This window comes from Pseudomonas sp. GW822-FHT07A10 (assembly GCF_058798795.1).
Map to the genome: position 1 here is coordinate 55718 of NZ_JBXAKV010000016.1, position 104948 is coordinate 160665.

97 protein-coding genes (1 of these 97 cut by a window edge) are annotated in these 104948 nt (G+C 59.1%); 38 read left to right on the forward strand and 59 right to left on the reverse strand.

The annotated features are described in order from the left end of the window. The 13 genes from lpxA to rpsB form a co-directional block, all read right to left on the reverse strand. A protein-coding gene (gene lpxA, locus AC1RL4_RS23565; protein WP_018927011.1) for an acyl-ACP--UDP-N-acetylglucosamine O-acyltransferase crosses the window boundary here: on the reverse strand, nucleotides 1-535 show its 5' portion. The gene continues 242 nt to the left of window position 1, outside the view; the window shows 535 of its 777 coding nt (coding positions 1-535); its start codon is at nucleotides 533-535; its stop codon lies beyond the left edge, outside the window. Further along, complete coding sequence (gene fabZ / locus AC1RL4_RS23570; protein WP_007940511.1) at nucleotides 532-972, reverse strand: 3-hydroxyacyl-ACP dehydratase FabZ; 441 nt, start codon at nucleotides 970-972, stop codon at nucleotides 532-534. The genes lpxA and fabZ overlap by 4 nt, the downstream gene beginning before the upstream one ends. Before the next feature lie 109 nt (nucleotides 973-1081). Then, on the reverse strand, nucleotides 1082-2137 hold the full coding sequence (lpxD, locus tag AC1RL4_RS23575) for a UDP-3-O-(3-hydroxymyristoyl)glucosamine N-acyltransferase (protein WP_028939208.1): 1056 nt from the start codon (nucleotides 2135-2137) through the stop codon (nucleotides 1082-1084). 3 nt (nucleotides 2138-2140) lie between these two features. After that, on the reverse strand, nucleotides 2141-2644 hold the full coding sequence (locus AC1RL4_RS23580; protein WP_007940508.1) for an OmpH/Skp family outer membrane protein: 504 nt from the start codon (nucleotides 2642-2644) through the stop codon (nucleotides 2141-2143). A 45-nt stretch (nucleotides 2645-2689) separates the two neighbouring features. After that, on the reverse strand, nucleotides 2690-5068 hold the full coding sequence (gene bamA / locus AC1RL4_RS23585; RefSeq protein WP_019581021.1) for an outer membrane protein assembly factor BamA: 2379 nt from the start codon (nucleotides 5066-5068) through the stop codon (nucleotides 2690-2692). Between the two features lie 72 nt (nucleotides 5069-5140). Beyond that, on the reverse strand, nucleotides 5141-6493 hold the full coding sequence (gene rseP / locus AC1RL4_RS23590) for a sigma E protease regulator RseP (protein ID WP_019581022.1): 1353 nt from the start codon (nucleotides 6491-6493) through the stop codon (nucleotides 5141-5143). A 52-nt stretch (nucleotides 6494-6545) separates the two neighbouring features. Continuing rightward, nucleotides 6546-7736 (reverse strand): 1-deoxy-D-xylulose-5-phosphate reductoisomerase, encoded by a 1191-nt coding sequence (gene ispC / locus AC1RL4_RS23595; protein WP_493120285.1) that lies wholly within the window; start codon nucleotides 7734-7736, stop codon nucleotides 6546-6548. Next, nucleotides 7733-8539, reverse strand: coding sequence for a phosphatidate cytidylyltransferase (locus tag AC1RL4_RS23600; RefSeq protein ID WP_028939206.1), 807 nt, complete (start codon nucleotides 8537-8539; stop codon nucleotides 7733-7735). Before AC1RL4_RS23600 ends, ispC begins: the two co-directional genes overlap by 4 nt. After that, the gene (uppS, locus tag AC1RL4_RS23605) at nucleotides 8539-9294 is read right to left on the reverse strand and encodes a polyprenyl diphosphate synthase (RefSeq protein WP_007940503.1); all 756 of its coding nucleotides are present in this window, start codon (nucleotides 9292-9294) and stop codon (nucleotides 8539-8541) included. The genes AC1RL4_RS23600 and uppS overlap by 1 nt, the downstream gene beginning before the upstream one ends. Before the next feature lie 14 nt (nucleotides 9295-9308). After that, nucleotides 9309-9866 carry a ribosome recycling factor gene (gene frr / locus AC1RL4_RS23610; RefSeq protein WP_007940501.1) on the reverse strand — a complete coding sequence of 186 codons (558 nt, stop codon included), beginning with the start codon at nucleotides 9864-9866 and terminating at the stop codon, nucleotides 9309-9311. After that, a complete protein-coding gene (gene pyrH, locus AC1RL4_RS23615) occupies nucleotides 9863-10606 on the reverse strand; it encodes a UMP kinase (protein WP_003198235.1) in 744 nt (247 codons plus the stop codon). Before pyrH ends, frr begins: the two co-directional genes overlap by 4 nt. 210 nt (nucleotides 10607-10816) lie before the next feature. Next, the gene (gene tsf / locus AC1RL4_RS23620; RefSeq protein ID WP_018927018.1) at nucleotides 10817-11680 is read right to left on the reverse strand and encodes a translation elongation factor Ts; all 864 of its coding nucleotides are present in this window, start codon (nucleotides 11678-11680) and stop codon (nucleotides 10817-10819) included. A 190-nt stretch (nucleotides 11681-11870) separates the two neighbouring features. Further along, the gene (rpsB, locus tag AC1RL4_RS23625; protein WP_018927019.1) at nucleotides 11871-12608 is read right to left on the reverse strand and encodes a 30S ribosomal protein S2; all 738 of its coding nucleotides are present in this window, start codon (nucleotides 12606-12608) and stop codon (nucleotides 11871-11873) included. Between the two features lie 372 nt (nucleotides 12609-12980). Here rpsB and map point away from each other — a divergent pair, with 372 nt between their 5' ends. The 7 genes from map to AC1RL4_RS23660 all read left to right on the forward strand — a co-directional run bounded on the left by map (nucleotide 12981) and on the right by AC1RL4_RS23660 (nucleotide 21360). Next, nucleotides 12981-13763, forward strand: coding sequence for a type I methionyl aminopeptidase (gene map / locus AC1RL4_RS23630; protein WP_018927020.1), 783 nt, complete (start codon nucleotides 12981-12983; stop codon nucleotides 13761-13763). Between the two features lie 45 nt (nucleotides 13764-13808). After that, a complete protein-coding gene (locus AC1RL4_RS23635; RefSeq protein WP_493120289.1) occupies nucleotides 13809-16511 on the forward strand; it encodes a [protein-PII] uridylyltransferase in 2703 nt (900 codons plus the stop codon). A gap of 226 nt (nucleotides 16512-16737) precedes the next feature. Beyond that, nucleotides 16738-17937, forward strand: a complete 1200-nt coding sequence (gene dapC, locus AC1RL4_RS23640) for a succinyldiaminopimelate transaminase (protein ID WP_018927022.1) — start codon at nucleotides 16738-16740, stop codon at nucleotides 17935-17937. A 291-nt stretch (nucleotides 17938-18228) separates the two neighbouring features. Continuing rightward, the gene (locus tag AC1RL4_RS23645; protein ID WP_018927023.1) at nucleotides 18229-18591 is read left to right on the forward strand and encodes an ArsC family reductase; all 363 of its coding nucleotides are present in this window, start codon (nucleotides 18229-18231) and stop codon (nucleotides 18589-18591) included. 33 nt (nucleotides 18592-18624) lie between these two features. Beyond that, on the forward strand, nucleotides 18625-19659 hold the full coding sequence (dapD, locus tag AC1RL4_RS23650) for a 2,3,4,5-tetrahydropyridine-2,6-dicarboxylate N-succinyltransferase (RefSeq protein WP_204125311.1): 1035 nt from the start codon (nucleotides 18625-18627) through the stop codon (nucleotides 19657-19659). Nucleotides 19660-19753: 94 nt separating this feature from the next. After that, the gene (locus AC1RL4_RS23655) at nucleotides 19754-20959 is read left to right on the forward strand and encodes an aminotransferase class V-fold PLP-dependent enzyme (protein WP_230174323.1); all 1206 of its coding nucleotides are present in this window, start codon (nucleotides 19754-19756) and stop codon (nucleotides 20957-20959) included. After that, on the forward strand, nucleotides 20956-21360 hold the full coding sequence (locus AC1RL4_RS23660) for a SufE family protein (protein WP_019581029.1): 405 nt from the start codon (nucleotides 20956-20958) through the stop codon (nucleotides 21358-21360). Before AC1RL4_RS23655 ends, AC1RL4_RS23660 begins: the two co-directional genes overlap by 4 nt. Before the next feature lie 121 nt (nucleotides 21361-21481). Here the strand turns inward: AC1RL4_RS23660 and tcdA are convergent, their stop codons facing one another. Beyond that, nucleotides 21482-22294, reverse strand: a complete 813-nt coding sequence (tcdA, locus tag AC1RL4_RS23665; RefSeq protein WP_371929203.1) for a tRNA cyclic N6-threonylcarbamoyladenosine(37) synthase TcdA — start codon at nucleotides 22292-22294, stop codon at nucleotides 21482-21484. A 288-nt stretch (nucleotides 22295-22582) separates the two neighbouring features. On the opposite strand from tcdA, the gene AC1RL4_RS23670 reads away from it, so the two are divergent. The 4 genes from AC1RL4_RS23670 (at nucleotide 22583) to AC1RL4_RS23685 (ending at nucleotide 27747) form a co-directional block, all read left to right on the forward strand. After that, on the forward strand, nucleotides 22583-25171 hold the full coding sequence (locus tag AC1RL4_RS23670) for a glycosyltransferase (protein ID WP_230174321.1): 2589 nt from the start codon (nucleotides 22583-22585) through the stop codon (nucleotides 25169-25171). A gap of 142 nt (nucleotides 25172-25313) precedes the next feature. Continuing rightward, a complete protein-coding gene (gene dapE / locus AC1RL4_RS23675; RefSeq protein WP_028939204.1) occupies nucleotides 25314-26465 on the forward strand; it encodes a succinyl-diaminopimelate desuccinylase in 1152 nt (383 codons plus the stop codon). Then, on the forward strand, nucleotides 26465-27274 hold the full coding sequence (locus AC1RL4_RS23680; protein WP_018927030.1) for a putative RNA methyltransferase: 810 nt from the start codon (nucleotides 26465-26467) through the stop codon (nucleotides 27272-27274). Before dapE ends, AC1RL4_RS23680 begins: the two co-directional genes overlap by 1 nt. Nucleotides 27275-27369: 95 nt before the next feature. Continuing rightward, nucleotides 27370-27747 carry a hypothetical protein gene (locus AC1RL4_RS23685; RefSeq protein WP_018927031.1) on the forward strand — a complete coding sequence of 126 codons (378 nt, stop codon included), beginning with the start codon at nucleotides 27370-27372 and terminating at the stop codon, nucleotides 27745-27747. A gap of 94 nt (nucleotides 27748-27841) precedes the next feature. On the opposite strand, the gene AC1RL4_RS23690 is transcribed toward AC1RL4_RS23685, so the two are convergent. After that, nucleotides 27842-28051 carry a cold shock domain-containing protein gene (locus AC1RL4_RS23690; RefSeq protein WP_007940478.1) on the reverse strand — a complete coding sequence of 70 codons (210 nt, stop codon included), beginning with the start codon at nucleotides 28049-28051 and terminating at the stop codon, nucleotides 27842-27844. 235 nt (nucleotides 28052-28286) lie between these two features. Between AC1RL4_RS23690 and plsB the strand changes: the two genes are divergently transcribed. The 9 genes from plsB to cmoB all read left to right on the forward strand — a co-directional run bounded on the left by plsB (nucleotide 28287) and on the right by cmoB (nucleotide 36420). Then, nucleotides 28287-30782 (forward strand): glycerol-3-phosphate 1-O-acyltransferase PlsB, encoded by a 2496-nt coding sequence (gene plsB, locus AC1RL4_RS23695; protein ID WP_230174319.1) that lies wholly within the window; start codon nucleotides 28287-28289, stop codon nucleotides 30780-30782. 175 nt (nucleotides 30783-30957) lie between these two features. Continuing rightward, on the forward strand, nucleotides 30958-31350 hold the full coding sequence (locus tag AC1RL4_RS23700) for a hypothetical protein (protein ID WP_230174317.1): 393 nt from the start codon (nucleotides 30958-30960) through the stop codon (nucleotides 31348-31350). Between the two features lie 102 nt (nucleotides 31351-31452). Next, nucleotides 31453-31851 carry a YbaY family lipoprotein gene (locus tag AC1RL4_RS23705; RefSeq protein ID WP_018927034.1) on the forward strand — a complete coding sequence of 133 codons (399 nt, stop codon included), beginning with the start codon at nucleotides 31453-31455 and terminating at the stop codon, nucleotides 31849-31851. A 55-nt stretch (nucleotides 31852-31906) separates the two neighbouring features. Then, nucleotides 31907-32596, forward strand: coding sequence for a DUF4197 domain-containing protein (locus AC1RL4_RS23710; protein ID WP_007940472.1), 690 nt, complete (start codon nucleotides 31907-31909; stop codon nucleotides 32594-32596). A gap of 273 nt (nucleotides 32597-32869) precedes the next feature. After that, the gene (locus AC1RL4_RS23715) at nucleotides 32870-33280 is read left to right on the forward strand and encodes a hypothetical protein (protein WP_018927035.1); all 411 of its coding nucleotides are present in this window, start codon (nucleotides 32870-32872) and stop codon (nucleotides 33278-33280) included. 165 nt (nucleotides 33281-33445) lie between these two features. Further along, nucleotides 33446-33838 carry a protease inhibitor I42 family protein gene (locus AC1RL4_RS23720; RefSeq protein ID WP_018927036.1) on the forward strand — a complete coding sequence of 131 codons (393 nt, stop codon included), beginning with the start codon at nucleotides 33446-33448 and terminating at the stop codon, nucleotides 33836-33838. A 2-nt stretch (nucleotides 33839-33840) separates the two neighbouring features. Next, nucleotides 33841-34476: a lysoplasmalogenase gene (locus tag AC1RL4_RS23725; RefSeq protein ID WP_019581035.1), complete on the forward strand. Its 636-nt coding sequence runs from the start codon at nucleotides 33841-33843 to the stop codon at nucleotides 34474-34476. Nucleotides 34477-34687: 211 nt separating this feature from the next. Further along, complete coding sequence (gene cmoA, locus AC1RL4_RS23730) at nucleotides 34688-35467, forward strand: carboxy-S-adenosyl-L-methionine synthase CmoA (RefSeq protein ID WP_018927038.1); 780 nt, start codon at nucleotides 34688-34690, stop codon at nucleotides 35465-35467. Further along, on the forward strand, nucleotides 35464-36420 hold the full coding sequence (gene cmoB, locus AC1RL4_RS23735; RefSeq protein WP_096479592.1) for a tRNA 5-methoxyuridine(34)/uridine 5-oxyacetic acid(34) synthase CmoB: 957 nt from the start codon (nucleotides 35464-35466) through the stop codon (nucleotides 36418-36420). The genes cmoA and cmoB overlap by 4 nt, the downstream gene beginning before the upstream one ends. 66 nt (nucleotides 36421-36486) lie before the next feature. Here cmoB and tadA read toward each other — a convergent pair whose 3' ends face one another. From tadA to treP, 7 genes are all read right to left on the reverse strand, one after another. Next, a complete protein-coding gene (gene tadA, locus AC1RL4_RS23740) occupies nucleotides 36487-36984 on the reverse strand; it encodes a tRNA adenosine(34) deaminase TadA (RefSeq protein WP_019581038.1) in 498 nt (165 codons plus the stop codon). After that, nucleotides 36984-38360 (reverse strand): multicopper oxidase family protein, encoded by a 1377-nt coding sequence (locus AC1RL4_RS23745; protein ID WP_096479591.1) that lies wholly within the window; start codon nucleotides 38358-38360, stop codon nucleotides 36984-36986. Before AC1RL4_RS23745 ends, tadA begins: the two co-directional genes overlap by 1 nt. 273 nt (nucleotides 38361-38633) lie before the next feature. After that, nucleotides 38634-38924, reverse strand: coding sequence for a PTS sugar transporter subunit IIB (locus AC1RL4_RS23750; RefSeq protein WP_096479590.1), 291 nt, complete (start codon nucleotides 38922-38924; stop codon nucleotides 38634-38636). A gap of 2 nt (nucleotides 38925-38926) precedes the next feature. Beyond that, nucleotides 38927-41455 (reverse strand): phosphoenolpyruvate--protein phosphotransferase, encoded by a 2529-nt coding sequence (ptsP, locus tag AC1RL4_RS23755; RefSeq protein WP_096479589.1) that lies wholly within the window; start codon nucleotides 41453-41455, stop codon nucleotides 38927-38929. A 62-nt stretch (nucleotides 41456-41517) separates the two neighbouring features. Continuing rightward, the gene (locus AC1RL4_RS23760) at nucleotides 41518-42741 is read right to left on the reverse strand and encodes a maltoporin (protein ID WP_230174314.1); all 1224 of its coding nucleotides are present in this window, start codon (nucleotides 42739-42741) and stop codon (nucleotides 41518-41520) included. A 93-nt stretch (nucleotides 42742-42834) separates the two neighbouring features. Further along, nucleotides 42835-44484, reverse strand: a complete 1650-nt coding sequence (treC, locus tag AC1RL4_RS23765) for an alpha,alpha-phosphotrehalase (RefSeq protein ID WP_230174312.1) — start codon at nucleotides 44482-44484, stop codon at nucleotides 42835-42837. Between the two features lie 41 nt (nucleotides 44485-44525). Then, the gene (gene treP / locus AC1RL4_RS23770) at nucleotides 44526-45968 is read right to left on the reverse strand and encodes a PTS system trehalose-specific EIIBC component (RefSeq protein ID WP_028939197.1); all 1443 of its coding nucleotides are present in this window, start codon (nucleotides 45966-45968) and stop codon (nucleotides 44526-44528) included. Between the two features lie 237 nt (nucleotides 45969-46205). On the opposite strand from treP, the gene treR reads away from it, so the two are divergent. Further along, nucleotides 46206-46910: a trehalose operon repressor gene (gene treR / locus AC1RL4_RS23775; protein ID WP_019581045.1), complete on the forward strand. Its 705-nt coding sequence runs from the start codon at nucleotides 46206-46208 to the stop codon at nucleotides 46908-46910. Between the two features lie 117 nt (nucleotides 46911-47027). Here the strand turns inward: treR and AC1RL4_RS23780 are convergent, their stop codons facing one another. Then, entirely contained in the window at nucleotides 47028-49748 is a 2721-nt protein-coding gene (locus tag AC1RL4_RS23780; protein WP_028939196.1) for an AAA domain-containing protein, read from the reverse strand. A gap of 691 nt (nucleotides 49749-50439) precedes the next feature. Here AC1RL4_RS23780 and AC1RL4_RS23785 point away from each other — a divergent pair. Together AC1RL4_RS23785 and AC1RL4_RS23790 are read left to right on the forward strand one after the other, a co-directional pair. Further along, nucleotides 50440-52278: an ATP-binding protein gene (locus AC1RL4_RS23785; RefSeq protein WP_026331844.1), complete on the forward strand. Its 1839-nt coding sequence runs from the start codon at nucleotides 50440-50442 to the stop codon at nucleotides 52276-52278. Between the two features lie 37 nt (nucleotides 52279-52315). Further along, complete coding sequence (locus AC1RL4_RS23790; protein WP_019581048.1) at nucleotides 52316-53410, forward strand: hypothetical protein; 1095 nt, start codon at nucleotides 52316-52318, stop codon at nucleotides 53408-53410. 265 nt (nucleotides 53411-53675) lie between these two features. On the opposite strand, the gene guaA is transcribed toward AC1RL4_RS23790, so the two are convergent. The 4 genes from guaA to AC1RL4_RS23810 all read right to left on the reverse strand — a co-directional run bounded on the left by guaA (nucleotide 53676) and on the right by AC1RL4_RS23810 (nucleotide 58366). Next, nucleotides 53676-55253, reverse strand: a complete 1578-nt coding sequence (guaA, locus tag AC1RL4_RS23795) for a glutamine-hydrolyzing GMP synthase (protein ID WP_018927049.1) — start codon at nucleotides 55251-55253, stop codon at nucleotides 53676-53678. A gap of 99 nt (nucleotides 55254-55352) precedes the next feature. Next, on the reverse strand, nucleotides 55353-56822 hold the full coding sequence (guaB, locus tag AC1RL4_RS23800; protein ID WP_018927050.1) for an IMP dehydrogenase: 1470 nt from the start codon (nucleotides 56820-56822) through the stop codon (nucleotides 55353-55355). Nucleotides 56823-56963: 141 nt separating this feature from the next. Then, complete coding sequence (locus tag AC1RL4_RS23805; RefSeq protein WP_018927051.1) at nucleotides 56964-57512, reverse strand: hypothetical protein; 549 nt, start codon at nucleotides 57510-57512, stop codon at nucleotides 56964-56966. Between the two features lie 86 nt (nucleotides 57513-57598). Further along, nucleotides 57599-58366: a sulfite exporter TauE/SafE family protein gene (locus AC1RL4_RS23810; RefSeq protein ID WP_028939195.1), complete on the reverse strand. Its 768-nt coding sequence runs from the start codon at nucleotides 58364-58366 to the stop codon at nucleotides 57599-57601. Between the two features lie 100 nt (nucleotides 58367-58466). Between AC1RL4_RS23810 and AC1RL4_RS23815 the strand changes: the two genes are divergently transcribed. The 4 genes from AC1RL4_RS23815 (at nucleotide 58467) to leuA (ending at nucleotide 63782) form a co-directional block, all read left to right on the forward strand. Beyond that, nucleotides 58467-59363: a LysR family transcriptional regulator gene (locus tag AC1RL4_RS23815; RefSeq protein WP_230174303.1), complete on the forward strand. Its 897-nt coding sequence runs from the start codon at nucleotides 58467-58469 to the stop codon at nucleotides 59361-59363. 73 nt (nucleotides 59364-59436) lie between these two features. Next, nucleotides 59437-60816, forward strand: coding sequence for an exodeoxyribonuclease VII large subunit (gene xseA / locus AC1RL4_RS23820; RefSeq protein WP_204125300.1), 1380 nt, complete (start codon nucleotides 59437-59439; stop codon nucleotides 60814-60816). A 3-nt stretch (nucleotides 60817-60819) separates the two neighbouring features. Next, on the forward strand, nucleotides 60820-61641 hold the full coding sequence (locus AC1RL4_RS23825) for a peptidoglycan DD-metalloendopeptidase family protein (protein ID WP_028939192.1): 822 nt from the start codon (nucleotides 60820-60822) through the stop codon (nucleotides 61639-61641). Nucleotides 61642-62102: 461 nt separating this feature from the next. Continuing rightward, the gene (leuA, locus tag AC1RL4_RS23830; RefSeq protein ID WP_018927056.1) at nucleotides 62103-63782 is read left to right on the forward strand and encodes a 2-isopropylmalate synthase; all 1680 of its coding nucleotides are present in this window, start codon (nucleotides 62103-62105) and stop codon (nucleotides 63780-63782) included. 67 nt (nucleotides 63783-63849) lie between these two features. On the opposite strand, the gene AC1RL4_RS23835 is transcribed toward leuA, so the two are convergent. From AC1RL4_RS23835 to trmJ, 21 genes are all read right to left on the reverse strand, one after another. After that, on the reverse strand, nucleotides 63850-64641 hold the full coding sequence (locus tag AC1RL4_RS23835) for an amidohydrolase (protein ID WP_028939365.1): 792 nt from the start codon (nucleotides 64639-64641) through the stop codon (nucleotides 63850-63852). After that, nucleotides 64629-65777: a pyridoxal phosphate-dependent aminotransferase gene (locus AC1RL4_RS23840; protein ID WP_019581055.1), complete on the reverse strand. Its 1149-nt coding sequence runs from the start codon at nucleotides 65775-65777 to the stop codon at nucleotides 64629-64631. Before AC1RL4_RS23840 ends, AC1RL4_RS23835 begins: the two co-directional genes overlap by 13 nt. A 186-nt stretch (nucleotides 65778-65963) precedes the next feature. Beyond that, nucleotides 65964-67436: a ribosome biogenesis GTPase Der gene (der, locus tag AC1RL4_RS23845; RefSeq protein ID WP_018927059.1), complete on the reverse strand. Its 1473-nt coding sequence runs from the start codon at nucleotides 67434-67436 to the stop codon at nucleotides 65964-65966. A 135-nt stretch (nucleotides 67437-67571) separates the two neighbouring features. After that, nucleotides 67572-68723, reverse strand: coding sequence for an outer membrane protein assembly factor BamB (gene bamB, locus AC1RL4_RS23850; protein ID WP_019581056.1), 1152 nt, complete (start codon nucleotides 68721-68723; stop codon nucleotides 67572-67574). Beyond that, a complete protein-coding gene (locus tag AC1RL4_RS23855; RefSeq protein WP_028939190.1) occupies nucleotides 68716-69357 on the reverse strand; it encodes a tetratricopeptide repeat protein in 642 nt (213 codons plus the stop codon). The genes bamB and AC1RL4_RS23855 overlap by 8 nt, the downstream gene beginning before the upstream one ends. 40 nt (nucleotides 69358-69397) lie before the next feature. Further along, a complete protein-coding gene (gene hisS / locus AC1RL4_RS23860) occupies nucleotides 69398-70687 on the reverse strand; it encodes a histidine--tRNA ligase (protein ID WP_018927062.1) in 1290 nt (429 codons plus the stop codon). Between the two features lie 37 nt (nucleotides 70688-70724). Further along, complete coding sequence (gene ispG, locus AC1RL4_RS23865; protein ID WP_230174301.1) at nucleotides 70725-71834, reverse strand: flavodoxin-dependent (E)-4-hydroxy-3-methylbut-2-enyl-diphosphate synthase; 1110 nt, start codon at nucleotides 71832-71834, stop codon at nucleotides 70725-70727. A 3-nt stretch (nucleotides 71835-71837) separates the two neighbouring features. Next, on the reverse strand, nucleotides 71838-72830 hold the full coding sequence (locus AC1RL4_RS23870; protein WP_028939189.1) for a RodZ domain-containing protein: 993 nt from the start codon (nucleotides 72828-72830) through the stop codon (nucleotides 71838-71840). After that, nucleotides 72830-73588, reverse strand: a complete 759-nt coding sequence (gene pilW / locus AC1RL4_RS23875; RefSeq protein WP_018927064.1) for a type IV pilus biogenesis/stability protein PilW — start codon at nucleotides 73586-73588, stop codon at nucleotides 72830-72832. The genes AC1RL4_RS23870 and pilW overlap by 1 nt, the downstream gene beginning before the upstream one ends. 12 nt (nucleotides 73589-73600) lie before the next feature. After that, on the reverse strand, nucleotides 73601-74749 hold the full coding sequence (gene rlmN, locus AC1RL4_RS23880; RefSeq protein WP_028939188.1) for a dual-specificity RNA methyltransferase RlmN: 1149 nt from the start codon (nucleotides 74747-74749) through the stop codon (nucleotides 73601-73603). Nucleotides 74750-74777: 28 nt separating this feature from the next. Then, nucleotides 74778-75203, reverse strand: a complete 426-nt coding sequence (ndk, locus tag AC1RL4_RS23885) for a nucleoside-diphosphate kinase (RefSeq protein ID WP_018927065.1) — start codon at nucleotides 75201-75203, stop codon at nucleotides 74778-74780. A gap of 92 nt (nucleotides 75204-75295) precedes the next feature. Continuing rightward, the gene (gene iscX, locus AC1RL4_RS23890) at nucleotides 75296-75496 is read right to left on the reverse strand and encodes a Fe-S cluster assembly protein IscX (protein WP_007941386.1); all 201 of its coding nucleotides are present in this window, start codon (nucleotides 75494-75496) and stop codon (nucleotides 75296-75298) included. A 14-nt stretch (nucleotides 75497-75510) separates the two neighbouring features. Next, nucleotides 75511-75852: an ISC system 2Fe-2S type ferredoxin gene (fdx, locus tag AC1RL4_RS23895; RefSeq protein WP_018927066.1), complete on the reverse strand. Its 342-nt coding sequence runs from the start codon at nucleotides 75850-75852 to the stop codon at nucleotides 75511-75513. 3 nt (nucleotides 75853-75855) lie between these two features. Then, nucleotides 75856-77718, reverse strand: a complete 1863-nt coding sequence (gene hscA, locus AC1RL4_RS23900; protein WP_019647769.1) for a Fe-S protein assembly chaperone HscA — start codon at nucleotides 77716-77718, stop codon at nucleotides 75856-75858. A gap of 51 nt (nucleotides 77719-77769) precedes the next feature. Beyond that, nucleotides 77770-78291 carry a co-chaperone HscB gene (gene hscB / locus AC1RL4_RS23905; protein ID WP_018927068.1) on the reverse strand — a complete coding sequence of 174 codons (522 nt, stop codon included), beginning with the start codon at nucleotides 78289-78291 and terminating at the stop codon, nucleotides 77770-77772. A gap of 8 nt (nucleotides 78292-78299) precedes the next feature. After that, entirely contained in the window at nucleotides 78300-78623 is a 324-nt protein-coding gene (gene iscA / locus AC1RL4_RS23910) for an iron-sulfur cluster assembly protein IscA (RefSeq protein WP_007941391.1), read from the reverse strand. 34 nt (nucleotides 78624-78657) lie between these two features. After that, nucleotides 78658-79044 carry a Fe-S cluster assembly scaffold IscU gene (iscU, locus tag AC1RL4_RS23915; RefSeq protein ID WP_003443374.1) on the reverse strand — a complete coding sequence of 129 codons (387 nt, stop codon included), beginning with the start codon at nucleotides 79042-79044 and terminating at the stop codon, nucleotides 78658-78660. Between the two features lie 85 nt (nucleotides 79045-79129). After that, the gene (locus tag AC1RL4_RS23920; RefSeq protein WP_007941393.1) at nucleotides 79130-80344 is read right to left on the reverse strand and encodes an IscS subfamily cysteine desulfurase; all 1215 of its coding nucleotides are present in this window, start codon (nucleotides 80342-80344) and stop codon (nucleotides 79130-79132) included. 50 nt (nucleotides 80345-80394) lie between these two features. Beyond that, on the reverse strand, nucleotides 80395-80886 hold the full coding sequence (gene iscR, locus AC1RL4_RS23925; protein ID WP_003227911.1) for a Fe-S cluster assembly transcriptional regulator IscR: 492 nt from the start codon (nucleotides 80884-80886) through the stop codon (nucleotides 80395-80397). Between the two features lie 184 nt (nucleotides 80887-81070). Beyond that, complete coding sequence (gene cysE, locus AC1RL4_RS23930) at nucleotides 81071-81847, reverse strand: serine O-acetyltransferase (protein WP_028939187.1); 777 nt, start codon at nucleotides 81845-81847, stop codon at nucleotides 81071-81073. 2 nt (nucleotides 81848-81849) lie between these two features. Beyond that, nucleotides 81850-82620 (reverse strand): tRNA (cytosine(32)/uridine(32)-2'-O)-methyltransferase TrmJ, encoded by a 771-nt coding sequence (gene trmJ, locus AC1RL4_RS23935; RefSeq protein ID WP_018927071.1) that lies wholly within the window; start codon nucleotides 82618-82620, stop codon nucleotides 81850-81852. A gap of 146 nt (nucleotides 82621-82766) precedes the next feature. On the opposite strand from trmJ, the gene suhB reads away from it, so the two are divergent. Next, a complete protein-coding gene (gene suhB / locus AC1RL4_RS23940) occupies nucleotides 82767-83585 on the forward strand; it encodes a type III secretion system regulator SuhB (protein ID WP_007941397.1) in 819 nt (272 codons plus the stop codon). Nucleotides 83586-83998: 413 nt separating this feature from the next. On the opposite strand, the gene rplS is transcribed toward suhB, so the two are convergent. From rplS to ffh, 5 genes are all read right to left on the reverse strand, one after another. Next, complete coding sequence (rplS, locus tag AC1RL4_RS23945) at nucleotides 83999-84349, reverse strand: 50S ribosomal protein L19 (protein WP_003175895.1); 351 nt, start codon at nucleotides 84347-84349, stop codon at nucleotides 83999-84001. Between the two features lie 45 nt (nucleotides 84350-84394). Continuing rightward, nucleotides 84395-85168, reverse strand: coding sequence for a tRNA (guanosine(37)-N1)-methyltransferase TrmD (gene trmD, locus AC1RL4_RS23950; RefSeq protein ID WP_172901170.1), 774 nt, complete (start codon nucleotides 85166-85168; stop codon nucleotides 84395-84397). Beyond that, a complete protein-coding gene (gene rimM, locus AC1RL4_RS23955) occupies nucleotides 85150-85686 on the reverse strand; it encodes a ribosome maturation factor RimM (protein ID WP_019581061.1) in 537 nt (178 codons plus the stop codon). Before rimM ends, trmD begins: the two co-directional genes overlap by 19 nt. A 5-nt stretch (nucleotides 85687-85691) precedes the next feature. Continuing rightward, nucleotides 85692-85943 (reverse strand): 30S ribosomal protein S16, encoded by a 252-nt coding sequence (gene rpsP, locus AC1RL4_RS23960; protein ID WP_003198088.1) that lies wholly within the window; start codon nucleotides 85941-85943, stop codon nucleotides 85692-85694. 250 nt (nucleotides 85944-86193) lie between these two features. Continuing rightward, nucleotides 86194-87570 carry a signal recognition particle protein gene (ffh, locus tag AC1RL4_RS23965; RefSeq protein ID WP_007941401.1) on the reverse strand — a complete coding sequence of 459 codons (1377 nt, stop codon included), beginning with the start codon at nucleotides 87568-87570 and terminating at the stop codon, nucleotides 86194-86196. 210 nt (nucleotides 87571-87780) lie between these two features. Between ffh and AC1RL4_RS23970 the strand changes: the two genes are divergently transcribed. The 3 genes from AC1RL4_RS23970 (at nucleotide 87781) to AC1RL4_RS23980 (ending at nucleotide 91407) form a co-directional block, all read left to right on the forward strand. Then, the gene (locus tag AC1RL4_RS23970) at nucleotides 87781-88593 is read left to right on the forward strand and encodes a cytochrome C assembly family protein (protein WP_018927074.1); all 813 of its coding nucleotides are present in this window, start codon (nucleotides 87781-87783) and stop codon (nucleotides 88591-88593) included. 12 nt (nucleotides 88594-88605) lie between these two features. Further along, nucleotides 88606-89838, forward strand: a complete 1233-nt coding sequence (locus AC1RL4_RS23975; RefSeq protein ID WP_204125297.1) for a transporter associated domain-containing protein — start codon at nucleotides 88606-88608, stop codon at nucleotides 89836-89838. A 252-nt stretch (nucleotides 89839-90090) separates the two neighbouring features. Beyond that, entirely contained in the window at nucleotides 90091-91407 is a 1317-nt protein-coding gene (locus AC1RL4_RS23980; RefSeq protein ID WP_019581065.1) for an MFS transporter, read from the forward strand. 112 nt (nucleotides 91408-91519) lie between these two features. Here the strand turns inward: AC1RL4_RS23980 and purT are convergent, their stop codons facing one another. The 5 genes from purT to AC1RL4_RS24005 all read right to left on the reverse strand — a co-directional run bounded on the left by purT (nucleotide 91520) and on the right by AC1RL4_RS24005 (nucleotide 94885). Then, nucleotides 91520-92701 carry a formate-dependent phosphoribosylglycinamide formyltransferase gene (gene purT / locus AC1RL4_RS23985; protein ID WP_019581066.1) on the reverse strand — a complete coding sequence of 394 codons (1182 nt, stop codon included), beginning with the start codon at nucleotides 92699-92701 and terminating at the stop codon, nucleotides 91520-91522. Between the two features lie 90 nt (nucleotides 92702-92791). Continuing rightward, on the reverse strand, nucleotides 92792-93259 hold the full coding sequence (locus tag AC1RL4_RS23990) for a VUT family protein (protein WP_020700643.1): 468 nt from the start codon (nucleotides 93257-93259) through the stop codon (nucleotides 92792-92794). A 215-nt stretch (nucleotides 93260-93474) separates the two neighbouring features. Next, complete coding sequence (locus AC1RL4_RS23995; protein WP_105340210.1) at nucleotides 93475-93696, reverse strand: DUF1289 domain-containing protein; 222 nt, start codon at nucleotides 93694-93696, stop codon at nucleotides 93475-93477. Beyond that, nucleotides 93693-94217: a gamma carbonic anhydrase family protein gene (locus AC1RL4_RS24000; protein ID WP_007936184.1), complete on the reverse strand. Its 525-nt coding sequence runs from the start codon at nucleotides 94215-94217 to the stop codon at nucleotides 93693-93695. The genes AC1RL4_RS23995 and AC1RL4_RS24000 overlap by 4 nt, the downstream gene beginning before the upstream one ends. A gap of 68 nt (nucleotides 94218-94285) precedes the next feature. Beyond that, on the reverse strand, nucleotides 94286-94885 hold the full coding sequence (locus tag AC1RL4_RS24005; protein WP_018927081.1) for a CoA pyrophosphatase: 600 nt from the start codon (nucleotides 94883-94885) through the stop codon (nucleotides 94286-94288). Between the two features lie 146 nt (nucleotides 94886-95031). On the opposite strand from AC1RL4_RS24005, the gene AC1RL4_RS24010 reads away from it, so the two are divergent. From AC1RL4_RS24010 to nagE, 7 genes are all read left to right on the forward strand, one after another. After that, nucleotides 95032-95583 carry an NUDIX hydrolase gene (locus AC1RL4_RS24010; protein ID WP_019581068.1) on the forward strand — a complete coding sequence of 184 codons (552 nt, stop codon included), beginning with the start codon at nucleotides 95032-95034 and terminating at the stop codon, nucleotides 95581-95583. Between the two features lie 66 nt (nucleotides 95584-95649). Beyond that, nucleotides 95650-96153: a L,D-transpeptidase family protein gene (locus AC1RL4_RS24015; RefSeq protein ID WP_205889985.1), complete on the forward strand. Its 504-nt coding sequence runs from the start codon at nucleotides 95650-95652 to the stop codon at nucleotides 96151-96153. Nucleotides 96154-96639: 486 nt separating this feature from the next. Beyond that, nucleotides 96640-97371, forward strand: coding sequence for a GntR family transcriptional regulator (locus AC1RL4_RS24020; RefSeq protein ID WP_230174289.1), 732 nt, complete (start codon nucleotides 96640-96642; stop codon nucleotides 97369-97371). A gap of 15 nt (nucleotides 97372-97386) precedes the next feature. Further along, nucleotides 97387-98493 (forward strand): N-acetylglucosamine-6-phosphate deacetylase, encoded by a 1107-nt coding sequence (nagA, locus tag AC1RL4_RS24025; RefSeq protein ID WP_019581071.1) that lies wholly within the window; start codon nucleotides 97387-97389, stop codon nucleotides 98491-98493. Next, nucleotides 98474-99496, forward strand: coding sequence for an SIS domain-containing protein (locus AC1RL4_RS24030; RefSeq protein ID WP_026331846.1), 1023 nt, complete (start codon nucleotides 98474-98476; stop codon nucleotides 99494-99496). The genes nagA and AC1RL4_RS24030 overlap by 20 nt, the downstream gene beginning before the upstream one ends. A 34-nt stretch (nucleotides 99497-99530) precedes the next feature. Then, nucleotides 99531-102047 carry a phosphoenolpyruvate--protein phosphotransferase gene (ptsP, locus tag AC1RL4_RS24035; RefSeq protein ID WP_230174287.1) on the forward strand — a complete coding sequence of 839 codons (2517 nt, stop codon included), beginning with the start codon at nucleotides 99531-99533 and terminating at the stop codon, nucleotides 102045-102047. A gap of 32 nt (nucleotides 102048-102079) precedes the next feature. Beyond that, nucleotides 102080-103795 (forward strand): N-acetylglucosamine-specific PTS transporter subunit IIBC, encoded by a 1716-nt coding sequence (gene nagE / locus AC1RL4_RS24040; RefSeq protein WP_028940328.1) that lies wholly within the window; start codon nucleotides 102080-102082, stop codon nucleotides 103793-103795. A gap of 187 nt (nucleotides 103796-103982) precedes the next feature. Here the strand turns inward: nagE and AC1RL4_RS24045 are convergent, their stop codons facing one another. Next, nucleotides 103983-104432 carry a DUF6124 family protein gene (locus AC1RL4_RS24045; protein ID WP_230174285.1) on the reverse strand — a complete coding sequence of 150 codons (450 nt, stop codon included), beginning with the start codon at nucleotides 104430-104432 and terminating at the stop codon, nucleotides 103983-103985. Between the last annotated feature and the right edge of the window lie 516 nt (nucleotides 104433-104948).

Consider the following 104948-nt stretch of genomic DNA (forward strand, 5'->3'; position numbering starts at 1 on the left):
CTGGAACGTCTTTGCCAATGGCAGTGCCCATGCCGGAAAAGCTGTGGGCGCCAATGTGGCAATACTGGTGAACCAGGGTGAAGCCGGACAGGATCGCCCAGTCTTCAACGTGCACATGCCCCGCCAACGCGGTGTTGTTGACCAGGATGCAATGATTGCCGATAACGCTGTCGTGACCGATGTGGGCATAGGCCATGATCAGGTTGTGATCACCCAGGGTCGTTTCCGAACGGTCCTGAATGGTCCCGCGGTGAATCGTCACGCCTTCACGGATGACGTTGTGGTCACCGATGACCAGACGGGTTTCCTCGCCCTTGTATTTCAGATCGGGCGTGTCCTCACCTACCGAAGAAAACTGGTAGATGCGGTTGTGCTTACCGATTCGGGTCGGGCCCTTGAGAATCACATGCGGCCCGATCACTGTTCCCTCGCCGATTTCCACACCTGCGCCGACGATCGACCAAGGGCCGACTTCGACGTCGTCGGCCAGGATGGCCGTCGGATCGATGATTGCGCGAGGGTCAATCAAACTCATAGTTTGCGTTCCGCACAGATGATTTCAGCGGAGCAGACTGGCTTGCCATCGACCGAAGCCTGGCATTCGAACTTCCAGATCTGACGCTTGCAGCTGATGAACTTGGCTTCAAGGATCAATTGATCGCCCGGCAGCACCGGCTGACGGAAGCGCAGTTTGTCGGAGCCGACGAAGTAGTAAAGCGTGCCATCGGCCGGTTTCACGTCGAGCATTTTGAAACCAAGGATCCCGGCAGCCTGAGCCATTGCTTCGATGATCAGTACGCCCGGCATGATTGGATGCGCAGGGAAGTGACCATTGAAGAACGGTTCGTTGATGCTGACATTCTTGTAGGCGCGAATGCGCTTGCCTTCCACATCCAGATCCACGACCCGGTCCACCAGCAGGAACGGGTAACGGTGAGGCAGGTATTCGCGAATCTCGTTGATGTCCATCATTTCGGGGGGAAGCCTATGTAAAGATTGGGAGCGCGCGACTGACGCGCACTCCTCTAGCAAATCAAGGGAGGCAGTCTAGCGGCTGTGCACACTTGATATGGAAATGGTATCAGCCATCTGATGAAGCATTACCGTCAGGGGTCACGTCCCCTACACGCTTTTCCAGCTGTCGCAGACGTCGCGCGATGTCATCGAGCTGACGGATACGTGCCGCGCTTTTGCGCCATTCGGCTGCCGGTTGCATCGCCGTACCGGAAGAATAGGAACCCGGCTCGGTAATCGAGTGGGTCACCATGGTCATCCCGGTCAGGAAAACGTTGTCGCAAATGTCGATATGCCCCACCAGCCCTACGCCACCGGCGAGCATGCAATGCTTGCCGATTTTGGTGCTGCCGGAAATTCCCACGCACGCGGCCATGGCAGTGTGGTCACCAACCTGGACGTTGTGGGCAATCTGAATCTGGTTGTCGAGCTTCACACCATTACCAATGACGGTATCGGCCAGCGCGCCACGATCGATAGCGGTATTTACGCCTATTTCCACGTCGTCTCCGATCGAGACGCCGCCGATCTGGGCAATTTTCTGCCAGATACCTTTCTCGTTGGCAAAACCGAAGCCTTCACCACCGAGCACGGCACCGGATTGAATCACCACCCGTTTGCCGATGCGCACGTCGTGATACAGCGTGACGCGCGGGGCCAACCAGCCACCCTCGCCAATTTCGCAGCGTGCACCGATGAAGCAATGCGCACCAACGGTCACACCGGCGCCAATACGCGCTGCACTTTCGATGACCGCAAAGGCACCGATGCTCGCCGCCGGATCGACCACCGCATCCGCCGCCACTACCGCTGTCGGATGAATACCGGCCGGCGCCTTGGGCTTGGGATCGAACAGATGGGAAATGCGCGCATAGGCCACATATGGATCTGCCACCACCAGCGCATCACCGGCAAAACCTTCAGCATCAGCGGCCTTCAGCAGCACGGCTGCGGCCTGACTGTCAGCCAGGTATTTACGGTATTGAGGATTTGCCAGAAAGCTCAACTGAGCTGGGCCAGCCTCTTGCAAAGTGGCCAGCCCAGTAATTTCTTTCTCCGGGTCGCCACGTAAGGTGGCGCCGAGGAACTCGGCCAGCTGGCCGAGCTTTATAGTCGCTGTCATGGGTTACTTCAGCTGATTCATGCGCTCGATAACCTGGCGAGTGATGTCGTACTGAGGCTTGACATCAATCACTGCGCCACGCTCGAAGACCAGGTCATAAGCACCTTTCTTGATGACTTCTTCCACAGCGCTGTCCAGTTTCGGCTTGAGCTGCTTCAGCATTTCACGGTCGGCAACGGCTTTGGCTTCGTTCAGCTCCTTGGACTGGAACTGGAAATCACGGGCCTTTTGCTTGAACTCGAGCTCCAGACGTTCACGCTCGCCTTGCTGCATCTTGTCGCCACCGGCCATCAGACGGTCCTGGATACCCTTGGCGCTGCTTTCCAGGCTCTTGAGCTTGGTCAGTTGCGGGCCGAATTTTTTCTCGGCATCCACGGCGTATTTCTTCGCCGCATCGGATTCCAGCAGTGCCATCTGATAGTTCAGAACGGCGATTTTCATGTCGGCAAAAGCCGGACCTGCAACCAGCACGGTCGCCAGGAGAACCAATTGAGTCAACTTACGCACGATGCACTCCTACAAAATCCATTGTCATTATCTTGGGTCAGACGCTTAGAACGTCTGGCCGAGGGAGAATTGGAACACTTGAGTCTCGGCATTGCTGTCCGGTTTTTTGACTGGCATCGCCAAGGCGAAGCTCAACGGACCAAGGGCGGTAACCCATGTCACACCGACACCCACCGAACTGGCCATATTGCTCAGGCTGACGTCGTTACACTGAGTGTTGGACTTGGAACCATCGGCGTTGGTGCTCTGCTTGCAAGTCGAATCGAACACATTACCCACGTCCCAGAATACCGAAGTGCGCAAGGAACGCTGATCTTTCACGAACGGCAGAGGGAACAGAACTTCTACACCACCCTGAATCAGGACGTTACCACCAAACGGTAGTGGATCCTGGTCCGGATCGGTTGCGGTGCCCGGGTTCACGCCCCGGCTCGGCGTACTACGAGGCCCGAGGGTGCTGTCCTTGAAGCCACGAACCGAGTTGAAACCACCTGCATAATAGTTTTCATAGAACGGCAAGCCGTCGGTCGAACCATAGCCATCGCCATAGCCCAGCTCGGTGTGGAGGCGCATGGTGTAGTTTTCAGACAACGGCTGGAACAATTGACCGCGATAATCGAGCTTGAAGAACGACAAGTCGCTGCCCGGTGTCGTGGCTTCCGCGGTCAAGCTCTGGGAGTGACCACGGGTCGCCAGTACCCCTTTGTTCAAGGTGGATTCAGACCAACCGGCCGACGCCTTGAAGTTGAGGTACTGATCACCTTCCTTGTTAACGAAGTCGAAGATTTCGTCGACGGTGTAAAGACCCGTCTTGATCTTGTCTTGTTGTGCAGACAAACCAAACGTCAGACGCGAAGTCTCGCTGATCGGGTAACCAACGCTGACACCTGCACCCAGGCTGTCTACGGCGTAGCTGGCTACGTTGACATCGAGGTCTTTGTAGTCGGTCGTACGATAGAAAGCGTTGTAACCCAGGCTCACACCGTCAGCTGTCCAGTAGGGGTCGACATAACCGAAGTTATAACGGCTTTGGTACTGACTGCGAGTCAAGCCGATGCTGACCTTGTTACCGGTACCCAGGAAGTTGTTCTGAGTGATCGAACCACCAAGGATCAGACCGGCGCTCTGGGCGAAACCGACGCTGGCGGTAATCGAACCGGAAGCCTGTTCTTCAACGCTGTAGTTCACGTCAACCTGATCATCGACACCCGGCACGGCCGGCGTTTCGACGTTGACTTCCTTGAAGAAGCCCAGGCGTTCCAGGCGGGTCTTGGATTGGTCGATCAGGTAGGTCGAAGCCCAGCCGCCTTCCATCTGACGCATTTCACGGCGCAGCACTTCGTCTTCGGACTTGGTGTTGCCACGGAAGTTGATGCGGTTCACGTAAGCACGCTTGCCCGGATCGACAGCGAACGTGATATCGACCGTGTGGTCTTCGTCGTGAGGCTGAGGCACGCCGTTGACGTTAGCGAAGGTGTAACCCTCGTTACCCAGGCGGCGGGTGATCAGTTCGGAGGTGGTGGTCATCAACTTGCGCGAGAACACCTGGCCTTTCTGAACCAGCAGCAGGGACTTGACCTGGTCTTCAGGCACTTTCAGGTCGCCGCTGAGTTTCACGTCACGAACGGTGTATTTCTCGCCTTCGTTGACGTTGACGGTGATATAGACGTGTTTCTTGTCCGGGGTGATGGACACCTGGGTCGAAGCGATATCCATATTGATATAGCCACGGTCCAGGTAATAGGAGCGCAGACGCTCCAGGTCACCGGAGAGTTTTTCACGGGCGTACTTGTCATCGTTCTTGAAGAACGACAGCCAGTTGCTGGTCTTGAGTTCGAACAGGTCGATCAGGTCTTCTTCAGGGAAGACAGTGTTGCCCACCACGTTGATGTGCTGGATCGCCGCTACGGTGCCTTCGTTGATGTTGACCTTCAGGGCAACGCGGTTACGCGGCTGCGGCACCACTTCGGTGTCGACGGTAGCCGAGTAGCGGCCCTGAGCGACGTATTGACGCTGCAGTTCGTTACGCACACCTTCGAGGGTCGCGCGCTGGAAGATCTCGCCTTCGGCCAGACCGGACTGTTTGAGGCCTTTCATCAGGTCTTCAGTGGAGATCGCCTTGTTACCTTCGATCTCGATACTGGCGACCGACGGACGCTCGACTACAGTGATGACCAGGACGTTGCCTTCACGGCCCAGCTGGATATCTTGAAAGAACCCGGTTTTGAACAGCGCACGAGTGGATTCCACCAGGCGACGATCATCCGCCTGCTCGCCGACGTTCAACGGCAAGGCACCAAAGACACTACCCGCGGAGACCCGCTGGAGGCCATTGACGCGAATATCAGAGATAGTGAAGGACTCGGCGTGAACTTCGGCGATCATCAATACGGTGAGAACCGCAGTTAGCAGCAGACGTTTCATGAAGTCCTTTCTTATTCCAACTGGCAATAAAAACTGCCGCAAAATGCGGCAGATTCGCAATTCAGCGAAGCGTTACAGTCGACCCAGATCATTGACCAGAGCAAGCAACATCACCCCGACCACCAAACTGATACCGATCTGTATCCCCCAACCTTGCACCCGATCCGACAAGGGACGACCACGCGCCCACTCGATCAGATAAAACAACAAATGCCCCCCATCCAGTACAGGAATGGGCAGCAAATTCAGAACACCCAGGCTAATACTCAGATAAGCAAGGAAATTCAGGAAATCAGCGATGCCCGACTGGGCAGAAGCGCCCGCCACTTTAGCAATGGTTATCGGTCCACTCAAGTTTTTTACCGAGAGCTCGCCGAACAACATTTTCTTGAGCGAGTCGAGGGTCAGCACGCTCATGGTCCAGGTGCGTCGGGCACCCTCCCCAATCGCGGCCACCGGACCGTAACTGACTTCGCGAATCATCTCTGGTGGCCAATCGACCGCTTTCACCCCAGCGCCCAGATAACCACTGGGTGCCTTGCTCTCGCCGCGCGTGGCCAGCGTCACCGGGACGTCGATTTGAGCACCGTCGCGCTCAACGCGCAGCATGATTTTGGTATCCGGATGCAAACGGACGATGTCGACTACTTGCTGCCAGTCATCCAGTGCCTTGCCATCAAGGGCCAACAGACGGTCACCGGCCTTCAGACCCGCAGCCTTCGCTGGCCCTTTCGGATCAATTTCGGCCAGCACCGGCGGCAATGCCGGACGCCAGGGGCGAATACCCAGCGAGTGAATAGGATCCGGCTCGTTAGCACCCTTGAGCCACTTGTCCAGCATCAGCTCACGAGGCGAATCCACGGTGGAGCCCTGTTCGCGGACCAGCACTTGAAGGGAACCGCTCTCGCCCAGGCGGCGGACCAGTTGCAGGTTCACCGCAGCCCAGCCGGAAGTTGGCTCGCCATCGATGGCAATAATTTCCTGCCCCGGGCTCAAACCTGCCCTGGAGGCGATACTGCCGGATTCGACCGCGCCGATAACCGGGCGCACCTGCTCGCTGCCCAGCATTGCCAGAGCCCAGAAAAACACCATCGCCAATAGAAAGTTGGCAACCGGACCGGCTGCCACGATAGCAATGCGCTGACGGACGGACTTGCGATTGAAGGCGTGATCGAGCTGATCGGCCGGCACCTCACCTTCGCGCTCGTCGAGCATTTTCACGTAGCCACCCAGCGGGATGGCGGCAACCACGAATTCAGTGCCTTTGCTGTCGTGCCAGCGCAGCAGCGGCATGCCGAAGCCCACGGAGAAACGCAGCACTTTGACCCCACAGCGACGTGCGACCCAGAAATGGCCGAATTCGTGGAAGGTGACCAGCACGCCCAGCGCTACCAGGGTGCCGACAATCATATAGAGCGCGCTCATCTACTTTCTCCGCAATCCTATCGGTGCTGCATGGGCCAACGTATTGCAGCACTTATCGGCCGTGACGACTCAACCATTGCCCGGCCAGTACCCGTGCTTTCGCATCGGCCGTAAACACTGCCTCGAGATCATCAACCGCAACCACAGGCTCGAGGTTCAATACTTCCTCGATAATACTCGCGATTTCCAGATAGCGAACCCGTCCGTCGAGAAAGGCCGCAACAGCCACTTCATTCGCGGCGTTGAGCATGGCCGGCGCGCTATTACCAGCCTCGGCGGCTTGACGCGCAAGGCGCAGGCAAGGGAAACGCTCTTCATCGGGTGCCTGGAAATCCAGGCGAGCGATGGCGAACAGATCCAACGGCGCAACACCCGAGTCGATCCGCTCTGGCCAGGCCAGGGCATTGGCAATTGGCGTGCGCATATCAGGATTACCCAACTGCGCCAGCACCGAACCATCGATATAGTCGACCAGCGAATGAATCACGCTTTGCGGGTGAATCACCACTTCGACCTGAGAGGGCGTAGCGTCGAACAGCCAGCAGGCCTCGATCAGCTCGAGCCCTTTGTTCATCATGCTGGCCGAATCCACCGAAATCTTGCGCCCCATGGACCAATTCGGGTGAGCACACGCTTGCTCGGGGGTAACATGTGCCAGTTCGGCAAGGGGCGTCTGCCGAAACGGACCACCAGAGGCTGTCAGTAAAATCCGCCGTACACCGACCGCGCTCAAACCACGGGAGAAATCCTGCGGCATGCACTGGAAAATCGCGTTGTGCTCGCTGTCGATCGGCAGCAGTACCGAACCGCTTTTACGCACGGCCTGCATGAACAGCGCACCGGACATTACCAGCGCTTCTTTATTGGCCAAAAGAATCTTTTTGCCGGCCTCGACCGCCGCCAGGGTCGGACGCAAACCCGCCGCCCCGACGATCGCCGCCATTACCGCATCGACTTCTGGATCCGAGGCGATCTGACACAAGCCCTCCTCTCCCACCAGAACACGGGTCGACAGGCCAGCCGCATGCAATTCGTCCTGCAAGCCCCGGGCAGCGCCTGATTCCGGCACGACCGCGAAACGTGGCGCATGACGCACGCAAAGCGCCAGCAGCTCACTCAAACGAGTGAAACCGCTCAAGGCGAATACCTGATAGCGTTCGGGGTGACGGGCGATGACGTCCAAAGTGCTCAGACCAATCGAGCCGGTCGCCCCCAGCACGGTAATCTGTTGTGGGCGACTCACGATGCCGCCATCCACAGCAACACAGCGAACACCGGAATCGCCGCTGTCAGACTGTCGATGCGGTCCAGCACACCGCCGTGCCCCGGCAGCAGATTACTGCTGTCCTTGATCCCCGACTGGCGCTTGAACATACTTTCGGTGAGGTCGCCCACCACCGAAATGAACACGATGATCGCGGCACCGAACAGGCCCATCAGCATCTGAGCGAAACTCCAGCCCCGCGCAAAACCGACGATTGCCGTGATCACCAGGCTCAGCAGCAAGCCGCCGTACACGCCCTCCCAGCTCTTGCCAGGGCTGACCTGTGGTGCCAGCTTGCGCTTGCCGAAGGCTCGGCCGGAAAAGTACGCACCGATATCGGCGCCCCAGACCAGCACCATCACGGCCATGATCAGCCAGTTGCCCAAGGGCTCCTGCTTGATCAGGATCAGACCTTGCCAGGCCGGCAACAGAATCAACAAGCCGATCGCCAGTTTGCAGGCAGCACTGGCCCAGTGTTCGCTGGACCGTGGATAAGTCAGCACCAGATAGGTGGCCACGCCCCACCAGAGCACCGAGGCGCCCAGCACCCAAGGCGCGAGCCCCGGCAGGATGTGCATGACAAACAGCATCAGCGCGACCACAGCTGCAAAAGCAACACGGATCGCCTGGCCAGCAAAACCTGCCAGGCGTGCCCACTCCCATGCCCCCAGCGTCACCACCAGCCCGATAAACAGCGCAAAACCGGACCCTTCAAGCAGGAAAAACCCGCACAGGGCAATCGGCAGCAGAATCAGTGCCGTGATGATTCGTTGTTTAAGCATTAAACCCGGGCTCCAGACTCGACCTGCTCGCTCGTTTTACCGAAGCGACGCTGGCGAGAAGCGAAATCGGCCAGCGCATTGCGCATGGCGTCGTGTTTGAAGTCCGGCCAGAACAGGTCGGAGAAGTACAACTCGGCGTAAGCCAGCTGCCACAGCAGGAAGTTGCTGATGCGATGCTCGCCACCGGTACGGATGCACAAGTCCGGCAACGGCAGATCGCCGGTCGCCAGACAGGTTTGCAACAGCTCGGGAGTGATGTCTTCCGGGCGCAGATGCCCGGCCTGAACTTCGCGCGCCAGACGTTGCGCGGCTTGCGCGATGTCCCACTGACCACCGTAGTTGGCGGCGATCTGCAGGATAAAACGATTGGCGCCGGCAGTCATCGCCTCGGCTTCACGCATGGCAGCTTGAAGCTCCGGATGAAAACGCGAACGGTCGCCGATGATGCGCAAACTGATGTTGTTGTCGTTCAGGCGCTTGGCCTCGCGACGCAGCGCCCTGAAGAACAGATCCATCAAGGCACTGACCTCATCGGCCGGGCGCTGCCAGTTCTCACTGGAGAATGCAAACAGGGTCAATACCTCAACCCCGGACTCCGCACACACCTCGATGACCGCACGAACAGCATCCACACCCGCTTTATGCCCGGCGACACCCGGCATAAAGCGTTTTTTCGCCCAACGATTATTACCATCCATGATGATCGCGACATGGCGCGGCACCGCGGACGGCGCAGTCTGCTTGGTCTTGTCCATTTGAAACTCGACCCTTATACGGCCATCAGGTCTTTTTCTTTTTCCGCCAGCTTAGCGTCGATTTCAGCCACGAACTTCTTGGTCAGATCGTCGATCTCGCCAGTGGCGCGACGCTCTTCGTCTTCACTGATTTCCTTTTCCTTGACCAGGTCCTTCAGCGAGCTGTTTGCATCGCGACGGATGTTGCGCACGGCAACACGGGCATCCTCAGCGACATCACGAGCCTGCTTGGTGAAGCCCCGGCGGGTTTCTTCAGTCAGGGCTGGCATGGAGATCAGCAGCAACTCACCCAGGTTGGTCGGGTTGAGATTCAGGCCAGCGCTACCGATAGCCTTGTCGACCGCGCCCAGCATGTTGCGCTCGAAGGCAACGACTTGCAGGGTACGGGCGTCTTTAACGGTGATGTTCGCCACTTGCTTGATCGGAGTGTCAGCGCCGTAGTACGGAACCATCACGCCTTCCAGAATGCTTGGGTGCGCCTGGCCGGTACGGATACGCCCGAAGTTGTGCGCCAGCGATTCTACGGATTTCTGCATGCGCTCTTTAGCGTCTTTCTTGATTTCGTTGATCATTGTTGAACTTCCTCGATCAGGGTTCCTTCAGCGCCGCCATGTACGATATTCAACAGGGCACCGGGTTTGTTCATATTAAACACGCGCAGCGGCATCTTGTGGTCGCGGCACAAGCAAATGGCCGTCAGATCCATCACACCCAGCTTGCGATCCAGCACTTCATCGTAGGTCAGATGATCGAACTTCTCGGCATGCGGGTCTTTGAACGGGTCAGCGGTGTAGACGCCATCAACCTTCGTTGCCTTGAGCACCACATCGGCATCGATTTCGATTGCGCGCAGGCAGGCAGCCGAATCCGTAGTGAAGAACGGGTTGCCAGTACCGGCCGCGAAAATCACGACTTCCTTGGAGTTCAGGTGGCGCATGGCTTTGCGGCGATCATAGTGATCGGTCACGCCAACCATGGAAATGGCCGACATCACGATGGCCGAGATATTGGCACGTTCCAGCGCATCGCGCATCGCCAGGGCGTTCATCACAGTGGCCAGCATGCCCATGTGGTCGCCAGTGACCCGATCCATACCGGCTGCACTGAGCGCTGCGCCGCGGAACAGGTTACCCCCGCCGATCACCAGACCGACCTGAACACCGATGCCAACCAGCTGGCCAACTTCCAGTGCCATGCGATCCAGAACTTTCGGATCGATCCCGAACTCTTCCGAGCCCATCAGGGCCTCGCCGCTAAGCTTGAGTAGAATGCGTTTATAGCGAGCCTGATAACCACTGCCCTGCTGAGCCATTGCGAATCTCTCCTGCGGCGTATTTTAAAAATTCTTTGCGAGCTGTTTACAGCTGGCGTTCACTCTAGCTTGGCGCTGCTTCAGCGCCATCGGAACATGGCTTTGTAAGCCAGTTCCAAAAGGAAACCAAATAAAATTGGCAACCCCATCTGAAAAGAGGCTGCGCGCGTAAGCGGGCAGCCTCTTCAGGGCGACAGTTAAAAAACCGTCTTATTGCTTGCTGGCAGCCAGCTGGGCAGCAACTTCTTCTGCGAAGTTGTCTACTGGCTTCTCGATGCCTTCGCCCACTTTGAAGTAGGTGAAAGAAACGATTTCAGCACCGGCTTTCTTAGCCAGGTCGCCGACCTTGATTTCAGGGTTCTTGACGAACGCCTGCTCAACCAGGCTCGCTTCAGCCAGGAACTTGCTGATACGGCCTTTGACCATGTTTTCAACGATGTTTTCTGGCTTGCCGGCAATCTTGTCAGCGTTGAGGGTCAGGAACACGCCTTTCTCGCGCTCGATCGCTTCAGCGGAAACTTCCGACGGCAGCAGGAATTCAGGGTTGGTAGCCGCTACGTGCATAGCGATGTCTTTGGCCAGCTCAACGTCGCCGCCCTTGAGAACAACCGCAACACCAATCTTGTTGCCGTGCAGGTAGCCACCAACAACATCGCCTTCAACGCGAGCCAGGCGACGAATGTTGACGTTTTCGCCAACTTTGCCAACCAGAACCAGACGATCAGCTTCACGCGCTTCGATCAGCGGAGCAGCATCGGTCAGTTTGTCAGCGAACGCTTTTTCAATGCTGGCAGCAACAAATGCCTTGAAGTCGTCCTGCAGAGCCAGGAAGTCGGTCTGCGAGTTCACTTCCAGCAGGACGGCGGATTTACCGTCTTCCTTGAGAGCGATTGCGCCTTCAGCGGCAACGTTGCCGGCTTTCTTGGCAGCCTTGATGGCGCCCGAAGCGCGCATGTCATCAATGGCTTTTTCGATGTCGCCGCCAGCCTTGGTCAAGGCCTTTTTGCAGTCCATCATGCCTTCGCCGGTACGCTCGCGCAGTTCTTTGACCAACGCTGCAGTAATCTCTGCCATTTTCAAATTCCTCTTGGATAGGTTTTCAACCATTCCACCCGATCGAACGGGCGATCAATTCTTCCCGAACCACCCTTGTTAGCTGCCGCACGTTACAGATAAAGCAGTGGGCGCCGACAAATGGTTTTCGAGGTGGCAAAAAGGGGGCCAAGCCCCCTTTTTGCTTACTGAGTCAACGCCAGGGCGTCAATTACTCAGCTGCAGCCTGAGTTTCTTCAGCTACGAATTCTACAGTGCCGCCAGCAACATTGTTGCGACCACGGATAACAGCGTCAGCCATCGAACCCATGTACAGCTGGATAGCGCGGATTGCGTCATCGTTGCCTGGGATGATGTAGTCAACGCCTTCCGGGCTGCTGTTGGTATCGACTACGCCGATAACCGGGATGCCCAGCTTGTTGGCTTCGGTGATCGCGATGCGCTCGTGATCAACGTCGATAACGAACAGAGCGTCTGGCAGACCGCCCATGTCCTTGATACCACCCAGGGAACGATCCAGCTTCTCAAGATCGCGAGTGCGCATCAGCGCTTCTTTCTTGGTCAGCTTGGCGAAAGTACCGTCTTCAGCTTGCACTTCAAGGTCACGCAGACGCTTGATGGAAGCACGGATGGTTTTGAAGTTGGTCAGCATGCCGCCCAACCAGCGGTGATCGACGTACGGCGAACCGCAACGTGCTGCTTCTTCAGCAACGATCTTGCCAGCGGAACGCTTGGTGCCGACGAACAGAATCTTGTTTTTGCCCTGGGCCAGACGCTCTACGAAAGTCAGAGCTTCGTTGAACATTGGCAGGGTTTTTTCAAGGTTGATGATGTGAATCTTGTTACGCGCGCCGAAAATGTACTTACCCATTTTCGGATTCCAGTAACGGGTTTGGTGACCGAAGTGCACACCGGCCTTCAGCATATCGCGCATGTTGACTTGGGACATGATAGTTCCTTAATAAGTCGGGTTTGGCCTCCACGTATCCCAATGACCAACCAGCAGCATCAGCTGAAGGCACCCAGGTCATCGTGTCGACACGTGTGTGGATTTAAGCTTTTCAGGGTACCCCGGAAAGCGGCGCATTTTATATCACAAGGCCGGAAAAAACGGAACCCGCATTCTGAAAACCTGGCGAATGCTTTTGATCCCGCCCTTGGAATCCCCCAAGAATGCGCCATCCTATAGAGAGAAGCGATGCACAGAAGCTCAGATTTGCCCTGATCGTCTGATAGAATTGCGTTTTTCAGGGCCGCGACGATCGTTCGCGCAATGCCCATTTCGTTTTAGAAGGCGCCATTGAGCGCAGAGAGAGCCTGTATGACCGTCACCCTCAAAACCCCAGAGGACATCGCAAAAATGCGGATCGCCGGCAAATTGGCCGCCGATGTGCTGGAAATGATTGCCGATTATGTCAAGCCGGGCGTTACCACCGAAGAGCTGGACCGCATCTGCCACGACTACATCGTCAACGAGCAGAAAGCCATTCCTGCCCCGCTCAACTACAAGGGCTTTCCGAAGTCGATCTGCACCTCGATCAACCACGTGGTCTGCCATGGCATTCCGAACGAGAAGCCGTTGAAGGATGGCGACACGCTGAACATCGACGTCACAGTGATCAAGGACGGCTACCATGGCGATACCAGCCGCATGTTCCACGTCGGCACCGTGCCAGTCTGGGCCGAGCGTCTGTCCCAGGTGACGCAGGAATGCATGTACAAGGCCATCGAACTGGTCAAACCCGGCTGCCGTCTGGGCGATATCGGTGAAGTGATCCAGAAGCACGCGGAAAAGAACGGTTTCTCGGTGGTTCGCGAGTTCTGCGGCCACGGCATCGGCAAGGTGTTCCACGAAGAACCGCAGATCCTGCACTACGGCCGCGCCGGCACCGGCATGGAACTGAAAGCCGGCATGACCTTCACCATCGAGCCGATGATCAACCAGGGCAAAGCCGACACCAAGGTGCTGGGCGATGGCTGGACCGCGATCACCAAGGACCGCAAGTTGTCGGCGCAATGGGAACACACTCTGCTGGTGACCGACACCGGCTACGAGATCTTCACCCTGCGCAGCGACGATACCATCCCGCGCGTTTCGGCCTGATCCCGCCCGCGCCGTTCCCAGCCTTATAGAAAGGAAAGCCAATCGATGCCGCAGGTGGATCCCGAACTCTTCGACCGCGGCCAGTTCCAGGCTGAACTGGCCCTGAAGGCAAGCCCTATCGCTGCTTTCAAGAAGGCGATCCGTCAGGCGCGCGAAGTGCTCGACGAGCGGTTTCGCAGCGGCCGGGAGATTCGCCGGTTGATCGAGGATCGTGCCTGGTTCGTCGATAACATCCTGCAAAAGGCCTGGGAGCAATTCAACTGGAACTTCGAAGCCGACATCGCGCTGGTCGCGGTCGGCGGCTACGGTCGTGGCGAGTTGCACCCCTACTCCGACATCGACCTGCTGATCCTGCTGGACGGCGCCGACCACGAAATTTTCCGCGATTCAATCGAGCGTTTTCTGACGTTGCTGTGGGACATCGGCCTGGAAGTCGGCCAGAGCGTTCGCTCGGTTGACGAATGCGCCGAGGAAGCCCGCGCCGACCTGACGGTGATCACCAACCTGATGGAAAGCCGCACCATTGCCGGTCCCGAGCGCCTGCGCCAGCGCATGCTGGACGTGACCAGCACCGCGCACATGTGGCCCAGCAAGGAGTTCTTCCTGGCCAAGCGCGCCGAGCAGAAAGCCCGTCACCACAAATACAACGACACCGAGTACAACCTGGAACCCAACGTCAAGGGCTCGCCCGGTGGCCTGCGGGATATCCAGACGATTCTGTGGGTCGCCCGTCGTGAGTACGGCACCCTGAACCTGCGGGCCCTGGCCGGCGAAGGTTTCCTGGTGGAGAGCGAGAACGCCTTGCTGGCTTCGTCCCAGGAATTCCTGTGGAAAGTGCGTTACGCGCTGCACATGCTCGCCGGCCGCGCCGAAGACCGCCTGCTGTTCGACCACCAGCGCACGATTGCCGGGCTGCTGGGTTTCGTCGGCAATGACGCCAAGCACGCCATCGAAAACTTCATGCAGCAGTACTACCGGGTGGTCATGAGCATTGCCCAGCTCAGCGACTTGATCATCCAGCACTTCGAAGAAGTGATCCTGGCCCCCGAAGACGAAGCACCGCCGCAGCCAATCAACTCGCGATTCCAACTGCACGACGGCTACATCGAGGCGCGCAACAACAATGTGTTCCGCCGCACGCTGTTCGCCATGCTCGAAATCTTCGTGCTGATGGCCCAGCAGCCGGAGATCAAAGGCGTACGCGCCGACACCATCCGCCTGCTGCGCGAGAACCGTCATTTGATCGACGACGACTTCCGCAACGATATTCGCAATACCAGCCTGTTCATCGAATTGTTCAAGTGCAAGATCGGTATCCACCGCAACCTGCGGCGGATGAACCGTTACGGGATCCTTGGGCGTTATCTGCCAGAGTTCGGCTTTATTGTCGGGCAGATGCAGCACGACCTGTTCCACATCTATACGGTCGACGCGCACACCCTGAACCTGATCAAGCACCTGCGTAAGTTGCAGTACACCCAGGTGTCGGAAAAATTCCCGCTGGCCAGCAAGCTCATGGCCAAACTGCCCAAGCCGGAGTTGATTTACCTGGCCGGCCTGTACCACGACATCGGCAAGGGCCGGCATGGCGACCACTCGGAAATCGGCGCAGTGGACGCCGAAGCCTTTTGTCAGCGCCATCAGTTGCCGATCTGGGACAGCCGCCTGATCGTCTGGCTGGTGCAAAACCATCTCGTAATGTCGACCACTGCCCAGCGCAAGGACTTGTCCGACCCGCATGTGATCCACGATTTCGCGCAGATTGTCGGCGATGAAACCCGCCTCGATTATCTGTATGTGCTGACCGTTGCCGACATCAACGCGACCAACCCGACGCTATGGAACTCCTGGCGCGCGAGCCTGTTGCGCCAGCTCTACACCGAGACCAAGCGCGCCTTGCGTCGCGGCCTGGAAAACCCGGTGGATCGCGAAGAACAGATCCGCCAGACCCAAAGCGCAGCGCTGGACATTCTGGTACGCGGCGGCACCGACCCGGACGACGTCGAGCAGTTGTGGGCACAACTGGGCGATGACTACTTCCTGCGTCACACCGCCGGCGACGTGGCCTGGCACACTGATGCAATCTTGCAGCAGCCGGCCGACGGCGGCCCGCTGGTGCTGATCAAGGAAACCACCCAGCGCGAGTTCGAGGGCGGTACGCAGATCTTCATTTATGCGCCGGACCAGCACGACTTCTTCGCCGTGACCGTGGCGGCGATGGACCAGCTCAACCTGAACATTCACGACGCCCGGGTCATCACCTCCAGCAGCCAGTTCACCCTCGACACCTATATCGTGCTCGACACCGATGGCGACTCGATCGGCGACAACCCGGCGCGGGTCAAGCAGATTCGCGAAGGCTTGACCGAAGCCCTGCGCAATCCGGACAACTACCCAACGATTATCCAGCGTCGGGTGCCGCGTCAGCTCAAACATTTTGCCTTTGCGCCACAAGTGACGATCCACAACGATGCCCAGCGTCCGGTGACCGTGCTGGAACTCAGTGCACCCGACCGTCCTGGGTTGCTGGCACGAATCGGCACGATCTTCCTTGAGTTCGACTTGTCGTTGCAGAACGCCAAGATCGCCACCTTGGGCGAGCGCGTGGAAGACGTGTTCTTCATCACCGACGCCAACAATCAGCCGCTATCCGACCCGTTGCTGTGCAGTCGTTTGCAGGATGCAATCGTCAAACAGCTGAGCGTCAACCAGGAACCCGATATCAAACATTCGCGCATCAGCATCTGAATTAACCCAATCCCCCTGTGGGAGCGCCTGTGGCGAGGGGGCTTGTTGTGGCGAGGGAGCTTGCCCCCGCTGGGCTGCGAAGCGGCCCCAAAACCTACACCGCGATGTATCAGATACACCGCATGCAAAGGTTTTACGACTGCTCCGCAGCCGAACGGGGGCAAGCCCCCTCGCCACAACAAGCCCCCTACACCACATTAGTCCTCCCACATTGAACGAGGCCTCCATGAACAACGCTCTGAACCAGTTGCAGCCCTACCCGTTCGAAAAGCTCCGCGCCCTGCTCGGCAGCGTCACGCCAAACCCGGACAAACGCGCCATCGCGCTGTCCATCGGCGAACCGAAGCATCGCTCGCCAAGCTTTGTCGCCGAAGCCCTGGCAAGCAATCTGGATCAGATGGCCGTGTACCCGACCACCCTCGGCATCCCGGCCCTGCGTGAAGCGATCGCCGCATGGTGCGAACGCCGTTTCAGTGTTCCAAATGGCTGGCTCGACCCCGCGCGCAACGTGCTGCCGGTCAACGGCACCCGCGAAGCGTTGTTCGCCTTCACCCAGACCGTGGTCAACCGTGGTGAAGACGCGCTGGTGGTCAGCCCGAACCCGTTCTATCAGATCTACGAAGGCGCGGCGTTCCTGGCCGGAGCCAAGCCGCATTACCTGCCATGCCTTGACGAAAACGGCTTCAACCCGGATTTCGACGCTGTTTCGCCAGACATCTGGAAGCGTTGCCAGATCCTGTTCCTGTGCTCGCCGGGCAACCCGACCGGCGCGTTGATCCCGGTTGAAACCCTGAAAAAACTGATCGCCCTGGCCGACGAATACGATTTCGTGATCGCCGCTGACGAGTGCTACAGCGAACTGTACTTCGATGAACAGACCCCGCCACCCGGCCTGCTCAGCGCCTGTGTGGAACTAGGCCGCAAAGACTTCAAGCGTTGCGTGGTGTTTCATAGCCTGTCCAAGCGCTCCAACCTGCCAGGCCTGCGTTCGGGCTTTGTGGCCGGCGATGCAGACATCCTCAAGGGTTTCCTGCTGTATCGCACTTACCACGGCTGTGCGATGCCGGTTCAAACGCAACTGGCCAGCGTTGCAGCGTGGAACGACGAAGTGCATGTGCGGGCCAACCGTGCGCTGTACCGTGAGAAGTACGATGCGGTATTGGAAATCCTCAGCCCGGTGATGGATGTGCAGCGCCCGGATGGCGGTTTCTATCTGTGGCCAAACGTTGAAGGCGACGACGCGGCGTTCTGCCGGGATCTGTTTGCCGAGGAACACGTGACCGTAGTACCAGGCTCCTACCTGTCCCGTGAAGTAGATGGCGTCAACCCGGGAGCCGGGCGTGTGCGGATGGCGCTGGTCGCGCCACTGGCGGAGTGCGTTGAGGCGGCTGAACGGATTCGCGCCTTCATTACCCGCCACAAGTAACCCCTGAATGCCCGTGCCAGGCAATCTGGCGCGGGCACTTCGCATATCAAGTTGCCTGCAATCTTTTCAGCCCCCCCTCACCAAAAAACATCGCCAAAAACCATCACCGAGCAGATGCCAACTCAGGCTGTAGAGCTCCAACAACCCCATCCGAAACGCCACCGCCTGCGCTTCTCGCCGAATCGTTGAACACTTCAAACAGACAAACCCGACCACAGCCGACGCGAAACCGTCCGGTCATGGCATAATCCGTCACCTTTTATTTTCAGCACCTGTAAAGGGGGCAATTCCTTGACCGTTTCAAGCAAAACGTTGCACCTTTTCGGCATCAAAGCCTGCGACACCATGAAAAAGGCGCGCACCTGGCTCGATGAACACGCTGTGAGCTATGACTTTCATGATTACAAAGCGGTCGGAATCGACCGTGAACACCTGACCCAATGGTGCGAGGAGCACGGCTGGCAAGTGGTGTTGAACCGTGCAGGCACGACCTTTCGCAAGCTCGACGACGAACGCAAAGCCGATCTCGACCAGCCGAAAGCCATCGAATTGATGCTCGCACAACCCTCGATGATCAAGCGCCCGGTGCTCGATCTCGGAGACAGAACCCTGATTGGCTTCAAGCCAGATATCTACGCGGCCGCACTCAAGTAAGGCAGCCCGTTCCATTTTGTTAGAGGTATCAACATGTCCACTACCCTGTTCAGCCTGGCCTTTGGTGTCGGCACTCAAAACCGTCAAGGCGCATGGCTGGAAGTGTTTTACGCGCAGCCACTGCTCAACCCTTCGGCCGAACTGGTCGCTGCCATTGCACCGGTTCTGGGCTACACCGAAGGCAATCAGGCCATCGCCTTCAGCACTGCTCAAGCCTCGCAATTGGCCGAAGCGCTCAAAGGCGTCGACGCAGCCCAGGCTGCCTTGCTGACCCGTCTGGCCGAGAGCCACAAGCCGCTGGTTGCCACACTGCTGGCCGAAGACGCGCAACTGAGCTCCACGCCTGAGGCTTACCTCAAGTTGCACCTGCTGTCCCACCGTCTGGTCAAGCCGCACGGCCTGAACCTGGCCGGGATCTTCCCGCTGCTGCCGAACGTGGCCTGGACCAGCCAGGGTGCGATCGACCTGTCCGAACTGGCCGAGCATCAACTGGAAGCCCGCTTGCGCGGCGAGCTGCTGGAAGTGTTCTCGGTGGACAAGTTCCCGAAAATGACCGACTACGTGGTACCGGCCGGCGTGCGTATCGCTGACGCGGCACGTATTCGTCTGGGCGCCTACGTGGGCGAAGGCACCACCGTGATGCACGAAGGTTTCGTTAACTTTAACGCTGGCACCGAAGGCCCGGGCATGATCGAAGGCCGCGTGTCGGCTGGCGTGTTCGTCGGCAAGGGTTCGGACCTGGGCGGCGGCTGCTCGACCATGGGCACCCTGTCGGGTGGCGGCAACATCGTGATCAAGGTGGGCGAAGGCTGCCTGATCGGCGCCAACGCCGGTATCGGTATCCCGTTGGGCGATCGCAACACCGTTGAGTCGGGCCTGTACGTGACGGCCGGCACCAAGGTGGCGCTGCTCGACGAAAAGAATCAGCTGGTCAAAGTGGTTAAAGCCCGTGAACTGGCCGGTCAACCTGACCTGTTGTTCCGCCGCAATTCGGAAACCGGTGCCGTGGAGTGCAAAACCCACAAGTCGGCCATCGAACTGAACGAAGCGCTGCACGCTCACAACTAAGCAGAGCGTCAAACGATCACCTTGTAGGAGCGCCGCATCGCTCGCTCCTACAAGGTCAGGCGTACACCCGCCCATGTCACCAGGGCCGAACAACATGATGATTCCTTCTCCCTGGCGCGCCGATTTCCCGGCCATCGCCGCACTGCAACGGCAAGACCAGACCTATCTGGACAACGCCGCCACCACGCAAAAACCTCAAGCCCTGCTGGATGCCCTGGCGCATTACTACGCCAACGGCGCGGCCAACGTGCATCGGGCGCAACACTTGCCTGGCGCCCATGCCACCCAGGCGTTCGAGGACAGCCGCCGCAAAGTTGCGCAATGGCTCAATGCCGGCGATTGCGGGCAGATTATCTTTACCCACGGTGCGACTTCCGCGCTGAACCTCCTGGCCTATGGCCTGGAACACCTTTTCAATCCGGGCGATGAAATTGTCATCAGCGCTCTGGAGCACCACGCCAACCTGTTGCCGTGGCAGCAACTGGCCCACCGTCGCGACCTGAAGCTGGTGATCCTGCCGCTGAATGTCGATGGTTTGATCGACCTGGATGTCGCCGCGCAGTTGATCGGTCCGCGCACCCGTTTGCTGGCGGTCAGCCAGCTGTCCAACGTGCTGGGCGCCTGGCAACCGTTGCCCGCGCTGTTGGCGATGGCCAAGGCACACAACGCGCTGACCGTGATCGACGGCGCCCAAGGCGTGGTTCATGGCCGACACGATGTGCAGACACTGGGCTGCGACTTCTACGTGTTTTCCAGCCACAAACTCTACGGCCCCGATGGCCTGGGCGTGCTGTTCGGACGTAACGAAGCGCTGCAACAACTGCGCCCCTGGCAGTTCGGCGGCGAAATGGTGCTGGATGCCAACTACCACGATGCTCGCTTTCGGTCCGCACCGCTGGGGTTCGAGGCCGGTACACCGCCGATCGCCAGTGTGATCGGTCTGGGCGCAACGCTGGACTACCTCGCGGGGCTGGATCAGGACGCCGTGTCCGCCCACGAAGCGGCGCTGCATGACTATCTGCTCAAGGGCCTGGAAGCGCGCAACGGCATTCGCCTGCTGGGCAAACCGCAACTGGCGCTGGCCAGTTTTGTCGTCGAAGGTGTGCATAACTCTGATCTGGCGCATTTGCTGACTGAACAGGGCATCGCCGTGCGCGCCGGTCATCATTGCGCCATGCCGTTGCTCAAAAGCTTTGAACTGGTGGGGGCGATTCGGGTGTCGTTGGCGCTGTATAACAATTCCGAAGACCTTGAGCGTTTTTTCGAAGCACTGGATCAGGCCCTGGAGTTGTTGCGATGACACTGCCCGCGGATGCCGTCACGGCACTGGACACGTTTCAGCAGGCGGCGAGCTGGGAACAGCGGGCGCGGTTGCTGATGCAATGGGGCGACCGTCTGCCCGCGTTGAGCGATGTGGATAAAGTCGACGCCAACCGCGTGCACGGTTGTGAAAGCCAGGTCTGGCTGGTCGGCACGTTGCAGGATGGGCACTGGCAATTCAGCGCCAGCAGCGATGCGCGATTGATTCGCGGGTTGGTGGCGTTGCTGCTGGCGCGGGTCAATGGGTTGTCAGCGGTTGAGTTGCGGCAGGTGGATTTGGCGGATTGGTTCAGTCAGCTGGGGCTGGGTCGCCAGTTGTCCCAGTCCCGTAGCAATGGCTTGAATGCGGTGTTGCAGCGGATGCGTGAGCTAGCGCACTGATCGTTCCCACGCTCTGTGTGGGAATGCCTCCACGGACGCTCCGTGTTCGGCTCTGGAAGGGACGCGGAGCGTCCCGGGCTGGATTCCCACGCAGAGCGTGGGAACGATCGAACCACAACCATCAAACCTGAGGTTTGACCCGATCCGCCGGACGCCGCACGCCCGCCACAATCTTATCCACAGCCTTGGTCGCCGCGACCATGCCAAACGTCGCCGTCACCATCATCACCGCGCCAAAGCCCCCGGCGCAGTCGAGCTTCACGCCGTCCCCGACAAAACTCTTCTGCAGGCAAATGCTGCCATCGGGTTTCGGGTAGCGCAGTTGCTCGGTGGAAAACACGCACGGCACGCTGTAGTGACGGGTCACGGTACGGGAGAAGCCGTAGTCGCGGCGCAATGTAGAGCGCACTTTCGACGCCAGCGGATCGTTGAACGTGCGATTCAGGTCGCAGACCTGGATCAGCGTCGGGTCGATCTGCCCGCCCGCGCCGCCGGTGGTGATGATCTGGATCTTGCGCCGCTTGCACCAGGCGATCAGCGCCGCCTTGGCGTTGACACTGTCGATGCAGTCGATCACGCAATCGATGTTCGGCGTGATGTACTCGGCCATGGTTTCGCGGGTGACGAAGTCCGCCACCGCATGCACCGTGCAGTCCGGGTTGATCCCGCGCAGGCGCTCGGCCATCACCTCGACCTTGGGCTTGCCAACGGTGCTGTCCAGCGCATGCAGCTGACGGTTGACGTTGCTGACGCAGACGTCGTCCAGGTCGAACAGCGATATCTCGCCCACGCCACACCGGGCAACCGCTTCCGCTGCCCAGGAGCCGACACCACCGACGCCGACGATCGCCACATGGGCCGCGCGCAAGCGCTCCATGCCTTCAATGCCATACAAGCGGGCAATACCAGCAAACCGCGGATCTTCTGTACTCATGACCATTACCCCAAAAACCGGCGCGCATTATAGGGCTGTCGGCGGTCAAGAGCACCTTTGGTGCTATGGACGACAGACTTGACGGCTTCAATTGACTACAAATTTATTGGAATTGGGCTACATCATCCCGGTCGAAGAACTTAAGTCGACCTGGATTGCCCAATGTCGGGCGTTTCCCTGTTCGCTGTACGGTCAGAGAACCTCCAGTGTAGGATGCGCGCCCCTGCCACCTGGCAGCCGGCCGCCAACCGTTCCTTCGTTCCACAGCCTTTGGAACCCGAAAAAGCTATGTCATCGCGTAAATTTGGACTCAACCTGGTAGTGGTTCTAGCAATCGCCGCCTTGTTCACCGGTTTCTGGGCGTTGGTCAATCGCCCGGTCACCGCCCCCAACTGGCCTGAACAGATCTCCGGCTTCTCGTACTCGCCGTTTCAACAAGGCCAGTACCCGCAGAAAGACCAGTATCCGACCGACGATGAAATGCGTCGCGACCTGGAGATCATGAGCAAGCTGACGGACAACATCCGGACCTACTCGGTCGACGGCACGCTGGAGGACATTCCCAAACTGGCGGAAGAGTTCGGCCTGCGGGTGACCCTGGGGATCTGGATCAGCCCGGACCAGGAACGCAACGAGCGCGAGATTCAGCGCGCCATCCAACTGGCCAACACCTCCCGCAGCGTGGTTCGCGTTGTGGTCGGTAACGAGGCGATCTTCCGCAAGGAAATCACCGCTGCCGAGTTGAGCGTGATCCTGGATCGTGTGCGCGCAGCCGTTAAGGTTCCGGTCACCACCTCCGAACAGTGGCACGTCTGGGAAGAACACCCGGAACTGGCCAAGCACGTCGACCTGATCGCAGCTCACGTCCTGCCCTACTGGGAGTTCATCCCTGTGGACAAGGCCGGCCAGTTCGTTCTCGACCGCGCCCGTGACCTGAAAAAGATGTTCCCGAAAAAACCGTTGCTGCTCTCCGAAGTCGGCTGGCCGAGCAACGGCCGCATGCGCGGTGGCGCCGATGCGTCGCCGGCAGACCAGGCGATTTACTTGCGCACACTGGTCAACAAGCTCAACCGTCAGGGTTTCAACTACTTCGTGATCGAAGCGTTTGACCAACCGTGGAAGGCCAGTGACGAAGGCTCGGTGGGCGCATACTGGGGCGTGTTCAACGCCGCGCGTCAGCAGAAATTCAACTTCGAAGGCCCGGTTGTCGCGATCCCGCAATGGCGCGTACTGGCTATCGGCTCGGTAGTGCTGGCGCTGCTGTCCCTGACCCTGCTGATGATCGACGGTTCGGCCCTGCGTCAACGCGGCCGTACCTTCCTGACCTTTATCGCGTTCCTCTGCGGTTCGGTGCTGGTGTGGATCGGTTACGACTACAGCCAGCAATACAGCACCTGGTTCAGTCTGACGGTGGGTTTCCTGCTTGCCCTCGGTGCGCTCGGAGTGTTCATCGTTCTGCTGACTGAAGCCCATGAGCTGGCCGAAGCAGTCTGGACCCACAAACGCCGGCGTGAATTCCTGCCAGTGGTGGGCGATTCGGACTACCGACCGAAAGTGTCGATTCACGTACCGTGCTACAACGAGCCGCCGGAGATGGTCAAACAGACCCTCAACGCCCTGGCCAACCTCGACTATCCGGACTTCGAAGTCCTGATCATCGACAACAACACCAAGGACCCGGCCGTCTGGGAACCGGTGCGTGATTATTGCGAAACCCTCGGCCCGCGCTTCAAGTTCTTCCACGTCGCGCCATTGGCCGGTTTCAAGGGCGGCGCACTGAATTACCTGATTCCGCACACCGCCAAGGACGCCGAAGTGATTGCGGTGATCGACTCGGACTACTGCGTGCACCCGAATTGGCTCAAGCACATGGTGCCGCACTTCGCCGACCCGAAAATCGCCGTGGTGCAATCGCCACAGGATTACCGCGACCAGAACGAAAGCACCTTCAAGAAGCTCTGCTACGCCGAATACAAAGGCTTCTTCCATATCGGCATGGTCACCCGCAACGACCGCGACGCGATCATCCAGCACGGCACCATGACCATGACCCGTCGCTCGGTGCTCGAGGAACTGGGCTGGGCCGACTGGTGTATCTGTGAAGACGCCGAGCTGGGTCTGCGTGTATTCGAAAAAGGTCTGTCGGCAGCGTATTACCACGACAGCTACGGCAAAGGCCTGATGCCCGATACCTTTATCGACTTCAAGAAACAGCGTTTCCGCTGGGCCTATGGCGCGATCCAGATCATCAAGCGTCACACCGCCAGCCTGCTGCGCGGCAAGGACACCGAGCTGACCCGTGGCCAGCGTTACCACTTCCTCGCGGGCTGGTTGCCGTGGGTGGCGGACGGCATGAACATCTTCTTCACCATCGGCGCACTGTTGTGGTCGGCGGCGATGATCATCGTGCCGCAACGGGTCGATCCACCGCTGCTGATTTTCGCGATCCCGCCATTGGCGCTGTTCGTGTTCAAGGTGGGCAAGATCATCTTCCTGTACCGCCGTGCGGTCGGGGTCAACCTGAAAGACGCCTTCTGCGCCGCGTTGGCCGGGCTGGCGTTGTCGCACACCATCGCCAAAGCGGTGCTGTACGGTTTCTTCACCAGCAGCATTCCGTTCTTCCGCACACCGAAAAATGCCGATAACCACGGCTTCTGGATGGCGATTTCGGAGGCTCGCGAAGAGCTGTTCATCATGCTGCTGCTGTGGGGCGCGGCGCTGGGGATCTTCCTGGTGCAGGGTATACCAAGCAACGACATGCGCTTCTGGGTGACCATGTTGCTGGTGCAGTCGCTGCCGTACCTGGCGGCGCTGATCATGGCGTTCCTGTCGTCGCTGCCTAAACCTTCGGTAGAAGCTGCGCCGGTACCGGCGTAATCCGTTATTAGATAACGTCAAACGGCGGCCTTCGGGCCGCCGTTTTGCTTTAGAATGATCGCCTTTTTCAATGCCAACAAACTCGGTAGGAGCTGCTTCGGCAGCCCCTACATGTTTACCGTGCGCACCTCGGAGTTCTTACATGACGGCCCACGCCGACCTTTCGCCGACCCTTCAACTCGCCATCGACCTGATCCGTCGTCCATCCGTGACGCCGGTCGACGCCGATTGCCAGAAGCAGATGATGCAGCGCCTGGGCGATGCTGGTTTTATGCTGGAGCCGATGCGCATCGAAGATGTGGATAACTTCTGGGCGACCCACGGCAAACATGACGGTCCGGTGCTGTGCTTCGCCGGTCACACCGACGTGGTGCCGACCGGTCCGGTGGCGGCCTGGCAGATCGATCCGTTCAACGCGGTGATCGACGAGCACGGCATGCTCTGCGGTCGTGGTGCGGCAGACATGAAAGGCAGCCTTGCGTCCATGACCGTGGCAGCCGAGCGTTTCGTCGCCGACTATCCGGATCACAAGGGCAAGGTCGCGTTCCTGATCACCAGTGACGAAGAAGGCCCGGCGCACCATGGCACCAAGGCTGTGGTCGAGCGCCTTGCCGCCCGCAAGGAGCGTCTGGACTGGTGCATCGTCGGCGAGCCGTCGAGCACGACCCTGGTGGGTGACGTGGTCAAGAATGGCCGTCGTGGTTCCCTCGGCGCCAAATTGACCGTGCGCGGTGTGCAGGGCCACGTGGCGTATCCGCACCTGGCAAAGAACCCGATCCACCTCGCCGCCCCGGCGCTGGCCGAACTTGCCGCCGAGCACTGGGACCATGGCAACGATTTCTTCCCGCCGACCAGTTTCCAGATCTCCAACGTCAATTCCGGCACCGGTGCGACCAACGTGATTCCGGGTGATCTGGTGGCGGTGTTCAACTTCCGCTTCTCCACCGAGTCCACTGTCGAAGGCCTGCAAAAGCGCGTCGCCGACATTCTCGACAAGCATGGCCTGGACTGGCACATCGACTGGGCGCTGTCCGGCCTGCCGTTCCTCACCGAGCCGGGCGCGCTGCTCGACGCGGTGTCGGCGAGCATCAAGGACATCACCGGTCGTGACACCAAAGCCTCCACCAGCGGCGGCACTTCAGATGGGCGCTTCATCGCGACCATGGGCACCCAAGTGGTTGAACTGGGCCCGGTCAACGCGACGATCCACCAGGTCAACGAGCGTGTACTGGCGGCCGACCTCGACGTGCTGACCGAAATCTACTACCAGACCCTGATCAAGTTGCTCGCCTGATGCTCGCCTGTCCGATCTGCAGCGAACCGCTGAACGCGGTGGACAACGGCGTGGCCTGTCCCGCCGGGCATCGTTTCGACCGCGCACGGCAGGGTTACCTGAACCTGCTGCCGGTACAGCACAAGAACAGCCGTGACCCCGGGGATAACCAGGCGATGGTCGAAGCCCGTCGCGACTTTCTGAACGCCGGCCATTACGCGCCGGTGGCCAAGCGTCTGGCGGAACTGGCGGCCGGTTATGCACCCCAGCGCTGGCTGGACATAGGCTGTGGCGAGGGTTATTACACCGCGCAAATCGCCGAAGCCTTGCCCAACGCCGATGGCTACGCCCTGGACATTTCCCGGGAAGCGGTCAAACGCGCCTGCAAACGCAACCCCGCGCTGACCTGGTTGATCGCCAGTATGGCCCGGGTGCCATTGGCCTCGGGCAGTTGCCAGTTTCTGGCCAGCGTGTTCAGCCCGCTGGACTGGGAAGAAGCCAAGCGTCTGCTCAGCCCCGGTGGCGGCTTGATGAAAGTCGGGCCGACCAGCGGCCATCTGATGGAATTGCGCGAGCGGCTGTACGACGAAGTGCGCGAGTACACCGACGACAAGCACCTGGCGTTGGTGCCGGAAGGCATGGCGTTGCAACACAGCGAAACCCTGGAGTTCAAACTGACGCTGGTCAATGGTCAGGATCGCGCGAACCTCTTGGCGATGACACCTCACGGCTGGCGCGCCAGTGCCGAACGCCGGACAGCAGTCATTGAACAAGTGGAACCGTTCGAGGTCACCGTTTCGATGCGCTACGATTATTTCGTTCTGCAGTAGTAGTTAGAGAACAACTTTAATTTTTGGTCTTGAGTAAAGGCTCAAGGCCGGCTAAATCCGCGAATGGATTTTTCAGACCCGCAGTGAGGACATCCATGCGCCAACCGGACATCGAGATTTACCTGAAAGACGCCGACGTCGATCACAAAGCCATCGCGGCCTGGCTCGGCGCGGCTCTAGGCCCGTGCACTGACTGGGTTCAGAAAGGCCAGACCTACAAGTGCAAGGCTGGTAGCGTGCCAGTGACCTGGCTGCCCAAAGCCGTCGGAAAATGGAACAGCCTGTACCTGGAAAGCGACCAGACCCCATGGGAAGACGACATCGCTTGCGCCCGCGCCGCATTTGCCGCACTGAACGTCGAAGTGCGTTGCGCGCCGGGTAGCTGGGTCGAGGAAGAAGGTGAGGAAACGGCAGATCGCTGGATTCGCATCAGCGTCGATGGCGAAGAAGAGATCACCTGGAAAACCGCGTAAAACGAAAAAGATCGCAGCCTTCGGCAGCTCTCCTACAGAGTTTTGTGTACCCCTGTAGGAGCTGCCGAAGGCTGCGATCTTTTGATCTTAAGGTTTACAGACCTACAACATCCTCAGCCTGCAACCCCTTCTGCCCTTCCACCACCGCATATTCAACCTGCTGACCTTCAGTCAGCGAGCGATGCCCCTCACCACGGATCGCGCGGTAGTGCACGAACACGTCCACCCCGTCCTGGCGCTGAATGAAGCCATAACCCTTGGCGTCATTGAACCACTTCACGTTGCCGGTTTCGCGTGTTGCCATCTGTTCATACTCCTTTTTTATTATTGATCGGGCTTTTCGCGGGAAAGCCTCGGGAACATCGCTTGCACTGATAGCTGCCATTGTCTGGCCAGTGCGGGCTCGCCGAGTATATGACAGACGCAAAAACTCTCAATAGGAGTTTACTTCGCCGCTTTTTTGCCGATTTTCCGCGAATCCGGCACACTATCGACCGCCCGAGCAAACGCTCGGTTTTATTCACTCACGCAGAAGCCGTATGACCCGTTCCCCGTTCCGCCGTCTTGTGTTTGGCACCCTGCGCCGACTGCTGTACCTCTGGGTTCGCTCAGAGACGATCAACCAGTCGTCGTTCACCCTTAACCTCGACCGCAGCCGGCCGGTGTTCTACGTCCTGCAAAATCCTTCGTTGACCGACCTTGCCGTGGTCGATACCGAATGCAGCAAGGCCGGCCTGCCCCGTCCGGTATTGCCGGTATCAGTGGGTGCGCTGGTGGAGCCCGCCGCGTTCTTTTACCTGACACCGGATCCCGACTGGCTCGGCCGTCAGGACAAACGCGGTGCGCCGCCAACCCTGACCCGTCTGGTCAGCGCCCTGAGCCAGAACGCCGCCGAAGACGCGCAGATCATCCCGGTCAGCGTGTTCTGGGGCCAGTCGCCAGACAGCGAGTCGAGCCCATGGAAGCTGCTGTTCGCCGACAGCTGGGCGGTCACCGGACGGTTGCGCCGGTTGCTGAGCATCATCGTACTGGGGCGCAAGACCCGGGTGCAGTTCTCGGCACCGATCCATCTGCGCGAACTGATCGAACACAACAAGGGCCACGAGCGCACGGTGCGCATGGCCCAGCGGATTCTGCGGGTGCACTTCCGCAATCTGAAAGCCGCGGTGATCGGCCCGGACATTTCCCACCGGCGCAACCTGGTCAAAGGCCTGCTCAACCAGCCGCTGGTCAAGCAAGCGATCCTCGACGAAGCCGAGCGCGAAAACATCTCCCCGGAAAAAGCCAAGGCCCAGGCCTTGCGCTACGGAAACGAAATCGCCTCCGACTACACCTACACCGCGATCCGCTTCATGGAAGTGGTGCTGAGCTGGTTCTGGAACAAGATCTACGACGGGATCAAGGTCAACAACATCGAAGGCGTGCAAAAGGTCGCCCCGGGTTACGAAGTGATCTACGTCCCCTGCCACCGTAGCCACATCGACTACCTGCTGCTGTCCTATCTGCTGTTCCGCAACGGCCTGACCCCGCCGCACATCGCCGCCGGGATCAACCTCAACATGCCGGGGATCGGCGGTCTGTTGCGTCGCGGCGGTGCGTTCTTCATGCGCCGCACGTTCAAGGGCAATCCGCTCTATACCTCGGTGTTCAACGAATACCTGCACACTCTGTTCACTAAAGGCTTCCCAGTCGAATACTTCGTCGAAGGCGGCCGTTCGCGCACCGGGCGCATGCTGCAACCGAAAACCGGGATGCTCGCGATCACGCTGCGCAGCTTCCTGCGTTCGTCGCGCATGCCGATCGTGTTCGTGCCGGTGTACATCGGTTACGAGCGCGTGCTGGAAGGCCGTACCTACCTCGGCGAATTGCGTGGCGCGAGCAAGAAGAAAGAATCGATCTTCGACATCTTCAAAGTCATCGGCGCGCTCAAACAGCGTTTCGGTCAGGTCGCGGTGAACTTCGGTGAGCCGATCAAACTGGCGGAGTTCCTCGACAGCGAACAGCCAGACTGGCGCCAACAGGCACACGGCCCGCAATTCAAACCGGCCTGGCTCAACGAGACCACCAACCGCCTCGGCGAGAAAGTCGCACAGCATCTGAACGAAGCGGCGGCGATCAACCCGGTGAATCTGGTAGCCCTGGCGTTGCTGTCCACCAGCCGCCTGGCCCTGGACGATCGCGCCATGGCGCGGGTGCTCGATTTGTATCTGGCGCTGTTGCGCAAGGTTCCCTACTCGCCGCACACCACCCTGCCGGACGGTGACGGCCGCGCGCTGATCGAGCATGTGAAAGACATGGACCTGCTGTCTGAGCAGAACGATGCGCTGGGCAAAATTCTGTACCTGGACGAACAGAACGCCGTCCTGATGACCTACTATCGCAACAACGTGCTGCATATCTTCGCGTTGCCGTCGCTGCTGGCGAGTTTCTTCCAGAGCGCGTCGCGCATGAGCCGCGAGCAGATCCTGCGCTACACCCGTGCGCTGTACCCGTACTTGCAATCGGAGCTGTTCATTCGCTGGACACTGGACGAACTCGATGGCGTGATCGATCAGTGGCTCGAAGCCTTCGTCGAGCAAGGCCTGCTGCGTTTCGAGAAGGACGTGTACCTGCGTCCGGCGCCAAGTTCGCGACATTTCGTGTTGTTGACGCTGCTGTCGAAAAGCATTGCCCAGACCTTGCAACGCTTCTACATGACCGTTTCCCTGCTGCTCAACAGCGGCCAGAACAGCATCAGCGCCGAAGAACTGGAAGACCTGTGCACCGTTATGGCCCAGCGCCTGTCGATCCTCCACGGCCTGAATGCCCCGGAGTTTTTCGACAAGAGCCTGTTCCGGCACTTCATCCAGACGATGCTGAATCTCGACGTGCTGCGCCGCGACGAAGCCGGCAAACTGAGCTATCACGAACTGCTAGGTGAACTGGCCGAAGGCGCCGCCAAACGGGTGCTGCCAGCGGAGATTCGCTTGTCGATCCGTCAGGTGGCACTGCATCGCAGTGAAGATGCGGCAGAAACCGATGTGATCACCCCTTAAAGGTAATAAACGGAAAGAACAAGGATGCTCTTTCCGCTTTACACACATCAAGACCGCCATACGCCCCAGAAAACTTTCGCCAAACAAATACCCATATACAACTCCGTACCGTCAAACACTAAACAACGGCGTTAGCCTTAATGACACGCAGCAACACCTCAACAAGGAAGTTAAAATGACCAAGAAAATAGAAATCCAATACGATCTAAAATATGTACCCTATAAAATCGAAAAGCATTTCGCTCTGGAGGAATATCTCTACGAAGTTGCCAGCGACTCGGAAGAAAACCTTATCAGCACATCCTTTGAAGAGAGCCTCGAAGAGGGTGTATCCGGCAGCGGCCTTGAACTAAATCAAGACCCCAAAGATGCGCAAAAAACTTATCGCGTCGTTATGAACATTTGGCAACCTGGCCACAACCAACCAGACGATGGAAGGTATCTGAATCGCACAGATGATCCTGACGCAACCCTAATGGTAAAAGCCGATCATTACTTTACCGTCGACCTGCAAAATAGTGACACGCATCGTGAAGTTGTCTTTCCAGTAGCGTTTTTCATCGTGTAATCACTGGACAGCGAGCAAACACAACCGAGAATCCAGCGTAAAATTCCGTTAAATTGGTTTTGGCACCAGCATCTTCTGGTGCCTTCGCTACGGAGTTCGACAATGAAGAGACTGTCCATTCTCGCCGTCGCAGCGCTGCTGGGCGCCTGCCAGTCACCGCAGCCGACCGCCAACGCCAGCCTCGACGGAGAAGTGTTCTATCTGCAACGCCTCGCTCTGCCACCGAGCGCGACCTTGGGCGTCAGCTTGCAAGATGTGTCTCTGGCCGACGCACCGGCGGTAGTGCTCGACGAACAGAAAGGCCCGGTCAAAAGCCAGGTGCCGCTGCCGTTTCATCTGAGTTTCGATCCGGCCCAGATCAAACCCGGCCATCGCTATTCCGTCAGCGCGCGCATAGAAATAAATGGCAAACTGATGTTCATCACCACTGAACATCACGCCGTGCAACTTGATGGCAGCGATCCGCAGCCCCTGAAAATCCGTGTGGACGCGGTCCGTTAATTCACTTTTCTGAACCTTCTTTTCTGAACCTTTTTTTCTGAACAAGGAAGCCACCATGCTCCGCCCTACCCTTCGCTTCGCCGGCCTGTGCGCAGGCTTGATGATTTGCGCCAACGCCCTGGCACTGTCACTCAGTGACCTGTCGCAACAAGACGCCACCGGCGGGCTCAAGGACGCCCTGACCCAAGGCGCGCAGCTGGCCGTTAAACAACTGGGCACACCCGGCGGCTTCAGCAACAACCCGGACGTGAAAATCGAACTGCCGGGGAAACTGGGCAAGGTCGCCAAGAAAATGAAACAGTTCGGCATGGGCGATCAGGTCGATCAACTGGAAACCAGCATGAACAAGGCAGCTGAAGCGGCGGTAACGCAGGCTCAGCCGATTCTGGTGGATGCGGTGAAGAAGATGACCGTGGAAGATGCCAAGGGGATTCTCAGCGGCGGCCAGGATTCGGCCACTCAGTACCTTAGCAAAACCAGCCGCGAACAGATCCGCACCAAGTTCTTGCCGATCGTCAAGCAAGCCACCGACCAAGTGGGCTTGGCTCAGCAATACAACGCGTTCGCCGGGCAAGCCGCGACGCTGGGTGTACTGGATGCGAAAAACGCCAACATCGAAAGCTACGTCACCGAGCAGGCGTTGAACGGGTTGTTCGAGATGATTGGCAAACAGGAAGAAACCATTCGCAAGAACCCTGCGGCAGCGGCGACCAGTTTGGCAAAGAAAGTCTTCGGCACGCTGTAATTTTTCAAACGCAACTCATTACACAAAGCCCGCTGATCTGCACAGGTTCAGCGGGCTTTTTAGTTTGCTATGCTGCGGCACCAGAAGATCCAGCCCCCTCAAAACTCTCGACTTGCGGCGACTATTTTATATCCAAAAAAACAGTAACCACAGAAAAAACAGTCTAAAAAACTGTCAACTCTGACAGTTCATTTCTCTCCGCCTACTGGGCATGCTGATTGCGAGTGACATTCATCCCGACACTATCCCTCTCTACAACTAAAAGGTTTGGAAATGACTCCGTCCACCATTACCAGCGCAACAACTGGCACTTTTACCGCAACTATCGATGGCAGCGACTTCATTGCGGCCCGCGTCAATATCTATTCAGATGCAGATGACATTCATCATTTCAGTGGCTCGATGGGTAGCGAGTTACCTAATGATGATTTCCAGTCCATTTACATAACCACTAAAAAGGATGTGGAAAACGGATCACATACTTATCCCAAGGGGATTGATACCCTGGTCTGTATCACCAAAAAAGGCCAAATTACCGACAAGGCGAAAATCTCTGAGGGCACCTGCACCGTGGATTTCGATAAGGCCACTCAGCACTTCAAAATGTCTTTTGATGTAAAGGCCGACTACCCTCCTAACCTTCGATTGCACATTGAAGGGAGTTTTGACCTCACTTCGAGTTAGCGATCAGACGTGTGCAACAGGTAAATCGTTGGCATAGCATCCGGGTTTCATAGAAGAATCCTTTGCCGAGCCAACGATTTCACCTGAGACTCAGCCCCTCGTCACAATTTGTCTCATCTTCAGTTATGCTCGCCGTTCGTCGTGAACGCCGGAGCCGCTGATCTTATGTCCCCCACTCGCCTGTTTGTCCCCCTCGCCCTTGCTCTGCTGAGTGCTTGCGCCTCGCAACCGAAACAGAACCTGACCGTGGAAAAACAAAGCGAATGCCCGGCGAAACTGCACAACGGGCAAACCCTGATCCTGACGCTGCCAAGCAACCCGACCACGGGTTACCGCTGGGCGATCCAGGATTCGGCCGGTGGTGTGTTGCGCGCGCTCAGCCCCGAGGTTTACAGCAACCCGGAAGACGCCGGGATCGTCGGCAGTGCTGGCGTCTCGACCTGGCGTTTCCAGGCCTTCGCCACCGGTACTGGCCGCCTGCGGCTGACTTACTCACAACCGTGGGCACCGGAAGTACCGGCGGTGCAAACCTTCGACTGCGCCATCGCGGTTAACTGATCGTGGGCTGGCTGATTCTGGCGCTGATGGGCGCGGTGACCTTTGTGTATGGCCTGAGCGTGCATGCCGCGCTGCTCTGCCTGCTGGTCAAACCGATGCCTGTGCTGGCCCTGCTCGGCTGGTTGCACGATGCACCGCCCAGCGAGTATCGGCGCTGGATCAGCCTGGGTTTGATTTTCTCCTTGGTCGGCGACGTGTTGCTGGCATGGCCGCAAGACTTGTTCGTGTTTGGACTTGGAGCGTTTTTGCTCGCGCATCTGGCGTATCTGAAGGCCTATTTGAGCGATTGCCGGCGTCTGGCTGTGTTGCCGCTGATTCTCGCCTTCGGCGTGGGTGCCATGCTGCTGGGGATTCTGATTTCCAATGGCTTGGGGCCGCTGCTGGTCCCGGTGATCGTCTACGGTCTGGCCATCAGCGCCATGCTCTGGCGCGCCCTGGCCCGAGTCGGCACCGACGTGCCTAAACGCTCGGCGCTGTTGGCGGCGGCGGGCGCGGTGGCGTTTGTTTTTTCTGACAGTGTGATTGGCATTAACCGGTTTGTGATGCCATTTCATGCCGCGCCTTACGTGATCATTCTGAGTTACTGGTTGGGGCAATGGGGGATTGCGGCGTCGGCGTTCACCCAGCGGCAACGCTAACCCCCGTTGGGCTGCGCAGCAGCCCCAAACCCAGCCGCCGCATCCTTTCAAATTAATTGCATCTACCCGCTTTACGACGGCTACGCCGCCGAACGGGGCGATGCGGCGTTCCGACAAGCCCCCTCGCCACAAAAGCCCCTTCGCCCTTCAAATTGCATCAACCAGCCGGTTTATCAGCAAACCCGCGCATCCCCGCGCCAAGTTGGCTAAAATGCCGGCCTTTTCCACCTACACCGCTGGAACCGCCGTGAGCAAAGAATCCGATCGCCTTTTCGCCCAGCCTTTGGCCCAGGTGCCTGACTTCGCCTTTAACGAGGACGTGGTGCGGGTGTTCCCGGACATGATCAAGCGCTCGGTGCCGGGTTATCCGACCATCGTGGAAAACCTCGGCGTGCTCGCCGCGCAATTCGCTCAGCCAAACAGCGTGCTCTACGATTTGGGTTCGTCGCTGGGCGCCGTGACCCAGGCCTTGCGCCGTCACGTGCGCACCGACGGCTGCCGCGTCATTGCTGTGGATAACTCCGCGGCCATGGTCGAGCGTTGCCGCGAATACCTCAACGGCCAGGACTCGATGTTCCAGGAGTTGCTGCCGGTGGAAGTGATCGAAGGCGACATCCTTGCCCTGGAATTCCAGCCAGCCTCGGTGGTGGCGCTGAACTTCACCCTGCAATTCATCGCCCCGGACCAGCGCACCGCGCTGCTCGCGCGTATTCGCCAATCGTTGCTGCCCGGTGGCGCGCTGATTCTTTCGGAGAAGCTGCGCTTCAATGACCCCGAAGAACACGCGCTGCTCACCGATCTGCACGTGGCCTTCAAACGCGCCAACGGCTACAGCGAACTGGAAATCGCCCAGAAGCGTAGCGCCATCGAAAATGTCATGAAGCCCGACAGCCTTGAAGAACATCGCGAACGCCTGTTGGCCGCCGGGTTCTCGAAAGTCGTGCCGTGGTTCCAGTGTCTTAACTTTGCCTCGTTGATTGCCTTGCCATGATTGATTTGTCCCCCCTCGCCCGCCGTCTGGCCGGTACGCCGCTGGCCGAATGGGCCAACACCCTGCAAGTGCAACTCGACAAGAAAATGGAGAAAGGTCACGGCGACCTGGAACGCTGGCAGAGCGCACTGGATGCGTTGCCGAAGATCCAGCCGAGCGAAGTCGACTTGTTGAACGGCCTTAAGCTGGACACCGATTGCAACGACGAAACCCGTGCGCAAATGCGCACCGCGCTGATGGGCTTGTCACCTTGGCGTAAAGGGCCGTTTGACCTGTTCGGCGTGCATGTCGACACCGAATGGCGCTCGGACTGGAAATGGTCCCGAGTGGCTCCGCATCTGGACCTGAAGGGCAAACGCATCCTCGATGTCGGCTGCGGCAACGGCTATTACATGTGGCGCATGCTCGGTGCCGGGGCCGACAGCGTGATCGGTGTCGACCCCAACTGGCTGTTCTTCTGCCAGTTCCAGGCAGTGCAGCGTTACCTGTCCGAACCCAATGCCTGGCACCTGCCCTTCCCTTTCGAAGACCTGCCGCCGAATCTGGAAGGGTTCGACACGGTGTTTTCCATGGGTGTGTTTTACCACCGCCGTTCGCCGATCGAGCATTTGCTGGCGCTGAAGGATTGTCTGGTCAAGGGTGGTGAACTGGTGCTGGAAACGCTGGTGATCGAAGGCGATCAACAGCAGGTATTGGTGCCGGAAGACCGTTACGCACAGATGCGCAATGTCTGGTTCCTGCCGTCGGTGCCGGCGCTGGAACTGTGGCTGCGTCGCGCCGGGTTCAGCGATGTGCGTTGCGTGGATGTGAGCATGACCACGGTTGAGGAACAACGCGGGACGGAGTGGATGAAGTATCAGTCGTTGAGCGACTTCCTTGACCCGGATGATCACAGCAAAACGATCGAAGGGCTGCCGGCGCCGATGCGTGCGGTGATTGTTGCCCGCAAATAAAACCCTATAGCCCAGGCATCGAAAAACCTGTGGGAGCGGGCAAGCCCGCTCCCACAGGATCAGTGTTTAGTCTGAAGGTTTTGCTCTTCGGGCCTTGAAGAACTCGCTCAACACTGCCCCGCACTCCTCGGCCAACACCCCGCCTTCGTACAGCACCCGGTGATTCAAAAAGCCCTGGGTAAAAAACTGCCCCTGGCTCTGCACAATTCCGGCCTTGGGCTCCAGCGCGCCATACACCACCCGTGCAATCCGCGAATGCACGATCAGCCCGGCGCACATGCTGCACGGCTCCAGCGTCACGTATAGCGTACTGCCCGGCAGGCGATAGTTGCTGGCGGCCTGGGCGGCGGCGCGGATCGCGACCATTTCCGCGTGGGCGCTGGGGTCGTTGCCACTGATCGGGCAATTGAAACCGCGCCCGATGATTTCACCGTCCTGCACCAGCACCGCGCCCACCGGCACTTCACCCAGCGCCGCACCTTGGGCGGCAAGGGCCAGGGCTTCGCGCATGAAGTCACGATCACGGCTACGGTCGATAATCGCTGCGGGGCGTATCTGCCGCATCACGCCACCTCGATGGCGGCCATCAGGCCGGTTTCCATGTGGTCGATCACATGGCAGTGGAACATCCAGACGCCCGGGTTATCCGCCACCAGCGCCACCTGCGCGCGCTCGTTCTTGCCCAACAGGTAAGTATCGGTGAAGTACGGGATAACCCTGTGCCGGTTCGAGGCAATGACTTTGAAGCTCATGCCATGCAAATGGATCGGGTGCTGATACTGAGTCATGTTCTTCAATTCGAAAATATAGCTTTTGCCCTTTTCGAGCTTGGCAATCGGTCGGTCGGCACAGGTCTTGTCGGTGATGTCCCAAGCCTTGCCGTTGATCTGCCACAGGCTGGGCGGCTTGCCATTGTCGACGTTAACCGACACCGAGCCCACCCATTCAAAATTGAAGTTGAGTTTCTCGGCATTGGCCAGGTCTGGCTCGGCCACCGGGTTGGCGGGCAGTGCCGGCGGCCACTCGGTTGGCGCGTCGGTATTGGCCACTGAGCGCAAGGTGCCCAGGCGTACCGGACCGTTGCGCAGGGACAGTTCTTCGCCGGCCGGCGGAGCCTTGATTGCCAGGCAAATGCGCATGCCCGGGCCGAGCCAGTATTCCTTGCCCAGTGGGCGCGGTTCGATGGGATTACCATCCAGCGCATAGATCTGCGCTTCGACGCCGGGGATGTTGAGGCGATAAGTCAGGGTGTTGTCGAGGTTGAGCAGGCGTACGCGGGTGATCTGCCCGGCAGGCAAGTCGATCACCGCTTGCGAGATGCCATTGATGGTCGACAGGCGCCCGGCCGTACCGCCACGGGCCGCTTCACGAGGAATGCTGAACGGCACGAAAGCGCCTTCTTCATCGACATGCCAGCTCTTGAGGCTCAAGGTCTTTTCGTACTTGAAACCGGTGGGCTCGCGCTCTTCGATGATCAGCGGACCGACCAGCCCGCGACCGAGTTCTTCGCTGCTGTTCACGTGCGGGTGATACCAGTAGCTACCGGCGTCGGGCACGCGGAATTTGTAGTCGAAGTATTCGCCCGGCAGCACCGGCAATTGCGACACGTAGGGCACGCCGTCCATTTCCAGCGGCAGACGGATGCCGTGCCAGTGAATGGTGGTCGCCACTGGCAAGTGGTTGATGAAGCGCACCCGCAGCCATTCGCCCTGACGCACACGCAACTCAGTGCCCGGCGCCGAGGGGCCGAACGCCCAGGCCTCGGTCTTGTGCCCGGCTACCAGTTCGACGTCCAGCGGTGCGGCGATCAGCTCATAGTCATGGCCGGCCTCAGCGTCGGCCATCTTGCCCAGCCAGTAACGCGACGCGCCACCGGCCCCCACGCCAACCACCACAAGACCGGCCAGACCACCGAGTATTTGTCGACGGGTAAAGGACATGAACTCAACTACCTCACGTATCAGCCACAGGCGCGGTGCCTGCAAAAGGCGAATACGATACACCTGCGGATGAGAAACAGTAAGGGCAACGCGGCGGATGGGCGCAGTCAACGTAAGGCTGACAACGCATCTGTGGCGAGGGGGCTTGCCCCCGTTCGGCTGCGAAGCAGTCGTAAAACCATCCGACGTGGTGTGTCTGATGCAGTGCGATTGAAGGGTTTGGGGCCGCTTCGCGACCCAACGGGGGCAAGCCCCCTCACCACAAAGGTCCGGTTATGGCTGTAGACCGGTGAGCAGATGCACCACTCCACCGTCCAACATCATGACGCCTGGCACTCCAGCCGCCGTCAACGCCTGCCGATCCATCCGCGCCACATCCCGTAACTCCACCCGCATCCGGGTCAGCGCCACGGGCTGATGCGACTTGAGGTTATCCACACCGCCCAGTGCGGCCACGACATTCGGTGCCAGACCGGAAACGGCTTGAGCTACCGCTTTCGACTCATCCACTACCAGATCCGGGGTCAACGCTTTCCAGAACGCCCGCTGCATTTTCTCGAACATGCTCAGTTCTCCAGAACCAGTGAAGTATCGACCGTCGCCTCGTGGTGCAGCCGCAATGCCTCGCGCACCTGCCCGGCACTTTCCAGCCCCAGCACTTGCTGGGCGATGGCCTGACAGTCCAGCAGGTCGACTTCGCGAACCGCCGCCTTGATCGCCGGAATCAGCGGCACGCTCACCGACAACTCATCCACGCCAAGCCCCAGTAACAGCGGCACCGCCAGATGTTCCGAAGCCAGGGCACCACACACACCGACCCATTTGCCATGGGCATGAGCGGCTTTCACAGTACCGGCGATCAAGCGCAGCACCGATGGATGAAAGCTATCAGCCTGGCTGGCCAGCCGCGGGTGATCGCGGTCCATGGCCAAGGTGTATTGGGTCAGGTCGTTGGTACCAATGGAGAAGAAATCCACCTCGGGCGCAAACAGATCCGCCATCAGCGCCGCGGCCGGTACTTCGATCATGATCCCCAGTTTCGGCAGTTCCGTGAGCCCTGCTGCCAGCGCTTCCTCTTCAAGCAGCTGACGGGCCAGCCGCAACTCCGACAACTGCGTGACCATCGGCAACATGATGTGCAGCCGAGCCAACCCGGCGCTGCTCAGGATCGCCTTGAACTGATCGCGCAACAGCTGCGGACGCTCCAGGCACAAACGAATGCCGCGCATGCCCAGGAACGGGTTGGTTTCGCGGTCCATCGGCACGTAGGCCAATGGTTTATCGCCGCCGACATCCAGGGTCCGCACCACCAGACTGCGCGCTGGCCCCAATGCTCGGGCGATAGCGCTGTAGGTGGACGCTTGCTCGTCATGGCTCGGTGCATGGTTGCGATCCAGATAAAGAAACTCCGAACGCAACAGACCGACGCCCTCGCCGCCCAGTGTCATGGCCTGCTCAGCTTCGGCCAGCGAAGCGATGTTGGCGGTGATTTCAACGTGATGACCATCGCGGGTACAGGCAGCCAGCGCGGCATTTTCCAATTCATATTGCCGGCGTTTCTTTTGTCGCTGACGATTGGCTTGCAACTGCTCGATAGCGGCCAGTTCGGGATCCAGCTGCAACTCGCCCTGGTCGGCATCGAGCAAAACCCGCGTGCCGTTGGCCAGTGCCAGCACCTGAACCGGCAAACCGCAGATCGCTGGCAAGCCGAAGGCCCGGGCGAGAATCGCCACGTGGCTGGTGGCGCCACCGCCGACCGTTGCAAAACCGAGCACCTTGCGCGTGTCCAGCCCTGCCGTCTGGGAAGGTGTCAGTTGCTCGGCAATCAGAATCGCCCCTTCCGGCAACTCCATCGCCTGATCCTCCACACCGAGAATCAACTTGAGTACCCGTTGACCCACGTCGGCCAAATCCGCAGCCCGTTCGGCCAGCAAGGCATTGCCCAGTTTTTTGAACAAGGTAGCCGTCGACTCGGTGGCCGCCCGCCAGGCGAAACCGGCGCTTTTGCCGGCGTCGATCAGCGCCAGGGCCTGATCCAGCAGGCTTGGGTCTTCGAGCAGTTCCTGATGCGCCTTGAAGATATCTGCCTGGGTGTCACCCGTGGCCTGGTCACGCAACTGCTGCAGGTCCAGGACTGCCGTCGCCAACGCCTGGGACAGGTGCTCGCGCTCAACTTGCGCGCCCCGACCGGATTCAATGATTTCAAGGGTCTGCTGCGCGATCTGCACCACCTGACCAAACGCCGACCCCGCCGATGCACAGACGCCGTGCAACACCTTCAGCGATGAAGCATCAGTCGCAACCGTCTCAACCTCTGCCATCACCGTCACGGCTTCTCCGCACCCGGCGGCCAACAACTCGACCAGGGTCTTGATCGCCACTTCGGCATCCGCGCCCGCCGCGCTGACTTGCACGATGTCGCCGTGAGCGGTCTGCAACGCCATGATCGCCACCAGGGATTTGGCGTTCGCGCTGTCCTGCTGTTTATGCAGACAAATACTCGCCGAAAAACCTTTCGCCGCCTGGGCAAACACCGCCGCAGGGCGAGCGTGCAAGCCATTGAGATTGGGCAGCGTCAGCGGTTTTGAGAACAGTGCCTCGCCCTCCTCCGGCTCATCGGCCGCTACTTCAGACGGATTCAAACTCAGCAGCAACTGACCACTTTCCACTACGCCCGTTTCAGGCGTCAGCCAAGTGAACGGCTCACCGCTGACCACCAACATCAAGGTCAACAAACTGCGGGCGTTCAAGGCAATGTAATCGGCATCGAACTCGATCAGCGCCTGCCCCACCTCAACCCGCTGACCTTCCTCCACCAACCGGGTGAAGCCCTTGCCGGCCAGATTCACGGTGTCGAGGCCAATGTGCATCAACACCTGCACGCCGTTGTCGTCGGTGATGCTGACGGCATGCCCGCTGGCCTGCACATTGCTGATCACTCCAGCCAGCGGTGCGCACAAGGTGGACGAGGTCGGGTCGATACACAGACCGTCACCGATCACGCGACTGGAAAACACCTGATCGGGCACTTGGTCCAGCGGCATCAGCACGCCGGACAAGGGTGCCAGCAATTGCAATTGTTGGGGTGTGGCCATGACGTCACCTGCTGTTTTGTTCTTTGAAGTGCCGATGGAGCGCGAGGCCCCGACAGCATCGCTTATTTCCACCAATACTCGACCTGCAATCCGACGTTCGAACCATGCCGCGCCGTGCCGAAGGCGCCGGTGTCGGATAACGCCGAACCTGCAGCCAGTTCATTGGCCGCCCGTTTGGCCGCCTCGTTCCAGCTGGCATAGGTGTAATACAGACGCACCTCGGGGCGCGCCCAGAATTCCGGGCCCTTGGGTGACCAGGTCGGGGCGATGGTGAACTTGCTCAGTTTGCGCGTGCCGCCTGTGGCCTCGACCTGATCGTGGCCCAGTTCGGTCACCAGTTTGATTTGCTCGGTGATCGCATAGGCCGGGCGAATCCCGAGGGAAATCCAGTTCTGGTCAGCGCCGTCGGGGCGAATGTCCTTCTGATAAACAGCCTCGACCTGCCCGCCAAAGCGCGGCGTCACTTGCCAGTCGAAGAACTCCACCACGCGGTAGCTTTTACTGCTGTCGTCCAGCTTCACGTTACCGGTATAGCCCAACCCGGTGCCGGGGCCTTCGCCGTACTGAAAGGCCAGTTTGTTCTTGCCGCCCAGGAAACCCTTCTGCACATGCTGGGTGGTGATCGCCCAGCCACGGTGAGCGTCGCGGCTGTCGGGTTCGTCGATGTAGCTCAAGCCGAACTCCAGCTCACCGCCGGGGTTGGTGTTGAAGCCGGAGACGTTGAAATCGTGACGGTTGATGTAGTCCTTCTGGTACAGGTTGTCCTTGCGCGAGAAGGCGTAGCTGTACTTCAGATCACCGATCAGCACGTCTTCGATACCGCCGCCGGTGGCGCTCTGATTCCAGTAGTAGAAATCGGAAATATGGATGTCGTTACGTTTGTAGTAACGCCGACCGGCCCACAGCGAACCACCATTGAGGCTGGGCATGTTCGACCATTGCGCATACAGCTGCGGCATGCGCACCGAGCCGTTGTCACCATTGAACGTCAGGTTGCGGTCGTACTGGTTATACAGCGAAGCCATGCCGTCGACACTGAGCACCGAACCGTCGTCCAGCGTGAACAGGTCCTGACGCAATTCCAGCTCAGCATACTGTTCACATTCGTTGCCCAACCGGTATTTGGACTGCGCGCCCGGCAATTGAAAACACGACTGTGAACTGCTGTTGACCGAGGTGCCGACACCGCTACGCAAATAGCCGGCGAACTCCAGCGCCTGGGCCGAGAACGGTAATCCAAGGCACACACCCGCAACTGCAAGACTGCGATTTATTGTTGTTTTCAAGAACCACCTCATTATTTTTATTGTGTGATGCAGCAAAACCGGCGCGCAAAACTCCCCCGCGCAGTGTTCTGCGTGTTGTTCGAAACAGTGTTTTTAAATGTTGGTCAGGTGCAGAACGAACGACTCATAGGGCCTTAAAAAGACCTGCCGATGCCGTGGCGGACAGTCCGGGTAATTGCTGATCACCAGACGCTGTGCCATCGCTTCGCTGATCACCTCCGGCGGCAGTTCAACTTCGCACGGTGTGCCATAAAAGTTATTCAGCACCAGCAAACGCTCACCATTGCCTTCACGCACGTACGCCCAGATTTGCGTGTGTTCAGGCAACAACTGTCGGTACACACCATCGGACATCAGCGCTTCACTGCGGCGCAGGGCAATCAGCTGACGGTAGTGATGCAGCACCGAATCCGGGTCGTCGAGTTGGTGGGCGACGTTGATTTGCGCGGCATTGGCCGGCACTCCGATCCACGGCTCGACAGCGCTGAAACCGGCGTTCGGCTCGGCGCTCCAGTGCATCGGCGTGCGACTGTTGTCCCGGGACTTCTGCATGATCGCCGCCATGTTGTCGGCGTCGCTGGCACCGGCCTCGCGCTTGAGCCGGAAGATGTTCAGAGTCTCGACATCGCGGTACTGATCGATGTGATCGAACCCCGGATTGGTCATGCCCAGCTCTTCACCTTGATACACAAACGGCGTTCCCTGGAGGAAATGCAACGCGGTGCCGAGCATCTTCGCCGACACCACCCGATGCTCGCCGTCATCACCAAACCGCGAAACCACCCGCGGCTGGTCGTGGTTACACCAGAACAGCGCGTTCCAGCCACCGCCGGCCTGCATGCCGGTCTGCCAGTCGGAGAGGATGCGCTTGAGTTCGAGGAAGTCGAAATCGGCGCGAATCCACTTTTGCAGGTTCGGGTAATCAACCTTCAGGTGATGAAAGTTGAAGGTCATCGACAGCTCTTTCGACTCCGGCCGCGAGTAGCGAATGCAGTGTTCCAGACTGGTGGACGACATCTCGCCGACGTTGATCAGGTCATGACCTTCGAACACTTCGCGGTGCATCTGCTGCAAGTACTCGTGGACGTTCGGGCCATCGGTGTAAAAGCGTCGACCGTCAGTGTTGTCCTCAGGGAAATCCGCCGGTTTGGAAATCAGGTTGATCACATCCAGACGGAAACCGCCCACGCCTTTGTCGCGCCAGAATCGCATCATCTTGAAGACTTCAGCGCGCACCCTGGGGTTGTCCCAGTTCAGGTCGGCCTGCGTGTGGTCGAACAAGTGCAGGTAATACTGGCCGGTCTGGGCTTCGTACTCCCAGGCCGAACCGCCGAACTTGGATTCCCAGTTGTTCGGCTGGTCGCGCCAGATATAGAAGTCGCGGTAAGGGCTATCGAGGCTGCTGCGGGCCTGCTGGAACCAGGTGTGTTCGATCGAGGTGTGGTTGACCACGATGTCGAGCATCAGCTTGATCCCGCGCTTGGCGGCTTCGGCAATCAGCAACTCGCAGTCAGCCATGGTCCCGTAACTCGGGTCGATGGCGTAGTAATCGCTGATGTCGTAACCGTTGTCACGCTGGGGCGAACGCAGGAACGGCGTAATCCACAGGCAATCGACACCCAGCCAGTGCAGGTAATCGAGCTTGGCCACGACGCCGAGCAAATCCCCCGTGGGGTTGCCGGCGTGGCTGTGAAAACTCTTCGGGTAGATCTGGTAGATCACCGAACGTTGCCAGTCTTGCATGGCGGATTCCTTTTTGAATAGGTACTGGCGAATGCGATCTATCAGGCGACCCGATACCCGGGCCGGACAATCTTCATGCTCAACCCGCAGGTCAAAACAAACGGCACGACCATGGCAATCACCATCCCGACCACGAACATCGGGATGAACTGCGGGATGATCGAGATGAAACCGGGCAAACCGCCAACGCCGATCGCCGAGGCCTGGACCTTGTTCAGCGACAGGAAGACGCAGCCCAGGGCCGAGCCGATCAGGGCCGCATAGAACGGAAACTTGTAGCGCAGGTTGACCCCGAACATGGCCGGTTCGGTGATGCCGAAGTAGGCAGAAATCGCCGAGGTCGAGGCCATGCTTTTGTCCCGCACACTGCGGGTCATGTAGAACACCCCCAGTGCCGCGCTGCCTTGTGCGAGGTTGGACATGACGATCATCGGCCAGATGAACGTGCCGCCCTGGGTGGAGATCAGTTGCAGGTCGACTGCGAGAAACATGTGGTGCATGCCGGTGATCACCAGTGGTGCGTAGAGCAGGCCGAAAATCGCCCCGCCAACCATCGGCGCCAGGTCGAACAGGGTGACCACGCCTTCAGTGATGAGAATCCCCAGATGGCGGGTCACCGGACCAATTACCGCCAGCGCCAGCACACCGGTGACGACGATGGTGGTGATCGGCACCACCAGCAATTGCACCGCGTTAGGCACCCGCGCCCGCAGCCACTTTTCGATGACGCTCATCACATAGGCCGCCAGCAGGATCGGCAAGATTTGCCCCTGGTAACCGACTTTCTCGATCTGGAACACACCGAGGATGTCGAAGTACGGCAGGCTCTGCCCCTCAAGCCCGGCCACCGCTTTGCCGTAGTTCCAGGCGTTGAGTAGATCCGGGTGCACCAGCATCAGGCCGAGCACAATGCCGAGGATTTCGCTGCCGCCAAAGCGCTTGGCCGCCGACCAGCCCACCAGCGCCGGAAGGAACACGAAGGACGTGTTGGCCATCAGGTTGATCAGGCTCCAGAGCCCGTCCAGCGTCGGATAGGCGTCCAGCAGGGTCTTGCCCTCGATGAACATGCCCTTGGCGCCGATCAGGTTGTTGATGCCCATCAACAGGCCGGCAATGATCAGCGCCGGGAGAATCGGCATGAACACATCGGAAAACACCCGCACCAGTCGCTGCATGGCGTTGATCTTGTCGGCGCTTTTCTGTTTGACGTCGGCGATGGTCGAGACGGCGAGACCGGTCTGTCGGCGCAGCTCGGCGTAGACCTTTTCCACTTCGCCGGGGCCGATCACCACCTGGAACAAGCCGCCGGTATAGAACGAACCCTTGACCAGATCGATCTGGTTCAGCGTGGCGCTGTTGACCAGGCTCGGGTCCTTGAGGGCCAGGCGCAGCCGTGTGACACAGTGCGCGGCCTGCTCGAGGTTGTCGCTGCCACCGAGGCTATGCAGCAGCTCGGTGACGATGTTCGGATAGTCATGGCTCATGCTTGTTCTTCCGCTGTAGTTTTTTGTTATTGGCAGCACGCCGAAGCGAAAAATACTCGTCTGTACGAGTTAAAGCAACAACTCGTACAGACGAGTTTGATTTTGTTTATCCTGAACCCGACAGGCGGCGATATTTCCTACCTCCGAAGTCAAAGAAACCCAAAGCCGCATGGACAAACCCCTACCCTGCCCTTAAGGTTCAAAACCTTGAGCACAACGCGGCACAGAGCCATCCCCATGAGTAAATACAACCAGATCTACAGCGATCTGCTTGCCAGCATTACCACCGAACGTCTGGAACGCGGCGCCCGATTGCCTTCCGAAACCGAACTGATGGACAGCTATCAAGCCAGTCGCGGCACCGTGCGCAAGGCCATCGAGCAATTGCAGGAGCGCGGTTTCGCCCAGAAAGTCCACGGCAAAGGCACCTTCGTGCTGTCCACCAACCCGATCGAGTTTCAGCTCGGCGGCATCGTCAGCTTCCAGGAAACCTACCCGCGACTGGGCAACGACGTCAGCACCGAAGTGGTCGAATTCACCCAGATTCCCCTCGAAGGCCCGCTGCTCGAACACATCAAGGCGGCTGAAGGTAGCCTGATCACGCGGATCAAGCGCGTGCGGCGGATCGACGGCAAACGCGTGATCCTGGACATCAACCATTTCGTCAGCGACGTGATTCCCGGCTTGTCCCGCGAAATCGCCGAGCACTCGATCTATGCCTTCATCGAGCAAACCCTGCAACTGCAGATCGCCTACGCCCAGCGCACCATCGAAGCGGTGCCGCGCAGCAAGGACGACCAGCAACACCTGGACCTCGACGGCCAGAGCCATGTGATTGTGGTCAGTAACCAGACATTCCTGCAGGATGGGCGGCAATTCGAGTACACCGAGTCGCGGCATACGCTGGATAAGTTCTACTTCTCCGACATAGCCCGGCGCTGAAACGCAAAAGGCCGTATGAACTCACGTTCACACGGCCTTCCGGGTGTCACGGACGATCAGTGACAGCCGGGATTCCTCAGTCTCGAATTGATTATTCAATCAAAACCATAAAAGTATTTAAACCGGCGAGAGTTCGCGATTTTCATCATGAACACTGCTGGTCCATTGAGCCAAAGCTGCCGCCAGCTTTTCTTCAATATGGCTCTCGATGGTTCGCAAGCGCAGCAACGGGATATTGCATTTTTGCAGAATGCTGTTTTTCAGGGCATCTCGTTCGGCCTGTTCAGGCTCATCATGAGAGCCCCCATCAACCTCGATGACGCCCAGAGGTTTTTTCCCTACCTTGAAATAAAGCACGAAATCACAGCTGGCCTTGTTTTTCATGAGCGCCAGTTCCTGTGCCGTCAAAACTTCATTGGCGACCGAGACCAGTTGTATCAACTCAATCTGAGTGTGAAACATCACCGATCGGTAGGCATCCTGAGCAAGCGTTTCACGAAGTAGCTGCGCCACTATCTGTTCTGATTTGAACGATGAATCATTCGGCCGAAGTCTTGCGTTAAGACGCTCGAGCGATTGGTCGTATTCTTTGTAGAGCAGGTCGAAGGCTGATATCACGGGTGCGCGGTGGAGCTGCCCTTGTTCCGCGTAGTATTCGATGTATCGCACCAGCGCGGCGATATGCCCGTTGTTCGCCGTGAAGACATCATCCCCTGTGACCAGGGTGAATCGATTCCTGGCCCGTGATACAGCCACATTGACCATGCGTGGGTCATCCACGAAATCCAGACGTTCCTGGGGTACGCGCTTCTTGTCCAGTACGGTGGAAAAAACAATTTCGTCGCACTCTCTGCCCTGGAACTTGTGCACGGTGTCCTTGACGAAATCCGCTGGCAAAAGCGTACCCGAGAGCGTGGCCTGTGCCCTGAAAGGTGCGATGAAGCCCCTGCCGTCTTCGCCCGTCCATGCACACTCGCCCTCCCCCTCAAGCATTGCCAGCAGCGAATCCAGCTCCCTGAGATTGGTGTTCTTTCGAGTGTGATTACCCTTGGCGGTAACGAGCAGCGACAACGGTTTTTCCCCGAGGTCTTGCGTCATCGGAACCAGCTGGTTGTCGTAAAACTGCTGATTGCAGAACTGAATGATTCGCGGGTGACAGCGATAATGCTCTTTCAGGAGCGTCACCGGGATCGAACCATCGAATACTCCGATGCACGAATCGAGCAGGCTGTACTTGTCGCAATCGTAGAAGTCCTTGGGCGCAGGTAAACCCAGTTGCGCCGGGATGTGTGCCAGCTGTTTTCTATCACCAACGATGATCAGATTCTTCGCGCAACCCAGCGCCAATATTCCCGGGATGATGTCCTGTTGCGAAGCCTCGTCGATGATGACGTAATCAAGCAAGGCACCACTGGCGAGAGAGTTGACGATCGAGTGCGTGCTGCTGGAAATGATTGGATAGCGCTTCACGAATCCATCGAACTGGCGCTTGTAAGACTTGGCATCAAAGGGTTCAGAGTCTGGCACATGCTGATGCAAGTGCTGCTTCAGGTAGTTCATCGAAACGCTCGTCAGCTCATCCAGCAGCGCCTGGTAATTGCCGAGTCGCAACGTTTCCTGGTGGGCGGCCAGTAGGGTTTTTCTTTCCAGCAGCGCTTTGTCGTAATAGTGAAGCTGCAGGCCATAGAACACCGATTTGCGCTTTTCCCAGTTATCGAATGGTTTCGTGCGCACAATCCTGAAATTGAACAGCAGCTCGATCCGGTCCTTGAGCCTGACGTGCCTGCCCGCAAGATGTGTCAGGTAGGCCATCAGGTCGGCCGACTTTTGCGGGGAGAGCTTGTACTTGTCCAGAGCGAGCACCTGCACGGCGTTTTCCTGCTGCCATTGCAAGAGATAGCGACGCTCGACCTCCAGCTCGGCGATTTCAATCTGCAGCTGGGCTACCGCGTTGCGGGTATGCAGATAGCGCTTGAGCTGTTGCAACACGCCCTGGATGCGCTCCATCGAGGGCGCGGCGTCGGGCTCTGCCGATGGTTTTGGGGCAGGGTTGGCGAAGAATGCCTCTCGGTTGCTTTTGCTACCCAACGTGGCAACCAGATAATCCAGCCCGGACTTGCCCAGTTTTTCGCAGACGTTCCCAACGGCCGCATTGTTGTTGGAGACCACCGCCACGTTTTTTCCACGCAACAGCAGATTGGCGATGATATTCAGAATGGTCTGCGTCTTGCCGGTGCCGGGAGGCCCTTCGATCAGACTGATCTGCGATGCGAACGCGCGTTCGACTGCTGCAAGCTGGCTTTCATTGATGCCGAAAGGGAAGATGAAATTTCCCGCCTGCTCCTGCCTGCCATTGTGCCCCTTGCAGTAGGCGTGCAATGCCGTATCCGCGCAGGGAGGTAGTGCGTCGAGCTGGCGCAACACATTTTGGGCGATCTCCTTGTCCGTCGACGCTGCATGATCGACGCGGGCAGTAGCCACAGAATGGAAATAGCGGAAGGTCGACTCGTCCTTCATGTCCGTCGGCGTCACAAGCTCGATAGAGTCCATCTTGAACACGTAACTAGCCGCGCTTGAGGAATACTGAACGACGGCATATTTCTCGCCGTAGATCACAGCTTTCTCAACGGCGCTTACCACTGAGCTGCCTTTTTTTCGCAGAAGCTGGCCTTTCACCTCTCGAGTGGGAACGACCTCGCAGTCACCCAGCGGGCTAGGAAAACTCTTGCCGGAGGGAAAGTGGCAAGTCAGCGAGAATCCACCGCTCCCGTCACTCTTTATTGTCCAGTCGTTGATCTGACGGGTCTTGTCTATACCGCGCACGCTGATGGAAACCATATATCCCTTACGCAGGCCCGTTCAAAGCCTGTACACATCCATGTTGTCGGAGTCCGAATCTTTTGATTCGACGAGTTTGACACTATTTTGACATCACTCTTTGTCCGGGCACCAGCTTCCAGTTGGTGCGTCGAACAGACTGATGTAAACGTTTCCTTCAGATGCGACAAGGGCGCTTCTCAGCGCCCTTGTCGTTCAACTTATTCCCACTCAATCATAAAAATCATAAAGAAAACCATATAAATCAAAGCTTTATTTTGATCATACCTGCTGATACCACGAAAAATACCATAGACGAAAAACTGTTTTCACAAATACTGCATCATTCATGCGATGTGGTGATCGGCTGGGGAATTGGCCCGCCTGCCAATACCGCACTGATCCTATAATATTTACTCAAGATCCAATGCCGGAAAGTGCTCGCAGGCCAGGAGTCACGATCAGTGAAATGTTGGTAAATGGGCCAATACTTCATAAGCTGAAACACGCTCGCCTATGGGAATAATGAACGTGCTGTACGGCAATCAGACAGTGCACAACCGCCATCGCGGCGCTGCAAAGCGTAGGCAAACCCTCATCGCCCTCAGCAGCACCGACGGTATTTCATCCACAGCCCGTATAGTTGAGAATGCCCGGTCGTAAGAGCTGTTTCCAATGAAAGCGGATTTTCTTCAAGTGGTCGATTATGGACATGCACAGCAGTTCTGCGACAAATGATTGCGCCCGGATTCATCGCGCCGGGGTGGATCTTAATGGGCTGATGTCGGTCCTTGGCAAACACCTGTATTCCACGCCCACCGTGGCCTTGCGCGAACTGGTACAGAACGCACATGACTCAATCCTGCGCCGACGTCTGGAAGGCGACTGGCAGGGCATGGGCCGTATAGAAGTGATCGGTGATCCCCAGTCAAACACCATCAGTATCATCGATACCGGCGCCGGCCTGACGGAGCATGAGATTCACGCGTACCTCGCGACCGTAGGTGTTGGCTACACCAGAGGTCTGCGCGAGGCCGGCGAGGAAGCGGGAGGACTGATTGGCATGTTCGGACTGGGCTTTCTGTCGGCGTTTGTACTAGCCAGGCGGGTCATCGTTCGCAGCACCTCCTATCAGCAGCCGAACCTGGGGTTCTGTTACCAGTCCAGCAATGGCGAGCAGTACAGCGTGGAGGCCTGCGAGGCACGCCCGGTGGGCACGCATGTCACCCTGGAACTGCATGAGCACCATCGCGCCCTGGCCGAGGCCACACGTCTGCGTGCGATTCTGGAACGCTATTGCGCGCTGCTGGAGGTGCCCATCCATGTAGGTGCGGGTGCCGGCGAGGCCATCAACCGGGAACTGCCACCCTGGCGACTGTCTGCAGGAGGCGGTTTGCATCCATTGCAATTGCACAAACGGCAACTGGCGTTCGCCGAGGGCTTTGAACACACCTTCGAACCGATCTGCTGTATGCCTGTAGATTCGCTAGAACAGACCGATCTGCAAGGGTTGCTGTGGGTTCAGGACGGCGCGACCTATGGTTCAAACGATAACCGCAATCTAAGTGTATTCCTGCGCGGGATGCTGCTGGATGACAATGCCCGCGACCTGTTGCCGTCTTGGGCGGGTTTTATCGGCGGCGTGATCGAGTCTAGGCACCTGACCCCAACGGCGAGCCGCGAGGCTCTGCAGCGCGATCAGCACTACCTCGAGACCCGTCATGCTATCGGCGAGGCGCTGATCGATGGCTTGGTCGGGCTCGCCGAGCATCAGCCGCAGGCCTGGCGTCGGGTGTTGTCGCGCCATAACGAATCCTTGTTAGGGGCGACCCTGTGCGATCAGCGCCTCTTCGATCTGCTCAAGGACAGCCTGAGTATTCCCACCTCCCAGGGTGAACTGCCGGTTCGCCATCTGGTAGTTGAGGGTGCCGTCCATGTGTTGCTCGACAGCCAAGACGGCTTTGAAACAATGTTGTTCCATGCTTTGGGTTTTCCGGTGGCGCATGGCAATCGTTATGCCGTGCTGCCGTTCCTGCGCCTTTGGTGCGAGGTGCAAGGTATTCGTTTGGTCGAATTGGGCAGCGAAAGTGGCAACCGGCAATTGTTCACGCCGGTCAGCCTGCCGACGTCACAACTTGACTGGCTGAGTACACGGCTGGCGGTGAACGAAGAACTGGTGGTGGCGCGTTTTGCTCCCGAGGCACTACCACTGGTGGTAGTCAGTAATCACGAGGCGCAGTTGAAGGCCCGGCTTGAAAGCGACGAGGCGGATCGGCATATTGCATCGGCAGCCTTGCACCTGGCCCGTCAGTACACGCAGCAGATAACAACCCAGGCCGCTAACCGTCTTTATCTCAACTTCGCCAACCCGGCAATCCAGGCCCTGATCCAAGCCGTCGACGGCAATCAGCCGGGCGCCCTGGATGCGGCCCGGTTGCTCAAGGCGTTCAAGGTAATTATTGCCGGACAGGCCGCACTGCAGACGCCATCCGCCCTGACAGAGGCGCTGGAAGGACTGGCGCAGTCGATGCAGGTGTTGCTGGCCCGATGATTGATGATCCTGATGGATCCAGTGGAGAGTGACGTACATGGATATCTGGAGTTGGTTGGGAAAACTCAAGGCCGAGTTGCGAGAGTCGGGTAAGGGGCAGGCTGTCGATTCGCTGGACCGTATGCTTCAACACATATTCAACCTAGAAGTCACTCAGGCTCAAGCTTTGCTTCCAGAGGTCAAGGCGCTGGCCAAGACCGTTGGCAATCCCTGGCTGGAAGTATTCGTCGGCCATTGGGAAATGCGCAATCGCGTCGGCAGCCTGTTGGAAGGTGAAACGGCACTGGCGCAGGTGGTGACGCTGTTCGAGCGAGCCAACCGGGAAGATGCCCGACAGTGCCCGCAATCGGTCTGCGTGACCCAAGATCTGGTGTCCTGCTATGCCAATGTCGACGGTGCGGGGTGGGCCGAGGAACGGATCGCCGTCTGTGACGAAACCTTGCAACGTCTGGACCCGAGCTGGGGATGTTTTTCCTGCATAAGTTACGAAAAAGCCGATGCCATGCTCGATGATGGACGCCCCGAGGACGCGCTTGCATTCCTGGACGAGCAGCAGGACAAGATACTGGCCGCAGGGCAACCGAACCACGACTGCATGCACGAGGTGCGCATAGCTACCCTACTGCAGCTGAAGAGGCCTGAGCAGGCCTGGGCGGTGATGGCGGAGTGGGATGCTGGTGTGAAGGGCCACGAGTGGCCGACCGAGCGTCAGCAGCGATTGATGTACAAGGCCCAAGTGCTCGCCCAGTTACAGCACGACGACGAGGCTTGGGCGTTGCTGCTGGCCGAAGATGAGCTGATCCCGCGCTACCGTCTGTTCTGGTTGTGCGCACTCGAAGAGTTGTTGCGCCGGGCCCCGGAGCGCAATACTCAGGCGCTGGCCAAGCTTTTGCAGAAGGTCATCGAGCAGCATGATCGCAACGGCGCACACCGACTGGTCATTCAAGTCGCCGCTATCAGCATTCCACTGGCACTGCAGCGCGAAGACCTAGCCCAGGCTCGCCATCATCTAAAACTGGCACGCACGCATATCGGGCAACTGCGCCGGGATCGTGGTGCGCAGACGCTGCTGGAGTCGCTGGCGAGACAGATTGATGCTACCTGCTCGCAGGGCGAGACAACGTTGCGCTGACGACTCGGGTAACGCAGTACTAAAAATGATGGGCTATGAGCCGGCGACGCATTTGTCGATAAGCCAAATTGCACGACAGTTAGTACTGACATCTGCATTGCTAAGAGTCTCGATACCATGTCGGCATTCCTTATCCGGGACATGGTATCGATAAAGCTTTCTCACATACGTACAATGTGCGCCATTAACAACGCCATTGATGACGTATCAAACATCACCATCCAATTTTATTTTTTAAATAAAATCAAATAGTTATTAGCAAACCCTACTCCCACTCAATCGTCGCCGGCGGCTTGCTCGACACGTCGTAGGTAACGCGGGAGATGCCTTCGATTTCATTGATGATGCGACCGCTGACGGTTTCCAGCAGTTCGTAAGGCAGGTGTGCCCAACGCGCGGTCATGAAGTCGATGGTTTCCACGGCACGCAGGGCAACGACCCAGGCGTAACGACGGCCATCGCCGACAACACCAACCGATTTCACCGGCTGGAACACCACGAACGCCTGGCTGACCTTGTGGTACCAGTCGGCCTTGCGCAGTTCTTCGATGAAGATGTGGTCGGCACGACGCAGCAAGTCGGCGTATTCCTTCTTCACTTCACCGAGGATCCGCACGCCCAGGCCCGGACCCGGGAACGGATGACGGTAGACCATGTCGTACGGCAGGCCGAGTTCCAGGCCCAGACGACGGACTTCGTCCTTGAACAGCTCGCGCAGCGGTTCAACCAGCTTGAGGTTCATTTCTTCCGGCAGGCCACCCACGTTGTGGTGCGACTTGATCACGTGCGCCTTGCCGCTTTTCGCGCCAGCCGACTCGATCACGTCCGGGTAGATGGTGCCCTGGGCCAGGTACTTGATGTTGTCCAGCTTGCAGGATTCGGCATCGAACACGTCGATGAAGGTACGGCCGATGATCTTGCGCTTCTTCTCTGGATCGGACTCGCCAGCCAAGTTGTTGAGGAACTGGTCCTCAGCGTTGGCGCGGATCACTTTGACGCCCATGTTCTCGGCGAACATGGCCATCACTTGCTCGCCTTCGTGCAGACGCAGCAGGCCGTTGTCGACGAACACGCAGGTCAGCTGATCGCCAATGGCCTTGTGCAGCAGCGCGGCAACCACCGAGGAGTCCACGCCGCCGGACAGGCCGAGCAGTACGTTGTCGGTGCCGACCTGGGCACGGACCTGGGCGATGGCATCTTCGGCAATCTTCGACGGCGTCCACAGGGCTTCACAGCCACAGATGTCGAGGATGAAGCGCGACAGGATGCGACCGCCCTGCTTGGTGTGGGTCACTTCCGGGTGGAACTGCACGCCGTAGTAGGCACGGTCATCGTTGAACATGCCGGCAATCGGGCAGCTCGGGGTGCTGGCCAGGATGTGGAAGTCTTCCGGCATCTTGGTGACCTTGTCACCGTGGCTCATCCAAACGTCGAGGCCGAACAGGCCATCGGCGTCGATATGGTCTTCGATGCCGTCGAGCAGGCGGCTCTTGCCGACCACATCGACACGGGCGTAACCGAACTCACGTAGGTCGGAACCTTCAACCTTGCCGCCCAGTTGCTCGGCCATGGTCTGCATGCCATAGCAGATACCGAAGACTGGCACGCCCAGGTCAAACACCGCTTGCGGGCAGCGAGGGCTGTCGGCTTCGTGCACGGACTCGGGGCCGCCGGCGAGGATCACACCTTTTGGTGCGAATTCGCGAATGGCTTCCTCGTCCATGTCGAACGGATGCAGTTCGCAGTAAACGCCGATTTCACGCACGCGGCGGGCGATCAGTTGGGTGTACTGGGAACCGAAGTCGAGGATCAGGATGCGGTGAGCGTGAATGTCGAGGGCCATGATTCAGTCTCGTCTAAGTAATTCAGAAACAGTCGTGATTCAGAAACAACTCGGGGCTGAATAGAACAGCCCCGGTTGCTTAACGATTTGCTTGAAGCCTCAACCTACGCGGTAGTTTGGCGCTTCTTTGGTGATCTGTACGTCGTGGACGTGGGACTCGGCCATGCCAGCGCCGGTGATCCGCACGAACTCAGGTTTGGTGCGCATTTCTTCGATGTCGGCGCTGCCGGTGTAACCCATCGAGGAACGCAGGCCGCCCATCAGTTGATGGATGATGGCGCTCAGGGTGCCCTTGTAAGGAACACGCCCTTCGATACCTTCCGGAACCAGCTTCTCGGCACCCGCGGAGGAGTCCTGGAAGTAACGGTCGGAGGAACCTTGAGCCTGGGACATTGCGCCCAGCGAACCCATGCCGCGATAAGCCTTGTACGAACGGCCCTGGAACAGTTCGATCTCGCCTGGCGCTTCTTCAGTACCGGCGAACATCGAGCCCATCATCACGCAGGAGGCACCCGCCACGATGGCCTTGGACAGGTCACCGGAGAAACGGATGCCGCCGTCGGCGATCAACGGAACACCGGTGCCTTCAAGGGCAGCGGCAACGTTGGCGATGGCACTGATTTGCGGAACGCCGACACCGGCGACGATACGGGTGGTGCAGATCGAGCCTGGGCCGATACCGACCTTGACTGCGTCAGCGCCGGCTTCGGCCAGGGCCTTGGCGGCAGCGCCGGTGGCGATGTTGCCGCCGATGACCTGCACTTCAGGGAAGTTCTGTTTGACCCAACGAACGCGGTCGATCACGCCTTTGGAGTGGCCGTGGGCAGTGTCGACCACCACCACGTCAACACCGGCATGGACCAGGGCAGCTACACGGTCACCGGTGTCTTTACCGGTACCGACTGCAGCTCCAACGCGCAGACGACCTTGATCGTCCTTGCTGGCCAGCGGATAAGCCTTGGCTTTTTCGATGTCGTTGACGGTCATCATGCCTTTGAGGGCGAATTTGTCGTCGACGATCAGCACGCGCTCGATGCGGTGCTTGTGCAGCAATTCACGCACATCGTTCTTGTTGGCGCCTTCCTTGACCGTGACCAGACGCTCTTTAGGCGTCATCACTTCACGGACGCTGACGTCCATGCGGTTTTCGAAACGCACGTCACGGGAAGTGACGATGCCGACCAGGTCGCCATCGTGCAGTACCGGAACGCCGGAGATGTTGTGCAGGCGGGTCAGTTCGAACAGTTCACGCACCGTGGCATCGGCCTCGATGGTGATCGGGTCCTTGACCACACCGGCTTCGTAACGCTTGACCTTGCGCACTTCGGCAGCTTGCTGCTCGATGGTCATGTTCTTGTGGATGATGCCGATGCCACCTTCCTGAGCCATGGCGATTGCCAGACGGGCTTCAGTAACGGTGTCCATAGCGGCGGAAACCAGTGGAATATTCAGCTCGATGCCACGGGTAAGGCGGGTCTTGAGACTGACTTCGTTAGGAAGCACCTCGGAATAACCGGGCACTAGGAGAATGTCGTCGAATGTCAGAGCTTCTTGGCTGATACGCAGCATCGCGGGGGCTCCCGAGCGGGAAAATGGAAGCGCGCCATTATAGTCAGACACCCCCTCGGGTTCAATGTAAAACTCTGTCTATTATTGGCATTACTGACATACGGAGAAACATTGTCCCCCGTAGGGGACCGACGCCGGCATTTAGAGTTCGACTTTGACCCAACTCACGGGCTGATCCAGCCAATCGGCAAACTCATCGATAAAGTCCTGCTTGAACCCGGCCTCGAGCCAATTGTTGAAGATGAACCCCAGGTTGGAAAAGCCGCATTCCTGCAGAAACAGAAAGCCGTTGATGTCGTCTTCATGCCCGCACTCAGGGCAGGTGAAGTTATCGGTGCGCCCCGGCATCCAGTCTTCCAGGCTTTCGAACAGCGCTTCGCCGATCTCCTTGCGGCACTCGGCGCAGCCGGCTTCTTCGAGAAAACCCTTGGCCGGTGTATAGATGCAACGCTTGGTGATGATCTCCAGCCCATTGATCGGCTCGCCGAACGGCAGCGCTTCAGGGTGCAGGACCACGGCGCGGGCGCCGTCGGCGATGGCGTGGGCCATGTGATTGCCGGTGCGGCCACAGGTGGTCAGCTCTTCTTTAATGATGTTCTTGCGCACCAGCCACCGCACGACCGCCCGGGCCCGGGGTTCGTGTACCGGCAGTGTGGAGATTTTCGGGACAATGATGCTTTGCGAATTCATGGTGCAAGCCTACTGCGTCAAATGGATGTTGCTGCGGTGCGCCGATTGTCAGGGCGGCCGGCAGCTTAATCCCTGACGAAATCCGGTCAAGTACTCAAATAACGCCCAACCAAGGCAATCCCGCTGGCCAGCACCAGCCAGGTCACCAGCCGCACGAAAGCCTCGCGGGACAATTTCATGATCAATCGCCGACCGATCCACAGCCCCAGCGCCATCGCCGGCAACAAACACAGCGCCAATACCAACAAGGGTAGCTCGGCATATACACCGGCGACGGCAAACAGGCTCAAACGCACCACGGTGCTGCAACTGATCAACGCACTCTGGGTGGCCCGGGCCTCGTCCTTGGGCAACCGACTGTTCAAATAGATCGCATACAAAAAACCACCACTGCCAAACAGCGCCCCGAACATCCCGCCCACCGTGCCCATCGGCACCGCCCAACCCGCGGACAATTGCCTCGGACGGGTTTTAATCCACAAGCTGTAAATCGCATAGGCGCTGATAAACAACCCCATCAACAGCAGCAATACATCGGATTTCAGGTTCAGCAGAAAGATCACCCCCAACGTGCAACCCACCGCCATGCACGGCAGCAGTCGCAGCAATTCGGACCGCTCTACATTTCGGCGCGAGGGCAGCAGATTGCCGAACGCGGCGACGAAATCCAGCAGCACCAACAGCGGCACGATTTTCGACAGTGGCATGAACAGAATCAGAATCGGCCCCGCCACCAGCGCGGTGCCAAAACCGGCAATGCCGAACACGATGTAGGCCAGGGCAACACCCAATCCGATCACCAACCAATCCACCACACCCCACGGCCATTGGCTCAACAACTCCAGCACATTCATCGACACGGCTTCCTTTTATTCCTGTGATGACTTTAGCCAGCGCCGGGCGTTGCGACTAATATCTTCAAAATCGATCACCCATCTCAAAAAGGCATACCTGGTGCTTTCAACCCGCCAATTGCGTTACTTCGTGGAAATCGCCGAGAGCGGCAGCTTCAGCGCGGCGGCCGAACGATTGTTTATTGCTCAATCGGCCTTGAGCCGGCAGATCAAGGACATGGAAACCCGCCTGCAAACGCCGCTGTTCGAACGCACCGCCCGCCAGCCCCGCCTGACGGCGGCGGGTGAAGCCTTTTTGCCTCGGGCCAGAAACCTGCTGAACGAACTGACCAAGGCCAGCGAAATGGCCACTCAAGTGGGCACTGGTCAACTGGGCGTCTTGCGCCTGAGCCATTCCAGCACCGTACCCATGAGTGATCGACTGCTGCGCGGGATCAGCGTTTATCTGGATCTGCATGCCGGTGTGTCGATGGACATCGTCAAGCTGTCCTCCGAGGCACAACTGGAAGAGTTGGCCGAAGGTCGCCTCGATGTGGGTCTGTTGCGCCTGCCGGTGCTGCGTCAACGTGAAGGGGTGCAGATTGTTCCGCTGTACAGCGAGCGTCTGTTGCTGGCGGTGCCGCCGAATCATCGGCTGGCGGTGGATAAGTCCACGCACGGCATCGATCTGGCACAGTTGAAGGATGAAGCGTTTATTTCCATCCCTCATCCACAGCGTGGCGGCCTGAGCTATCTATCTGCCGAGTTGTGCATGCGCCAAGGGTTCTTTCCCCGAGCGGCTCGGGTGGTGTCGCGCAAAACCACGCAACTGCAATTGATCCAGGCCGGGTTCGGCATCGCGCTGTTACCGGAGTCGATGCAAGACATCGCGCCGCCGGATATCCATTTTCTTTCATTAGCCGATCCGGATTGCCACAGCACCGTCGCCCTCGCCTGCCGGCAAGATCCCACCGCGCTGGTTCAGCAATTCGTTGAACACTTCACCCGGCTGCCGTAGCAAAGCCTGCTCCCACAAGGGATTTACACTGGCTCATGGAGATTGATCGCCGAATGCCTTTAAACTGCGCCCCATGATTAAAGATCCCTTTGCAAGACTCGGCCTGGACCGGGAAGTCCTGACTGTCAGCCAGCTCAACGGCCGCGCGCGGGTGTTGCTCGAAGACGTGTTCAGCAACATCTGGGTCGAAGGCGAAATCTCCAACCTCGCCCGCCCGGCGTCCGGCCATGTGTATTTCACCCTCAAGGACAGCGGCGCCCAAGTACGTTGTGCACTGTTCCGGCAGAACGCCGCGCGGGTTCGCCAGGCGCTGAAGGATGGCCTGGCGGTCAAGGTTCGTGGCAAGGTTTCGCTGTTTGAAGGCCGTGGTGACTACCAACTGATTCTCGACACCGTGGAGCCGGCTGGTGACGGTGCCCTGCGCCTGGCCTTCGATGCTTTGAAGGAAAAACTCAGCGCCGAAGGCCTGTTCAGTGCCGAGCGCAAAGTGCCATTGCCGGCGCACCCGCAACGCATCGGCATCATCAGTTCACCCACTGGCGCGGTGATCCGCGACATCATCAGTGTGTTCCGCCGCCGTGCGCCGCAGGTGCAACTGACGTTGATCCCCACCGCCGTGCAAGGCCGCGAAGCCACCGCACAGATTGTCCGCGCACTGAAACTGGCTGACGCCCGTGGTTTCGATGCGTTGATCCTGGCCCGTGGCGGCGGCTCGCTGGAAGACCTCTGGTGTTTCAACGAAGAAGCCGTGGCCCGCGCCGTGGACGCCTGCGTGACGCCGATCGTCAGCGCCGTCGGCCATGAAACCGACGTATCGATCAGTGACTTCGTGGCCGACGTTCGCGCGCCGACGCCGTCCGCCGCCGCCGAACTGCTGGCGCCGGACTCCAGCGATCTGGTGCGTCGGGTCGAAAGCCTGCACCGACGACTGGTGATGCGCATGCGTGACCGCTTGATGCGCGATCGGCTGCGTCTGGAAGGCATCTCTCGCCGCTTGCGCCATCCCGGCGAACGCCTGCGTCAGCAAGCGCAACGCCTGGATGATCTGGACATGCGCCTGCGCCGCGCCTTCGAACGTAGCCTCAATACCCGTCGCGAACGCTTGATCCGTCTGGAAACCCGTCTCGCCGGGCAGCATCCCGGGCGACAACTGGCGATGCTTCGCCAGCGCCTCGACAGCCTCGCCGAGCGCCTGCCTCGGGCCATGCGCGAAGGGCTTAAATCCCGTCGCCTGCAATTGCAAAGTCAGATGCAGACGCTGCATGTGGTCAGCCCGTTGGCGACCCTCGCTCGTGGCTACAGCATTCTGCTGGACGAGCGCGGCAACGCGATCCGCAGCGCCGCGCAAACCCACACCGGCCAGCGCCTGAAAGCCAAACTGGGCGAAGGCGAGCTGCAAGTGCGGGTCGAAGACAATCACCTGACACCTGTCACCCTTTCTTTACTGGATTGATCCATGCCGCGTTTTTTCGCTCCGCTGCTATTGCTGTGCCTGACCTTCAACGCCCATGCCGACAGTTACATCACCCGTCTGTTGAACAAACCGGTACCGGGTGGCGTAGCCGTGGTGGATCTGGGCAGCTCTGCCCAGGCGCCAAAAGCCAGCTATCAAGGCAGACCGGTACTGGTGGTCAAGGAACAGAACAACTGGCTGGCCATCGTCGGCGTGCCGCTGACGGTCAAACCGGGCAGCCAGTCGCTGAGCAGCGGTGGCCGCAACCTGAGCTTCACCGTCGGCAACAAGAAATACCCGGAACAGCACATCACCCTGAAGAATACGCAGCAGGTCAATCCGAACCCGGAAAATCTCAAGCGCATCGAGGGCGAGTTGGCCGAGCAGATCCAGGCTTACCGCAGCTTCAGCCCGAATACTCCGAGCAACCTGTTGCTGGACAAACCGGTCAATGGGCCGTTGTCGAGCAAGTTCGGGGTGCGCCGCTTCTTCAATGGCGAAGAACGCAATCCCCACGCGGGCCTCGACTTTGCAGTGCCCGCCGGCACGCCGATCAAAACCCCGGCCGCCGGCAAGGTAATCCTGATCGGTAACTACTTCTTCAACGGCAACACAGTGTTCGTCGACCACGGCCAGGGCTTTATCAGCATGTTCTGCCACATGTCGAAGATCGACGTGAAAGTCGGCCAGCAACTGGCGCGTGGTGAGGTGGTCGGGAAAGTCGGCTCAACTGGCCGCGCGACCGGGCCGCATATGCACTGGAACGTCAGCTTGAACGATGCGCGGGTGGACCCGGCGATTTTCATTGGTGCGTTTCAGCCATAAGCAGTGGTTGAGGTTGATGGCCTCTTCGCGGGCAAGCCTCGCTCCTACAGTTTTCGGGTGACCGCAACACAAATCTGTAGGAGCGAGGCTTGCCCGCGAAGGCGATGTCACAGGCGCCGCTGACCTGAACTACACCGCCAACCTCCAATTGCGCATCACTCAAGCCTCTCGCAAAAATAAAAACAATCGCTGCCATTCCAAGCAATAAAATCGCGACAAACTATATTTTTCGACTATTCCTCTCAAAGTTTTTCGACTGCTTGCCATCCTTTCCCCCCGCGGTTAGGGTTGAAGACATGAAAACCTCTCACACCCTCATTCAGCTCCGCCAGCACCGCAGCCTGTGCCTCGTCAGTGCACGACTGCCAGGCTGAATCGCGGTGCCTCGTCTGATGCTTTACCAGAACATTTGATCCACCGGCAGGCCGCCTTTTTTCGGCCCACACAATAAGGATTTTCCAATGAGCATGCTCAAAGACCCGTCTTCGAAATACCGCGCGTTCCCGACCATCAACCTGCCGGACCGCACCTGGCCATCGAAGACCATCACTGCAGCGCCGATCTGGTGCAGTTCGGACCTTCGTGACGGCAACCAGTCGTTGATCGAGCCAATGGATGCGGTCAAGAAGCTGCGTTTCTGGAAGACCCTGGTGCAGGTCGGCGTGAAAGAAATCGAAGCCTCGTTCCCGGCCGCTTCGCAAACCGACTTCGACTTCGTGCGTACCCTGATCGAAGGCGGCCACATCCCTGACGACACCACCATTCAGGTGCTGACCCAGGGCCGTGAAGACTTGATCGCGCGTACCTTTGAATCCCTGCGCGGTGCCAAGAAGGCCATCGTTCACCTGTACAACGCGACCTCCCCTTCCTTCCGCCGCATTGTCTTCAACCAGGACAAGGACGGGATCAAGGCCATCGCCGTGAACGCCGCCAAGCTGTTCGTCAAATATGCAGCCCAGCAGCCGGACACCGAGTGGACCTTCGAATACTCGCCAGAAACCTTCAGCGCCACCGAACTGGAATTCGCCAAGGAAGTCTGCGACGCGGTGATCGAGGTGTGGAACCCGACGCCTGAGCACAAGGTGATCCTCAACCTGCCCGCCACCGTCGAATGCGCGACCCCGAACATCTATGCCGACCAGATCGAATGGTTCGGTCGTCACATCAACCGTCGTGACAGCGTGATCATCAGCCTGCACACCCACAACGACCGTGGCACCGGCGTGGCCGCCACCGAGCTGGGCCTGATGGCCGGCGCCGACCGTGTCGAAGGCTGCCTGTTCGGCAACGGCGAGCGTACCGGTAACGTCGATCTCGTCACCGTGGCATTGAACCTCTACACCCAGGGCGTCAACCCTGAGCTGGATTTCTCCGACATCGATGGCGTGCGCAAAGTCGTCGAAGAGTGCAACCAGATTGCGGTGCACCCACGTCACCCGTACGTCGGCGACCTGGTTCACACCGCGTTCTCCGGCTCGCACCAGGATGCAATCCGCAAGGGCTTCGCCCAGCAACAACCGGACGCCCTGTGGGAAGTGCCGTACCTGCCGATCGACCCGGCCGACATTGGCCGCAGCTACGAGGCGGTGATTCGCGTCAACAGCCAGTCGGGCAAGGGCGGTATCGCTTACCTGCTGGAACAGGAATACGGCATCAGCTTGCCGCGCCGTATGCAAATCGAGTTCAGCCAGGTCGTGCAGCGTGAAACCGATCGCCTGGGCCTGGAGATGACCGCCCAGCAGATCCACGCGCTGCTGCACAGCGAGTACTTGCAGGCCAACACCCCGTACGCTCTGGTCAGCCATCGCTTGCAGGAAGAAAACGGTCACAGCGCCGTGGAAGTCGAAGTCTCCAGCAAAGGTCAGGGCGAAACCAACCTGCACTGGCGCGGCAAGGGCAACGGTGCCCTGGAAGCACTGGTGGCCGGCCTGCCGATCCCGGTGGAAATCATGGACTACAACGAACACGCCATCGGCGCGGGCACCAATGCCAAGGCTGCGGCCTACATTGAATTGCGGGTGAATGGTGAGCGTGCGGTGCATGGCGTCGGCATCGACGAGAACATCACCACTGCCAGCTTCAAGGCCCTGTTCAGCGCACTGAACCGCTCCCTGAGCCAGCCGGAAGCGAAAGCGGCGTAAGCTCCGCTGCAATGCAAAAGGCCCCGGGGTGAGAACCTCGGGGCCTTTTTTGTTGATCAACGATCGATCAGGTGAACTCGAAGGTATCCGCATCCAGATTCGCCGGGAACCGTGTGCGATACGCCGCCAGTTCCGCCGCGTCCAGTACGACCTTGAACACACCATCGGCATCACCTGCACCGAGCAGCGTCTCGCCCTGAAAATCCAGGACCTGACTGTCACCGGTATACGCAAAGCCTTTGCCATCGGTACCGATACGGTTCACCGCCGCCACATAGCAGAGGTTTTCGATCGCCCGTGCCGGCAGCAATCGGTTCCAGTGCTGACGCCGTGCGCCCGGCCAGTTGGCGGTGTACAGCAGCAAGTCAGTGTCTTGCGGATCACGACTCCAGACCGGGAAGCGCAGGTCGTAGCAAATCAGCGGCCGCACTCGCCACCCCTTCAATTCGAACTGCACCTGACGCTCGCCCGGGGTGTAGTGGTTGTTCTCCCCCGCCATGCGGAACAAGTGACGCTTGTCGTAGTGCCACAACTCCCCGTCCGGCCGTGCCCACAACAGACGATTGCGATGGCTGCCGTCAGCCGCCTGGACGATGATGCTGCCGGTCACCACCGCGCCCAGCTTCGCTGCCTGAGCCCGCATCCATTTACTGGTGGGGCCATTTTCCGGCTCGGCGAGGGCTTCCGACTCCATGGAGAAACCGGTGGTGAACATCTCCGGCAGGATGATCAGGTCCGCGCCACGAGCCTGTTCCAGCAGCGGCTCGAAATGCTCCAGATTGGCCTGACGATCGTGCCAGGCCAGGGTGGTCTGGATCAGCGCAAGATTCAGATTGGGCAGAGTACTCAGATCACGCATAGTTTTGCCGCTGCTTCACGCAGGGTCTCCTCACGCTTGGCAAAGCACAGACGCACCAGGCGCTGGCCTTCAGGTGGAGTCTGGTAGAACACCGAGATCGGAATGCTCGCGACGCCATGCTCGCGGGTCATCCACAGCGCCATCTCGACGTCATTGAGGTCCGGGCGAATCTGCGAGTAATCGACCAACTGGAAATAAGTACCGGCCACGCGGGTAAAACTGAAGCGCGACGGCGTCAGCAGATCGCAGAACAGATCACGCTTGGCCTGATAGAAGCCCGGCAGCTCTTCGACGTGTTCCGGGTGCTCGGCCATGTAATCGGCCAACGCGTACTGCAACGGCGTCACGCCGCAGAAACTGACGTACTGGTGCACCTTGCGCAGCTCCGCGCTAAGGGCCGGCGGCGCCACGACATAACCGGTTTTCCAACCGGTGACGTGGTACGTCTTGCCGAACGAACTGACCACGAAAGCGCGCTGATACAACTCTTCATGGGCCAATACACTGGCGTGAGACACACCGTCGAACACCAGGTGTTCGTAGACTTCGTCGCTGATCACATAGATGTCGCGGTCGCGGATCAATGCCGCCAACTGATCCAGCTCGGCACGGCTGATCAGCGCACCGCTTGGGTTGTGCGGGGTATTGAGGATGATCATCCGCGTGCGCGGGCTCAGGGCTTCGGCGAGCTTCTGGAAGTCGATGGCGAAGTCCTTCAGGCCGAGTTGCACATGCACACAGCGACCACCGGCCAGCTCGACCGAGGGCTCGTAGCTGTCGTAGCACGGATCGAACACGATCACTTCATCGCCGCTGTGGATCACCGCCTGAATCGCGCAGAAGATCGCCTGGGTCGCGCCGGGGGTGACCGTCACTTCGCTGTCGGCATCAACATGCGCGCCGTAGCTGCGAGCGATCTTCGCCGCGATCTGCTGACGCAACGCCGGCAAGCCGGTCATCGGCGAATATTGATTGTGGCCACTGGCGATATGCCGACCGACCGCATCGCGCAGGGCCTGCGGACCGTCGAAATCGGGAAAACCCTGGGACAGATTGATCGCCCCGGTTTGCGCCGCGAGCTGAGACATCTGCGTGAAGATAGTGATGCCGACATTCGGCAGCTTACTGGTGATCATCGGTGATTCCCTGGGCTACACCCGGCTCTAACGGCGGCACGGGAGAGCCCGAGGATAGCCCAAACGACGCCCACAAAAAAAGGGCGCCAACCGGCACCCTTCTTCTAATGTACACCGCATAACTTGTGGCGAGGGAGCAAGCTCCCTCGCCACAACAAGCCCTCACAAAAAGAGTGAGGCCTTGAATCAGCGCTTGTCGCGGCGCTTCTTGTCGGCCTTTTTGTGGTGCGACATCAAACGACGCTTCTTGTTGACCTGACGGTCGGTGAGCGAGTTCTTGTTGCCTTCGTACGGGTTCTCGCCGCCCTTGAACTCGATGCGGATCGGCGTACCGACCAGCTTGAGCACACGACGGTAAGTGTTTTCCAGGTAACGGACGTAAGACTTCGGCACCTTCTCGATCTGGTTACCGTGGATCACGATGATCGGCGGGTTCGCACCACCCAAGTGGGCATAACGCAGCTTGATCCGGCGGTTGTTGACCATCGGTGGCGCGTGCTCGCCGACCGCATCTTCCAGAATCTGGGTCAGGCGGTTGGTCGGCCAGCGGGTGACCGCGGACTTGAACGAGTTCTGTACCGACGCGTAGAGATTACCTACGCCAGTGCCGTGCAGGGCCGAGATGAAGTGGATGTCGGCGAAGTCGACAAAGAACAGTCGACGTTGCAGCTCGACCTTCACGAAATCGCGCTCGCTCGGCGTCATGCCGTCCCACTTGTTGATCGCGATCACCAGCGCACGACCGGCTTCAAGGGCAAAGCCCAGCAGGTTGAGGTCGTGGTCCACCACGCCTTCGCGGGCGTCCATCACGAAGATCACCACGTTGGCGTCTTTGATCGCCTGCAGGGTTTTGACCACGGAGAACTTTTCGACTTCTTCGTGGATCTTGCCGCGCTTGCGCACACCGGCGGTGTCGATCAGCGTGTACTTCTCGTCGTTACGCTCGAACGGGATGTAGATACTGTCGCGGGTAGTACCGGGCTGGTCATACACGATCACCCGGTCTTCACCGAGCATGCGATTGACCAGAGTCGACTTGCCGACGTTCGGACGGCCAATGATGGCGATCTTGATACCGTCTTTTTCGCTTGGGCCAGGAATGCGCTTGGCTTCCTCACCTTCGGCAACGATCTCTTCCTCTTCGCCTTCTTGCGGTTCTTCTTCGTCTTTCGGGAAGTCGCTCAGGGCGATTTCCAGCATCTGGGTGATGCCACGACCATGGGCACCGGCGATCGGGATCGCGTGGCCCATGCCCAACGGGGCGAATTCGGCGCGGGCCATTTCAGGGTCGATGTTGTCGACCTTGTTGGCGACCACATAGGAACGCTTATTACGCTTGCGCAAGTGCTCGGCGATCATCTGGTCGGCGGCGGTAAAACCGGCCTTGGCATCTACCAGGAACAGAACGACATCCGCTTCTTCAATGGCCAGCAGCGACTGCTCGGCCATTTTTTCGTCCATACCGTGCTCGTCACCGGAGATACCACCAGTGTCGACCAGAATGTAGGAACGCCCTTGCCACTTGGCCTCACCGTATTGGCGATCACGGGTCAGACCGGACAAGTCGCCGACAATGGCGTCGCGAGTCCTGGTCAGGCGGTTGAACAAGGTGGACTTGCCGACGTTCGGTCGGCCCACCAGGGCGATTACGGGAACCATGCGGCTCTCCACTTCGTTATTTCAGAAAATACAAAAGCCGCTGCGAGGCAGCGGCTGGTGCTCGGGGCAGCGCTTGAAAGCGCTGCGAGCCTTGCAGAACAAGGCCGCTTGGGGGTTAAACCCCAAGCATAGTCTTTACTTGATGGTCAGGGCTTCCAGTTTGCCGCTGTTGCCATACACATAAATCGTGTCACCCACCACCAGCGGACGGGCACGCAGGCCGTCGCTGTCGATGCGCTCGCGGCCGACGAAACGACCGTCCACCTGACTCAGCAGGTGCAGGTAACCTTCCAGGTCACCGACTGCAACGTAGCTGGAGAACACTTCCGGAGCCGACAGTTGACGGCGGGCCAACGAATCGTTGCTCCACAATGCAGTGGTGGAACGCTCGTCGACGCCTTCAACAGTGCCCGAAGACAGGCTCACGTAGACGCTGCCAAAACCCTGGGCGACGCCGGCATAACTGGAAGCATCACGCTGCCAGAGCTGACGACCGCTTTCCAGGTCCAGTGCCGCGACGCGCCCCTGGTAGCTGGCGACATACAGTGTACCGCCGGACAGCAGCAAGCCACCGTCGATATCGACCACACGCTCAAGCTCCGAACGACCTTGTGGAATCGCTACACGCTGTTCCCAAACCGGCACGCCGTTGGACACATCAAGAGCAACCACTTTACCGGTCGACAGGCCAGCCACCGCGAGGCGGTTGGTGACGATCGGTGCGCTGGTGCCGCGCAGGGTCAGGACCGCTGGCGTGCTGTCGTACAACCAGCGCTGGTTGCCGGTGGAGGCATCCAGACCGATCAGACGGTCATCCTGGGTCTGAACCACAACAACGTCACCGTTGGTGGCCGGTGGTGCGAGAACTTCGCTGGTCACGCGAGCGCGCCATTTCTCTTCACCGCTGCTGGCATCCAGGGCAACGATTTCGCCCTTGAGCGTGCCGATCATGACCAGACCGTAACCCACGCCAACGGCACCGGAGACAGGCAGTTCGAGATCTTTCTTCCACTTGACGTCGCCATTGCTGCGATCCATCGCCATCACCACACCGGTGACGTCGGCGGCATAGATGGTATCGCCATCGATCGCCGGAACCAGCATGTTGTAGGTTTCGCCCTGACCGTTACCGATCGAACGACTCCACTGCTTGTGCAGAACCACTTCTTCTTTGAAGTCGGTCAGCTCGGCCGGTGGCAACTCTTTTTTGCTGTTGCTGCTGCAACCCGCGGCCAGAATGGCCAGAGCCAGCAATGCTGCATGTTTCCAACGGATCACGTCACGCATCCCCTTTGGCCAGGTCGTCCAGCTTGATTTGTAGGCCACCGACCGCCGCTTCATCCGACAGTGCCGCCTTGGCTTTTTGATACGCAGCGTTCGCTTCGTCGGTACGACCCAGTTGTACCAGCAGGTCACCCTTGAGTTCTTCGCGAGTGGCCAGGAAGGCCTTATCGGCATCGCCTTCGAGCAGTTTCAGGGCTTCATCGACCTTGCTCTGCGCAGCCAGCACCTGCGCCAGGCGCTGACGGGCGATTTCACCGAGTGCCGGGTTGGCCGGTTTGTCGACAATGGCTTTCAGTTCGCTGGCAGCGTCGTCCAGCTTGCCGCTGTCGACCGCGACTTTCGCCACGAACAGGCTGCCGTATTGCGCGTAGGCAGTGCCGCCGAACTCGCTGTTGAGCTTGCCGGCCAGATCCGAAACACGTGCAGCATCAGGCTTGCCGTCAGGCGTCAGCGTGGTTTCCAGCAATTGCTGGTAGAGAATCGAGGCGCCTTGCGACTGATTGCTCTGATACTTCTGAAAGGCCTGCCAGCCGAACACGATGACCAACGCCAACAGACCGCCAGTAACCAGGGGCTTGCCGTTGCGTGTCCACCACTCCTTCAACTCCGCCACATGTTCGTCTTCGGTACTCGACACCCCAATACTCCTTAATCGCTAAATCGGCTGTTTGACAGCTTCAACCCTGCACGACGCAGGTGGCCAGGTGTGCAGCAAGCGCATCCCAGGCAATGCTTTGTTGTTCGCCCTGGCCACGCAGGGGTTTGAAACCTACCACTTGCTGGGCCATTTCGTCGTCACCGAGGATCAATGCGTACAGCGCACCGCTCTTGTCGGCCTTCTTGAACTGGCTTTTGAAGCTGCCGCCCCCGGCATTGATTTGCAGGCGCAGGTTGGGCAGTTGATCACGAACACGCTCGCTCAGGGTCAGGCCGGCCAGCTCGGCGGCTTCACCGAAGGCGCAGAGGTAGACGTCAACCTGACGGGAGATCTCTTCGGGGATCTGCTCCAGGGTTTCAAGCAGCAGCACCAGACGCTCGATGCCCATGGCGAAACCGACGCCTGGGGTCGGCTTGCCGCCCATCTGCTCCACCAGACCGTCGTAACGACCACCGGCACATACCGTGCCTTGGGCGCCCAATTGGTCGGTGACCCATTCGAATACGGTCTTGCTGTAGTAATCCAGCCCGCGAACCAGCTTCGGGTTGATCACATAAGGAATGCCGGCGGCGTCCAGGCGAGCCTTGAGGCCCTCGAAGTGCACGCGGGATTCTTCGTCGAGGTAGTCGGCCATTTTCGGCGCGTCGGCCAGCACCGCTTGAGTGTCGGCGTTCTTGGTATCCAGGACCCGCAGCGGGTTGGTCTTCAGACGGCGCTGGCTGTCTTCGTCCAGTTGATCCAGGCGAGCGGTCAGGTACTCGACCAGTGCTTCGCGATAACGACCACGGGATTCGGCAGTGCCCAAGCTGTTGAGTTCGAGCTTGACCGCATCGCGGATACCCAGCTCGCCCCACAGGCGCCAGGTCAGCACGATCAGCTCGGCGTCGATGTCCGGACCGTCGAGGTTGAAGACTTCACAACCAATCTGGTGGAACTGGCGATAACGGCCTTTCTGCGGACGTTCGTGGCGGAACATCGGGCCGATGTACCAGAGCTTCTGCACCTGGCCGCCGCCGGTAATGCCGTGTTCGAGCACCGCACGCACGCAGGCCGCGGTGCCTTCAGGACGCAGGGTCAGGGAATCGCCGTTGCGGTCTTCGAAGGTGTACATCTCTTTTTCGACGATGTCGGTCACTTCACCGATGGAGCGCTTGAACAGCTCGGTGAACTCGACGATCGGCATGCGGATCTGCTTGTAACCGTAGTTATCCAGCAAACGCGAAACGGTGCCCTCGAAATGACGCCACAGGGGAGTCTGTTCGGGCAGGATGTCGTTCATGCCACGGATGGCTTGCAGAGACTTGCTCACTTTAAATCCTTAAATTCGTTCGGCTCTTTAGTCAGGCTCAGCCGCGAGCGATTACAGCAGCGTCGGCTTCGACCTTTTCGGCCGCTTTCTGGCGGATCAAGCGTTCAAGCTCATCCACCAGATTGTCATTCGTCAGTTTCTGCGACGGCTTGCCGTCGATGTAAATCAGGTTTGGCGTGCCGCCGGTCAAGCCGATATGGGCTTCCTTGGCTTCGCCCGGCCCGTTGACCACGCAACCGATTACCGCGACATCCAGCGGCACCAGCAAGTCTTCGAGACGCCCTTCCAGCTCGTTCATGGTTTTGACCACATCGAAGTTCTGCCGCGAGCAGCTCGGGCAGGCGATGAAGTTGATGCCACGGGAACGCAGGTGCAGGGATTTGAGAATGTCGTAGCCGACTTTCACTTCCTCGACCGGGTCGGCCGCCAACGAGATGCGAATAGTATCGCCAATCCCTTCGGCGAGCAGCATACCGAGGCCCACGGCGGATTTCACTGTGCCTGAACGCAAACCACCGGCTTCGGTGATGCCCAAGTGCAATGGCTGGACGATTTCCTTGGCCAGCAAGCGGTAGGCTTCAACGGCCATGAACACGTCGGAAGCTTTTACGCTGACCTTGAAGTCCTGGAAATTCAGGCGTTCGAGGTGTTCGACGTGACGCAGGGCAGACTCGACCAGCGCGGCCGGAGTCGGCTCGCCATATTTCTTTTGCAGGTCTTTTTCCAGGGAACCGGCGTTCACGCCGATACGGATTGGAATCCCGCGATCACGGGCGGCATCGACCACCGCACGTACGCGGTCTTCACGACCGATGTTGCCTGGGTTGATGCGCAGGCAATCGACCCCCAGTTCGGCTACGCGCAGAGCGATCCTGTAGTCGAAGTGGATGTCGGCCACCAACGGCACCTTGACCAGTTGCTTGATCATGCCGAAGGCTTCGGCGGCGTCCATGTCCGGCACCGAAACCCGAACGATATCGACGCCAGCGGCTTCCAGACGATTGATCTGGGCCACGGTGGCGGCCACGTCATTGGTGTCGCTGTTGGTCATGCTCTGCACAGCGATGGGCGCATCGCCGCCAACAGGCACGTTACCGACCCAGATTTTCCGGGATTCGCGACGCTTGATTGGAGATTCGCCGTGCATGACTTATTGACCTAACTTCAGGCGAGCAGTCTCGCCACTGGTGAACGGAGCGACATCAACTACCTGCCCGTTGTAGCTGACCTGCGCGCCACGGGCGAAGCCCAGACGCACGGCAAAGGGCGGCTTGCCGCTGACGGAAACACTATCGCCTTTACGCTTGAGACCACTCAACAACACTTTACCCGTGCCGTCGGTCACTTGAGTCCAGCAATCGGCGCTGAATTGCAGTTGAACCTGGCCCTGGCCCGCAACCGGAGCTGCTGGAGCAGCAGCTGCAACGGCCGGCGCAATCGGAGCCGTCGCAACCGCTGCCGGTGTCGCGACAACCGGAGCAGTATTGTGGGCCGGAGCCGCAGGTGTTGCTACCGGGGCTGCTGGAGCGGGTGTTGGCGCCGGCGCGCTTGCTTCAGCGTTGACAGGCTCCTCAGCCTGCGGCAACGCCAGAGGCGTTTCACCTTCAGACTCACCTTGCGCAACCGCCTGGTCTTCCGGCTCGTCCAGCGGATGGATCTGGGTGGTGCCATCGGCGCCTTCGACTTCAACGTGTTCCGGAGCCAGGCTGACCAGGTCCTTGGTGCGCAATGAAGTTTGATCCTGCCACCAGACAAAACCACCACCAATCACCGCGATCAGCAACAGCAGACTGACAATTCGCAAAATAGTGTGGGAAACCCGAACCGGCTCTTCGATACGCCCCAGGCTGTGGACGTTGCTGCCCTGGGAGTCGGTGCCGGTGGATTGGTCGAACTGCTGAACCAGAACAGCCTGGTCCATGCCCAGCAATTTGGCGTACGCGCGAATATAGCCACGAGCAAAGGTGTGGCCAGGCAGCTTGTCAAAAGCGCCGGCTTCCAGATTACTCAGGGAATTGACGGTGAGGTTGAGCTTGAGGGCCACTTCGGCCAGCGACCAGCCATTGCTTTCGCGGGCCTGGCGCAAAGTCTCACCGGGGTTAACGCGATTCGCTGCTACAACTTCGGGATGCGCCGCTTTCATCATTGCTCCGACAGGTATTGCTGATATTCCGGCGTACCGGGATAGAGTCGTTTTAATTGCAGGCCATAACTGGCGGCCTTGTCGCGATCTTCAAACACTTTTGCCAGTCGAACGCCGAGCAATAGACTACGTGCATTTTGCTCGGTGAGCAGGCTAAAACGATCGTAATAGTCACGCGCGGGCACATAATGCCTGTCTTCGAATGACAACTCAGCCATTTCCAGCAAGGCACGTGGCTGTTGGCGGTTCAAACGCAGGGCTTTTTCCAGTTGCTGGCGAGCCAGGTCACGCTGGCCCAGCTTTGAAGCGGTCATGCCGAGGTTCTCGAAAACCCGCGAACGCTCAGGATACAGAGTATCGGCGGCGGCCTGTTCAAAGCGCTCGTACGCCTCTTTGTAACGTTTTTCTTCGAACAGAAAACTGCCGTAGTTGTTCAGGATTCGCGCATCGGCGGGACGGGAAGACAGTGCCTTGCGAAAATGCTGATCGGCCAGTTCCGGCTCCATCTCGGCCTGGAACACCAGCCCCAACGCCGCGTTGGCGTCAGCATCCGAGTCATCCAGTTCCAACGCCTTCTTCAGCGGGACCTTGGCGCGCTCGGTCATGCCCTGCTGCAAGTACCCCAGGCCCAGCTGCACGTAGGCGGCACGCGCTTCATCACGGCCCTTGCTGGTCTTCATCGGGTTGAAATCGCCCGACAGGACACAACCAGCACACAGGCTGGCCAACAGCACAAGCAGCGCGAAGCGCAGGGACATAGAGATCCTCTCTTAATTATTGTTCGCAGCGTTTTGCGGCATATCGTTGTCGGCGCTCAACTCACGCACGGCGATATAGCGTTCGCTGCGACGGGTGCGATCCAGCACCTGCCCTACCAACTGGCCACACGCGGCATCGATGTCTTCACCGCGGGTGGTACGCACGGTGACGTTGAAGCCTGCATGGTGAAGCTGATCCTGGAAACGGCGAATCGCATTGTTGCTCGGACGCTCGTAACCGGAGTGCGGGAACGGGTTGAACGGAATCAGGTTGATCTTGCACGGAACATTCTTGAGCAACTCGATCATTTCGACCGCGTGTTCGACCTTGTCGTTGACGTCCTTGAGCAAGGTGTACTCGATGGTCAGTACGCGCTTTTCGCCCAGGGACGACATGTAGCGCTGACACGATTCCAGCAGCATCTTAAGCGGATACTTCTTGTTGATCGGCACCAATTGGTTACGCAATGCGTCATTCGGTGCGTGCAGGGACAACGCCAGGGAAACATCGATGTGCTTGGACAGCTCATCGATCATTGGCACCACACCCGAAGTCGACAGGGTTACGCGGCGCTTGGAGATGCCATAGCCCAGGTCATCCATCATCAGATGCATGGCGGCCACGACGTTGTCGAAGTTCAGCAGCGGCTCACCCATGCCCATCATCACCACGTTGGTGATGGCACGGTCGACGGTTGCCGGGACGCTGCCAAAGGATTTGTTGGCAATCCACACCTGGCCGATGACTTCGGCGGCGGTGAGGTTGCTATTGAAACCTTGCTTGCCGGTGGAGCAGAAACTGCAGTCCAGGGCACAGCCTGCCTGGGACGAAACGCACAAGGTGCCGCGTTTGCCCTGGGGAATGTAAACGGTCTCGACGCAGCTGCCGGACGCCACGCGCACCACCCACTTACGGGTGCCGTCGCTGGAGATGTCCTCGCTGACCACTTCCGGACCACGAATTTCAGCAACAGCCTTGAGCTTTTCGCGCAAGGCCTTGCTGACGTTCGTCATGGCGTCGAAATCATCGACACCAAAGTGGTGAATCCATTTCATTACCTGACCGGCACGGAAACGCTTCTCCCCGATTGAGTCGAAGAATTTTTCCATTTCCTGTTGAGTCAGACCCAGCAGGTTGGTTTTTACAGTCGATGTAGTCATGGATTCACCTTCACTCTTAAGCCAATGCTTAGCGAGTGGTTACTTCAGTAGCTGCGAAGAAGTACGAGATTTCGCGAGCAGCAGCGGCTTCGGAGTCCGAACCGTGTACGGCGTTGGCGTCGATGGAATCAGCGAAGTCAGCGCGGATGGTGCCAGGAGCAGCTTCTTTAGGGTTGGTAGCGCCCATCAGCTCACGGTTCAGAGCGATAGCGTTTTCGCCTTCCAGAACCTGAACGACAACCGGACCGGAAATCATGAAAGCAACCAGGTCGTTGAAGAAACCACGAGCGCTGTGCTCAGCGTAGAAGCCTTCAGCTTCGGCTTTGGACAGTTGCTTCAGTTTCGAAGCTACAACGCGCAGGCCTGCTTTTTCGAAACGAGTGGTGATCTCGCCGATGACATTTTTAGCAACAGCGTCAGGCTTGATGATGGAGAAAGTACGTTGAACAGCCATGGTGTAACTCCAGAAACGGTAATTTGCGAAAAATTAAACCCGCGAATTATACGCGGGTTCTTTGGTATTGCCTAACTGCGTACGGTGCAGACTCAGTCTGCTTCTTCGATCCAGGCGGCCTGAATGGCTTCAAGCACCTTCTCGCCACCGCGTGTCGGATCATCACTGAACTCCGGCAATGCCAGCACCCACTGGTGCAGATCGACGAAGTTCACGTAACGCGGGTCCACATCCGGCTTTGACTCAGCCAGCTGGATCGCGATTTCCAGCACATCAACCCATTTCAGGCTCATGAAAGTTCCTTGAATCAGTGCGGCGCTTCGGCGGCATGGTTGAGCGAGTACTTCGGAATTTCGACGGTCAGGTCTTCAGTCCCGACTTTTGCCTGACAGGCCAGACGCGACTGGGCTTCCAGCCCCCAAGCCTTATCAAGATAGTCTTCCTCCAGCTCATCAGCCTCTTCCAGCGAGTCGAAACCCTCACGAATGATGCAGTGACAAGTGGTGCACGCGCAGACGCCGCCGCAAGCGCTTTCCATCTCGATATGGTGTTCATGGGCCAGCTCGAGAATGGATATGCCGGGCTCAGCCTCCACAACCATGCCTTCCGGGCAGAACTTCTCGTGTGGCAGAAAAATGACCTGCGGCATCAATTATTCCTCGATTTCATTCAGATTGCGCCCCGCCAGAGCGGCTTTCACCGTCGAGTCCAGGCGGCGGGCAGCAAAGGCATCGGTCACTTGCGACAGACGTTTGGTCTGCTGCTCAATGGCGTAACCATCGGTGCCTTTCATCAATTCGGTCAGTTCCTGCATCTGCAATTCGATGACCATGCGCTCTTCGGCGTCGAGCAAGCGTTCGCCGTCGACATCCAGAGCACCCTGCACTGCTTCGATCAGGCGCTGGGCATCGACCTGCTGTTCACGCAATACACGGGCGACCTTGTCGTCATTGGCGTGCTGGAACGAATCCTTGAGCATTTTGGCGATTTCGCCGTCGGTCAGGCCGTAGGACGGTTTGACCTGAATGCTGGCTTCGACACCCGAACCCAATTCGCGGGCCGAGACACTGAGCAGACCGTCGGCATCGACCTGGAAGGTCACGCGAATCTTCGCCGCACCAGCAACCATCGCTGGAATACCGCGCAATTCGAAGCGTGCCAGGGAGCGGCAGTCGCTGATCAACTCACGCTCGCCCTGCAATACGTGGATCGCCATGGCCGACTGGCCGTCTTTATAAGTGGTGAAGTCCTGGGCCCGGGCAACAGGGATGGTGGTGTTGCGCGGAATCACCTTCTCCATCAGGCCGCCCATGGTTTCCAGCCCCAGGGACAACGGAATCACGTCGAGCAACAGCAGTTCGCCGCCGTCACGCTTATTGCCAGCCAGGGTATCGGCCTGGATCGCAGCACCGATGGCCACGACTTGGTCCGGGTCGATTTCGGTCAGCGGTTCACGACCGAAGGCTTGCGCAACGGCTTCGCGAACGCGCGGTACGCGAGTCGAGCCGCCGACCATGACCACCGCATGAACGTCTTCCAGCTCAATGCCGGAATCACGCACCGCACGACGACAGGCTTTCAGGCTGCGAGCAACCATTGGCTCGATCAGCGCATTGAACGCTTCACGGGTCAGCCCGGCCTTCCAGTCGCCATACGCGACTTCGACGGACGAGGAATTGGTCAGGGCTTCTTTGGCCGCACACGCGGTTTGCAGCAGATTGCGCTGCTCGCCCGGATCGAGGTCGGCCGACAGACCGGCACTCTCGATGATCCAACCAGCAATGGCGTGATCGAAGTCATCGCCACCCAAAGCGCTGTCGCCGCCGGTAGCCAGCACTTCGAACACACCGCCGGTCAGACGCAGAATCGAAATATCAAAGGTGCCGCCGCCCAGGTCATAAATGGCAACCAGGCCTTCAGCCTGTTGATCCAGACCGTAAGCCACCGCAGCAGCGGTCGGTTCATTGAGCAAGCGCAGCACGTTCAGGCCGGCCAACTTGGCCGCATCCTTGGTGGCTTGACGCTGAGCATCATCGAAATAGGCCGGAACGGTGATCACTGCGCCGACCAGTTCGCCACCCAAGGTCGCTTCAGCGCGCTGACGCAGCACCTTGAGGATATCGGCGGAGACTTCGACCGGGCTTTTCGGGCCTTGCACCGTGTCGATGAACGGCATGTGCGACTCGCCGTCGACAAAACGGTATGGCAGCTGATCGCCCAATTGCTTGACGTCGGACAAACCACGTCCCATCAAGCGCTTGACCGACAGCACAGTGTTCAGAGGATCGGTAGCGGCAGCCAGTTTGGCCGATTCGCCGACCTCGACGCGATCGGCGTGATAGCGCACGGCAGACGGCAGGATAACCCGCCCTTGCGCATCGGCCAGAGGCTCGGAAAGACCACTGCGCAATGCAGCGACCAGCGAATTGGTAGTGCCCAAGTCGATCCCCACAGCCAGACGACGCTGGTGCGGTTGAGGACTTTGGCCGGGTTCGGCGATCTGCAGTAGGGCCATCGTGATCAGGACTTATCTGTATATCAGGCGTGCGACCGGAGCGGCACTGGGTTAATCGTCGAGGCGCTCTTCTAACTGGCGCACTTCGTAGGTGAGCTTGTCGAGGAACTGCATGCGCCGCATCAGGCGTTCGGCCCGTTCGCGTTGCGCCGCATCATTCCAGCAAGCTGCGAAGCTTTGGTTCAGTTCATCCTGAGCTGCCTTGAGGCGGCGCTTGAACGTGGCAATACCCGCCATGTCGGCGCTGTCCTGCAGATCTTCGAGCTCTTCACGCAACTCCATCTGCTGCAGAAGAAACTCCGGATCATGCACCGTGACCTCCAGCGGCAACTCGCCACCACTCAATGCGAGCAAGTATCGCGCGCGCTTGGGGGGGCTTTTGAGCGTCTGGTAGGCCTCGTTGAGGCTCGCGGATTGCTCGAGCGCCAGCCGCTGCTCACGCTCGGAAGCGTCGGCAAAGCGGTCCGGATGAACGCCGCGCGCCAACTCACGGTAGCGCGTAGCCAGCTGATCGAGGTCCAGATTGAAACTCGGTTGCAGCTCAAATAAAGCGAAATGACAAGGAGTACCCACGAGCAGCCTCAGATGTTGAAGCTTTCGCCGCAGCCACATTCACCGCGTACGTTGGGGTTGTTGAACTTGAAGCCTTCGTTCAACCCTTCCTTGACGAAATCAAGCTCGGTGCCGTCCAGGTACGCCAGGCTTTTCGGGTCGATGATCACTTTCTCGCCGTGACTTTCGAACACTTGATCGTCCGCGCCTACCTCGTCGACAAACTCCAGCACATAGGCAAGGCCGGAACAGCCCGTGGTGCGAACACCCAGACGAATCCCATCACCCTTGCCGCGCCCGTTGAGGGAGCGTCGCACGTGTTGAGCAGCCGCTTCTGTCATGCTGATAGCCATCGGTGACTCCTTACTCGTCGCCAAATCTTGAAAGTCAGATCAAGCCTTTCTTCTGCTTGTAGTCGCGAACGGCCGCCTTGATGGCGTCTTCAGCGAGTACGGAGCAGTGAATTTTCACTGGCGGCAGGGCCAGTTCTTCGGCCAGTTGAGTGTTCTTGATGGTCTCTGCTTCATCCAGAGTCTTGCCTTTCATCCACTCGGTCGCCAGGGAGCTGGAGGCGATCGCGGAACCGCAACCGTAGGTCTTGAACTTGGCGTCTTCGATGATGCCTTGCTCGTTGACCTTGATCTGCAGACGCATCACGTCACCGCACGCCGGAGCGCCGACCATGCCGGTGCCGACATCAGGATCTTCTGCATCCATCTTGCCGACGTTGCGCGGGTTCTCGTAGTGGTCGATGACCTTTTCGCTGTAAGCCATGATTCTTAATCCTCACTCATCAGGAGTCGCTCTTGAAACCCTGCAAATCGTGGATTCGCAGGGCCCGGTTGCGGCGACTTGAATATCAGTGTGCCGCCCACTCGATTTTCGAAATGTCGACGCCGTCTTTGTACATGTCCCACAGCGGCGACAGAGTGCGCAGCTTGGTGACGGCCTCGCAGACTTTCTGCGCGGCGTAGTCGATTTCTTCTTCGGTGGTGAAGCGACCGAAGGTGAAGCGAATCGAGCTGTGTGCCAGTTCGTCGTTGCGGCCCAGGGCGCGCAGAACGTACGAAGGCTCAAGCGATGCCGAGGTGCAGGCCGAACCCGACGAAACCGCCAGATCCTTGAGCGCCATGATCAGCGACTCGCCTTCGACATAGTTGAAGCTCAGGTTCAGGTTGTGCGGTACGCGGGCGGTCATGCTGCCGTTGACGTACAACTCTTCCAGGCCTTCAACCTGTTTGAAGAAACGGTCGCTCAGCGCTTTGATGCGTGCATTCTCGGCAGCCATGTCTTCCTTGGCCACACGGAACGCTTCGCCCATGCCGACGATCTGGTGAGTCGCCAGGGTGCCGGAACGCATGCCACGCTCGTGACCGCCGCCGTGCATGGTCGCTTCGATGCGCACACGCGGCTTGCGGCTGACGTACAGCGCGCCGATGCCTTTAGGGCCATAGGTCTTGTGGGCAGAGAACGACATCAGGTCAACTTTCAGTTTCGACAGGTCGATCTCGACCTTGCCGGTGGACTGAGCAGCGTCGACGTGGAACAGAATACCCCGGGAGCGAGTCAGCTCACCGATGGCAGCGATGTCGTTGATGGTGCCGATTTCGTTGTTCACGTGCATGACCGATACCAGAATGGTGTCGTCACGCAGGGCAGCTTCGACCATTTCCGGAGTGACCAGGCCATCTTCACGAGGATCGAGGTAGGTCACTTCGAAACCTTCACGCTCCAATTGGCGCATGGTGTCGAGGACAGCCTTGTGCTCAATCTTGGTGGTGATCAGGTGTTTGCCTTTGGTGGAGTAGAAATGCGCCGCACCCTTGATTGCCAGGTTGTCGGACTCGGTGGCACCGGAGGTCCAGACGATTTCACGCGGGTCGGCGTTAACCAGGTCAGCGACCTGGCGACGAGCGTTCTCGACGGACTCTTCGGCTTTCCAGCCGAACACGTGGGAACGGGACGCCGGGTTACCGAAGTTTCCGTCGACCAGCAGGCATTCACTCATCTTTTGCGCGACACGCGGATCAACCGGGGTGGTCGCAGAGTAATCAAGGTAAATCGGCAATTTCATGGACTATCTCCTAAATCAGGCTGGCTGGCGTGCCGCTAGCTCTTTGGCTGTCATTCGACGGCGGACGCTTCAATCTTGTCCAGGCGTGGCGCCTTGCTGTTGCAACGACGCTGGTCCTGACGCTGGGCTACTTCTTGCACCTCACGGCGAGTTACAAGGTCAGCCAAGCTGATACCGCTCAGAAATTCGTGAATCTGCAGGCTAAGATCGCACCACAAATGGTGAGTCAGACAGGTGTCGCCGGAATGGCAATCGCCCTGGCCCTGGCACTTGGTTGCATCGACCGATTCGTTGACCGCATCGATTACCTGGGCGACCTGGATGCCCTGCATGTCGCGGGACAATTGGTAGCCACCGCCCGGACCGCGAACACTGGACACCAGATTGCTACGACGCAATTTGGCGAAAAGCTGCTCGAGGTAGGACAGGGAGATGCCTTGGCGCTCGGAGATATCGGCCAGGGACACCGGCCCGTGCTGCGCGTGTAACGCCAGGTCAAGCATGGCGGTCACGGCGTATCGGCCTTTTGTAGTCAGTCGCATGGACAATTACCACGGAGTTCGGAATGGGGCGAGTATGCAATTCCCGAGTATTTAAGTCAACTATAAGACCTAGCGCATTACTCAGGTTTACCCGCAAAAGAGCGCGCGCATCATAGCAGGGTCTGCGGCGCAATGGCACACCAACCAGCGCGGTGCAAATGCCTGAATGCGACCCTGCCGTGAATCAGCTGGCCTTGCTTTCGTCCTTGCCCTTCACACAGGCAAAGTCTTCTTCACGCAGTTCAGGCAGATCCTTGGCACAGTAATTACTGCCCAGATCCTTCAGCGCTCCACACATACCCTCCAGACGCCCATCGACCGCCTGCAAGTGATCGAGCAACTGACCGATCGCCCGGGCCACCGGGTCCGGCATGTCTTCGCCGACACCGTAGGCATCGAAGCCGATCTTCTCGGCCATGGCCTTGCGCTTGGCATCCTGCTCATCGTCGGACTTGACGATAATCCGCCCCGGAATCCCCACCACCGTCGCACCCGGCGGAACTGCCTTGGTGACCACGGCATTGGAACCCACCTTGGCCCCGGCACCGACAGTGAATGGGCCGAGCACCTTGGCGCCGGCACCAACCACCACACCGTCCTCCAGGGTCGGGTGACGCTTGCCCTTGTTCCAGCTAGTGCCACCAAGGGTCACGCCCTGATAAAGGGTGACATCGTTGCCGATCTCGGCAGTCTCACCAATAACGATGCCCATGCCATGGTCGATAAAGAAGCGACGACCGACCTTGGCCCCCGGATGAATCTCGATCCCGGTCAACCAGCGACCGAAGTTCGACACCAGCCGCGCCAGCCATTTCAGCTCTGCGCGCCACAGGAGCGACGACAGGCGATGGATCCAGATGGCATGCATGCCTGGATAGCAGGTCAGGACCTCAAAAGCATTACGCGCTGCCGGGTCACGATGAAAAACACTTTGGATATCTTCACGCAAACGCTCGAACATCATTAATCCTTCCGCTTTAGAAGCTCGCCACGGGCCGCCTTCTGGGTTTCCGTGAGGATGCCACGCAATATATTCATTTCCGCCCGGCTGACCGAGCTGCGTCCGTACAACCGGCGCAGGCGCGCCATCAAGTGCCGTGGCTTTTCCGGGTCGAGGAATTCGATGGCCACCAGGGTTTGCTCCAGGTGCTCATAGAATCGCTCCAGCTCATCCATGGTCGCCAGCTCACCACTCTTGGTGGACGCCACTTCCTCCTTCTCGACCTTGCTCGGCTGACCCTGGGCCGCTAGCCAGGACATGCGCACTTCATAGCTCAACACCTGCACCGCCGCCCCGAGGTTCAGCGAACTGAACTCGGGGTCTGATGGAATGTGCACGTGATAATGACATCGCTGCAGCTCTTCGTTGGTCAGGCCGGAATCTTCACGACCGAACACCAATGCGATCTCGGCACCCTGCCCCGCCTCCTCGACCACCCTTGCACCGCACTCACGGGGATCGAGCAACGGCCAGGGAATGCGACGATCACGAGCACTGGTACCCAGCACCAGATTGCAGCCGACCAAGGCATCTTCCAAGGTGGCGACGACTTGCGCGTTTTCAAGGATGTCCCCGGCGCCGGACGCACGCGCATCGGCCTCGTGGTGCGGGAACAACCGCGGCTCGACCAGCACCAGTCGCGACAGGCCCATGTTCTTCATGGCACGCGCAGCACCGCCGATATTTCCGGGATGACTGGTATTGACCAGGACGACACGAATGTTTTGCAGCAAGGGAGGCGCTCTCGAACATTGAATGAGGGAGCCGAATCTTACAGCTCCTCCTACCGTTAAGCCATGAAAGCGAACGTCGACCTTCTCCTGTAGAAACTTTCTGATAGAATGCCCGGCTTTCTTTAACAACCTTAGGTGACACATCCATGCAGCCCATGCTGAATATCGCGCTGCGCGCCGCCCGCAGCGCCAGTGAATTGATCTTCCGCTCCATCGAGCGCCTGGATACCATCAAGGTCGACGAAAAAGACGCCAAGGATTATGTATCCGAGGTGGATCGCGCCGCCGAACAGAAAATCATCGACGCACTGCGCAAGGCCTACCCGAATCACTCGATCATGGGTGAAGAAACCGGCCTGCACGCCGGCACCGGCATCGAAGGCGAAGAATACCTGTGGATCATCGACCCACTGGACGGTACCACCAACTTCCTGCGCGGCATTCCTCACTTCGCTGTCAGCATCGCCTGCAAATACCGCGGTCGCCTGGAACATGCTGTTGTTCTGGACCCGGTTCGCCAGGAAGAATTCACCGCCAGCCGCGGTCGCGGCGCTCAACTGAACGGTCGTCGCCTGCGCGTTAGCGGCCGTACCAGCCTGGACGGCGCCCTGCTGGGTACCGGCTTCCCGTTCCGTGACGACCAGATGGACAACCTCGACAACTACCTGGGCATGTTCCGCGCCCTGGTTGGCCAGACCGCCGGCATCCGCCGTGCCGGTTCGGCAAGCCTCGACCTGGCCTACGTGGCTGCCGGCCGTTTCGACGCCTTCTGGGAGTCGGGCCTGTCCGAGTGGGACATGGCTGCAGGCGCCCTGCTGATCCAGGAAGCCGGCGGCTTGGTGAGCGACTTCACCGGCGGCCACGACTTCCTCGAGAAAGGCCACGTTGTTGCCGGCAACACCAAGTGCTTCAAGGCAGTACTGACAGCGATCCAGCCGCACCTGCCAGCTTCGCTGAAGCGCTAAGCGCCCAAGCCCAAGCCCAAGCCCAAAAAGCCGCAGCACTTAAAGCAAACGCCCCGACTGGTTCGGGGCGTTTGCTTTTGTGCGGAGTAATGCCACCAACTTAAGCCGTAACGCGACCTGTAGCAGCTGCCGAAGGCTGCGTTCGGCTGCGAAGCAGTCGTAAAGTCAGAGATTGCGGCATGTCAGACAGACCGCATTAGCCGGATTCACGACTGCTTCGCAGCCGGACGCAGCCTCGCTGGAGCTCGACAGCTGCTACAGCCAGACGCAGCCTTCGGCAGCAGCTACAGAAAGAGCGCCGCAGCTTTTTATATATGCAGCCATAACGAAAAATGCCCCGCATCTTTCGATACGAGGCATTTTCTTGAAAAGCCAACCTGAGCAGGCCAGCTTTTCGGCATCGGAAGCTGGACTTAAGCCAGTTTTTCCTTGATGCGAGCTGCTTTACCGGACAGGTCACGCAGGTAGTACAGCTTGGCTTTACGTACGTCACCGCGACGCTTGACAGCCATGCTGTCGATTTGCGGGCTGTAGGTCTGGAAAGTACGCTCTACGCCAACACCGTTGGAGATTTTACGAACGGTGAAAGCACTGTTTACGCCGCGGTTACGCTTGGCGATAACTACGCCTTCGAACGCTTGCAGACGCGAACGATCGCCTTCCTTCACTTTCACCTGAACGACAATGGTGTCGCCCGGGGCAAAGGTAGGGATCTCTTTAGTCATCTGCTCTGCTTCGAGTGCAAGGATGATTTTGTTAGTCATGCTGTGCTCCTAAGGTAAATCGTCGGATCTACCATCGATACGTTGTTAACTATCGTCCCGCTCGCGGATGTATTCCTCGAGCAGCTTCTTCTCTTCTCCAGAAAGCGAGCGGCTTTCCAGAAGATCGGCGCGTCGTTCATAGGTCCTACCAAGGGACTGCTGTAAACGCCAACGCCGGATGTGCGCGTGATTGCCACTTAGCAATACGTCGGGAACACGCTGATCCGCATACACCTCCGGTCGGGTGTAGTGCGGGCAATCCAGCAAACCATCCGTAAAGGAATCTTCCTCAGCGGAGTCCGCATGCCCTAAAGCTCCAGGCAGCAGTCGTGTAACCGCATCGATCAGGACCATCGCCGGCAGCTCGCCGCCAGACAGTACATAGTCGCCAATCGACCACTCTTCATCGACATGAGCATCAATAAAACGCTCGTCAATGCCTTCATAGCGGCCAGCAATCAGGATCAATGCATCCAGATTCGCCAACTCGCGTACCGCCGACTGTGTCAGTTGACGGCCTTGGGGGGACAGGTAAATTACCTTCGCCGCCTCCCCGGCTGCTGCCTTGGCCTGAACCAGAGCATCTTCCAGGGGCTTGATCTTCATCACCATGCCCGGACCACCGCCAAATGGGCGATCATCCACAGTGTGATGTCGATCCGTCGTGTAGTCTCGCGGATTCCAACAGGTAAGCTGCAACAACCCCTGTTTCACCGCCCGACTGGTGATGCCGTACTCGCTGATGGCGGAGAACATCTCGGGAAACAAACTGATCACTTCTACGCGCAGGTTAGCCACGTTTAGAAGTCCGCATCCCATTCCACCTTCATCTCGCCCGCTGCTAGATCGACGGCCAACACGCATTGCTCGGTATACGGCAACAGGCGTTCACGATCATCCAGGCTGCCAGCGCAAGGCTTGACCACCATTACATCATTGGCGCCGGTTTCCAGAAGATGATCGATTTTCCCGAACAATTGCCCGTGAGTATCGATGACCTTCAGACCTTCCAGCTGGTACCAGTAGTACTCGCCATCGGTCAATTCAGGGAACAGGTTGCGCGGCACGCAGATCTCATAACCAGCCAGAAGACGAGCTTCTTCACGATCATCAAGACCCTTGAGCTTTGCGACCAGGAACTTGTCGTTCCCGCGTCCGCTGACCAGCTCGACCTGTTTTACGTTGCCTTCGCGCCTGAGCGTCCAGGTTTTGTAGTCCAACAGGTTTTTAATCGGATCAGTAAAGGAATACACCTTCACTTCGCCGCGAACGCCGTGAACAGAATAAATCTTGCCGATAACGATCAAATCATCAGCAACAGCTGGCGTCGCGTTCATATTGCTCAGGCCGCAGCCTTAGCAGATTCCTTCAACAACTGAGCAACGCGCTCAGAAGGCTGTGCACCAACGCTCAGCCAGTAGGCTACGCGCTCTTGGTTCACGGACAGACGAACTTCTTGACCACGAGCAACAGGGTTGAAGAAACCAACCTGTTCCTTGTGCGAACCGTCACGCGGGTTGCGGCTGTCGGTTACGGTCAAGTGGTAAAACGGGCGCTTTTTGGAGCCGCCAAGGGCAAGACGGATTGTTAGCATGTGAACATCGTTCCTGTAGTCGGTGCTGCAAATCTAAATGCACAGCGGGCATAGGTGCCCGAAAGGCCGCATATTCTAAGGAATATCCGGACTTTTGCAAATGTCTTTTTCCGGCGCCTATCGGCGTGCCATCCAGATTTGCTATAGAGCCATCGTTGAAGATGGCCAGTCAGCTCCCGCCAAGCGCGGGTTTGCTGGAGATCCCACGTCCGTGTGGGGCTGCGCCGACATGACTGCCGGCGCGAATTCTTTACATTTTTGGCATGCCGCCGCCGGGCAACATACCGCCCATGCCGCGCATCATTTTGGCCATTCCGCCTTTCGCGGAGAATTTCTTCATCATCTTCTGCATCTGCTTGTGCTGCTTGATCAAGCGACCGATGTCCTGCACCTGGGTGCCGGAACCCATGGCGATCCGGCGCTTGCGCGAACCACTGATCAGCTCAGGGTCGCGGCGCTCGGCCGGGGTCATGGAATTGATGATGGCTTCCATCTGCTTGAATTGCTTCTCTGCCGCGCCTTGGGCATTGCCCATCTGCGCCAGGTTCACACCACCGATATTCGGCAGTTTGTCCATGAGGCCGCCGAGGCCGCCCATGTTCTTCATCTGTTGCAGCTGATCGCGGAAGTCTTCGAGGTCGAAGCCCTTGCCCTTCTTCAGCTTCTTGGCCAGTTTGTCGGCCTTGTCCTTGTCGAGGGTCGCTTCAGCCTGTTCGATCAGGCTGAGCACGTCGCCCATGCCGAGGATGCGCGATGCGATACGCTCAGGATGGAACGGTTCGAGCGCTTCGCTCTTCTCGCCCATGCCGATGAACTTGATCGGCTTGCCGGTAATGGCACGTACCGACAGTGCGGCACCGCCACGAGCATCACCGTCGACCTTGGTCAGGATCACACCGGTCAGCGGCAATGCATCACCGAAGGCCTTGGCCGTGTTGGCGGCGTCCTGGCCGGTCATGGCATCGACCACGAACAGAGTTTCGACTGGATTGATCGCGGCGTGCAGCGCCTTGATCTCGCCCATCATCTCTTCGTCGATGTGCAAACGACCGGCGGTGTCGACGATGACCACGTCGATGAATTTCAGCTTGGCTTCTTTAATAGCCGCTTGCGCGATGTCGACCGGCTTCTGGCTCAGGTCAGACGGGAAGAACGTCACGCCGATGTCGTTGGCCAGGGTTTCCAGCTGCTTGATCGCCGCCGGACGGTAAACGTCCGCGGACACGACCATGACCGACTTCTTTTTGCGCTCTTTAAGGAAGCGCGCCAGTTTGCCGGCGGTGGTGGTTTTACCCGCACCCTGCAAACCGGCCATCAGAACCACGGCCGGTGGAACGGCGCTCAGGTTCAGGTCTTCGTTGGCTGCGCCCATCAGGCTTTCGAGTTCGGCCTGGACGATCTTCACGAAGGCCTGGCCCGGCGTCAGGCTGCGGGACACCTCGGTGCCGACAGCGCGCTCCTTGACCGAATTGACGAAGTCTTTGACCACCGGCAAGGCGACGTCGGCTTCGAGCAACGCCATGCGCACTTCACGCAGGGTGTCTTTGATGTTGTCTTCGGTCAGCTTGGCCTTGCCGGTGACATGGCGCAGCGTCTGCGAGAGACGGTCGGTTAAGTTTTCAAACATTGCGCGATCCTTTCAGGCCCTGTGTAGACCGGGATAATGGCGGCCCAGACCGGAATCAACATGTGCTCGGCGAGCCTGCGGCGTGGGCAGGTCGCGGATTATAGCGAAGACTGCGTCTGGCGGACACCTCGCCGTCAGCTTGTATAGTCTTTCGTGCCGTATGGGTTCTATGCCAAACTCAACGCCTTTCGGGCCTGCCTAACAGGATTTATGCTCCCCTTGTCACCCAGCTTGCTTACCACTCTCGCCGCCGCCTGCTTATATGCCGCTGCGACCTTCTATCAAGGCACTCGCCTGGCCACCGGCGCCAAGGCGAACAAGCGCCTGCTGGTCACGCTCGGCGTACTGGCCGTGCTGGCCCACAGCGCCAGCCTGATCAGCTATCTGCTGACTCCGGTCGGCCTGGCCCTGGACTTTTTCAGCGCCGCCAGCCTGATTGCCGCAGCGGTCATCGCCCTGACCCTGCTGGCCTGCTCACGGATTCCAGTGGAAAACCTGCTTGTATTGCTGTTCCCGCTGGGCGCCGCAACAGTGTTGCTGGCACAGTTCGCCCCCGCCGGCACGGTGCAGGTCATCGACGAAGAGCCAGGCATTCTCGCCCACATTCTCTTGTCGATCCTCGCTTACGGCATGTTCACCATCGCGGTGTTCCAGGCCTTGCTGCTGCTGGTTCAGGACCATCAGCTCAAGCACAAGCATCCGTCCGGGCTGATCAAGAACTTCCCGCCGCTGCAAACCATGGAAAGCCTGCTGTTCGGTTTCCTCTGGGCCGGCTGGAGCCTGCTGTCGTTGTCGCTGATTTCCGGCTGGCTGTTCGTCGAGAACCTGTTCGCCCAGCACCTGGTGCATAAAACCCTGCTGGCGTGCCTGGCCTGGATCGTGTTCAGCGTGCTGCTCTGGGGGCGCAACCGTCTCGGCTGGCGCGGACACAAAGCCATCCGCTGGACCCTTGCCGGTTTCTGCCTGCTGATGCTGGCGTATTTCGGCAGCAAGCTGGTCCGCGAATACATTCTGCACATCTGACGGGCGGCATTAATGGACGACTTGCCCATAGGGCCGATGCTCGCGGTGCTGGCCCTGCTGATTTTATGGTCGGGGCTGTTTACCGCCATCGAAGTTGCGCAACAGCAATTACTGGCCCAGCGCACGGCCTCGCGCTCCAGCGACAAGCCCGTGGCCAAGCTGAGCTTCCCGCTCAACAGCCTGATCCTCTGCAACACCTTGTGCCGCGCGCTGGTGGTGGTCATCAGCACCTTGCTGGCGATGTTCATCTGGGCACAAAACGGCCCCTGGATAGCCTGCCTCGGTGCCGGCGCAGTGTTGCTGGTGTTCGCCGACTACCTGCCACGCGCCCTCGCCGCACGCTATCCGGATGCCGTCCTGGCCTTGGGCAACACACTGCTCGGCATACCGTTGAAAATCGTCTATCCCGCCGCATGGCTACTCAATGGCATCAGCCAACTGCTGATGCGGCCATTCGCCCGCAAAATCAACGTGGTGCAGCAAAGCGAAGACGAGGCACCGGCAGATCGGCACGACGATCACGAACACGCGGCCTATCGCCCACTGTCAGGTATCCACGCACTGGATAACATCACGGTCAACGATATTCTGGTGCCACGCAGCGACGTCGACGGGATCAACCTGGACGACCCCCTCGAAGAAATCATCGAGCAACTGCGCCACAACAAGCGCACCCGCCTGCCGGTATTCCACAGCGACATCAACCAGGTTGAAGCGGTACTCAACACCCGACAGATCCGTCATTTACTGCCGGATTCAAGCCTGACCGTGGAAGCGCTGCTGGCGGCCAGTCACGAACCGTACTTCGTGCCGGAAAGCACACCGTTGCAACTGCAATTGCTGAATTTCCACAAGCAGCAGCGGCGCTTGGGCATGGTGGTCGACGAGTACGGGGAAGTACTGGGTATCGTGACCCTGGAAGATATTCTCGAAGAAATCGTCGGAGAGTTCGAAAGCCAGCACAGCCTGGATAACCCGCACATTCACCCGCAGGCCGATGGCCGACTGGTGATTGATGGCGCAGCGTCCATCCGCGAGCTGAACAAGAGCCTCGGCTGGCATTTGCCCAGCGATGGTCCGAAAACCCTCAACGGCCTGGTGACCGAGGCGTTGGAGACGATTCCGGACAGTGCGGTGTGCCTGAAGATCGGACGATACCGGCTGGAGATTCTGGAGACTGAAGAGAATCGCGTCACGCGCGTGCTGATCTGGCATACCAGCTCAGCGCCTGCGCTTATCCGTTAATGGGTTAAAACAACCGCCCCTCTTGTTCGATAGTTAGCCACCTTCCTATAATCGAGCCGGCTTACCCAAGCCTCCCACCGAACCACATGCTTACCCCGCATGCAGCAGGTTCCGGCCAGATCTTCGACAACATCCGTACCACTGCGGCGATTGTTCCTACCTTGAACAGCGACCGTGTCTCAACCCACATCCCTGGGTATTCGACCATAATAATTCGCTCCACTGGGGCACATGACTGTCAGGGATAACGACATGACGACCAGCACAACGTTCAGCGACACCGCGCCTGCCCAACCGACGAACTCCGCCACCCGCGTGGCTACCGCGAGTTTCATCGGCACGGCCATTGAGTTCTACGACTTCTACGTCTATGCCACCGCCGCAGCATTGGTGATCGGCCCGGTGTTCTTTCCGCAAACCTCCGGCACCGCGCAGATGCTGTCGGCATTCCTCACCTTCGGCATCGCTTTCCTTGCGCGGCCGCTGGGTTCGGCGCTATTCGGCCATTTCGGTGACCGCATCGGGCGCAAATCGACACTGGTTGCGTCCTTGCTGCTGATGGGCGTGTGCACCACGCTGATCGGCGTACTACCGGGGTACGACAGCATTGGCGCCTGGGCGCCGATCCTGCTTTGCGTACTGCGCTTCGGCCAGGGCCTGGGGCTGGGCGGCGAATGGGGCGGCGCCGCATTGCTGGCCACGGAGAACGCGCCCAAAGGCAAGCGCGCCTGGTTCGGCATGTTTCCGCAACTCGGCCCATCGATCGGGTTTCTGGCGGCCAACGGCCTGTTCCTGACCCTGGCCATGAGCCTGAACGACGAGCAATTCCGTTCGTGGGGCTGGCGGATTCCGTTCCTGCTCAGTGCCGCGCTGGTGATGGTGGGCCTGTACGTACGCCTCAAGCTCCACGAAACCCCGGTGTTCGCCAACGCCGTGGCTCGCCAGGAGCGGGTGAAGATTCCGTTGGTCGAGCTGTTCAGCCAATACTGGGCACCGATGCTGCTGGGCGCCGGGTCGATGGTGGTGTGCTATGCACTGTTTTACATCTCGACAGTCTTTTCGCTGAGTTACGGTGTGTCGACGCTTGGCTACACCCGGGAAACCTTCCTCGCGCTGCTGTGTTTCGCGGTGCTGTTCATGGCCGCAGCGACACCGCTGTCGGCTTGGGCCAGTGATCGTTTCGGGCGTAAACCGGTACTGATCATCGGTGGCGTGCTGGCGATTCTGTCCGGGTTCTTGATGGAACCGCTGCTGACCCATGGCTCGACCTGGGGCGTGGCGTTGTTCCTGTGCATAGAACTGTTTCTGATGGGCGTGACGTTCGCACCGATGGGCGCGCTGCTGCCGGAGCTGTTTCCGACCCACGTGCGCTATACCGGAGCATCGGCTGCTTACAACCTGGGCGGTATTGTCGGCGCCTCGGCGGCACCGTTCTTTGCGCAGAAACTGGTGGCGATGGGTGGTTTGAGTTATGTCGGCGGGTATGTGTCGGGGGCGGCGGTGCTGAGCCTGATAGCGGTGCTGTGCCTGAAGGAGACACGCAATAACGATTTGAATCGGGTTGCCTGAAGCCAAAAGCTTCGCGGGCAAGCCTCGCTCCTACGGGTCATTTGTCGAACGCACTTGCGTCTTGACGTGATCCCTGTAGGAGCGAGGCTTGCCCGCGAATGCCGCGATGCGGTTACAGCTCTACAACGACAGCTTGGGACGCGCGGGTCGCCTTGGCACGAGCGGCCTCGATGGATTCGTCGCGAGCCAACGCCACCCCCATCCGCCGCTGGCCATTGACCTCAGGCTTGCCGAACAGACGCAACGCAGTATCCGGCTCGCTCAACGCTGCACCCAGGTTGGCGAAAGCGGTCTGAGTCGACTGCCCTTCCACCAGAATCACCGCCGACGCCGATGGGCCGAACTGACGGATCAGTGGAATCGGCAGGCCCAGGATCGCCCGTGCGTGCAGTGCGAACTGCGACAGGTCCTGGGAAATCAGGGTCACCAGACCGGTGTCATGCGGGCGCGGCGAGACTTCGCTGAACCACACCTGATCACCCTTGATGAACAACTCGACGCCAAACAGGCCACGACCGCCCAAGGCTTCGGTGACCGCTTTGGCAACGCGCTCGGATTCGGCCAAAGCAACCGGGCTCATGGCTTGTGGCTGCCAGGATTCCTGGTAGTCGCCCTTCTCCTGACGGTGACCGACAGGCGCACAGAACGTAGTGCCGCCGACGTGACGCACGGTCAGCAGAGTGATTTCGTAGTCGAAGTCGATGAAGCCTTCAATGATCACGCGGCCTTTACCGGCGCGGCCGCCTTCTTGAGCGTAATCCCAGGCTTTCTGCACGTCATCGACGCTGCGCAGCAGGCTCTGGCCCTTGCCCGAGGAACTCATGACCGGTTTGACCACGCACGGGAAACCCAGGTCTTCGACTGCCTTGCGGTAATCCTCGAAGGTGTCGGCGAAGTGGTACGGCGATGTCGGCAGGTCCAGCTCTTCGGCGGCCAGGCGACGGATGCCTTCGCGGTTCATGGTCAGCTGTGCAGCACGCGCGGTGGGGATCACGGTGAAGCCTTCGGACTCCAGCTCCACCAGGGTCGCGGTGGCGATGGCTTCGATTTCCGGCACGATGAAGTGCGGTTTCTCGGCTTCGATCACCGCACGCAGGGCGGCGCCGTCGAGCATATTGATCACATGGCTGCGATGGGCGACTTGCATGGCCGGCGCATTGGCGTAGCGATCCACGGCAATCACTTCAACGCCCAGGCGTTGCAGCTCGATCACCACTTCCTTGCCCAACTCACCACAGCCACACATCAATACGCGGGTCGCGGTTGGCGACAATGGAGTTCCGATACGGGTCATCTCAGGTCCTCAAAGGAGCGGATCATCGAGGGAAGCGCGCTTCCCATGGGGAGAAAGCGCGGCATTTTACATGAACCTGAGGGTTTGGCTTCAGCTGACGACGGCCTGTTTGCGCAGACGCCAGGCCATGGCCAACCAGACCACGGTGACGCCCGCGAACTTCGAACCCAGCGCAGTGAAGATCACGCCCGGTGTGAGCGCATCAATCATGCCGAAGAAGATGAAGGTGTCCAGCGGGATGCTCAGGGCCGAACTTATCCACAGGCGATCGTGCAACGGGCGCTTGGTGAGGCTGAACACCAGCCAGTCGATGCACTCGGACACGGCGAACGCCGTGGCGCTGGCGAGAGCAATTGAGGGATCGGAGGTGACGTAGGACAACATCAGCGCCACCAGCATCGCCGCGATCGCGCCATGGCCGAAGCGGGTTTGCACCATATCGCGCAGCACGAACACCAGGCCACCCCAGGCCGACCAGATGATGTCCAGGTGCGGGGCGGTGGAAAAGGCGTAATTGATCAGCACGACGCTGCTGATGTAGGCGATCAGGAAGAGCATGGACGGGAGATACCTGTCAATTTTGTGCACAGGGTACTTCATCTTCAGCGCACAGATAACCTGTGGCGAGGGGGCTCGCCCCCGTTCGGCTGCGCAGCAGTCGTGAAATCAGCAAACGCCGTACGACTGAAAGAATGAAGTCGCAGGTTTAGCGCCGCTTCGCAACGCAACGGGGGCAAGCCCCCTCGCCACAAAAGCCGCGCTACCACAAAAAATCAGGAATCGGATTTGGAAGGCAACATCCAGATCAGCCCACTCGATTTCGCCCGCTCATGACACAACCCCAACACTTTGCGCCGTTCCTCATTGTCCATCCGGCTCCAGCGGGTGATCTCTTCCACCGTACGCTGACACCCGGTGCAAATGTCATCCTCATCCAGCGCACAAATGCTCACGCACGGCGACGGGACTGGTCGCTCACGTTCAGGGGTGCTCATTGTTCCTGCTCGACCAGATCGCGGGCGTAACGCTGCGAGTTGTGCACATAGTGCGCGGCGCTGGCTTCGAGCATCTTCTTCTGCGGCTCGGTCAGCTCTCGCACCACCTTGCCCGGCGAGCCCATGACCAACGAACCGTCCGGAATTTCCTTGCCTTCGCCGATCAGCGAGTTGGCGCCGATGATGCAGTTCTTGCCGATTTTCGCGCCGTTGAGGATTACCGCATTGATGCCGATCAGGCTGTAATCGCCCACCGTGCAGCCGTGGAGCATGGCATTGTGACCGATGGTCACGCCGGTACCGATGGTCAGCGGATAGCCCATGTCGGTGTGCATCACGGTGCCGTCCTGCACGTTACTGTTCTTGCCGATCAGGATCAATTCGTTGTCGCCACGCAACACGGCGTTGAACCAGACGTTGGCGCCCTCTTCCAGTTTGACCTTGCCCACCAGCACGGCATTGGGTGCGACCCAGCTCTGCGGATGGGTCTCGACGCGGGCGTCGCCCAAGCGGTATTTCATCGTGTTGTCCTCAAGGCCAGGCTGGCTCACTAGCGAAAAGCGGGATTCACGCCATACGAGCGATGGCTTCAGGTGTTGATAAAACTCTTGGGCGGTTGGTGCAGGCTGATTTTCGCGTCATAGAGCAGGTTGATCAACTCGACGATCATGATCGCCGTCAGCCCCCAGATCTTGTACTCGCCATAACGATAGCTCGGCACGTACCAACTGTGGCCTTGATAGTCGATGCGGTGGGTGTGCTCGCGCGGGTCCTTGCGGAAGAATTCCAGAGGCACGCTGAACACTGCGGCGATCTCGGCATCGTTGGCCAGGTATTCGACGAAATCCGGAATCACGCCGACATAGGGCGTGACCTTGATGCCGTGCAGGGAGATCAACGGGCTCAGTGGGCCGATCACTTCGACCAGCCCCGGCGGCAGGCCGATTTCTTCTTCAGCCTCGCGCAGAGCGGTAAAGATCAGATCAGGGTCTTCAGGGTCGCGTCGACCGCCGGGAAAAGCGACTTCACCGCCATGGGTCGAGAGCCCACTCGCGCGAAGGGTCAGGACCAGTTCCGGTTCGTCACTGCGCGTGATGGGCACCAATACCGCGGCTTCGGGGAAACGTCGGTCGGTTTCCAGCGTTCGCGGTGTGTGATTGCTTACCCGGTGCAGTAGCTCGTCCAGCATGAGTCTTCTCGATCTGTGCCTTACCCTGCATCATGCACCAATCGCACCGGCCGCCCAACCCCCGAACAGCCTCATGTCGCGAAACGACAACTTGCCGACCGACACCGCTGCACGCCAAGATAGGCGCAGCATTCAGGAACCCAAGCATGAAATTTTGCAGTCAATGCGGCAACCCGGTGACCCAGCGCATTCCCGAAGGCGATTCGCGCCTGCGTTTTGTCTGCGACAGCTGTCATACCATTCATTACCAGAACCCCAATATCGTCGCCGGTTGCGTGCCGACCTGGGGCTCGAAGGTATTGCTGTGCCGTCGCGCCATCGAGCCACGGCTCGGTTACTGGACCCTGCCCGCCGGTTTCATGGAAAACGGTGAGACCATTGAACAGGCCGCCATTCGCGAAACCGCCGAAGAAGCTTGCGCCCGGGTGCGCAACCTGAGCATCTATACGCTGATCGATGTGCCGCACATCAGTCAGGTGCATGTGTTCTTTCGCGCTGAGCTTGTGGATCTGGATTTTCGCGCAGGCCCCGAGAGCCTTGAAGTGCAGCTGTTCGAAGAGGCCGATATTCCTTGGGGCGAACTGGCTTTCCGCACGGTGGGCCGTACATTAGAATGCTTCTTCGCTGACCGGCGGGCCGAGGTCTACCCCGTGCGGTCCGAATCGATCCCGCCACTCGCTCAGCCTGCCATCATCTAAGCACTTGTTAGTAAAAAACCATCTATAAATAAAATAGTCGCGACACCTCTTAGGGATATCGTTTCAATGCGCTGGTTGCTTGCCCTGTTTTGCTTATCGTTCGTTGCAGTCTCCCAGGCTTCCGTCGCGACCGCCCCGGACGGCAAAGTCATCGAAAAAGTTCTGGTCCTCAAGTCTGCCCACCAGTTGCAGTTGATCAACGACGGCAAGCCGTTCAAGACCTATCGCATTTCATTGGGCAAACGCCCCATTGGCCCAAAACTGATGGAAGGTGATAAACGCACCCCCGAAGGCCTTTACTGGCTGGACTGGCGCAAGACCAGCGACCGTTTCAACCTGGCGATGCACATTTCCTATCCCAACATCAGCGACTCCGCCCGCGCCCGGCGCGAAGGCGTCGAGCCTGGCGGCATGATCATGATCCACGGCACCCCGGACACCGAAGACAACCCCGAAGACCTGTTCCACACCCTGGACTGGACCGACGGCTGCATCGCCATGCGCAACATGGACATGCGTGAAGTCTGGGGTCTGGTACCGGACGGCACGATGATCGAAATCCGCCCGTAACGGCTACCTTCAAGGCTGGCGACGAGCTTTTGTGGCGAGGGGGCTTGCCCCCGTTCGGCTGCGAAGCAGTCGTAAAATCAGCAAGCGCGGTGATTCAGTTGGAACGAGGTGGCAGTTTTTGGCGCCGCTTCGCAACGCAACGGGGGCAAGCCCCCTCGCCACAAGGGATCGAGCGAACTCCAGCATAAGTTCTGGCCGCTACCTTCGGTCGGCATCGAAAAATAATTTCAAAAGATCGCAGCCTTCGTCAGCGCCTAGCGGGTAGATACCAATTCGCTCTGTAGGCGCTATCAAAGGCTGCGATCTTTGCTTTCAATACCCCCTCCTCTAATACCACTTCAAACCAACCCCTCTAGGCCCTATCAATCAGAGCTGGCTTTAACGCGTCAACAGCAAAGTAGCGGCATTGACATGGTATTTAAGTGGTATTAGTTTCGCCGCATTACCGGGCGACAACACTCCAATATCCGCATCGGACCAACGCACATGAACGATCTACAGGCACTACGCCCTGACGACACCCAGCCCACGCCGCTGTACCTGCAACTGGCGCGCAATCTGGAAGCGGCGATCCACGCCGGCCAGTGGAAAGCCGAGCAGGCCATGCCGTCGGAACGCAACCTCAGCGAAATACTGGGCATCTCCCGCGTCACCGCACGCAAAGCGCTGGAAGTGCTGTTAGAGCAAGGCCTGATCCGCCGTAACCAAGGCTCCGGCACGTTCATCACCCCGCGCCTGGAACAGCCTTTGTCGCGCCTCTCGGGCTTCAGTGAAATGCTTCGGCTCAAGGGTTTCGTCCCCGGCTCGCAATGGCTGGAACGAGAAATCACCCCGCCGACCCACGAAGAACTGATCCGCCTCGGCCTCTCGCCCAATGACAAGGTCGCGCGGCTCAAACGCTTGCGCAAAGCCGACGACACAGTGATGGCGATCGAAATGAGCACCCTGCCCGCCTCGATCACTCCCAAGCCGCAAGCGGTGGGCGATTCCCTCTACGAATACCTCGACGGCATCGGCAAACCGGTGGTCCGCGCCCTGCAACACATTCAGGCGATCAACGCCTCCGACGAATTCGCCGCGCTGGTGGGCATCGCCCCCGGCACCGCCATGCTGCTGATGACCCGGGTCGGCTACCTGGAAGACAACACGCCGATCGAAGTCACCGACACCTATTGCCGCAACGACTACTACGACTTCGTCGCAGAGCTTCGCCGCTAAATCTGAGAGCCGATCATGTCCGAAGACAACATCCTCACCGCCCACGGCTGGATTCGCGGCCGGCTGATTCACGAACACGGCAAGGTCGTGTCCATCGAAGGCGAACCTTGCGATCCGGCGGACAACGACCTGCCGTATCTGCTCCCGGGCTTCATCGACCTGCATGTTCACGGCGGGGGTGGCAAAGACATCATGGAAGGCGCGCCAGCCTTCGAAACCATCACCAGAACCCACGTGCGCTTCGGCACCACCTCGCTGCTGGCGACCACCATGACCGCGCCGAGCGAAGAGATTTCCAGCGTGCTCAAAGCCGTCGGCGAGTTCTGCGAGCAGCGGCCCAAAGGCAGCGCCCGGGTACTCGGCGTGCATCTGGAAGGTCCCTACATCAACCCCGGAAAACTCGGCGCCCAACCGAATTTCGCCCACACCGCGTTGATGGCCGAAGTCGAGGAATACCTGGCGCTGGCGCCGATCCGAGTGATCACCATCGCCCCGGAAATCGCCGGCCACGACGGTTTGATCCGCGCCCTCAGCGCTCGCGGCGTGCGCATGCAAATCGGCCACACGCTGGGCAGTTACGAGGAAGGCGTCGCCGCGTTGGCCGCCGGCGCCAGCAGTTTCACCCACCTCTACAACGCCATGAGCCCGTTGCATCATCGCGAGCCCGGCATCGTCGGTGCGGCGCTGGCCCACGCCAAGTACGCCGAACTGATTCCGGACTTGCTCCACGTACACCCCGGTGCGATCCGCGTGGCCTTGCGCTCGATCCCGTGCCTGTATTGCGTCACCGATTCCACCGCCGCCGCCGGCATGCCCGACGGCGAATACAAACTCGGCAGCCACACCGTGACCAAATGCCTGGGCGGTGTGCGCCTGCCCGACGGCACGCTGGCCGGCAGCACCCTGACCATGGATCAGGCCCTGCGCAACCTGGTGAAGATCGGCCTGCCGATCAGCGAAGCCTCGCAACGTCTTTCGCAATTCCCCGCCGACTACCTCGGCCTCCAAGAACGCGGGCGCCTGCAACCCGGCGCCTGGGCCGACTGCGTGCGGCTGGATCGCTCACTCACACTGACCGCCGTCATGGTCGAAGGAGAAGACATTGACTTCAAAAATGCTTGAAGAGGCGCTGTCCTCGTTCGAGGCCGTGCAAGCCCAATTGCAGCAACTCGACCCGCAGATGATCGAGATTGCCGCGCGCCTGCGCCGTCAGCCGCCGCAAGTGGCAATGACCGTGGCTCGCGGCAGTTCCGACCACGCGGCGAGCTATTTCGCCTACCTGACCATGCAGCAATTGGGCATTCCGGTGGCGTCGTTGCCCATGTCGGTGGTGACCATGCAACAGGCGCCGTTGAAGGTCAGCGGCCAGGTCGCGTTCGCTTTCTCGCAATCGGGGCAGAGCCCGGATTTGGTGAACAGCCTGCGTTTGCTGCGCAAGCGCGGCGCCCTGAGCATTTCCATGGTCAACGCCGAGAACTCGCCTTTGGAAGCGGCCTGCGAATTCAGCCTGCCGCTGTGCGCCGGCACCGAAAGCAGCGTCGCCGCGACCAAGAGTTTTATAGCCACCCTCACCGCCAGCGCCCGCCTGATCGCCCATTGGAAAGAAGACGTGGAATTGCTGGAGGCCGGCCTTGCCCTGCCGGAAGGTTTGCGTGAGGCGGCGCAACAGGACTGGAGCCAGGCCATCGATGCGTTGCGCGATTGCCAGCGCTTGATGGTGATCGGCCGTGGCGCCGGCTTCGCTATTGCCCAGGAAGCGGCACTCAAGTTCAAGGAAACCTCGGCGATCCAGGCCGAAGCCTTCAGCAGCGCCGAAGTGCGGCACGGCCCGATGGCGTTGATCGACGAGAACTACCACCTGCTGATCTTCGCCCCGCGCGGTGCCGAGCAGGCCGGGTTGCTGAGCCTGGCCGCCGACATGCGTCAACGCGGCGCCCGCGTGCTGCTGGCCGCGCCAGATGACGTCGCCGAACGCGACCTGACCCTGACCCGCGCCGAACACCCGGCCCTGGACCCGATTCTGGCGATCCAGAGTTTCTACGTCATGGCCGCCGGTTTGGCCGTCGCCCGTGGCATGGACCCGGACCAGCCGCGTCACTTGAGCAAAGTGACGCGCACGCACTGAGTCCGATTTGAAGCTTTCCTGATGAGACCGAGCCATGCACAACAACAATAAAGAGCTGACCCTCAGCGCCCCGCTCAGCGGCCCGGTGCTCACACTCGCGAAAGTCCCGGACCCGGTGTTCGCCAGTGGCGCCATGGGCGACGGGATCGCCATCGATCCATTGAACGACACTCTGTACTCGCCCTGTGAAGCGGTCGTGATCCACATCGCCCGCACCGGTCACGCCATCACCTTGCGCGCCGATAACGGCGCCGAGTTACTGCTTCATCTGGGCCTTGATACGGTCGAGTTGCAGGGTGTCGGTTTCTCGATGCTGGTCAAGGAAGGTGCGCGGGTCAGCAATGGCCAGCCGCTGCTGCGCTATGACCTGGACCAGGTCGCGCAGCAGTGCAAAAGCCTGGTCAGCCTGATGATTCTGACCAACAGTCAGGACTTCCAAGCACGTCCGATTACGCTGAAATCAGTGAAGGTGGGCGATCCGCTGCTGCACATCGTGCCGAAAGTAACGAACAGCGCGCAGATCGACATTGAAGTGCTCGGCATCGAGGTTCAAGGGCATGTTCATGTCGCCCATCGCGGTGGCTTGCACGCCCGGCCTGCGGCGCTGATCCGCCAAACCGCCCAACAGTTCAAGAGCAAATCCTGGCTGCACTTCGCCGGTAAATCGGCGGCCTGCGACAGTTTGATCGGCCTGATGGGGCTGGCTGTCGGTGAGCGGGATGAAATCCGGGTCAGTTGCCAGGGGCCGGATGCCGAAGCGGCGCTGCAAGCCCTGTTGGCCGCGTTATCCACAGCCCTGGCCGAAGACAACCACGCTGCCGCACCAACGCCAATAGCCCAACGCAATCGCCCCGCCGAAGCGGGTGTGCTGCACGGTGTGTGCGCAGCTCCAGGCCTGGTGGGCGGGCCGTTGTTTCGTCTGAACTCGATCAGTCTTCCAGTAGATGCTGGTAATCATGAGCCGAAGCAACAACGTTACGCGCTGGACACCGCGCTGACTCAAGTACGCAGCGAAATCGACGGCACACGGGCCCAAGCGAAGAAGCACAAGAACACCGATGAAGAAGCGATCTTCGCCGCGCACCTGGCATTGCTCGAAGACCCGGCGCTGCTCGATGCGGCTCATCAATCCATCGACCAAGGCATCGCCGCGACTCACGCCTGGAGTCAATCCATCGACGTGCAATGCGAGGTGCTGCTGCAACTCGGCAGCCCGTTGCTGGCCGAACGCGCCAACGACCTGCGTGACCTCAAGCAACGGGTGCTGCGCGCCTTGCTGGGTGAGGCCTGGCATTACGACGTACCGGCCGGCGCCATTGTCGCCGCCCATGAACTGACCCCGTCCGATTTGCTGCAACTGAGCCAACAAGGGGTGGCCGGGTTGTGCATGGCCGAAGGTGGCGCGACGTCCCATGTGGCGATTCTCGCTCGCGGCAAAGGCTTGCCGTGCATGGTTGCACTGGGCTCGACGCTGCTCGATCAGGAGCAAGGTCAAGCGGTGGTGCTGGATGCCGACGGCGGTCGCCTCGAACTGATACCGACTGCCGAGCGCCTGGCCGAGGTGCATCAGGCGCAACTCGATCATCAGCAACGTCGCGCGCTTCAACAGTCTCAGGCTCACGTCCCGGCACTGACACTTGATGGTTTGCCAATCGAAGTCGCCGCCAATGTCGCTTCCAGTGCCGAGGCAGCTGATGCCCTGGCCAACGGTGCCGATGGCGTCGGTCTGCTGCGTACCGAATTCCTCTTCGTCGACCGCCAAACCGCGCCGGACGAACAGGAGCAGCACGTCGCCTATCAAGCCGTGCTCGACGCCATGGGCGACAAGTCGGTGATCATCCGCACCATCGATGTCGGCGGCGATAAACAGCTCGACTATTTACCGCTCCCTGTCGAAGCGAACCCGGTGCTTGGTTTGCGCGGCATTCGTCTGGCTCAGGTGCGCCCGGAGCTGCTGGATCAGCAGCTGCGCGCCCTGCTGCAAGTCAGCCCGTTGTCGCGCTGCCGAATCCTGTTGCCGATGGTCACTGAAGTCGATGAGTTGCTGCACATCCGCCAGCGTCTCGACGCGTTGTGCATTGAACTCAATGTGAGTGAGCGCCCGGAATTGGGCGTGATGATCGAAGTTCCGGCCGCCGCGCTGCTGGCCGAGCAACTGGCCGAGCACGCGGACTTCCTGTCCATCGGCACCAACGACTTGTCGCAATACACCCTGGCCATGGACCGCGACCACGCCGGCCTCGCCTCCCGCGTCGATGCGATGCACCCGGCGCTGCTGCGGCTGATCGCCCAGACCTGCGCCGGTGCCGCGGTGCATAACCGGTGGGTCGGGGTCTGCGGCGCCCTCGCCTCCGATCCGTTGGCCACGCCGGTACTGATTGGCCTGGGCGTCAGCGAGTTGTCGGTCAGCCCGGTGCAAATCGGTGAAATCAAGGACCGCGTACGCCACCTCGACGCCACCGAATGCCGACGCATCAGCCAGGACCTGCTCAAGCTGAGCAGCGCCGGCGCGGTGCGTCACGCCTGTCACCAGCAATGGCCTCTGAGCTGAACAACAACGATAAGAATCCAGGGAGATCCGCCATGTACCAATACTTCATCGAAGGCCTGCAGCGCCTCGGTCGCGCGCTGATGCTGCCGATCGCGATCCTGCCGATTGCCGGGTTACTGCTGCGTCTGGGCGACACTGACCTGCTGGACATCGCGATCATCCACGACGCCGGCCAGGTGATTTTCGCCAACCTGGCGCTGATCTTCGCCATCGGCATCGCGGTCGGTTTTGCCAAGGACAACAACGGCACCGCAGGCCTGGCCGGGGTCATTGGTTATCTGGTGATGATCTCCACCCTCAAGGTGCTCGACTCGAGCATCAACATGGGCATGCTGGCCGGGATCGTCAGCGGCCTGATGGCCGGTGCGCTGTACAACCGCTTCAAAGACATCAAGCTGCCGGAATACCTGGCGTTCTTCGGCGGTCGGCGTTTCGTGCCGATAGTCACCGGGTTCGCTGCCGTCGGCCTGGGCGTCATCTTCGGTTTCATCTGGCCACCGATCCAGCACGGCATCAACGGCTTCGGCACGTTGATGATGGAGAGCGGCAGCTTTGGTGCGTTCATCTTCGGCGTGTTCAACCGCTTGCTGATCGTCACCGGCCTGCACCACATCCTCAACAACATGGCGTGGTTCGTGTTCGGCAACTTCACCGATCCGACCACGGGCGCACTGGTGACCGGCGACCTGTCACGTTACTTTGCCGGCGACCCGAAAGGCGGCCAGTTCATGACCGGCATGTTCCCGATGATGATCTTCGGCCTGCCCGCCGCGTGCCTGGCGATGTACCGCAACGCCCTGCCGGAACGGCGCAAAGTCATGGGCGGGATCTTCCTGTCCATGGCCCTGACCTCGTTTTTGACCGGCGTCACCGAGCCGATCGAATTCGCCTTCATGTTCCTCGCACCGCTACTGTTTTTGCTTCATGCGCTGCTAACGGGACTGTCGATGGCCGTCACCAACCTGCTGAACATTCACCTGGGGTTTACCTTTTCCGGCGGTTTCATCGACATGATTCTGGGCTGGGGTGAATCCACCAACGGCTGGCGCGTGCTTCCCGTGGGTCTGGCGTATGCAGTGATCTACTACGCGGTGTTTGATTTCTGTATCCGCCGCTTCAACCTGAAGACGCCGGGGCGTGAGGATGTTCAGGCTGGCGACAAAGTTGTGGTCACCGAGAATGAACGCGCCGGGGCATATATCAAGGCGCTGGGCGGTGCGGAGAATTTGATCACGGTCGGCGCTTGCACCACGCGACTGCGGTTGGACATGGCTGATCGCAACAAAGCCTCGGATGCGGACTTGAAAGCGTTGGGTGCAATGGCGGTAGTGCGTCCGGGCAAGGGCGGCAGTTTGCAGGTGGTGGTCGGGCCGATGGCAGACAGCATTGCCGACGAGATCCGGTTGGCGATGCCGGCTTTGGGCCGCGCGGTTGTGGCCTCCCCTACCGCTGATATCGATGAGCCAAAACCTGTGGCGGTGACGAACACTGAAGCCCAACAATGGTTGAAGGCGCTGGGCGGCGGCGAGAATGTGCTGCAGATGGATTGCATCGCCATGACCCGGATTCGGTTGCAGCTGGCGGATGGCACGGGGTTGTCGGAAGGCCAGTTGAAAGCGCTTGGTTGCCAGGGTGTCAGCCAACTTGAGGGGGGCGTTTGGCATCTGTTGATTGGCGACAAGGCGCCAAGTTTGAGTGGTGCGTTGGAAGCGTTGGTTAATCGCAGTGAGGTGAGTGCCAGGGTTTAGATCATAGGCGCGGGACAGTCAGTCTTCGCGGGCAAGCCTCGCTCCTACGAGGAATGTGTTGTTTGCACGTCGATGTCCGACACCATTCCCCTGTAGGAGCGAGGCTTGCCCGCGAAGAGGCCCGCACTCCCAATGAAAATCTCAAAGCCCGCTGACCGTCACTGGTCCAGCGGGCTTTTTCATTGTGCTACCCCTGCGGATCGACCTGATCCAGCACCCGGTTCACCGACAACTCCGCCAACGAAATCATCTGCTGAATGCCCAAGGCCAGATTGCAGGCTGGGCCGGTGAGATCGAACGCCAACTCACTGGCCATGACATTCGCCGAAGCCAGTGTTTCACAGGCATGGGCCAACAGGGTTTCTGAATCTACGTTGGGCGCGACGACGAAGATCGTACTTGGACGCTGCTCGGCTTTGACCTTCTTCTGGGAAGGTGGCGCGAGATAGTGATCGAGTGCACGGATTGCGGCATCGTGGAGTTTTTTGGAATTGAGGCAGGTGTAGGGGGAAACGGATTCGTTTTCCATGTTTGTTTCTAAATCTGTTTCTAAATCTGTTTCTAAATCTGTTTCTAAATCTGTTTCTACGTCTGTTTCTACGTCTGTTTCTGGAGGATTTGGGCTGTCTTTGATCATTGTGAAACTCCTAACAAAAAGTTGGAGCTACCAGCATCACTTGCAGATGATGGGTGGCAGCTGTGCGCGGGTCTGCAAGACCGAGTCGTTAGGCAACCTCGGCAGACCCGAAGATCTCCCGCACACAGCCACCATAAATCGATGACCATTGATTTAAGCGCCACGATTATAGGTGCGCTTAAAGGTGCCTAACAAACTATCGGCGGGCTTGCAGTCCCGATCGCTGAATTGGCAGCGACGTCCAAAGGTTAGAGAGCCCACTTCCGACGGACAACCTGAAAGACTTGTGGGAAGGTTCTGAAGTTTTTACAGATCAATAAACATCATTGCCTGTAAGACCGCCATCGCGGGCAAGCCCGCTCCCACATTAGTGGAGCGGCGTACACCCACCAAACTACAGGTCGAGCGTTAGCTCGCCTGCCGCTTTTGATCTTGACCCACCCGCCCCTTCGGGAGGCTGAGCGCAGGTGTTCATCTGGGGATTGGCGCGCAGCGCCGTTCGACGCAGTCGAACCC

Excerpts from the sequence above, each read along its gene's own strand:
- fabZ (WP_007940511.1), bottom strand. The coding sequence starts at position 972 with ATGATGGACATCAACGAGATTCGCGAATACCTGCCTCACCGTTACCCG.
- lpxD (WP_028939208.1), bottom strand. The coding sequence starts at position 2,137 with ATGACAGCGACTATAAAGCTCGGCCAGCTGGCCGAGTTCCTCGGCGCC.
- bamA (WP_019581021.1), bottom strand. The coding sequence starts at position 5,068 with ATGAAACGTCTGCTGCTAACTGCGGTTCTCACCGTATTGATGATCGCC.
- rseP (WP_019581022.1), bottom strand. The coding sequence starts at position 6,493 with ATGAGCGCGCTCTATATGATTGTCGGCACCCTGGTAGCGCTGGGCGTG.
- AC1RL4_RS23600 (WP_028939206.1), bottom strand. The coding sequence starts at position 8,539 with ATGCTTAAACAACGAATCATCACGGCACTGATTCTGCTGCCGATTGCC.
- uppS (WP_007940503.1), bottom strand. The coding sequence starts at position 9,294 with ATGGACAAGACCAAGCAGACTGCGCCGTCCGCGGTGCCGCGCCATGTC.
- frr (WP_007940501.1), bottom strand. The coding sequence starts at position 9,866 with ATGATCAACGAAATCAAGAAAGACGCTAAAGAGCGCATGCAGAAATCC.
- pyrH (WP_003198235.1), bottom strand. The coding sequence starts at position 10,606 with ATGGCTCAGCAGGGCAGTGGTTATCAGGCTCGCTATAAACGCATTCTA.
- tsf (WP_018927018.1), bottom strand. The coding sequence starts at position 11,680 with ATGGCAGAGATTACTGCAGCGTTGGTCAAAGAACTGCGCGAGCGTACC.
- rpsB (WP_018927019.1), bottom strand. The coding sequence starts at position 12,608 with ATGTCCCAAGTCAACATGCGCGATATGCTGAAGGCCGGTGTGCACTTC.
- map (WP_018927020.1), top strand. The coding sequence starts at position 12,981 with ATGACCGTCACCCTCAAAACCCCAGAGGACATCGCAAAAATGCGGATC.
- AC1RL4_RS23635 (WP_493120289.1), top strand. The coding sequence starts at position 13,809 with ATGCCGCAGGTGGATCCCGAACTCTTCGACCGCGGCCAGTTCCAGGCT.
- dapC (WP_018927022.1), top strand. The coding sequence starts at position 16,738 with ATGAACAACGCTCTGAACCAGTTGCAGCCCTACCCGTTCGAAAAGCTC.
- dapD (WP_204125311.1), top strand. The coding sequence starts at position 18,625 with ATGTCCACTACCCTGTTCAGCCTGGCCTTTGGTGTCGGCACTCAAAAC.
- AC1RL4_RS23655 (WP_230174323.1), top strand. The coding sequence starts at position 19,754 with ATGATGATTCCTTCTCCCTGGCGCGCCGATTTCCCGGCCATCGCCGCA.
- AC1RL4_RS23660 (WP_019581029.1), top strand. The coding sequence starts at position 20,956 with ATGACACTGCCCGCGGATGCCGTCACGGCACTGGACACGTTTCAGCAG.
- tcdA (WP_371929203.1), bottom strand. The coding sequence starts at position 22,294 with ATGAGTACAGAAGATCCGCGGTTTGCTGGTATTGCCCGCTTGTATGGC.
- AC1RL4_RS23670 (WP_230174321.1), top strand. The coding sequence starts at position 22,583 with ATGTCATCGCGTAAATTTGGACTCAACCTGGTAGTGGTTCTAGCAATC.
- dapE (WP_028939204.1), top strand. The coding sequence starts at position 25,314 with ATGACGGCCCACGCCGACCTTTCGCCGACCCTTCAACTCGCCATCGAC.
- AC1RL4_RS23680 (WP_018927030.1), top strand. The coding sequence starts at position 26,465 with ATGCTCGCCTGTCCGATCTGCAGCGAACCGCTGAACGCGGTGGACAAC.
- AC1RL4_RS23685 (WP_018927031.1), top strand. The coding sequence starts at position 27,370 with ATGCGCCAACCGGACATCGAGATTTACCTGAAAGACGCCGACGTCGAT.
- AC1RL4_RS23690 (WP_007940478.1), bottom strand. The coding sequence starts at position 28,051 with ATGGCAACACGCGAAACCGGCAACGTGAAGTGGTTCAATGACGCCAAG.
- plsB (WP_230174319.1), top strand. The coding sequence starts at position 28,287 with ATGACCCGTTCCCCGTTCCGCCGTCTTGTGTTTGGCACCCTGCGCCGA.
- AC1RL4_RS23700 (WP_230174317.1), top strand. The coding sequence starts at position 30,958 with ATGACCAAGAAAATAGAAATCCAATACGATCTAAAATATGTACCCTAT.
- AC1RL4_RS23705 (WP_018927034.1), top strand. The coding sequence starts at position 31,453 with ATGAAGAGACTGTCCATTCTCGCCGTCGCAGCGCTGCTGGGCGCCTGC.
- AC1RL4_RS23710 (WP_007940472.1), top strand. The coding sequence starts at position 31,907 with ATGCTCCGCCCTACCCTTCGCTTCGCCGGCCTGTGCGCAGGCTTGATG.
- AC1RL4_RS23715 (WP_018927035.1), top strand. The coding sequence starts at position 32,870 with ATGACTCCGTCCACCATTACCAGCGCAACAACTGGCACTTTTACCGCA.
- AC1RL4_RS23720 (WP_018927036.1), top strand. The coding sequence starts at position 33,446 with ATGTCCCCCACTCGCCTGTTTGTCCCCCTCGCCCTTGCTCTGCTGAGT.
- cmoA (WP_018927038.1), top strand. The coding sequence starts at position 34,688 with ATGCCGGCCTTTTCCACCTACACCGCTGGAACCGCCGTGAGCAAAGAA.
- cmoB (WP_096479592.1), top strand. The coding sequence starts at position 35,464 with ATGATTGATTTGTCCCCCCTCGCCCGCCGTCTGGCCGGTACGCCGCTG.
- tadA (WP_019581038.1), bottom strand. The coding sequence starts at position 36,984 with ATGCGGCAGATACGCCCCGCAGCGATTATCGACCGTAGCCGTGATCGT.
- AC1RL4_RS23745 (WP_096479591.1), bottom strand. The coding sequence starts at position 38,360 with ATGTCCTTTACCCGTCGACAAATACTCGGTGGTCTGGCCGGTCTTGTG.
- AC1RL4_RS23750 (WP_096479590.1), bottom strand. The coding sequence starts at position 38,924 with ATGTTCGAGAAAATGCAGCGGGCGTTCTGGAAAGCGTTGACCCCGGAT.
- ptsP (WP_096479589.1), bottom strand. The coding sequence starts at position 41,455 with ATGGCCACACCCCAACAATTGCAATTGCTGGCACCCTTGTCCGGCGTG.
- treC (WP_230174312.1), bottom strand. The coding sequence starts at position 44,484 with ATGCAAGACTGGCAACGTTCGGTGATCTACCAGATCTACCCGAAGAGT.
- treP (WP_028939197.1), bottom strand. The coding sequence starts at position 45,968 with ATGAGCCATGACTATCCGAACATCGTCACCGAGCTGCTGCATAGCCTC.
- treR (WP_019581045.1), top strand. The coding sequence starts at position 46,206 with ATGAGTAAATACAACCAGATCTACAGCGATCTGCTTGCCAGCATTACC.
- AC1RL4_RS23780 (WP_028939196.1), bottom strand. The coding sequence starts at position 49,748 with ATGGTTTCCATCAGCGTGCGCGGTATAGACAAGACCCGTCAGATCAAC.
- AC1RL4_RS23785 (WP_026331844.1), top strand. The coding sequence starts at position 50,440 with ATGCACAGCAGTTCTGCGACAAATGATTGCGCCCGGATTCATCGCGCC.
- AC1RL4_RS23790 (WP_019581048.1), top strand. The coding sequence starts at position 52,316 with ATGGATATCTGGAGTTGGTTGGGAAAACTCAAGGCCGAGTTGCGAGAG.
- guaA (WP_018927049.1), bottom strand. The coding sequence starts at position 55,253 with ATGGCCCTCGACATTCACGCTCACCGCATCCTGATCCTCGACTTCGGT.
- guaB (WP_018927050.1), bottom strand. The coding sequence starts at position 56,822 with ATGCTGCGTATCAGCCAAGAAGCTCTGACATTCGACGACATTCTCCTA.
- AC1RL4_RS23805 (WP_018927051.1), bottom strand. The coding sequence starts at position 57,512 with ATGAATTCGCAAAGCATCATTGTCCCGAAAATCTCCACACTGCCGGTA.
- AC1RL4_RS23810 (WP_028939195.1), bottom strand. The coding sequence starts at position 58,366 with ATGAATGTGCTGGAGTTGTTGAGCCAATGGCCGTGGGGTGTGGTGGAT.
- xseA (WP_204125300.1), top strand. The coding sequence starts at position 59,437 with ATGATTAAAGATCCCTTTGCAAGACTCGGCCTGGACCGGGAAGTCCTG.
- AC1RL4_RS23825 (WP_028939192.1), top strand. The coding sequence starts at position 60,820 with ATGCCGCGTTTTTTCGCTCCGCTGCTATTGCTGTGCCTGACCTTCAAC.
- leuA (WP_018927056.1), top strand. The coding sequence starts at position 62,103 with ATGAGCATGCTCAAAGACCCGTCTTCGAAATACCGCGCGTTCCCGACC.
- AC1RL4_RS23835 (WP_028939365.1), bottom strand. The coding sequence starts at position 64,641 with ATGCGTGATCTGAGTACTCTGCCCAATCTGAATCTTGCGCTGATCCAG.
- AC1RL4_RS23840 (WP_019581055.1), bottom strand. The coding sequence starts at position 65,777 with ATGATCACCAGTAAGCTGCCGAATGTCGGCATCACTATCTTCACGCAG.
- der (WP_018927059.1), bottom strand. The coding sequence starts at position 67,436 with ATGGTTCCCGTAATCGCCCTGGTGGGCCGACCGAACGTCGGCAAGTCC.
- bamB (WP_019581056.1), bottom strand. The coding sequence starts at position 68,723 with ATGCGTGACGTGATCCGTTGGAAACATGCAGCATTGCTGGCTCTGGCC.
- ispG (WP_230174301.1), bottom strand. The coding sequence starts at position 71,834 with ATGCACGGCGAATCTCCAATCAAGCGTCGCGAATCCCGGAAAATCTGG.
- AC1RL4_RS23870 (WP_028939189.1), bottom strand. The coding sequence starts at position 72,830 with ATGAAAGCGGCGCATCCCGAAGTTGTAGCAGCGAATCGCGTTAACCCC.
- pilW (WP_018927064.1), bottom strand. The coding sequence starts at position 73,588 with ATGTCCCTGCGCTTCGCGCTGCTTGTGCTGTTGGCCAGCCTGTGTGCT.
- rlmN (WP_028939188.1), bottom strand. The coding sequence starts at position 74,749 with ATGACTACATCGACTGTAAAAACCAACCTGCTGGGTCTGACTCAACAG.
- ndk (WP_018927065.1), bottom strand. The coding sequence starts at position 75,203 with ATGGCTGTTCAACGTACTTTCTCCATCATCAAGCCTGACGCTGTTGCT.
- iscX (WP_007941386.1), bottom strand. The coding sequence starts at position 75,496 with ATGAGCCTGAAATGGGTTGATGTGCTGGAAATCGCGATCCAGCTGGCT.
- fdx (WP_018927066.1), bottom strand. The coding sequence starts at position 75,852 with ATGCCGCAGGTCATTTTTCTGCCACACGAGAAGTTCTGCCCGGAAGGC.
- hscA (WP_019647769.1), bottom strand. The coding sequence starts at position 77,718 with ATGGCCCTACTGCAGATCGCCGAACCCGGCCAAAGTCCTCAACCGCAC.
- iscA (WP_007941391.1), bottom strand. The coding sequence starts at position 78,623 with ATGGCTATCAGCATGACAGAAGCGGCTGCTCAACACGTGCGACGCTCC.
- iscU (WP_003443374.1), bottom strand. The coding sequence starts at position 79,044 with ATGGCTTACAGCGAAAAGGTCATCGACCACTACGAGAACCCGCGCAAC.
- AC1RL4_RS23920 (WP_007941393.1), bottom strand. The coding sequence starts at position 80,344 with ATGAAATTGCCGATTTACCTTGATTACTCTGCGACCACCCCGGTTGAT.
- iscR (WP_003227911.1), bottom strand. The coding sequence starts at position 80,886 with ATGCGACTGACTACAAAAGGCCGATACGCCGTGACCGCCATGCTTGAC.
- cysE (WP_028939187.1), bottom strand. The coding sequence starts at position 81,847 with ATGTTCGAGCGTTTGCGTGAAGATATCCAAAGTGTTTTTCATCGTGAC.
- suhB (WP_007941397.1), top strand. The coding sequence starts at position 82,767 with ATGCAGCCCATGCTGAATATCGCGCTGCGCGCCGCCCGCAGCGCCAGT.
- rplS (WP_003175895.1), bottom strand. The coding sequence starts at position 84,349 with ATGACTAACAAAATCATCCTTGCACTCGAAGCAGAGCAGATGACTAAA.
- trmD (WP_172901170.1), bottom strand. The coding sequence starts at position 85,168 with ATGGGATGCGGACTTCTAAACGTGGCTAACCTGCGCGTAGAAGTGATC.
- rimM (WP_019581061.1), bottom strand. The coding sequence starts at position 85,686 with ATGAACGCGACGCCAGCTGTTGCTGATGATTTGATCGTTATCGGCAAG.
- rpsP (WP_003198088.1), bottom strand. The coding sequence starts at position 85,943 with ATGCTAACAATCCGTCTTGCCCTTGGCGGCTCCAAAAAGCGCCCGTTT.
- ffh (WP_007941401.1), bottom strand. The coding sequence starts at position 87,570 with ATGTTTGAAAACTTAACCGACCGTCTCTCGCAGACGCTGCGCCATGTC.
- AC1RL4_RS23970 (WP_018927074.1), top strand. The coding sequence starts at position 87,781 with ATGCTCCCCTTGTCACCCAGCTTGCTTACCACTCTCGCCGCCGCCTGC.
- AC1RL4_RS23975 (WP_204125297.1), top strand. The coding sequence starts at position 88,606 with ATGGACGACTTGCCCATAGGGCCGATGCTCGCGGTGCTGGCCCTGCTG.
- AC1RL4_RS23980 (WP_019581065.1), top strand. The coding sequence starts at position 90,091 with ATGACGACCAGCACAACGTTCAGCGACACCGCGCCTGCCCAACCGACG.
- purT (WP_019581066.1), bottom strand. The coding sequence starts at position 92,701 with ATGACCCGTATCGGAACTCCATTGTCGCCAACCGCGACCCGCGTATTG.
- AC1RL4_RS23990 (WP_020700643.1), bottom strand. The coding sequence starts at position 93,259 with ATGCTCTTCCTGATCGCCTACATCAGCAGCGTCGTGCTGATCAATTAC.
- AC1RL4_RS23995 (WP_105340210.1), bottom strand. The coding sequence starts at position 93,696 with ATGAGCACCCCTGAACGTGAGCGACCAGTCCCGTCGCCGTGCGTGAGC.
- AC1RL4_RS24000 (WP_007936184.1), bottom strand. The coding sequence starts at position 94,217 with ATGAAATACCGCTTGGGCGACGCCCGCGTCGAGACCCATCCGCAGAGC.
- AC1RL4_RS24005 (WP_018927081.1), bottom strand. The coding sequence starts at position 94,885 with ATGCTGGACGAGCTACTGCACCGGGTAAGCAATCACACACCGCGAACG.
- AC1RL4_RS24010 (WP_019581068.1), top strand. The coding sequence starts at position 95,032 with ATGAAATTTTGCAGTCAATGCGGCAACCCGGTGACCCAGCGCATTCCC.
- AC1RL4_RS24015 (WP_205889985.1), top strand. The coding sequence starts at position 95,650 with ATGCGCTGGTTGCTTGCCCTGTTTTGCTTATCGTTCGTTGCAGTCTCC.
- AC1RL4_RS24020 (WP_230174289.1), top strand. The coding sequence starts at position 96,640 with ATGAACGATCTACAGGCACTACGCCCTGACGACACCCAGCCCACGCCG.
- nagA (WP_019581071.1), top strand. The coding sequence starts at position 97,387 with ATGTCCGAAGACAACATCCTCACCGCCCACGGCTGGATTCGCGGCCGG.
- ptsP (WP_230174287.1), top strand. The coding sequence starts at position 99,531 with ATGCACAACAACAATAAAGAGCTGACCCTCAGCGCCCCGCTCAGCGGC.
- nagE (WP_028940328.1), top strand. The coding sequence starts at position 102,080 with ATGTACCAATACTTCATCGAAGGCCTGCAGCGCCTCGGTCGCGCGCTG.
- AC1RL4_RS24045 (WP_230174285.1), bottom strand. The coding sequence starts at position 104,432 with ATGATCAAAGACAGCCCAAATCCTCCAGAAACAGACGTAGAAACAGAC.